Source organism: Sphingomonas sp. P3_C5 (assembly GCF_056402635.1).
The window spans coordinates 1183233-1285907 of sequence record NZ_JBFUHA010000001.1 but is presented as its reverse complement, the minus strand read 5'-3'; the positions used below and the strand labels follow the sequence as shown (position 1 = coordinate 1285907).

The following is a 102675-nucleotide window of genomic DNA, read 5'->3' as shown; positions in this document are numbered from 1 at the left end:
GCACCGGCCGCGCCGGCGGCGCCCGCTGCCGCCGCCCCAGCTGCGCCGGCGCCCGCCCCGGCGCCAGTGCCGCAGAATGTAGATGTCGGCGTGGTCCTGGCAGAGATGGCCTCGATGAAGGGTGGCGGCGGCAACTATCAGACGTCGATCGTCGATCTGCTGAAGCTGCTCGATCTCGATTCGAGCCTCACTGCGCGGAAGGGGCTCGCCGACGAGCTGAACGTGCATGTCGGTGCGGACGGCAGCGCTGAGGAGAATATCGCGCTGCACAAGGCAGTGATGGCGAAGCTCGCCGAGAATGGCGGTGTGGTGCCGGACAGCCTGAGGGGCTGAATCTCCCGGTGCGTGTTGGAAATGTCATGCCGGGCGCTGACATTTCCAGCATGTACAGAACATTGTACAGATAGCGGAGTGTCAGAACCGGGATGCCTGTGCTCGCGCCTGTTGCGCGACGAAATCAGCGACTGCGCGGATGCGCGGGACGCGGGCGAGATCGGTGTGGACGATCATCCAGTAGCTGCGCACCACTTCCACCACCTCGGGGAGCACACGCACGAGACGCATGCGCGGGTTGACCGCGAAGCAATGCAGCAGGCCGAAGCCGAGCCCCGATATCACGGCTTCCATCTGGGCGGTGACTGAGCTCGAACGGAAAACGCAGCGCCGCGACAGCGACTGATCGAGATTGCGCAGCTCAGGCAGGTCGATCATCTCCTCGATATAAGAGATGAAGGGCTGGCTGCGCAGCTCGGCGAGGGTCTCTATCGGGCCTGTCCGGGCGAGCAGATCCTCCGAGGCGAACAGCCCGATCCGGTAGTCGACCAGCCGGGCGGCCTGGAGCCGGCCATGATCCGGCCGGTGGAGGCTGATCGCGATATCAGCCTCACGCTTCGACAGGTTCACCGCACGCGATTCGGGGACAAGCTCGAGCTCGATCGCCGGATGCTGCGCATTGAGCAGATGCACGCGCGGGGCGATGAAGGAGGTGCCGAACGCCTCAGTGGTCGAGAGCCGCACAACACCCGAAACCTGTTCGTCCTGCCCCTCGACGCTGCGGCCGGCCGACAGCACCTCCTCCTCGACCCGTTCGGCGTGGTGGAGCAGTTCCATCCCGGCCTTGGTCGGCTGCACGCCGCGTGGCGAACGATCGAACAATCTGGTGCCGAGCGAATGTTCGAGCGCGGTCACGCGGCGTGCGAGTGTCGTGTGGTTGAGGCCGAGACGCTGGCCGCTCGCGACGAAGCTGCCGCTACGGGCGACTGACAGGAACAGCCGGAGGTCGTCCCAGTTCAGCATTCACATATTCGCACAGCTGTTTTGCATAATGCCCGTATATATGGACACCAATGCAAATGCTATCGGGGGCGCAACCAATGAGAGGATTCCCGAATGCGCGTGATTCAGCATTTCATCGACGGCGCTTCCACCACTGCGGCGCCTTCGCGGCTGGGCGATGTCTTCGATCCGTCGATCGGCACGGTCCAGGCGCAGGTTGCCCTGGGTGACTCGGCGTTGCTCGACGCAGCGGTGGCCAGCGCCAAGGCGGCGCAGCCGGCCTGGGCCGCGACCAACCCGCAGCGCCGCGCGCGCATCATGTTCCGCTTCAAGGAGCTGATCGAGCAGCATATGGACGAGCTCGCCGAGCTGCTGTCGCGCGAGCATGGCAAGGTGATCGCCGATTCGAAGGGCGACATCCAGCGCGGGCTCGAAGTGGTGGAGTTCGTCTGCGGCGTGCCGCATCTTCTGAAGGGCGAATATACCGAGGGCGCGGGCCCCGGCATCGATGTCTATTCGATGCGCCAGCCGATCGGCATCGCCGCCGGCATCACCCCGTTCAACTTCCCGGCGATGATCCCGTTGTGGATGTGCTCGCCGGCGATCGCATCGGGCAATGCCTTCATCATCAAGCCGAGCGAGCGCGATCCTTCAGTGCCGGTGCGGCTTGCCGAACTGGCGCTCGAAGCGGGGCTGCCCAAGGGCATCCTCAATGTCGTGCACGGCGACAAGGTCATGGTCGATGCGATCCTCGACCATCCCGACATCAAGGCGGTGAGCTTTGTCGGCTCGTCCGACATCGCCCAATATGTCTATGGCCGCGGCGCCTCGAACGGCAAGCGCATGCAGTGCATGGGCGGCGCGAAGAACCATGGCATCGTGATGCCCGATGCCGATCTCGACCAGGCGGTCGCTGATATCATCGGCTCTGCCTATGGCTCGGCGGGCGAGCGCTGCATGGCGCTGCCGGTGGTCGTGCCGGTCGGCGAAGCGACGGCCGAGCGACTGCGCGAGAGGCTCATCGCAGCGATCGCCGATCTGCGGGTCGGCGTACCGACTGATCCGGACGCGCATTACGGCCCGGTCGTGAGCGCGCAGCACAAGGCGCGGGTCGAGAATTATATCCAGATGGCAGTGGACGAGGGCGCCGAGCTGGTCGTCGACGGGCGCGGGCTTTCGCTCCAGGGCTATGAGAATGGCTATTATATGGGCCCGACGTTGCTCGACCGCGTCACGCCGGAGATGCAGAGCTATCAGGAGGAGATTTTCGGGCCGGTGCTGCAGATCCTGCGCGCAGCGACCTTCGAGGAGGCAGTCTCCTATCCGACCAACCACCAATATGGGAATGGCGTCGCCATCTTCACGCGGAATGGCGATTTCGCGCGGAAGTTCGCGAGCAGCGTCGAGGTCGGCATGGTCGGCATCAACGTGCCGATCCCGGTGCCGGTCGCCTATCACAGCTTTGGCGGCTGGAAGCGCTCCGGCTTTGGCGATCTCAACCAGTACGGGATGGACGGCATCCGCTTCTACACGCGGACCAAGACCATCACCCAGCGCTGGCCAAGCGGCGGCGCGGTGCTCGACCAGAGCTTTGTTATCCCGACGATGGGGTGAGCCGGCGCGTTGGCGGCGCGGTTAGCTCCGCTCCGCCAACGCCAGCAGCGCCTGGGCGCGCGCCAGATAGGGCCGGTCGAGCATGCCGCCCTTGTAGCCGATCGTGCCGACGCCGGGATTGGCAGCGAACAGATCTACGATCTCCTGCGCAGCGGCGATCTCGTCCGCGTTCGGGCTGAACGCCTGGTTGATCACATCGACCTGCGCCGGATGGATGGCGAGCATGCCGCGATAGCCATCGCGCCGGACCTGCTCGGCCCGTTTGCGCAGGGTCTCGAGGTCGCGGAAATCGCCCTGGATCGTCTCGATCGGGGCGACCCCGGCGGTCGCCGCGCCGAGCAGGCAGAGGCTTCGCGCGAGCTGATAGGTGAAGGCATAGCTGCCATCGGGGTTGCAGTTCTCGCTCGCCCCCAGCGCATCAGCGAGATCCTCCGCGCCCCAGGTCATCGCGACGAGCCGCGGCGCGCCGGCATAGTCGCCTGTCGTGAACATGCCCGCCGCAGTCTCCGTGACGAGGGCGATCACCCTGGTCGAGCCCTGTTCGATCCAGGCGGAGACCTCCAAAGCCGACAGATAATGGTCGAGTAGCTCGACGTCGGCGCGTCCGCGCGCCTTGGGCAGCATGATCCCGCCGGGACGGCCGGGGATGACCGCCGCCAGATCGGCCAGTGCATGCGGTCCGTCGAGCGGATTGATCCTGATCCACAGCCGCGAACGATCCTCGGGCTGGGCATCGAGGAATGCGCGCACCATCGTCCGCGCCTTTGGTTTTTCCTCGGGCGTGACCGCATCTTCGAGATCGAATATGGCGATATCCGCCGAACCGGCGGCCGCCTTCTCCATCTTCTTCTCGCTGTCTCCGGGTGCGAACAGCCAGGAGCGCATCTTCAGCGGTGTAGCGTCAGTCGTCATTGCGTCATCCGATCCAGGCAGCGCGTGCCGCCGATATGCTCAATAGGATTTGGGCAGTTCAAGCACCTTCTCGGCGAGATAGTTGAGGATCATGTGCGGGCTGACCGGTGCGATCCTGGGTATCAGGCTTTCGCGCAGATAGCGTTCGACATGATATTCCTGCGCATAGCCCATGCCGCCAAGCGTCAACATCGCTGTGTGGCACGCCTCGAACCCGAATTCACCGGCGAGATATTTGGCGGCATTGGCCTCGACGCCGCACTCCTCGCCCTTGTCGAACAAAGTGGCTGCCTTCATCACCATCAGATTGGCGGCTTCGAGCTGCGCCCAGCATTTGGCGAGCGGATGCTGGATGCCCTGGTTCTGGCCGATCGGCCGATCGAACACGATCCGCTCGCGGGCATAGCGGGCTGCCCGCCGGATCGCCACGCGCCCCAGGCCCACCGCTTCAGCCGCCAGCAGCACCCGCTCCGGATTAAGGCCGTGCAGGATGATCCTGAAACCCTCGCCCTCGGTGCCGACCAGATCCGCCTCGGGGATCCACAGATCCTCGAAGAACAGCATATTCGAATCGACTGCGTGGCGGCCCATCTTGTGGATCAGCCGGGTTTCGATCTTCGCCTTGTCGAAATCGGTGTAGAAGAGCGACAGCCCGTCGGTCTTGCGCTTGCACTGGTCGAGCGGCGTGGTGCGCGCCAGCAGCAGCATCTTGTTGGCGACCTGGGCTGTCGAGATCCAGATCTTCTCGCCGTTGACGCGATAGCCGCCCTCTTTCCGCTCGGCCCGCGTTTTGAGCTGGGTGGTGTTCAAGCCGACATTGGGCTCAGTCACGGCGAAACACGCCTTGTCCTCGCCGCTGATGATGCCCGGGATCGAGCGCTGCTTCTGTGCCTCGGTGCCGAACAGGATGATCGGCTGGAGCCCGAAGATGTTGATATGGACGGCAGAGGCGCCGCTCATTCCGGCGCCGGATTCAGCGATCGCCTGCATCAGGATCGCGGCTTCGGTGATGCCCAGTCCCGATCCGCCATAGGCCTCCGGCATGGCGATACCGAGCCAGCCTGCGTCCGCCACCGAGCGGTAGAAATCCTCGGGGAAAACGCCGTCGCGATCGCGTTCGAGCCAATATTCGTCGGGGAATTTGGTGCAATGCTTGAGGATCACGTCGCGGATATTCTGCTGGTCCTGAGTGAACGAGAAATCCACGATCTTGCGGCCTTGCTAGCGTGACGCGCGCGACGCCCAGCGGGTCGCAGTCGGGGCATAGTGCCACAACGGGGCCAAAAGGACATATCGCGCCCGCGAAGGGACGCGAGGGCGGAATCAGGCCGCCCTGGAGTCCCTCTCCGCTTCTTCGACCGGCGCCTCAGGCGTGGGTCCGCCGGGAATCCCGACAAGCGGCCAGTGCCGGGTTTTCACATCGATGGCGCTCAGCAGGCGCAGAAACTCGACCTCGTTGGGATCATGGGCAACGCCGCCGATCTCGAAGATATCGTGGAACCACTTCTCTTCGAAGCCGGCGAGGTTCGGGTTTTCCCAGGACCCCCATGGCAGATGAGTCTGGGTCTTGCCGCGGACCAGGCCCCAGCAGAAGGCGCCGACATGGTTTTCCTTCGCGATCGGCAGGATCGCCTCGAAGGTGCTCCCAGCCGGGCGCGCCATGAACTCAGTGCAGAGAAGCGGCCGGCCGAATACGCTCAGCCATTCGATGCGCTGGAGGAAGTCCTCGGCGACACCGTAATTGTGGAAGGAGATGACGTCCGAAAGGCTGGTCTGGGCCTGTTGGAGCGGGGTCAGCCGATCGGGGGAAGACCAGTCGCCAAGCCAGATGGCGCTGGTCAGCGGCTGGATCGGGTCCATCGCGCGGGCCCAGCCAAAGGCCTCGCGCAGCAGCGGCAGGACCAGATCGGCCTTGGCGGCAAGCTCGGTCGCGTCGCAGGCGGACACATCGGGGCCGTTGTCTGGCTCGTTCCAGATATCCCAGGCGAAGACCCGCTGATCCTTGCCGAAGCGGCCGACGACGCCCTTCACATAGGCTTCGAGCCTGGCGTGCTGCGACGGGTCCCGCAGCGCGGCGATGCCGGGCGCCTGCACCCAGCCGGAATTATGGACGCCGGGGGTCGGGCGCGGCTGGACACCGAGCGCTGGCTCAGGATCCCAGCAGGAATCGAACAGCACGAGCATCGTCCGGATGCCGTGGCGGTCGGCCACGGCAAGGAAATCGTCGATGCGGCGCAGCAGGCCTGCGGAATCGTCGATCCACAGCAGATCGTGGAGATACACGCGCACTGCGTTCATGCCGATCGACGCGGCGAGAGCGAGCTCGGCCTCGATCATTGGCAGGTTGAACGTCTCCGCCTGCCACATTTCGAGCTGATTGATCGCATCCGAAGGGGTGAAGTTGCACCCCATCGGCCATGGCTGGGCCGCCCACCAGTCCCTGGCGACTTCCACCCCCCAACGCTTACGCATAACTCGCCTCACATCAACGCCGCGATGCGCAACGCCCTGGTTTCGCATCACAAACCGAGAATAGAATGTAAACCTGAATTAAGGCTTTACCCGCGAAAACGCGACGGGCCGAATGGCAGTGTCCAGAGCAAGCCATTGCAGGCGACCGGTACGTCAGCTCAAGCAATATCCGGCACCGATTTTTCCCAAATTCGGGGCGCCCCGAGACGGGACGGTTGATTCAGGCTTAGGCCTGCCAAGAATGGATTGTTTGCCGCCGCTCCCCGATTCCGGGCAGGGCGCCCGCGGAGATTGAACGATGGCAAAGACACTGACTCATCTGGAGCGACTCGAAGCAGAGGCGATCCACATCATGCGCGAGGTCGTCGCTGAGACCGAGCGGCCGGTGATGATGTATTCAGTCGGCAAGGATTCAGCCGTGATGCTGCACCTTGCGCGCAAGGCCTTCTATCCCTCGCCGCCGCCCTTCCCGCTGCTCCACGTCGATACGACGTGGAAGTTCCGGGACATGTACCGCTTGCGCGATCGCATGGCGAAAGAGAGCGGCATGGAGCTGATCGTCTATCACAACCAGGAAGCGATGGACCGCGGCATCAATCCGTTCGATCACGGCGCGCTCCACACCGACATGTGGAAGACCGAGGGGCTGAAACAGGCGCTCGACAAATATGGCTTCGACGCAGCATTCGGCGGCGCGCGGCGCGACGAGGAGAAGAGCCGCGCCAAGGAGCGCATCTTCTCGTTCCGCACCGCGACCCATGGCTGGGACCCGAAGAAGCAGCGGCCGGAGCTCTGGAACCTCTATAATGCCCGCAAGAACAAGGGCGAGAGCATCCGGGTCTTCCCGATCTCGAACTGGACCGAGCTCGACGTCTGGCAATATATCCAGCTCAACGACATACCGATCGTGCCGCTCTATTTCGCCGGCAAGCGCCCGACTGTCGAGCGTGACGGCATGCTGCTGATGGTCGATGACGACCGCTTCCGCTTGAACCCGGGCGAAGTGCCGGTGGAGCGCTCGATCCGCTTCCGCACGCTTGGTTGTTATCCGCTGACGGGAGCGGTCGAGAGCACTGCCTCGACGCTCTCGGAGATCATTCAGGAGACGCTGCTGACCACGACGTCGGAGCGTCAGGGCCGGGCGATCGACAAGGATGCCGGCGGCGCGGGCATGGAAAAGAAGAAGCAGGAAGGCTATTTCTGATGACCGAGCAAACCAAGGACTCGGTGTACCAGACAGAAGCGCTGATCGCCGAGGATATCGACGCGTATCTCGACCAGCATCAGCACAAGACTATGCTGCGCTTCATCACCTGCGGCTCGGTCGATGACGGCAAGTCGACGCTGATCGGGCGGCTGCTCTACGACAGCAAGATGATCTTCGAGGATCAGCTCGCCGCGCTTGAGGCGGACAGCAAGCGGGTGGGCACCCAGGGCCAGGAAATCGACTTCGCGCTCCTCGTCGACGGCCTCGCCGCCGAGCGCGAGCAGGGCATCACCATCGATGTCGCCTACCGCTTCTTCTCGACCGAGAAGCGCAAGTTCATCGTCGCCGATACGCCCGGGCATGAGCAATATACGCGCAACATGGTGACCGGCGCCTCGACCGCCGACCTCGCCGTGATCCTGATCGATGCGCGCAAGGGCGTGCTCACCCAGACCCGCCGCCATTCCTATCTTGCCCACCTGATCGGCATCCGGAATCTGGTGCTCGCGGTGAACAAGATGGACCTGATCGGCTATGATCAGGCGAAATATGACGAGATCGTCGCCGACTATACCGCGTTCGCGGAGAGCATCGGCATCACCGCCTTCACGCCGATGCCGATCTCCGGCTTCAAGGGCGACAACATCACCGAGCGCAGCGAGAACACGCCCTGGTACACCGGGCCGACGCTGATGGAGCATCTCGAGACGGTCGAGGTGAACCTGGAAACCGACCAGGCCCGGCCGTTCCGCATGGCGGTGCAATGGGTCAACCGCCCCAATCTCGACTTCCGGGGCTTTTCCGGACAGATCGCGAGCGGATCGATCAACACCGGCGATGCGATCCGCGTGCTGCCCGGCGGCAAGACCTCGACCATCAGCCGCATCTCGACCATGTCGGGCGACCTCGACGAAGCCGTCGCGGGCCAGTCGGTCACGCTCTGCTTTGCCGACGAGATCGATTGCTCGCGCGGCAATGTCATCGCGGCGGCCGATAACCCACCCGAGGCAGCCGATCAGTTCGAGGCGACGATCGTCTGGATGGACGACGCGGCGCTGCATGTCGGCAGGTCCTATTGGCTGAAGCTCGGCACTCAGATGGTCTCGGCGACCGTCCACGAGCCGAAATATCAGGTCAACGTCAACACGATGGAACATCTCGCGGCGAAGACGCTCGAGCTGAACGCGATCGGCGTGGCGGAGCTGACGACTGACCGTCCGATCGTGTTCGAGCCCTATGCCGAAAACCGGACGCTGGGCGGCTTCATCCTGATCGACAAGATCACCAATGCGACGGTTGCGGCGGGCATGCTGCACTTCTCGCTGCGGCGCGCGCAGAATGTGCACTGGCAGGCAGTCGACATCACCCGCGACATGCATGCCAGGCTCAAGAACCAGAAGCCGGCGGTGCTGTGGTTCACGGGGCTTTCGGGTTCGGGCAAATCGACCATCGCCAATCTGGTGGAGAAGAAGCTCCACCGGATGAACCGCCACACCTTCCTGCTCGATGGCGACAATGTGCGCCACGGGCTGAACAAGGACCTTGGCTTTACCGAGGCCGACCGGATCGAGAATATCCGGCGCGTCGGCGAGGTGGCGAAGCTGATGGCGGATAGCGGGCTGATCGTGATCACTGCCTTCATCTCGCCGTTCCGGGCCGAGCGCGACATGGTGCGTTCGATGCTGCCCGAGGGCGAATTCGTCGAGATCTTCATCGACACCGCGCTGGCTGAGGCCGAACGGCGCGACGTGAAGGGCCTGTACAAAAAGGCGCGGGCGGGCGAACTCAAGAACTTCACCGGGATCGACAGCCCCTATGAACGGCCGGACAGCCCCGAAATCCGCATCGACACGGCCGCGATGACACCTGAACAGGCGGCTGACCTGATCGTCGATCGGATCATCCCATGAACGGCGTGGAAGAGAGCGACGTCCGCCTCGCCGAGCGGCTGGCAACCGAAGCGGGCGAGATCCTGCTTGGCCTGCAGCGCTCGAGCGGGCTGGCCGGCAAGGAACTCGGCAAGGCGGGCGATGAGGGCGCCAACAACTATCTGATGCGGGCGTTGCGCGCCGCCCGGCCCGAGGACGGCCTGCTTTCCGAAGAGACTGAGTGCGACGGCGTGCGCCTGACCAAGGCACGCGTGTGGATCATCGATCCGCTCGATGGCACCMGCGAATATGGCGAGGCCAGGACCGATTGGGCAGTGCATGTCGCCCTCGCAATCAACGGCGTGGCAACGGTCGGGGCGGTTGCCCTGCCCGCGCTCGACACCACGCTGACCTCCGGTGCGCCGAAGCCGCTGGCGCCCGCCAACACGCCACCCCGCATGCTGGTCAGCCGCACGCGGCCTGCCGCCGAAGCGGTGGCAGTGGCTGAAGCGATCGGCGCCGAGCTGGTGCCGATGGGCTCAGCGGGCGCGAAAGCGATGGCGGTCGTGCGCGGCGAAGCGGAAATCTATCTCCACACCGGCGGCCAATATGAATGGGACAATTGCGCGCCGGCGGCGGTGGCGCAGGCGGCGGGCCTGCATGTCAGCCGCGCGGACGGTTCCCCGCTCGTTTATAATTGCGAGAACACGTATCTGCCCGACCTGCTGATCTGCAGGCCTGAATGGGCCGAGCAAGTGCTGGCGCTCTATCGGTCGTTGCCCGCCCCGGCCGCTTGAGGCGGGGCGGGCGTTCAAAATCGATTCGTTCATTCTCGATTGCCGTTGAGCAACGCGGATCGCCCGGCCGCCCGGCGCCGCGCCTCCGTTACGCGCCGATTCCCTGTTAATCCGCACGGAACAGGGAATTTTATTTTTTTCTCGCCATCGCATCGAAGCGATTTTCAAAGATTCTCCTTACAATACAAAATACTTGATAGAATTTCACCTCCCTCACGCCGCCCCGGAACAGGGAATAACAGGGAATTATCAGGGAAATTCCGGTGCCGCCCGCTACCGTACCGGAGCGGAAAACATCCATCAGACCAACGATGAGAAGGAGCAGCCGGGCTTCTGAACACGTCCCGTGCGCGATCCTATCTCCGATCCCGCGCTGGAGTTGAATCGCGTCCATCGATTTTCGGATCCAAGCGGACCCGGTTCTCGCCCCCAAAGCCAGCCCACCGGCTGGGTCAACCTCCGGAGGATCGGCCGAATATCGCAATACCGCCCGACGGCCGCGCAAAGTTCCGCAGTCGATACTGAACGCGATACCGTAATTAGACGTAAGTTAACATTAGATGGCCGTTAACCCTAAAGCAATAATGGATGGGGGCGGCTTTTGTGGTCTACTGCGTCACGTCTCAAGCCAAATGTGAGTAAGATAAGCCACCAGATTCCAGTACCCGGGACTCTGCCCTCTTTCGCGCGTGGAAATACGCTATGAAAACTTTGAGCGTTCGCAATAGAATATTGGGAAGCTTCGGTTTGATCCTGCTGATCATGCTTGGGATCGGCGGATTCGTCTATTCCTATCTTGGCGCGATCGATCAACATACCGGGGTTATCGAGACCGATGCGGTACCCGGCCTGTATCAGAGCGGCCTGATCAAGGATGCGCTTGCCGCCGATTATCAGATCGTCACCCATCAGGTTATTGAGCGCGACGCGGAGGCGAGGGTACGGAACGAGTCGCTCCTTGCGAGCGATCAGGCCAAGCTCGACCATCTCTTTGCGGATTATCAGCGCACCATCACCACGGATACCGACCGCACCGCATTTGCGAAATTCCAGATTGCCTATGCCAGCTATCGCGACGCCGGCACTGCAATGCTCGGGCGATCCGCCGGGCAGGACGACGTCCAGGCCGTGAAAGACAGGTATTTTCCGGATCTCGAGCGAAAGTTCAACGCCGCGTTCCAGGCGATGTCCGACGTCTCGCAGCTCAACCAGAAGGAGGCTGCCGCCGAGCTGGACGGGATCGACGGCCAGATGCGCTCTCTTCTCACTGCCGTGGTGATCAGCATCGCGGTGGCGGTGGTGATCGCGGCAATCGCCGGCTTTTTCCTGTTGCGCGCGATCATGCCGCCACTCGCGCGCCTGACGGTGCTGATGGATGCGATGCGCCAGGGCGATTTCACCCAGCGCATGACGATCGAACGACAGGACGAGCTTGGCGATGTCGGCGACGGTTTCAATCGCATGGCGGACGAAGTCATGGAGTTGGTCGGGCACGTCCAGCGATCGGGCATCCGGGTCAACACATCGATGACCGAGATCGCCGCCACCTCGAAGCAGCAACAGGCGACCGCAACCGAAGTCGCCGCCACAACAACCGAGATCGGCGCGACCTCCCGCGAGATCGCGGCGACATCGAAGGAGCTGGTCCGCACGATCAACGATGTCGCGACGGTTGCGGAACATGCCGCCGAGCTGGCGACTAGCGGCCAGTCCGGCCTGACCCAGATGGAAGAAACGATGGGCCAGGTTATGGAAGCGGCGAGCTCGATCAACGCCAAGCTGGCGGTGCTGAACGAGAAGGCGAGCGACATCAACCAGGTCGTGACCACGATCACCAAGGTGGCTGACCAGACCAACCTCCTGTCGCTGAACGCAGCGATCGAAGCCGAGAAGGCAGGCGAATATGGCCGCGGCTTCGCAGTCGTCTCGTCGGAGATCCGCCGGCTCGCCGACCAGACCGCGGTTGCGACCTATGACATCGAGCAGATGGTGAAGGACATCCAGTCGGCGGTTTCCGCCGGCGTGATGGGGATGGACAAGTTTTCCGAGGAAGTGCGGCGCGGCCTGCATGATGTGCACGACATTGGCGGCAAGCTCTCCGAGATCATTGCGCAGGTGCTGACGCTGGTGCCGCGGTTCGAAACCGTGAGCGAGGGCATGGAAGCGCAGGCGACGGGTGCCGAGCAGATCAGCGAGGCGCTGGTCCAGCTCACCGAGGCGACTCAGCAGACGGTGGAATCGCTCCGCCTGTCGAGCGGGGCGATCGAGGAGCTCAGCCAGGTCTCGGGCAATCTCCATGGCAGCATCGCCCGCTTCAAGCTCGTCGCCGCGGCCTGAACGGGGGAACCCGATCAGACGCGTTGCGGTACTCAGGCCCGGGAACACGACATGCTGTTTCTTCATTTCCAGATTGGTGACGGCGCCTTCGCCCTGGCCGCCGATCGCATCGTGGAGATCCTGCCGCTGGTCGAGCTCAAGCAGGAGCGCCACGCGCCCGAAGAGATTGCCGGGTCGTTCGATTATCGCGGCCGCTTCATCCCCGTGATCGACCTGTGTGCGCTCGAACTGGGGCGGCCGTCGCGGCGGCGGCTGAGCACGCGGATCATCATGGTCCGGCTGCCCGAGGACGAGACCATGATCGGGCTGATCGCCGAGAACGCGACCGAGACGTTGCGCCTCGACCCAGCCGATTTCGCGCCCTTCGCCCCCGGGCCGCGCGGCCTCGTCCAGCGCGTCGACCTGGAAAGCCTGCTGCCGGCGCGGCTGCGCAGCTTCGCGCGCGGCCTGTTGGTGGACAGCCAATGAGCTTTGTCCGCTTCGAACATCTCCTCGAGCGGACCATGGGGTTGAGCGCCGCCTCGATCGGTACATCAGCGGTAGAGCGGGCGGTGCGGGCGCGGCTCCGCGCCTGCGAGCTCGACGACGCCGATCATTATTGGGAGCGGATCCTGCAATCGCCCGACGAGGTCCAGCATCTTGTCGAAGCGGTGGTCGTGCCGGAGACCTGGTTCTTCCGCGACCCGGCTGCCTTTGCGGCGATGGTGCGTATGGTCATGGAGGAGTGGCTGCCTGCCCATCCCACGGGGACGCTGCGGCTGCTGAGCCTGCCCTGCTCGACCGGCGAAGAAGCCTATACCATGGCAATGGCACTGATAGACGCCGGGCTGCCGACCGATCGCTTCCGGATCGACGCGATCGACATCAGCGGACTATCGCTCGCGATCGCCCGGCGCGGCATTTATGGCGGCAACTCCTTCCGGGGCCAGCACCTTGCCTTTCGCGAGCGTCATTTCGAGCCCGCCGAGCGCGGCTGCCGGATCGGCGACACGGTGCGTGGACCGGTGCGCTTCCTTCAGGGAAATCTGCTCGGCGCGGATGTCCCGGGCGGCGGCGAGACCTATGACGTGGTGTTCTGCCGCAACCTGCTGATCTATTTCGATATCGCAACCCAGAACCGGGCGGTGGGGGTGCTGAAACGCCTGCTCGCGCCGCATGGGATGCTGTTCGTCGGCCATTCCGAAGCGAGCCTGATGCTCGACCAGGGTCTTGTCTCGGCGAGGATGCCGATGGCCTTCGCGTTCCGGAAAGGTGCGATTTCGAGCCAGCCGAAAGCGAAACCGGCACCGGAGCGCATTGCTTTCCAGCCAAAGGCCGCTCCGGCGAAAAAGGCGCCCGCTTCGCTGCGCCCCTCCCCTTCGCCCGCGCCTGCGTTCAAGCGCGCGGCTCCGCCGAAACCGGCGCGGGACCTTGGCGAGTTGCGCCGGATCGCCGACCTTGGCCAGCTGGACGAGGCAGCGCGCGGTTGCCAGGAGCTCATGCGAGAACAAGGGGCGACGCTTGAGGCTTTTCTCCTGCTTGGCTTGATCAGCGATGCCGGCGGCAATCTGGTCGCGGCCACCGGCTATTACCGCAAGGCGCTTTATCTCGAACCGGATCACGCGGAGACGCTCGGCCATCTCGCGCTGCTGCTGAAGAAGCAGGGCGATGTTGCCGGCGCGAAAGTGCTGAACGATCGCATGCGTCGCCTGGCTGCAAAGGGAACCGGGTAAATGCGCCCAATACCCTCAGCCAGCCTGCTCGATGCAGATACCGAGATCTTCGATTGCTGGAATCGGATCGGCGTTCGGGGGGACAAATCCTGCCCCGAGCTCGCGCGCCATTCGCATTGCCGCAACTGCCCGACCTATTCGGCGGCGGCGGCGACGCTGCTCGATCGCGACCTGGTGGGTCCGTCGGCTACGGTCGCAACCGACCAGTTCGCCGCGGCAACGCCCGGCGAGGAGGGCGGCACTGAATCCGCGGTCATCTTCCGCGTCGGCGCTGAATGGTTCGCGCTTCCAACGCTGTTGCTCGATGAAATCGTGGGCTTGCGGCCGATCCATTCGGTACCGCATCGGCGCAATCCGGCGCTGCTGGGGCTCGCCAATGTCCGGGGTGAGCTGGTGGCCTGTCTCTCGATCGCCCGGCTGCTGATCGGCGAGGCGGCGCCGTCGCCGCAGGGCCGGTTGATCGTGGTGCGCCACGCCAGCGGGCGGCTCGCCTTCCCCGTGGACGAAGTGCAGCACACCCATCGCTACCGACTGGATGAGATGAAGCCGGCGCCAGCCACCGTCGCGAAATCGGCGTCCGCCTTTACCAAGGGGCTGCTCTGGTGGCGCGACAGGAGCGTCGGCTGCCTTGACGAACGCCTCCTCCTCGATGCGCTCAATCGGAGCCTCACATGAGCGACGATCTCAGCCAGTTCTCGATGCGCGACCTGTTCCGCATCGATGCCGAAAGCCAGACCGAGGCGCTGACCACGGGCCTGCTGGTGCTCGAGAAGGAACCGCGGCGGGCGGACCAGCTCGAAGCGTGCATGCGCGCAGCCCATTCGCTGAAAGGCGCGGCGTCGATCGTCGGGATCCAGCCGGGCGTGACCGCCGCCCATGCGATGGAGGATCTTTTCGTCGCGGCGCAGGCGGGCCAAGTCATGCTCGGGCAGCCGCAGATCGACCTGCTCCTGCAAGGCGTCGATCTGCTCAAGGCGATTGCGAGTTCACCGGAGCTTGAAAGCGGCAGCCAGGACTCGGTGTGGCAGGCGGATGCGGATCGCCTCGCGGCGGCGCTGGGGCAATCGAGCGCGGGGGGTGACGCGCCACAGCCGATCGCGCCCGTGCCGGCAGTCGTCGAGGAGGCGCCCGCCAAGCCGGAGGCTGATGCGACTGACCGTGCGCTCCGGGTCAGCGCTGAAAATCTCAATCGCCTGCTCGATCTGGCGGGCGAATCCCTGGTCGAATCGCGCCGGCTGCGCCCCTTTGGGCAGGCACTGGTGCGGCTGAAGCGGCTGCAGCGCGAAGCCTCCGCCGCAATCGACGCGCTGCACGCTGCTCTGCCGGCGCAGCTGCTGGACGAGCGGGCGCGGGCCGCACTGGCGGAAGCGCAGCAGCGCATGCTCGAGTGCCGCACGCATCTTGCGGAGCAGATCGGCGAGCTGGAGGCGTCGGACCATCAGGCGACCACGGTCGCGCACCGGCTTTACGACCAGGCGCTGATGGTGCGGATGCGGCCCTTTGCCGATGGTGTCACGGCCTTTCCGCGCATGGTGCGCGATGTCGCCCGCTCGCTCGGCAAGCAGGCGCGGCTCGAGATCGTCGGCGACCGGACTCAGGTCGACCGCGACATATTGGAGAAACTCGACGCGCCGCTCGGCCATCTGCTTCGCAACGCGCTCGACCACGGCGTCGAGCTGCCCGATGACCGGGTCGCGGCGGGCAAGCCTGTGGAAAGCACGATAAGGCTGGAGGCGTTCCACAATGCGGGCTCGCTGCAGATCATCGTCTCGGACGACGGGCGCGGCATCGACCCAGAGGCCATTCGCCAGGCGGTGATCCGGCGAGGCCTCGCGAACAGCGATGTCGCGGCCAAGCTGAGCGACACCGAACTGCTCGAATTCCTGTTCCTGCCCGGCTTCTCGATGAAGGAAGGCGTCACCGAAATCTCCGGCCGCGGCGTCGGGCTCGATGTCGTGCAGGACATGATCCGGCAGGTTCGCGGTCTCGTCCGCATCACGTCACAGCCCGGCGAGGGCACCCGGTTCAAGCTTGAATTGCCGCTGACCCTGTCAGTGGTTCGCGCGCTGCTCGTCGAGATCGGCGGCGAGCCCTATGCCTTCCCCTTCGCTCATATCGTCCGCGCGCTGAAGCTCCCGAGGGATCAGGTGCGGATGCTCGAGGGCCGGCAGCATTTCGACTTTGACGGGCAGCAGGTCGGCCTGGTGACGGCGCACCAGATCCTTGGGTGCGGCGAGCCCGATCAGGATGGGGAGGAGCTGGCCCTGATCCTGCTCGGCAACGCGAACGCCATGCATGCGCTGGTGGTCGATCGTTTCCTGGGCGGGCGCGAGCTGGTCGTCCAGCCGCTCGATCCGCGGCTCGGCAAGATCAAGGACATCAGCGCAGCGGCCCTGATGGAGGACGGCACGCCGCTGCTGATCGCCGACGTGGAGGACATGATCCGATCGATGGACAAGCTGTCCTCGGCGGATCAGCTCGCCAGGGTGCGGCGCGAGGCCGGCAGCGAGGCGGTAAGCCGGCGCAAGCGCATCCTGGTGGTCGACGACAGCTTCACGGTGCGCGAGCTGCAGCGCAAGCTGCTCGATCATCACGGCTATGAGGTCGAGGTCGCCGTCGACGGCATGGACGGCTGGAACGCGCTCCGGAATGGCCATTTCGACCTTGTCCTGAGCGATATCGACATGCCGCGCATGGACGGGATCGAACTGGTCACGCGGATCCGGCACGACATCCGCCTGAAAGCGCTGCCCGTGATGGTGCTCTCCTACAAGGACCGGGAGGAGGATCGCCAGCGCGGGCTCGAGGCCGGCGCCGATTATTACCTGACCAAAGGCAGTTTCCAGAGCGACGCGTTGCTGGACGCGGTGGTCGATCTGATCGGGGACGCGGCTGCATGAGGATCGGAATCGTCAATGATTTGCCGATCGCGGCGGAAGCGCTGCGCCGCGTGCTGACGCTGGCACCGGAGCACTCGCTCGTCTGGATAGCGCGGGACGGCGTGGAGGCGGTGGAGCAGTGTCGGCAGGACCGGCCCGACCTGGTGCTGATGGACCTGATCATGCCGCGCATGGACGGCGTGGAAGCGACCCGGCTGATCATGGCGCATACGCCCTGCGCCATCCTTGTCGTCACGGCCGATATCCACACCAACGCAGCGCGCGTGTTCGCGGCAATGGGGCACGGTGCGCTCGATGCGGTGGATTCGCCGCTGCTCGGCTCGGGCGATCTGCTGGCGGGCGCCATGCCGCTGCTGGCGAAGATCGCCGCGATCGGCCGGCTGATCGCCGACGGCGTTCCCCGGCGCGGCGCCAAATCGGCCGGGGCGTCGACCCAACTCGTCGCAATCGGCGCATCCGCCGGTGGCCCAGCGGCGCTTTGCACGTTGCTGAAGGGCCTGCCGCGGCATTTCCCGGCCGCGATCATCATCATCCAGCATGTCGATGTCCGCTTCGCGCCCGGCCTGGTGGAGTGGCTGGGCCAGCATTCAGCCCTGCCCGTCAGGATGGCGGCTGAAGGCGATCATGCCGCGTCGGGCCAGGTCCTGGTGGCTGGCACTGACGATCACCTGGTGTTCAAGGCGAAGGACCAGCTTGGCTATACGGCCCAGCCTGCCGACCATGTCTATCGCCCATCGGTCGACGTGTTTTTCCGCAGTGCCGCGCGCTACTGGGGCGGCCCGATGGTCGGCGTGCTGCTGACCGGCATGGGATCGGACGGCGCGACCGGCCTGAAAGCCCTGAAGGCGCTCGGCCACCACACGATCGCCCAGGATCAGGCGACAAGCGCCGTTTACGGAATGCCAAAGGCAGCCGCGGCGATTGCCGCCGCGGTGGAGATATTGCCGCTCGATCGGATCGCGCCCAGACTTGTCGAGCTGGCCGCCTCCGCCTCTTCGAGAAAAGGATGTGCGAAGTGAACGCCCAGACCAAAGCCCCCGCCGACCTATCCGCCCAACAGTCTCGACAGTCGATCATGGTCCTGCTGGTCGATGATCAGGTCGTGGTGGGAGAAGCCATCCGACGCTCGCTGGTCGACGAGGCGGATGCTGAATTCCATTTTTGCTCGAACCCGCTCGAAGCGCTTGCGGTCGCGAAGAAGGTGCAGCCAACCGTTATCCTGCAGGATCTCGTCATGCCGGCGGTGAGCGGGCTGGATCTGGTGCGCCAGTATCGCGCCGATCCCGTTACGAAGAACATCCCCGTCATCGTGCTTTCCACCAAGGAGGAAGCAACGGTGAAGAGCGACGCCTTTCGGGCGGGCGCCAATGATTATCTGGTCAAGCTTCCCGACCGGATCGAGCTGATCGCGCGCATCCGCTATCATTCAGCCGCCTATCTCTCGCAGATCCAGCGCGACGAAGCTTATCGCGCGCTTCGGAAAAGCCAGCAGGATCTGATGGAGACGAACCTCGAGCTGCAGCGCCTGACCAATGTGGACGGACTGACGGGGCTGAGCAACCGGCGCTTTTTCAACGAGTTCATCGAGACCGAATGGCGCCAGGCGATCCGCTCCAAACACCCGCTCTCGTTGCTGATGCTCGATATCGACCATTTCAAGCACTATAACGATACCTATGGCCACCTCGCCGGCGACGAGACCCTGAAAGCCGTCGCGCGCACGGTCATGAATTGCTTCCGTCGCCCTAAGGATCTTGCCGCGCGCTTCGGGGGTGAGGAGTTTGTCGTCATCCTGCCGCAGACCCCGGCCTGCGATCTCCAGATGCTTGCGGAAAAGGTGGTGCACGCGGTCGAGGCGATGGACCTTCCCAATGGCGGCATGGCTGCCGGCGAGAAGGTCACGATCAGCGCAGGCGGCGCGACCGGTACGCCGCGGCACGGCGACGCCTATTCCGAGCTGATCGATGCCGCCGACAAGGCTTTGTACGAGGCAAAACGCTCGGGCAGGAATCGCGCCGTCATCACTGCCTGCTGAATTGCGCGGTAGAGCGGGGCAGCGGCGACGCGCGGATTCGCTCCGTTCAGGTCTGGCCGGCGCCGATGCCGTCCCATTCGAACCGAAGCCGCGCAATATCGCCCAGCTCCTTCGCCGAGGTAGCAGGCAGGAACAGAAAGCCCTGGCCATATTGGCAACCGAGATCAACGAGGCGCTTCGCCTGGGTTGGGGTTTCGATGCCTTCGGCCACCACTTCCATGCCGAGCTTGCGGCCAAGCGTGATCACCGCTTCGGCGATCGCGGCATGCTCCTGGTCGAGGCCGATGTCGGAGACGAAGCTCCGGTCGATCTTGATCACGTCGACCGGAAACTGGTTCAAATGGCTGAGCGAGGCATAGCCGGTCCCGAAATCATCAAGCGCGATCTTGACGCCTTCGCTGCTGAGGAGCCGCAAGGTGCGCTCGACGAGATCGGCACCTCGCCGGAGGAACACGGTCTCGGTGACTTCGAGCTGGAAGCATTTGGTCGGGATGCCGGCGGCCGACAGCTGCGTGAGCAGGAACTCGGCAAAGTCCGATCGCTGGAAATCCGCCGCTGAGGCATTGAGCGCGACATGCCCGAAATCCATGCCGCGTTCAGTCCAGTCGCGCATCTGGCCGATGACCTCGGCGAGCATCCGGTCCGTGATCGCAGTCGATACGTCCCAATCGTCAAAGGCGGCGGATATCGTCGCGGGATGATGGATCCGGCCGTGATAATCCGTCCAGCGCGCCAGGGCCTCGAAGCCCGCGACCCGGCCGGTGAGGAGATCGACCTTGGGCTGATAGAATGCACGGATCCGGTCGTCACGGAGCGCGCTGCGCGCCAGATTGGTCATCGACACGCGCTGCTGGAGCTCGACGCGCATATGCGGATCGAAGATCAGCAGCTGGCCGGGGCGTCGTGCCTTGGACGAGTAAAGCGCGATATCGGCATGTTTGAGGAGATCGCCGGCATTGGTGCCGTGGCGGGGATAGAGGCTCGCGCCGAGGCTCGCCCGGCAGTCCAGCGTGGCGCCCTCATAGGGGACCGGCTCGCGCAGGGACTCGAGAATCCGATCCGCCATGGCGCTTACCTCAGCCTCGGTGGCGATGCCGGGAAGGATCATGGCGAACTCATCGCCTCCCAGCCGGGCCACGGTATCGACCGGACGCAGCACAGCGCACAATCGCTCGCCGAGCGTGCGTAAAACGACGTCCCCGGCGCCGTGGCCCTGAGTGTCGTTGATCTGCTTGAACTGGTCGACATCGAGCACCAGCAAGGCGAGGCCCTGCCCCCCCGCCTCCGCCTCGATGATCGCCTCGGCGAGACGGGCATCGAACAGACGCCGGTTTGGCAGCTGTGTCAGGGGATCATGGCTCGCGCTCCAGTTGATCCGATCCTGCGCCGTCTTCTGATCAGTGATGTCGCGCGCGATGCTCACCATGCAGCGCGGCGCCCCATCTTCGTCCTGAACCGGCGAAACAGCGACGTCCCACCATTTGGGCCGCCCGAGAGCGGTCGGGCGCGATGATGTGAAGCGGCCGGTGCCACCCGCCAGCGCAACCGCTATGGCATCGCTTGCATAGGATCGGTTGGCGGCCGGCCAGAGCGTGAGCCAGTTGCGCCCGACCAGCTTGGCATCCTGTTCAAGCTCCATGGCGGCACGGCTCGCCTGGTTTGCAAAGAGTATCTCGCCCGAGGGGGAGAGGAGTTTGATATTGTCCGGGCTCGCATTCACGATGCTGCGGTTCAGGGCCTCGCTTTCCTGGAGCGCAGCTTCGGCTTCGCGCCGGGCGCTCACATCGAAATTGACCCCGATCAGCCGGCGTGGCCGGCCATTCGTGTCATATTCGATTCGGCCCATTCCATTGACCCAGCGGATGGCTCCATCGCCAAGCGGCACCCGAAAGGTGAAATCAAAGGCCTCGTTGGTATCGGCGGCGCGCCTGATCGCAGCCTGTATCTGCGGGGCGTCGTCAGAATGAACCCGCTCAGTCCAGCTTTCTCCGGGAAAGATCGGATCCGCATTCGCGGCAAGCCCGAGAAGTACGAGGCTTTGCGATGAAAGCCGGGTGACATTCTCCGCGAAGTCCACCTCGAACAGGCCAATACCAGCTGCCTCATGCGCTTCGCGGATCCAGGCTTCGCTGGCACGCAGTGCGTGCTCGATATTCACCTGATCGTCGATATCCTCGGCAACGCCGTACCAGCGGATGATGTCTCCATCCTCGGATGGCCGCGCGCCGGCGCGCACCCGGTACCACCGGTAACAGCCGTCGGTCTTCTTGAGCCGATAGCGAACGTCCAGGCGTTCACCTGTCCACAGCGAACGCGACCATTGCTCCATTGTCGATGTCACATCGTCTGGATGGACGGCCGTGATCCAGTCCGCCGCGTCGGTTCCGAACTGCTCGCGCAACAGCGGCCCCGCTTCCAGGACCCTGCCACTCGCATCGGCCGTCCAGGGGATGTGCGGATTCAGCGCGACCGCATAGCGATAATGCGCCTCGCTCTCCCGGAGGGATTCGAGCGCCTCTTCCTGCCGGTGGACATCTTCCGCAAGGCCGTACCAGCGCAGGACCTTGCCGTCCTGTCCCAGCTTGGGGAAGGCGCGGATCCGCATCCAGCGCAGCCCACCGTCAGCACATATCAGGCGCGCCTTCACGTCGATCGGCTGGCCGTTGCCCAGCGACACGGCGGCGCTGCTTGTGACTTTCTTGCGATCCTCGGGATAAAATTGCTGCAACCAGCCAGTGCCGAGCGCCGCACTCTCCGGCACGCCGGTCAGGGTGCTCCAGCGGCCGCTGACCGTCAGGACATAGCCGTCGGGGTCGGCAGTCCAGGGCATCTGCGGCGAAAGCTCGACTGTGTTGCGATATTGATCTTCGCTCGCCAGCAGCGCCAGTTCGGCCTGGCGGCGATCGGTCAGGTCGATCAGCACGCCGCGAATGGCGACGACGCGATCGTCCAGCCGGACCGGACTGATCCTCGCCCAGCAATATCGCTCGGTCCCATCGGGGCGGAGAACGCGAAATTCGCGACCCGACGGATCATAGCCATCGCTCGCCTCGCGCAATCGCCGCTGGATCAGGTCGCGGTCATCCGGATGGATACAGGCGAGCGTGGTCTCGAGCGTCGGCTTGAAGGTCTGCGGGTCCCTGCCGGCTATTCGAAAGACTTCGGCGGACCAGAGAAAGGCGTTGCCGCCGACCTCCCAGCGCCAGACGCCTGTCTGCGCAATGGCAAAGGCTTCGTCGAGATCCTCGGCGGTGAGGCCCAATTCGCATGGCGACGCGCTACTCTTCCGCCCCTCCGCGACACCTGCGGAGGGTTCGCGCGACTCTTCTCCCTCAAACCGCTCGGGAATCCAGTCCTGCCTATCCACTACCAGCCGTTGCCCCGTCTCACCAATTCTCACTTTGTCAGGAATTTGTTAAGAGAATCGCAATGGATACAACGAGATGGGCCTATTACATTCGGCAGTGTCGGGGCCATCCGTATATCGTGCACCCTCAACTCAGAAGTGCCTGATCAGTCCATTGGCGAGATTTCTATCGCTACCGACAGGATATCCGCCTCATCGATGCGCCGCTTCCCCAAATGCTGCTCGTCCTCGACACGGATCGCCATCACAACATCCTTGGTTATCTTCAAGGCTTCGGTAGCCCCTCCGCTTGCGACCCACAGCTCGTCTTGACGCACAAACGACTTTTCCTTTCGCAATTCCGATTTCATTTCCGTCTGATAGAGATCCTGGAGCGACAGGGCGCGAAGGACCTTCAGGGGATCACAAACCCTCCCCTCCGGGCTCGTTGGACCGATGATACAGGAAACCTTGAAGCGAAATTTCCCCGCCTTTGCTTGCTTGAGGAGAGCGTCCATCACAAACACGCCCCGCTCGGCGGACGAGACGCTTCCCTCGCTGATCAGATGCTCGAAATCGCGAAAGGCTGCGCAGGCTTTGTCCCTGTCTCCGCCAATCGCTGATGGCCGCTTCCATAACCCGTATTTCGTCTCGATCTTCAGATCGTCGGCCCAGCGCTCCCTTTCCGATACCGCGCCGCGAATGATCTTGGGCGCCACGCTATAGACGTCGATCCTGCAAAGCGCTTCGCCATAAGGTTTCGGCACCGCATATAGCAGCATGGGTTCGTCTTCGCTTCGCGTCGCACGATTATCGGCGATCAAGTCCCGGCCGACACGTTGTAACAGCCTTGCTCCGAGTTCAGCACTGCTCCCCTTGGCAACGGCTGAGACCCGATCAGGCGCCGATGGCCATTTTGATTCAGTCCGATGCGTGGCGAACACCGTTGCCGCCCCGATCGCAATGCCGAGGGTCAGGACCGCGATTTTTGAGGCGTAGGGAGCGATGCGCATCCTGCGGGTGTGGTCTGCTTGTTCAAGATCCGCAACTTGATGCTTCCGGTTCAACCAAGGTGCAGCGTGCCCTTGCGGCGGCTGCCGGCGGCGCGCAGCGATAGGACGATATAGCTCAACGTCCCTTGGTGAAATCCGGCGTGCGCTTTTCGAGAAAAGCGGCGATGCCCTCCTTGCCTTCGGTGGTGCCGCCCATCGCGGCGATCCCCTGGCCCTCGGCCTGAAGCTGGGTTTCAAGCGGAGTCGTAGCGCTGTCGAGCAGCAGGCGGCGCATGACACCGAAGGCCGGCGTCGGCCCGCGCGCAAGCTCCTGGGCGAGGGCAGTGGCTTCCTCGAACAAGCTGTCTTCGGCAGCCCTGCGCGTGATCATGCCGATCGCCTGAGCTTCCTCGGCGCCGACCCGGCGGTTGCGCAGGCACAATTCCTGGGTGCGGCGCAGCCCGATCAGGCGCGGCAACAACCAGGTCGTGCCGCCATCCGGCGAGAGTCCGATGCCGGTATAGGCAAGCGTGAAATGAGCACGCGGATCGGCCAGCGCGATATCGCCGATCAGCGCGAGCCCGATGCCGGCGCCCGCCGCGGCGCCGTTGATCGCGGTGACCAACGGCTTTTCCATCCGTGCCAGCCGCGCAATCGCTGCGTGAACATAGCCGGTGATTTCCTCGAGCATCAGCGTCAGCTGTTCTCCGGCCGCGGCGAAGCTCGCGACATCGCCGCCGGCACAGAACATCCGCCCGGCGCCGGTCAGCACCACGCAGCGCACCGACGGGTCCTCGTCACAGGCGATCACGGTTTGCAGCAGCGCCTGCGCCATCGACATATCGATCGCGTTGCCCATGTCAGGCCGGTTCAGGATGATCCGCGCGACGGCGCCGTCGCGCTCGAGAAGGATGCTGTCAACCATGGCTCAGCGCGGCGCCATGCGGATGGCGCCGTCGAGCCGGATGGTCTCGCCGTTGAGCATCGGATTGGCGATGATCGATTCGACCATCAGCGCATATTCGGCGGGCTTGCCGAGCCGGCTCGGATGCGGAACCTGGGTGCCGAGCGAATCCTGCGCTGCCTGGGGCAGGCCCATCAGCATCGGCGTCAGGAAGATGCCGGGCGCGATCGTCACTACCCGAATGCGGTGCTGCGCGAGGTCGCGCGCCGCCGGCAGGGTCAGCCCGACCACGCCGCCCTTTGACGAGGCATAGGCCGCCTGGCCGATCTGCCCGTCATAAGCGGCGACCGAGGCGGTATTGACGATCACGCCCGCCTCTTCGCCCTCGATCCCGGCGGCGATCAGCCGGGCTGCGAATTTCGAGATCATGTTGAAGGTGCCGATCAGATTCACTTCGATCGTCTTGCGATAGACGTCGAGCGAATGGGCAATGCCCTCCTTGTTGACGATCCGCACCGCCGGCGCGACGCCGGCGCAATTCACCAGCACCCGCGCCGGGCCGTGGAGCGCTTCCGCAGCTTCGAGCGCCTCGACGACGCTTGCATCATCAGCGACGTTGACCTTGAAAAAGGCGCCGCCGAGTTCGGCGGCGGCCGCCGTGCCGACCTCCTCGTTCAGATCGAAAATCGAAACCTTCGCGCCACGTGCTGCCAGCATCGTCGCTGTCGCGTTGCCGAGTCCCGATGCGCCTCCGGTAACGATTGCCGCTACACCCTTCAAATCCATCGAAATTGCCTCATGATGCCGGCCGGGCCGTACCTATTGGAATAAAATCTACTCACCGGTAGGTTTTATCGACACTTCTGTCAAGCGAAGGCCGTGAACCTGCGGTCGCGGCCCGCACTTGCGCGTGCATTGATATAGGTTAGCCTGTGGCAGCTGGCTTCGGGGGAACAGGCATGCTGATCGCGCTACTCGTGCCTTTGCTTCTCGCGTCGCTGCTGTGCGTGGCTGTGCTGGTCAGGGCGATAGTCGTGCAAAGGGCAGTGCCGAAGCCGGAAGCGATCCTGCTCGGCGCACTGACGAACTTTTTCGACACGCTCGGCATCGGCTCCTTCGCCCCGACAATGGCGTGGTTCAAGTTCCGGCGGCTGATCTCTGATCGACTGATGCCGGCAACCATGCTGGTCGGCCACACGCCGCCATCGATGGTCCAGGCGATCATCTTCATCATCCTGCTCGGCGTGTTCGTCGATCCGGTGCTGCTGGTCGGCTGTATCCTCGCGCTGGTCATGGGCGCGCTGATGGGTGCGCCGCTGGCGGCCCGGGCACGCGCCTGGGTGGTACAGTCGATCGTCGCGCTGGCGCTGATCATCGCCGCGACGCTCTATGCCATGACCAACCTACATTGGATGCCCGGCGGCGGCACCGCCGGATCATTGCCCCTGCCGCTGATGATACTGGCGATCGTCGCCAATTTCGGGTTCGGAATCCTGTTGAACTTCGGCGTCGGCAATTACGCACCCACGCTGGTGATGCTGAGCCTGATGGGGATGGATCCGCATCTCAGCTTTCCGATCATGGCCGGCGGTGCGGCGATCGCCGGCGGGGTCGCGAGCGTTCGGCACATCACGATCGGCAAGATCGACCTGCGCCTCGCCGGAGGTCTCGCGATCGGCGGCATCCCCGCCGTGCTGGTCGCGGCGTTTATCGTGAAGAGCATGCCCGTCGATACGCTGCGTTGGCTGGTGATTGTCGTGGTACTCTACGCCGCGGCCGTCATGCTGCGCGCGGCGGCGCTGGGGCGGCGCGAGCCGGAAGTGCCGGTCGCAGCCGTTGCGCTGGAGGTCTGAACGGCGACGTCAACGACGGGCTTTTCCGCCACTCGACAAGAGCCAATTGGTCGGCAAGCCGATACGGGCTATTCCGAACGAGAATGACTGAGCCGCTGCCCCCACCCCTGGACACGCCCGATATGCGCCGGCAGCTGGAGCTGATCGCTACGAGCTATCAGCGATTGACCGGCCGCCAGCTCGCGCCGCCCGCCCAGGATATAGCACACGCGCTCTGGACGGCGCGCCGCGCGATTGTCGCGCATGGCACGGAGGCCGATCCGATCTTCTTCTTCGGCAACCGCGCCGCGCTCGACCAGTTCGAAATGTCGTTGAAACGATTTGCCGCCATGCCGTCACGGCTGTCGGCGGAGCCGATGCTGCGCGAGGAGCGCAAGGCCCTGCTCGACCGTGTCGCCCGCGATGGCTTCATCGACGATGTCGCCGGCATCCGCATCTCCGCCACCGGCCGCAGATTCCATATCGAGCGGGCGACGGTCTGGAACCTGATCGACGAGCATGGCAACCTGCACGGCCAGGCGGCGACCTTCGATTGCCGAGCCGAAATGCCCGCAAAGCCCGCCTCTTTGCCTGGGAATAGCCTGGAGAAACGCCGCTGATTTCGCCCCGGTCGCTGGATAATGTCTGGAGGAACCCATGTTCGCGCGCGCCCTAATCGCCCTGCTCCTGCTGGTCGCCCCTTTCCTGCTGGTCGGCACGCCGGCCATGGCCGCCGATCCATCCGGACGATGGGCGTTCCGGGCCGGGGACAAGACTCTGTTCCAGTTCGATCTTCGTCGCACCGCGAAAGGTTGGACCGGCATCTGGGTTCGCCCCGAGCATTTCGCCACCGATGGTGACAGCTTCAGCAACGTGACAGGGCCGGCCATTCAGCGCAGCACGACCAGCGCGCGCGAACTGGATGATGCGGTCGAACTCAGCTTCGACGATCCCCGCCCCGGCGCGACGCCAGACATCTTCCGGATCCACGCGATCGATGCCGGTCATGCCGAGGCGCTTTATGTCGGCACGCGCATGGAGCCCTTTGCGCTCGTGCGCGAAGCCGAAGGTGCGCGCATTGGCCCCTGGGATTCGCAGCGCACTTATGTGCGCCAGATCGATCGGCCGACCAATGCCGAGATGACCGCGATTTACGATGCCGACCAGAAGGCACGCCAGGGCCCGAAGATCGACTGGACCGTCGTCGGACCAGCCGACGAGCAACGGCGGGTGCGAACTCAGGCGCTGCTCGATAACGGGGCGCTCCTGAGCGGAGACGATTTCCTCCATGCGGCTTTCGTCTTCCAGCATGGCGGGAAGCCTGACGACTATTTGAAGGCCCATCTGCTCGCCATGGTCGCCGTAGCGCGGGGCCAGCCCGCGGCCTTATGGATCGGCTCGGCAACGCTCGACCGCTATCTACAGAGCATCGGCCAGCCCCAGATACTCGGGACCCAGTTCAAGGTCAGTCAGGATGGCAAGGCGAGTCAGGATCCCTATGCCCGGGAGTTGCTGCCGGACTCGCTCCGCCAGGCATTGCGTGTGCCGACATTGGCGGAACAGGAGGAACAGCGACGCAAATATGAGGGAGGGGCAACGACCGCGACGCCCTGAAGGTCCATCGCGTTTTTGGCCGCTCAAACTCTCTGGTCTAGAGTTTACCAGTCGGTATAATGGGTGGGAAATCGCGAGACGAAAATCCGGGGCGGAAACATGGGCGAAATCGAACCGTCGCCATTTCGGACAGCGAAGGAGCGCAAGGACGAGCGCGAGCAAAAGCGCGAGGCTGTGCTGCGCGCCGCGGTGCGGATGTTCAACGCGCAAGGCTTTCATGCGACGTCGCTTGACGATGTCGCGGCGAGCCTCGGGGTCAGCAAGCCGACCATCTATCATTATCTCGGCAACAAGGATCAGGTCCTGTTCGAGTGCGTGACGCGCGGCATCGAACAGCTGAACGAAGCTGCCGCTGCCGCGCGGGCGGCGCCGGGGACGGGACTCGACCGGCTGCGCGGCTTCCTGCGCCTCTATGCCGAAATCATCATGGACGATTTCGGGCGTTGCGTGATCCGCACCGCGGACGAAGCGCTGTCGCCCGATAGCGCGACACGGTTTCGCGCGCTCAAAAGCGAGATCGACGATAACCTACGCGCGATGATCAGCGCCGGTGTGGCGGACGGCTCGATCGAGGCGCCCGACATTCGCCTGACCGCCTTCACGCTCGCGGGTGCGTTGAACTGGCCTGCGCGCTGGTACCGCGCCGACGGTGACGGCATGAGCCCTGAAGCAGTCGCATCAAAGATGGTCGACATCCTCACCAACGGCCTTGCACCCCGCTGAAGCCCCGAACCGATCATCAGCAAGATTGTGTTGGACATCGACGTGAATCTCGGCAGGCTGCCGTGAACAAGCAGTCGCGTGCACGCGGTCGAGGGGGACGGGGATGGCTATTTTCGCTCAGTTGAGCATCGCGCGAGCCTTGGCGGCGACGGCGGGGGCAATCCTGGTCGCGGGCTTCGCGACGTCGGCCAGTGCGGCGCGGCCGATCGATTGCCCGCCCCGCAACCAGGCCTATTCGCTGGACTCCCCGGTCATCGATATCCTGCTCAAGCCCGAAGCCAAGGCACTTGTCGAACGCGATGCGCCGACTGCGCTGACGCGTTTCCCGGCTTCGTTCCTGGGCACCACGCCGCCGACCTACGCCGCCATCCTGTCGCTGCGCGCGCTGATCGGCAAACGGATGACCGACGCAGCGCTCGGAACGCTCGATCGCGACCTGCACGCGATCCCGCTCACGCTTGCGGACAAGGAGCGGCGTTGCGCCCGGTATGATGTCGATCAGCCAAAGCTCGTCACGCCGCGCGGAAAGCCGCGCTTCCTTTTGTTCGAGAAGATCACCGGCTTCCGCGACGGGCCGTCAGTCGATGCAGCCCATGCCGCGATGTTGGCAATAGCGGCGCGCAATGGCTGGGCGATCGTCACGACCGACAAAGGCGGCGCGATCACGCCGGCGATCCTGCGCAAGTTCGACGCGGTCATCTGGAACAATGTCAGCGGCGATGTGCTGACGCTGGTGCAACGCAAGGCATTCAAGCGCTATATCGAAGGAGGCGGCGGCTTTGTCGGCGTCCATGGTTCGGGCGGCGACCCGACCTATTTCTGGGACTGGTATGCCGACACGCTGATCGGAGCGCGTTTCATCGGGCATCCCATGGGCCCGCAATTCCAGGACGCGCGCGTCCGCGTCGATGATGGCGCAAACCCGATCACGCACGGGCTGCCGCGCGAATGGACGATGAACGACGAATGGTATTCGTTCAAAACCAATCCGCGCTCCAACGGTGCGCATGTCCTCGCGACGCTGGATGAGTCCACCTATTCACCGGGCGAGGGGACGGTGAATCTGCGCATGGGCGCCGACCACCCCATCGCCTGGACCCGCTGCATTGCCAATGGCCGATCCTTCTATTCGGCGATCGGGCATCGCCCCGAGACCTATAGCGAACCCCGTAATGTGATGCTGCTGGAACAGGGCCTGCGCTGGGCAGCCGGCGCCGGGACAAGCCGCTGCCGTGGGGGCAAGGAAGTCAAGGCGCCCTAGCCCACTTATCCCTCGCGAAAGGCGTGGCGAAGCTGATCGAACAACGGCTTCATCAGGAAGGACAGGATCGAACGGTCGCCGGTCTGCACGAACACCTCGGCCGGCATTCCGGCCTTCAGCGCGATCTGCGGCGCATCGGCCATGCCCTTGGCATCGAGCTGCACCCTGATGCGATAATAGGTCTGGCCGGTGCGCGAATCCTGGATCTGGTCGGGCGAAAGGAAAATCACCTTTGCGGGGATATCGGGCGTGGTTTGCCGTTCGAGCCCGGAGAACACGACGCGCGCCGACTGGCCGATGCGGAGCTGATCGATATCCTGCGGCTTCACCTTCGCCTCAACCACAAGCCGGTCACGATCGGGGACGAGCTGGAGGATCGGTTGCGCCGCGGGCACCGCACTGCCGATGGTGGTGAAGGCAATCCGATCGACCACACCCGATTGCGGCGCACGGATGACGCTGCGCGCGAAAGTATCCCCCGCCGATGCCGATCGAAGCTGTTGTTCGTTGATCTGGGTCGAGACCTCGGCGAGCGCGTTGCCGGCATCGCTTCGCGCTGACTTGTCGACATTGAGCATCTGCTCGCGCGTCTCCGAGATATGTGCGCGCGCTTCGGCGATATTGGATTCAAGCGCCGCCTTTGAGCCTTCGAGTTCGACCGCGGTCCGCTCCATCTGATTGATGCGATTGATCGGTACCAGCTGCCGCGCATAGAGCTTGCGCAGCCCTGCCAGCTCGGGCTGGATCAGAACGATCTGCTTCTCGGTCGCTTCGATCTGAACCTCGAAGCTGCGGATCTGGCTTTCATATTGGCGGATGCGGTCGCCAAGCAACGAAAGCGTCCCTCTGCGTTCCTCACGCCTTAGATTGAACAGGCGGCGCTCCGACGCCATCGTATCGCCGCCGCTCACGCCACGAACAAGCTCCGGCGGGAACTGGATCGTCGAGGCCTGGTCGCGCTCGGCCTGCAGTCGGGCGCGACGTGCCAGCAGCTGATCGAGACCTGTCGAGGCGGATTGCGAACCGACCTTCGAGACGCTGGTATCCAGACGCATCAAGATCTGGTCCTTCGCGACGTGATCACCATCGCGCACGAGCAGGGCGGTGAGCACGCCGCCAGTTGCATGGCTGATCGTCCTGACGCTGGAATCAACCGTGACCTCGCCCGACCCGACCACCGCGCCGCCGATTTTCAGGATCGCGCCCAGACCGAAAAAGCCGAAGATCAGCACGGCCATGAGCATGAACGCCCGGCGTGTACGTGTGCGCAGCCGAGCAGAACCGAAATCTTCGTCTTCAGGTACAGTGAAGGCGTCTATGGGAGGCGAAATCGTCATGGAGAATCAAACCCGTTGCGGCACGACAGCCAGCCCGCCCGGCCCAGACTCCCGGGCGGGCTGGCTGGCACGGTTGAGTTGGGCGAGGATCTCGTCGCGCGGCCCGAAAGCCTGCGCTGTCCCCGCGCGCATGAGCAACACCAGCTCGACCGTGCTAAGCACCGCTGGACGGTGCGCGACAAGCAGCACGACGCCGCCGCGCGCCTTGACGCCGGTAATCGCGCGCGCGAGTGCCGCCTCGCCTTCCGGATCGAGGTTCGAGTTGGGCTCGTCCAGCACGAGCAGGAACGGGTCGCGGTAGAGCGCGCGGGCAAGCGCGATCCGCTGGCGCTGACCGGCGGACAGGTTGGTGCCATCCTCGCCGACCTGGGTTTCATAGCCTTCGGGAAGCTGAAGGATCATCTGATGCACGCCGGCCGCGACCGCCGCCGCCATCACCGCTTCAGCCGGCGCCTCGGGCTCGAAGCGGGCGATATTCTCGGCGATGCTGCCCGTGAACAGCTCGACCGATTGCGGCAGATAGCCCAGATAGCGGCCGAGCACCTCACTATCCCATTGATCGATCGTGGCGCCGTCGAGCCGCACCGTGCCGCGCACCGGCTTCCACACGCCGATAATGCCCCGCACCAGCGAGGACTTGCCCGACGCGCTCGGACCGATGATGCCGATCGCCTGACCAGCCTCGGCCCGGAAGCTGACATCCGTGACGGTCTGGCGGTTGCTGCCGGGAGGCGAGAGCGACAGCTTGTCGATCGCGACGGATTTGGCGGGCGGCGGCAGTTCAGTGCGCGCCGTGACATTGTCCGGCACTTGCTGGAAGAGATTGTTGAGCCGCGCCCAGCCTTGCCGCGCGGCGACGAAACCCCGCCAGTTGGCGATTGCCTGATCGACCGGCGCCAGGGCGCGCCCGGAAAGAATCGAGCTGGCGAAGATGATGCCGGCGGTCGCCTTGCCATCGATCACCAGCATCGCCCCGACCGTCAGAACTGACGACTGGAGGAACATCCGAAGCACCTTGCTGAGGCCGCTCAGAGTCGAAGTGGTGTCAGTGAGCCGGGACTGTTCGTGCAGGAATTGCAGGTGAACGCGTTCCCATTGCGCCATGATGCGGCGGCGCATGCCGAGGCTGTGGATCACCTCGGCGTGCCGCCATTGGCGATCGCTGACATTGCGGCGCCGGGCCGAGGCATCGGTGACGGCCGCGACATGCTTCTTGCTGACCCGCTCGGCGACCATGGTCAGGATGGCGAGGACGATAGCGCCCACCAGAGTCACCAGCCCGAGCCAGTAATGGACGAGCGTGAGGATCAGCAGGAAGAAAAAAATCCATGGCAGATCGATCAGGGCCGGGGGACCCGAGCTCGCGATGAAGCTGCGCAGCTGATCGAGATCGCGGGTCGGGCTAACCCGGTCCTTGGTATCGGGGCGCTCCATGGCGATGCGCATCTCGATCGCCTGGACGCGCGATGCCAGGCGGCGATCGAGGGCGGCGGCCACGTCGGCCAGCATCTGCGCGCGCATCACGTCGAACGCGCCGTAAAAGGCGTACGCCACGCCGATCATCAGGAAGAGGGCGAACAGGGTTGGCAGGCTCTGCGCCGGCAACACCCGATCATAGACCATCATGAGATAGACCGAACCGGCGAGCGTCAAAATGTTGAGGCAGGCGCTGAGCAGGACGATGCCGAGCAGCCCGCTCCGCAGCTTCATCAGCGCGGATCCCAGCTCCGATTTGTTCCTGGGTCCCGCGAGACTCGCCATATGCTTTATCCTGTAAAAGGGGGACGAATAGTCGCGATTGCCTCAAACACCAATAACACAGTGAGATAGCATTTCAGGCCGTGTCGCGAAGCGCGCGTTCCACCCATTTTGCGTATCCTCGGGATCGTTCATTTTCCAGAACACGCCCGGAAGATCGGGGATTTCGACGGCCTGCCCGCGCCATCTCTCGTCCGGCGTGCCGAATGTGCATGAACGGGGTCAATCAGTACATCTGAAAAAAAGTCCTAAACAATTTCGCCGTTCTCCCGATTGCAGATCGAGGTGCCGCGCGATGTGATCGCTTCGGGGGGCCTCCTGGCTGAATTGGGGGATCCCATGGTTGCGATTTTCACAGGTCTCGGTGCTGGTTTCGAGCGCGGCTCAGGTTCGGTCCTGGGGGGCGCTGGGCTGCTCGGTTCGGGGTCGCTCGGCCGAAATGGCGAACAACTGGCGGTCAATGCTGCGACCGGCAATATGCTGGTCACGCAGCGGGACGAATTCCTGGTCGGCCGCGGGCCGGATTCGGCGATCGGGCGGACCTACAACAGCATCGAAGACGTCTCCGACGGGGACAATAGCGACCATTGGCGGCAGAGCACGACCCGCACCATCCACGGGTTGACCGGCACGCTCAACACGGCCGGCAGCACGATCAAGCGGACCTCGGGTGACGGGTCGGACATCACCTATACCTGGAACGGAACCGCCTATGTCGCCACCGACGGGAACGGCGCCTACGACACGCTGACCAACACGGCCGGCGTTTGGACGTGGACCGATGGCGACACCCAGTTCACCGAGAAATACTCGGCTTACGGCACGGGCTGGCGGATCACCGAGCTCGCCGACACGAACGGCAACAAGATCAGCTTCACTTATAGTGGCGCCAATCTTGACCGGGCGACCACCCAGAACGGCGAGTATGAGCAATATAGCTGGGATGCGAACGGCAACATTACCGACGTCGTCACGCATTTTGGGGCGAGCAACGCGTCCACGATCACGCGGACTCACTATGCCTACACCGCCAACAAACTGACCTCGGTGGTGGTCGACCTGACTCCGGAGAACACCGGCGACAACGTCACATACACGACCAGCTACAGCTATGACACCAATGGCCGCATCTGGGTCATCAGCGAGACTGACGGCTCTTCGGTGACGGTGCTCTACGACGGATCAGGCCGTGTTTCGACGCTGACCCAGGCGGTGGCGAGCGGCGCGACGCGCGTGACGACCTTCACCTACGACACCACTAATCGCAAAACGACGATCACGGACGCGCTCAGTCAGCAGACCGTGCTGTTCTATGACGTGAACGGAAACCTGACCAAGATCGTCTCGCCGGCGGGTCAAACGCAGCAATTTGCCTATAACGCCAATGGCGATTTGACGTCGGTGGACAAGGGGAACGGCGAGATCGTCTCCTATGGCTACGACACCTCCGGCAATCGCACCAGCCAGCAGGATGCGCTCGGCAACAGGGTCGAGCGAACCTATCTGAAAGGGCAGGTCCTCACCGAGACGCGCTATGTCGTTCCAGATCCGGACGGCCCCGGCGCCGGAACGGCGACTGTGCCGCAGACCGTCCGGTACGTGTACGACGCGACCACGCTCAATCTTCTCTATTCAGTTTCAGCCGAAGGCACTGTCACTGCCTATGGCTATGATGCGAACGGCAATCAGACGAGCGCGATCGAATATGAAGGCGCCAAATACGACACCTCTTCCCTGTCGACGAGCCAGGTGCCGACGGCCTCGGCCTTGTCGACCTGGATCGGCACCATCGATCAGAGCAACGCGCGGCGGACCGAGACGGCCTACGACCCACGCGGAAACCTGCAGGTGACGCGAGGTTATTCGAAGCTGTTGTCGACGGGCCAGTTCGATCTGACGTCGACCAAGAGCGAAGCGACCTATACCTACAGCCAGCACGGGGACCTGCTCACGCGGCTGGTTTCCACAGGCGGTCAAACCAGGATCGAGTCCTACACCTATGACGGACTGAGCCGTCTCAAGACCACGAGCGACAATGACGGTATCGAGACGTCGGTCGTCTTCGCCGACGGGAGCCAGACGACAACCGTCACGACAATCGGTGGCGCAACGCAAGTCTCGGTCTATGATCTGGCAGGCGAGCTCATCAGCTACACGGAATCCGGCGCCGGCGCGGCGACGGCCACATCGACCTTCAAATATGATGCTTTGGGGCAGCTGAAGCTCAAGAAGGACGCGCTTGGGCAATATACCTACTTCTTCTACGACGGTGCCGGGCGCAAGACGGCGGAAGTCGATGCTTTGGGTGAGGTCACTGAGTATCGCTACGATCCCCAGAACGACGTCACCAGCACGACCCGCTACGCGACGAGGCTGAATGCGACCCAGCTCGCCTCGCTGGTGGATGGCAGCGGCAATCCCACCGCCGTCACGCTGGATTCGCTGAGGCCGGCCGCGAGTGTCGATGACCAGTGGACCTTCAACATCTATGATCTCGCCCAGCGCCTGGTCCAGACGATCGACGGCACCGGATCGACCACGGTCTATGCCTATGACGGCCTGTCGCAGCTGGTCTCGACGAAGCAATATGCGGGCAAGGTCTCTGCGGCCGACATCGCTACGCTGAAGGCTTCGCAAAGCGGGCCGCCCAATCTGATCAGCAGCTGGTCGGCCAATGCTGGGACGCTCAACACGACAACCGGCGTGTTCACCCAGACCGCAACCGGCACTTCGGCCTATGTCTACCAATATGTGCCCGTGACCGCGGGGCAGACAGCCACCTTTACGGTCACGCTCCAGGGCACGAGCACCGCGACCAGCGCGGTTATCGATCTATGGGGGGTGAACACCGGCTGGGGCAATGCCGGCGACGCAACCATCTCGCTCTCGGGTCCCGGGACGGCCACGGCCTATCTCGGCGCCAGCTTCCAGATCTCCGGCCTCAGCACCACCACCGCGACGACCATCACGATCTCACGCACCTTCAACGCTCCCGACACGCAGACGGTGCCGGAAATCTGGATCGGGACCGCGCTTTCGGCAGCCGCTGGAGCCGCGATCATCATATCCTCGTCGACCCTCACCACGCAGGGCGCGGGGGCAATTCTGCACGTCCCAAGCTACCTTCCAGCTGTCGATGCGCTCAACGATCGCGTCAGCCGGATGTTCTATGACAAGGACGGCAACCTCACCGGCACCCTCGATGCCGATGGGTACCTCACCAAGATCATCTATGATGCTGGCGGCCTCAAGACCCAGACGATCGCCTATGCGACCGCGACCACGCCGAGCCTGCGTGCCGCCGGAACCTTTGCGCAATTGCTCACCAGCGTCGGCACCAGCACGAGTGCCACCTCGACCAACAAATATGATGCTTTGGGGCAGCTGAAGCTCAGGATGGACGCGCTCGGGCAATACACCTACTTCTTCTACGACGGTGCCGGGCGCAAGACGGCCGAAGTCGATGCGCTGGGTGCGGTCACTGAATATCGCTACGATCCTCAGAACGACGTCACCAGCACGACCCGCTATGTGACGCGGCTGAATGCGACCCAGCTCGCGTCGCTCGTGGATGGCAGCGGCAATCCCACGGCCGTCACGCTGGATTCGCTGAGGCCGGCTGCGAATGCGGGCGACCAGTGGACCTTCAACATCTACGATCTCGCCCAGCGCCTGGTCCAGACGATCGGTAGCGGCGGGACGATCGGTGGCGGCGGGGATGCCGGTACCACCGGGGTGACCACGGTCTACGCCTATAATGGTCTGTCGCAGCTGGTCTCGACGACCCAATATGCTGGCGAGGTCTCTGCGGCCAACATGGCGGCGCTGAAGGCCGCGGCGAGCGGGCCCACCAATCTGATCAGCAGCTGGTCGGCCAATGCTGGGACGCTCAACACGACAACCGGCGTGTTCACCCAGACCGCAACCGGCACTTCGGCCTATGTCTACCAATATGTGCCCGTGACCGCGGGGCAGACAGCCACCTTCACGGTCACGCTCCAGGGCACGAGCACCGCGACCAGCGCGGTTATCGATCTTTGGGGGCTGAATACAGGCTGGGGCAATGCCGGCGACGCAACCATCTCTATCTCGGGCCCTGGGACGGCCACGGCCTATCTCGGCGCCAGCTTCCAGATCTCCGGCCTCAGCACCACCACCGCGACGACCATCACGATCTCGCGCACCTTCAACGCTCCCGACACGCAGACGGTGCCGGAAATCTGGATCGGGACCGCGCTTTCGGCAGCCGCTGGAGCCGCGATCATCATATCCTCGTCGACCCTCACCACGCAGGGCGCGGGGGCAATTCTGCACGTCCCAAGCTACCTTCCAGCTGTCGACGCGGCCAACGACCGCGTCAGCCGGATGTTCTATGACAAGGACGGCAACCTCATCGGCACCCTCGATGCCGAGGGCTATCTGACCCAGTCCATCTACGACGCCGCCGGATACAAGATCCACACGATCGCCTATGCCACCCCTACGACAGCCGGCCTCCGCGCGAGCGGAATCTATACCGATCTTCTGGCCAGCGTGACGAGCGGCAGCCTCAGCGCGAACGATATCCACCATTGGATGCTCTACGATGCGCGCGGGCTGCTTGCGGCGGCGATTGACGGTGAGGGCAATCTCACGCGCTACAGCTACACCAGCCAGGGCTATCTGGCGCAGCAGATCAGCGGACAGCAGCTCACTCCCGCGACGCTGATCGCGACGCCGCCCACTCTGGCGACCTTGCCCGCCGCGGCCGGGACCACGGTCCTCGATACCACCACCTACGTCTACAATGCCTATGGCCAGGTCCAGAGCCAGACGAGGGTCCTGTCGACAACTCCCCCCGTCTCGACGACGACCAGCTACACCTATGACCAGATGGGCAATCTGCTCTCGACCACGACCCAGTCGGGCACCAGCGATGCGCATGTCTTCAGCCAACGCTATGATGCGCTTGGCCGGGTGACCAGCGCGCTCAATGCCGAGGGGAATGCACAGCTCGTCGCACTGGGCGCCAACCCGACCCAGGCACAGATCGACACGATCTATGCGACCTGGGGCATCACCTACACCTATGATGCGGACAGCCGCGTAATCGTGACGACCGAGGCGCTGGGCACCGGTTCAACGGCCGCCCGGACGCTGAATTACTACAACGCCGACGGCACGCTCGCCTATGTGATCTCTCCGCTCGGAGAGGTGACCGAATATCGCTACAATGCGCTCGGCCAGCGCACCGACACCATCCGCTACGCCAAGCGGATTGCGGCAACCACGCTCGCCGGCATGACCGGCGGCGCGGCGAGCACCATCTCGGGCACGACCACGATCACCACCCTCCCGACCGCCGGGGCCGATTCCACGGTCCATGTCGACTATCGGGTCGATGGCAGAGTCAGGCATGTCCTCGACGCGTTTTCGAACATCACCTATTATGGTTATGACGCATTCGGCGACAGCACCTCTCAAGCCGATCCGCTCGACGCCAGTGTTTCATCGGCTATCTTGACGCTTCGGACTTTCGACCGCCGCGGCTTGCTCATGACCCAGGTGGTAGACGCCCCCAGCGTCAGCGGTGGTGGCCTCGGCAAGGCGATCACCACGAGCTATGGCTATGATGCGTTCGGGCGGGTCCTGACGCTCACTGATCCTGCCTCGCAGGTTACGACCAAAACCTATGATCGCGCCGGGCGGCTCGCAACCAGCAAGGACGCGCTCAACAACGTAACCACGTACAGTTATGATGGCCGCGGCAACCTGGCGGCGGTCAAGGATGCGCTCAACAATGTAACGCGCTACGTCTATGACAATGCCGAGCGCCTGATCTACACTGTCGATGCGCTGGGCGGCGTCACCCAGAACACCTATGACAATGAAGGCCGGGTAATCCTGACCCAAGCCTTTGCGACACCGATCGCGCTCGGCAGCCTTGCGACAATTGCCAGTATTGCCGACATAGCCGCGCTCGTCGTGGCGGCGTCCGGCAAGGACGAGATCACCCACTCGGTCTATGATCGCGACGGCCAGCTCCGTTACAGCGTCGATGCGGCCAACTACCTGACCGAGTTCGATTATGACGCGACCGGCAACGCGATCCGCAGCATCGCTTATTCGACCGCGATTTCTTCGGGTTCGACCTATACGGTTACAGGAATCCAGGCGCAGATCACTGCGATGTCCTCGGCTGCAATCGCGGCATCGCCGATTACCCGCAACGTCTATAACGCGGACGGCCAGCGCAGCTACACCATCGACGCGCTCGGCTATGTCACCGCTTACACCTATGACGCGCTTGGCAATGTCATCAAGCAGCAGCGCGTCGCCGCGCCCTATACCCCCACCGGCGATCCCACCGACGCCGCCATGGCCACATGGCTCGCGACCAATGGCAGCGCCACCAACGATCGCATCACGCGCGCGATCTACGATCAGAAGGGTCAGCTGCGCTTCTCGGTCGACGCCGAGAGTTATGTTACCCAATATACCTATAACGCCAACCGCAACGTGCTGACCTCGATCCGCTACGCCGATCGCTTCAATGGGACTGGCGGATTCACCGCCTTTGCTGACAGCACGACGCTCGCACAGGCGATCAGCTACGTCGCCGCGACGCCAACCAAGCCCGCGGCCACAACCCAGTTCATCTATGACAGCGCCGGGCGCCTCACCGAGACGGTGGACCCGATGAATGTCCGCACGGTGATGGTCCTCAACCAGCTCGGCCAGGCAACGCGCACGACGGTCGCCTACGGAACGGCCGATGCGAGCGTCACTGACCAGAGCTATGACGAGCTCGGCCGTGTGCATACAGTCACCCGCGCCTTTGGCCAGAGTGAGGTGACCATCACCACCTACGGCTATGACGCGCTCGACAATCTGCTGACAGTGCAGGATGGCCGGGGCAACACGACCACACGAACCTATGACGCGCTCGGCAATGTCCTGAGCGTCACCGTGCCGCTGGACGCAAGCACCAACGCGGTTACGACCAACACATATGATGCGTTCGGCAACCTGGTGAAGGTGGTCGATCCGCGGAACAATGTCGGATATTTCTATTATAACGTGCTCAACCAGCTGGTTCTGCAGGTCGATCCCGAGGGTTATGCGACCGCGACCAGCTATACCTTCACCGGCAAGACCGCGTCAGTCACACGCTATAGCGCCAGGGCCACCGGCACCCCGACCATCGCCACACGCCCGACGATCGTCACCACGGCCGGGCAGGATGCGGTGTCGAGCTTCGGCTATGACCTGCTCGATCGCGTCGTCTCGACCGCGCAGATCACTGACAGCAACACCGCACACAATATTACCGAGAGCTATGGCTATAACGCCTTTAGCGACCGGAACTCGGTTACCAACAAGGTCGGCGGCACCACTACCAACACCTTCGACAAGCGCGGCCTGCTGCTGAGCGAGACGCTGCCGGTCTATGCAACCGGCACGACCTATATCGCCAATGTCTACACCTATGATGCGCGCGGCAACCGCCTGACCATGGTCGAGGCGAGCGGTGTCTCCGGGCAGCAGCGCACCACGACCTACACCTATGATCTGGCGGATCGGCTCACGAAGACGGCGCACGATGCCGTCACCGTCACTGCCGCCGATCTGTCGTCGACATCGAGCGTCACCCCGACTGACATATTGAGCTATGATCTTCGCGGTAATGTCATCAAGTCGGTCACGGCTGCCGACGCGAATGGTGCCGGCGGCACCGCCACCTGGTATTATTATGACCATCTGGACCGCAAGATCGCAGAGGTCAGCGCGCTCGGCATGCTCAGCGGCTGGACCTATGACGCCAATGGCAATGTGCTCACCGCGACGGTCTATGGCGATCTGCTGACGACGCTTCCCACCACTGGCGGCGGCACCCCGCCGTCCCCCATCAGCAGCACCAATTGCCGCACCACGACCTACGCCTATGACAAGAACAACCGCCTGATCTCGACCACTGGCGCTGCGATCAAGATGGGGTCGTTCGACGGCACCAACTTTGTCATCACCGCCGACGCGGCCGTCTCGCAAATCACCTATGATGCCGCCGGCAACGTCATCAAAACAATCGATGCAAATGGCGGCGTGGTCTACAGCTACTATGACAAGCTGGGTCGCAAGTTCGCGCAAGTCGATGCCGAGCTTTATCAGACCGCCTGGCTGCTCGACAGTGCAGGCAATGTAACGACGGAGCTCCGCGGCGCCAACAAGGTCTCGAGCGTATCAATCAGCGGCTACCCTGCTCCGGCGCCTAGTGCCGACGACCGATTCACCAACTTCACCTATGATGCGGCGGGGCGCCGCCTGACCGAGACGCGGACGGGGCTCTACGCCTCGACCGTCTCATCCTCGGGCGTTCTGTCGACCGCAACCACCGCGGGCGGCTCCACGGTCACCTACACCTATAACGGCCTGGGGGAGGTGCTGAGCAAGCAGGAAGCCAATGGCGACACCATAACCTATACCTATGACGGCATCGGTCGCATGCAGACCGAGGTCGATCCGCAGCATACCGACCAGGCTGCCGCCACGGTCAGCACGCGCACGACCTATGTCTATGACGGGCTGAACAACGTCCTGTCGGTCACCGTGGACGACGCGCTCGGCCATTCGGGCGGCGCAAGCGAAGTGACGACGAACACCTATGGCGCCGGCGGCCGGCTCGCGACAAGCACCAACGCCAATAATTACGTCCACACCTATGGCTATGATGCCGCGGGCAACCAGGTGAGCGACAGCTACACCCGCACCTCGGCGGGAGGCACCGCGTTCAACGAAGCAATCAACTATCGCTACGACGCGGCCGGACGGGTGATCTTTCAGACCGTCGCGCACAAGGCGATCGGCGCGTCGACCTGGATCTTCGACGGCGACAACAGCCAGATCCGCTATAACGCTTATGGCGATATCACCGGCCGCGGCGTCAACGGCCTGTGGCAGCAGACCTATGACTATGATGCGAGCGGACATGTCTGGCGCTCGATCGCTGATGACGGCACCACCCGCATCAATCTCCACGACAAGAACGGCAATGCCACGCTGACGATCGCCTCGTCGGGCAGCGTCGATCTTTCCACCTACACGCTCGACGCCGCGCTGAACCTGGTCACCAACACCAATGCCTGGGCCGCCGGCAGCCACGCCGTGGTCGGCGCGGTCGTCACCATCGATGTGTTCGACAAGCACAATCAGGACACGGCAACGCGGGAGCCGTTCCGCGAGACCAATCCCAACGCCTCAAACCCGGCAATCTATGACACCGTAACGATCTCTCATCAGCGCAGCTACAACGCGTTCGGCGAAGTCACGAGCGAGACTGATCCGCGGGGCAACGTCACCAATTACACCTATGACACTATGGGCCGGGTGACCAAGACCGAGCACCCCGCCGTCAGCTATACCGACGAAACCGGGCTGGTTCACACCCTGGTGAAGCCGACCGACAATAATTATTACGATGTGTCGGGCCGCCTCGTCGCGACCACGGATGCGAACAACCACACCCTAACCCGGCTGTTGCTCGCCGGTACAGGCCATGGCGGCGACGCCCTGACGACCAAGGAATTTCACCCGGACACAGGCGTCGTGGAAACCCGCTACGACGTGTTCAACAATGCCCGCATCCTGGTCGACGCGGTCGGCGATGTGGACACACGCACCTATGACGGGATGAACCAGCTGACCGTCGATGCGCATCCGGTGAGGCCGGCCGGCACCTATGGTAACGGCTCCGGCGCCAATCTCCAGCTCATCGATTATTACGGCTATGATGTGCTCGGCCAGCGCACGCAGCACTGGAACTCGCAGCTCGGGGCCGGCGTCAAGGAACTGACCGACTATGACAGCCAGGGTCGCGTCACCTCGACCGTGGATTTTGGCGGCACGGCAACAACCGTCAGCTACACCTGGAGCGCGGCGATCGCCACGGCTGGGCTGGGCACTTTCGGCGGCTGGACCAAGGTAACCACCAACGTCGCCGGCAAGCAGATGACTGAGGTCATGGATCTGTTCGGCCGCACCGTCGACAAGGTCGATTACGGCAATCACGATTTCAACTATACCTTCGACAAGGCCGGCCAGCTGGTCGCCCAGACCAACAATGCCGGGCAGAACCTGACCTTCAGCTATTACAATACCGGGCGAAACGCGCTGGTGATCGACGGCAGCGCGACGGGATCGAACCAGCGGACCTATTACAGCTTCGACGCGGCCGGCAATCTGCTGTCGGAGAAGTATGGCGCCTATTCGGGCACCACGCTCGTGACCTCGTACAAGAATGCGACCGGCACCTGGGATGCGATGGGCCGGATGCTGCATTACGCAGATACAGGTCCCGGCGCCGTCGCTCCGGTGTCGGTGGACTATGAATATGATCTGGCCGGCAATGTTCGCCACGTCGCGGCCACCTATCGCGCACTTCTTTACAACGGCGCTTATGCCACCACCGACTCCACGCAATCCTTCTGGTACAAATATGATGCGATGAACCGGTTCACCGTGTCGAAAGGCACGCTCTCGGGAACGGCCGGAGTGGCCGGAACGACGATCGTGCGTGGAAATTACGGCGTGGACGTCGGGTGGAATGCCGCCGGCCAGCGGATGACCGAAACCCAGACGGTCCAGGTCCCGAACATCATCGGCGGCAACCAGAGCGGCCCGATCTACGGCAACCCACCATACTTCTATGTCGATATCCGCTGGTATTTCGGGTACACCGCCGATGGCTATCTGGCGACCGTCTCGACCAACAGTCCGTCGGCGACCAATCAAACGGCGCCAGCGACAGCGCCGAATGCTCCCAACTCGATCTACGTGCGCGATGCGATGGGTCGCGAGATCGGCGGAGCCGCCGCTTATGGGTGGGATGCGCGATCGAATATCCTCAGCGATGGCGTCTCGACCTACGACTATAAGCTTGAAAGCTCGCCCGGCTCAGGCGTGTACACCGGCGCCTATCAGGGCGTCGTCACCCATACGAGCGCGACCCAGAACGGGGTCACGACGAACCGCAAGACCAGCTATGTCTGGTGGGACAGCGCGCAGCAGGACGTGGTGACCGTCAGCAACGGCTCGACCAACTATAGCTCGACCTATCATTATGACAGCGCGGGCCGGATCACCACCGTCAATATTGCCGATGGCCAGCCGCGCAACGTCACCTTCGTCACGGATATGAGTGGCCATGTGCTCCAGCGCAGCGAGGTCAATACCGGCTCCGGCGTCAACCAATATGACATGAGCTACACCTTCGGCGGCAAGACGATCGGCGCGGTGAGCAGCGCGGCGCTTATCAAGACGCCGATGGGTCAGCTTTTCGCCGATTTCGACCAGAGCTTCGTATCGGAAAACAAGGCGCCGCTACCGTCGGGCGCGGCCTACACTGTCCGCAGCGGCGACACGCTGCGCACCATTGCGGACGAATTGTGGGGCGACGCGAATCTCTGGTATAAACTGGCCGAGGCCAACGGCCTGACCGCCAGCTCGGCGCTGACCCAAGGCCAGACCCTGGTCGTACCACAGGGCGTCCTTGCCCTGCACAAGACCTCAAGCACCTTCACGCCTTATGATCCCAACAAGGCACTGGGCGATCTGGATCCGTCCAGGCAGGAGCTGGTGACCTTCTCGCCACCGCCGCCGGCGAAGAAGGGTGGTTGCGGCGTCTTCGGCCAGATTCTTTCAATCATCGTGTCCGTTGCCGCGACCTATTTCCTGGGCCCGCTGGTCGGCAATCTCGTCAGCCAGGGATTCAACAATCTCATTGGCACGCAGCACGGGTTCAGCTTCAAGTCGCTCGCAATTTCGGTCATCTCGGCGGGCGTGGCCAAAGGGCTTAGCGGCGTCAATGTTTTCGGCGGCAGCGCGACGTCATTCCTCAACGGTTTCGCGCGGGGCGCGCTTAGCAGCGGCATCACCCAGGGCATCGCAGTCGCGACGCACCTGCAGGATCATTTCGACTGGGTCGGGGTGGCCGCGGCAGGCGTATCGAGCGGCGTTGGTGGCCTTGTCAGCGCCAAGCTCGATAGCAAGAACGGCTTCCTGGGCATTCACGCACAGATGGGCGACGGCATGACCGCCGGCCTGGGCTCGGGCACCGGGCGTCTCGTCAATGATCTTATAACCAATACGGTAAGCGGCGTCGCAAGTGCCGCCACGGTCAGCTTGCTCAGTGGGACGGACTTTGGCGATAATCTGCTGATGGTTCTGCCCCAGGTGGTGGGCAGCGCCTTGGGCGGCGCGCTACAGGGGCGCTATGGGCAGCAGTTCCCTACCGACAAGGATTATAACCCAAACAAAGCGCCGTCCGCTCTGGCCGGCATCAGGGATGCCGTCAAAGATATCCGACGCGTGACGGATTGGCCCGTTGGTGCCGTCGGGGATGCTACCAAGGAGATCATAACAGAACCGCTCCAGGACATTCAACGGAGCATTAGTAATGCGCTGCATCCAATTGGAAAGCCGTTCGATCTTCTCAGCTTGCTACCCAACGGGATCGGTGGTGGAAGTGGCAACCTCTCCTCCGATTCGTTTGCATATGCCCCACGCGGTCCGAGTGGACCGTCACGGGAACATTACGATGACGGTAGCGACAGCCCCAAATTCGTTTATGGCGATGGGCCTGATGGTGTGGGTGCTCGCCCCCAATTGTTGGATGCCTCGTTGCGTTCGCCGAGGCAGGTTACCACGAATACGCTTGAAGAGATCAGAGCCGCTCGCCAGGAGTTCGAGGACAGCTACCGCCGTTTGCCAGCCGTGGGCGCCGATGGCCGGGCGCAAGAAGCGGAAGTTCGCGCTCAATGGGAGCGGGCCGAACGATCGGCTTTGTGGAATGAAGCGCTAAAAAACTACCCGCTTCCCGCGCCGCCTTTGCCTGCCGCACCGGCTGCCAGCGCTCCGCAGGCCGCATCAGAAGCTGAAAGCGGAGGTTTATTCGGCTGGGTGTCGTCTCTTTTCAGCGGTTGGGAATGGTCATCCGTGACCATGAATCAGGGCTTCGCCAATCTGCCAAGCTGGGACGCCGGTATTCGTGTCAGGATGGCGGGCGGCGACTCTGAAGAGCAGAGCGCAGCCCAGCGGCAGGGGATGAGCAATTTCAGTACCCAGTTAGTCAGCAATATGGCCCTTGGGAATTGGGAAGCCAACGTCGGTTTCACATCCACCGCAATTGCCCCGCTCGCAATCCTGATGACCGAACGATCCTCGTCTCCATATGTTGTGGGCGGCGGTCGAAGCGGATTCGTGTCCTCCCCATTGTGGCCCATGGTTGCAGAAGGCGCCATCGCAAGGTTCGGGGCACCATTAGCCGCAAAGGCGGCACCTTTCACGATATCGGGGACGGGGCGCGCAACGCTCGATATGCGAGCGCCGTTGGCACCCAGCAGCGTCAAGGTAACTTTCGGAAATGCCGCAGAGGATGTAGCGGTTTGGGATCGCCTTAGCACTGTCGGAAGGACTCCCGGCAAATCATCAGCAACTGGCCGGGCGGTTATCGAGCGTATGGGAACCGAAGGGAAGATCATGGATGATCCGGTTCTCGGAAAAATGTTCCAGGCTAGCGATGGGGAGTGGTATCCGTTCAAGCTCGGAGATATGGCACACAACACAGATGCCGTTTCTTGGTGGAACTCGACTGGCCGAAGCTTTGGCGCGAAGGCGCCGGAGGTTCGCCAATGGATGTTAAAGCCAGACAACTATACAATTGATCTATTCAGTATCAATCGATCCGCTGGAGCGAAATTGGGAAATTCAGGCGTGCGTTACCTGCCGCCAACAAAGTAGAAGGCCTGCGATATGGAAGTCATGTCTGAATTGAAGGAAATTGGCGCCTTATTCAAGGCGGGCGATTATAACGCGGCACTCGAAAAACTTCATGAGCTTTGGACAAGCATTCCAGAACCGAAAGTCGATACGCCAAACGCCTACTTGGTACTCGAATACGGTGTGGCATGCTCTATGAAAGCAGGAGATCTCGACCAAGCTCAGAAGTGGGCTGTGCTGGCGCCGGATTTTGCGCAAAAGCGTCAAGATCGAGGAGAGGTGGAATTTCTGATCGGGAAGGTAGCTTTCGAGCGTGGAGAGCTGGAAACCGCTAGAGAAAATTTTCTTATTTCGAGTCTCAAGTCTAAAGGCAGAATATTCGAAGGTGAAAACTTGAAGTATAAGCAATTGATCAAGTAGGTTTTGCCGCAGAGGGTATTACCAGAAGGAAGGCGCGTTCCAAAACCAAGCGCAACAGGCGAAGTTTGCCTGCGGTCTTGGTGAGGAGGAGCGGCTGTGGGGGAGCGTTACGAGGGAATTACGGTGACACGTGCAATAACCCCTTTTCCCATGTCCTGAAGCGCTAGCCTCTCGCCATCTGTGAAATGTTCTGTACAACTCCCCTCAATACCCCCGACAGGCATGACAAAATTCTCCAACACGCCAGGCGCTATTTCGCGCATTCCCCCTCGTGAAACTCCAACGCTGCCGACCAAATCCGCTCTGAATTATGTCACACATCCAACATCGGTCTCGCCACCCCGAGGCCAAGCGGCGACCTGATTCAACTGCGGCGGCGAACGCCGTAGAGATCCTTTCAGCGCGATTGACGTGAAGACCCGGAGGCTCCCCGGGCGACGGAAAGCCAAAGCCGGCCAAAACGGATCGGTTCGCCCGATTCGAATCCGAACGCTCCCGGAACGACCGCACGTCAGCCGATACAACCAGATCGGATGTAAATATATTCCGAGATCACAGCGCCTTGATTTCCGCGAGTTGCCGCTGAAATTCAGCTTTTACGGAGCGGTGCCCCCCTTGACGGACCCAGGTGACTATGTCCCATAATGATAACTATCAATGGGGGGCATATGTCGGGACTCGTCGAATCGGCGGTTGCGATCCTGAGCGCATCTGAAAAGCGTCTCGAGGTCGTTTCATCCAATATATCAAATGTTTCTACCGCCGGGTATAAGCGGCGAATCAGCTTTGCCGACCTCGTCGCCAATGCTGGAACCGGCACGGACGCCGTCGGCGCATTGCTGACCCGCACCCGCGCCGACCTCGCCCAGGGTAAGCTGAACGCGACCGGCAACCCGCTTGATCTCGCGATCAGCGGCGACGGCTTTTTCCAGCTGCGCGACGGCACCGAAACCATTTATTCGCGCCAGGGCCAGTTCAAGCTGGCTGCCGACGGCACGGTCGTCACCCCGCAAGGCTTCGTCCTGCAACAGGCTGGCGGCGGCGATCTCGTGCTTGACCGGGCCAATGTGAAGATCCTCGCTGACGGCACGATCCTCGATGGAACGCGGCCGGTCGGCCGCATCGGGCTGTTTGCGCCCTCCAGTGCGGCAGCGGTGCAGCCGCTCGACGGATCGATGTTCCACTTCGCCGATGGTACCGCGAACGAAGTCACCGATCCGCAGCTTCGCCAGGGTATGACGGAGACATCGAACGTCTCGGTCGGCGACGAGATGGTGACGATGATGGCCTCGCTTCGCCAGGCGGAGAGCGGCTCGCGGCTGATGCAGACCTATGACGATCTGCTTGGCCGCGCGATCACCGCATTCGGGCAGGCCGGGCAATGAACGGCGCCTTTTATGTCGGGTCGATCGGCCTCGAGGCGCAGCAGCGCGCGCTCGATATCATCGCGAACAACATCGCCAACATCAACACGGCCGGGTTCAAGCGCGCCGATATCCGCTTCTCCGAAGTGATGGCCACCCGCGCCGCCGCGGATGCACACAATGTCGATCCACTCGATGCCTCACTGTCGAGCGCCGGGGTGACGGTCGATTCGACCGCTATGGTCAATGAGACCGGCGCGATCGATACGACCGGCCGTCCGATGGACCTGGCGATCGACGGACAGGGCTTTGTCGAGCTGATGGGTCCCTCGGGCCAGACACTGCTGTGGCGTGGCGGCACCATGAAAGTCGGCGAAGACGGCCTGCTCTCGGCGTCGAACGGCATGGCGCTGAAGGCGGCGATCAGCATCCCGGCGGATGCCTCGACGATCACGATCGGTTCGGACGGCATGGTCCGCGCGCAGACTGCGGATTCGACCGGGCCCGTCGAACTCGGCCAGATCGGGCTGGTCAGGGCAGACGATCCTTCGATGCTGACCAGGCTCGACGGCGGGCTCTATCGCGCTGACCATGACACCAAGCTGCTCGATGCCCAGGCGGGTGAGGATGGCACCGGCATGATTGTCCAGGGCGGTATCGAGCGCTCCAATGTCGAGATGACGAGCGAGATGGTCCAGCTGATGCTGGTCCAGCGCGCTTATGGTGCCAACGCCCAGATCGTCCAGGCGGCCGATCAGATGATGGCAATCGCCAACGGTCTGCGTCGATAACCGAATATGGTGGGGAGTATCGTTGTGTTGGCGTTGTTGTTTGGCGTACCAGAGGCACAGACAGTGCCGTTGCCGGCCCGTGAGGAAGCCTCTGGCTGCCTCGCGCTGACCCGGCCCGCGGCACGCGGCGCGACCATCACGCGGGATATGGTCGAGCCGGTCGCGTGCAAGGATCAGGCGCCGGCACCCCTGGCATTCGATCGCGCATCGGGCACCGTCCTGGCCGCGCGTGATCTCGATGGCGGCGCCTATCTCGGCCGCACGGTCATCAGTGATCTGCCGGGCGTCGACAAGGGCGCGACGCTCATGCTCGTCTCGACACAGGGTGCGGTCCGCATCGAGCGGCCGGTAACCGCGCTCCAGCCCAGCCGCGGCGGCCGGGTCTTCGTCCGCGACGGGGACGGGCAGGTCTATGCCGCATCCGTCGCCGGGAAGAGGGCATCGCGATGATCGTCGCACGGGGGATTTGGATCACGGGCTGCGCCATCGCGGTCTCGTCAATGCTCGCAGCGGCGGCCTATGCCGACGATCTCTACAAGCCCGGCGGCTGGTCGGCGATGAGCACGGATCGCAAGGCAATGCAGGTCGGCGATGCGTTGACCGTCGTCGTGTACCAGTCGGCCGAATCGACCAACACCGCCAAGAGCGATTCGACCAAGAACACCAATCTGAGCGGCGGCCTCTCCGCGGGCTCGATCAATGAATCCGGCAGCCTTCATGTCGGCGGCGGCTATAGCGGCGGCGGGCAGGTCCAGCGCAGCGAGCGTTTCGTGACTCAGATCACCGTCGTGGTCGACGAGATCCTGCCTAATGGCGATCTCCACGTGTCCGGCCGCCAGCAGATGCATGTCAACGGAGAGAACAGCAATATCGGGGTGCGCGGACGGGTGCGCCCGGCCGATATCACCAGCGACAATCAGATACTCTCGAGCCGCGTGGCCGATGCCCAGATCGACTATGACGGGCGTGGCTTCGTCTCGCGCAGTGCGAAGCCCGGCGTGATCAACCGCGTCTTCCGTTTCCTCGGGCTCGGATGATGCGCATTTCTGTGGCCGGAGCGTTGGCCATGCTGCTCCTTTTCTCGACTCTGCAGCCTGCGCCCGCAGCCGCGCAGGATGTGCCGCTCCGCGGGCTCGGCCGGTTCGAAGGCTGGCGCGAGAACGCCCTGATTGGTTATGGCCTGGTCACCGGCCTGGCCGGATCGGGCGATACGCGCCGGAGCGGGGTTACGCGTCAGGCGCTGCGCAACGTGCTGAACCGACTCGGCACGACCGTCACGGATGACCAGATCAGCAGCCGCAACGTCGCGGTCGTGATGGTCATCGCCACGCTCCCGGCCTCAGCCAATGTCGGCGACCGGATCGACGCGACCGTCTCCTCGATCGGCGATGCGCGCAGCCTCGCCGGCGGGACGCTGCTGATGACGCCGATGCTCGGGCCGGATCAGCATCCCTATGCGCTGGCGCAGGGCGCACTGGTCGCGGGCGGCTACAGCTTCGAAAGCGACCTGAACCAGCAGCAGCGCAACTATCCCACGACCGCCCTTTTGCAGGGTGGCGCGACGGTAGAGACAGCGGTCGATGCCCATATCCTGAAGGCTGACGGGGAAATCTCCTTCCTGCTCAGCGATCCAAGCTTCGGCACGGCGCAGCATATCGCCGACGCCATCAACGGCCGGATCGGCTTTGGCTCGGCAGTCGCGAAGAGCGCGGATGAAGTGAAGGTCCATTACAGCGGAGATCCCAGCCAGCTGACCGCCTTCCTCGCGCGGATCGAGGCAATTCCGGTCAGGCCGGACAGCACGCCGCGCGTCGTCGTCAACGAGCGCACCGGCACGATCGTCGCCGGCGGCGAGGTCCAGATCTCCAGCGTCGTGATCTCGCAGGGCGATATCAAGATCACGATCAAGGCCGAGAATGTCGCATCACAGCCTGGCTTCGTGTCGGGTTTCGCAAGCGATGTGCGCAGCCTCGTGGTCACCAACACCAAGCTCGATGTCGATGATTCAGTCGGCGATACGGTGGTCAGGTTTCCGAACACGACCGTCGCCGATCTCGTCCAGGGCCTCTCGCGCGCGCACGTCAATACCAGGCGGACCATCAGCATCCTGCAGGCCGTGAAGGCCGCCGGTGCGCTGCACGCCGACATCATCGTTCAGTAGGAGTAGGGTAATTGGACGCAATATCCTCGATCATCATCAACAAGGCGCTCGACGGCCTGTCGATGCGGGCGCTCGCCACCGCGCAGAATATCGCGGGTGCAAGCTCGCCGCGCTACAAGCCGCTCCAGGTCAAGTTCGAGGAGAGCCTGAAGGCGGCCGCCGCCAAAGGGCCCGAGGCCGTGCGCGACCTGCCGCTCGCGATCACCCGCGCGACACAGTCCGGGTTCGGTGACGAGCCGCGGCTCGATCTCGAGCTGTCGACGGCGGCAAGCACCGCCTCGCGATATGGCGCGCTGCTCAATCTTCTCGGGCGCGAGATGCAGATCGAGCGCATCGCAGTCCAGGGCGGCCAGTCATGAACCCGATGCAGATCAGCCGGACCGGCCTTGATGTCGAATGGCAGCGGCTTCAGGTCATCGCCCAGAATCTCGCAAATCTGAATACGAGCCAGACCCAGTCCGGCCAGCCGGTCCGTGCGATGCGCCTCGTCTCCGCGGCAAAGACCGGCTTTGCCGATCTGGTCGCGAAGAAGGGCACTCAGGCGCCGTCCGGAGTGGAGGTCGTCGGCGTGGAGCCCATCGGAGGCGGCATCAGGCGGGTCTATGAGCCCGAAAACCCCCAGGCGGACAAGGCCGGCTTCGTCAGTTACCCGGCAATCGATCATGCCGGCGAGATGACGCTGCTGATCAAGACGTCCCGCGCTTACGAAGCCAATCTGACAGCACTCAACATCGCCGGTCAGATGTTCGCCCAGGCACTCCAGCTGGGCCGCCAGTCATGAGCGCGGTCCCACCCATCACGGCGGTCGGCGGCGATCCGCTCATCATGCGGCTCGGCATGCCTCAGCCGGTTCAGCAGAGCCAGGGTGCCGGCTTTGGCGACATCCTGACGGCGGGCATGAAACAGGTCGAATCGAAACTGGCGACCGCGGACAATCTCGTCCAGCGGTTCGCGCTCGATGATTCAGTGCCAATCCATCAGGTCACCTATGCGCTCGAGCAGGCGCGCATGTCGGTCGAGCTGGCGATGCAGGTCCGGACCCGACTGGTCGAGGGCTATCGCGAACTCATGAACATGCAGCTCTGACGCATCATGGCTGCCGATACCGCTACCGACTCCCCGATGTTCACGAGGCAGCGCCAGCTGTTTCTCGGCATATTCGTCGTGCTCTGCTTGATCCTGGCGGCCGGCTATTATCTGTTCCTGCGGACTGATTATGTCGTTCTCTACACCGATCTGAAGCCGGCGGACGCGTCAGCGATCGTTACCCAGCTCGACGCGAAGGGCGTGTCGCACCGGCTGCGCGACAATGGCACCACGATCCTCGTGCCAACCGATCAGGCCGACACTGTCAGGCTTGCCGTTGCCGGGTCGGACATTCCCATGAAGGGGGCGGTCGGGTTCGAGCTCTTCAACAAGTCCGACATGGGGCTCACCGATTTCGCGCAGAAGATCAATTATCAGCGCGCGCTGCAGGGAGAGCTCGCCCGCACGATCATGATGATGGACGGAGTCGAGAGCGCGCGGATCCATCTGGCGCTTCCCGAGCGCTCCCTGTTTCGCGGCAACCGCGCCGTGCCGAAAGCCGCCGTCGAAGTGATCGCCAAGCTCGGCCGGACGCTGACGCCGGACCGCATCGCCGGAATCCAGCAACTGGTCGCGTCCGCGGTTCCCGACCTCGCCCTTGGCGACGTCGCGATTCTTGACGGTGATGGCCGGGTCGTCAGCCAGGCGCCGCCAAGCCAGGCGCTCCAGACGCCCGAGATCGACGAGCAGACGGCTGCCCGCAATTACTACAGCGCACGGGCGAAAGCTGCCATCGCGGCCTTGATGCCCGGCCTGCAAGTCGGTGTGCAAACGCTGATCATGCCAAAGGCCGGAGCCGAACCGGCCGCGTCCGGCGGCACCACCGCCCCAGCCCGGCCGGTCAATACGCCGGTCGCCGGCGGCCGGGATTTCCAGCTTCGTGTCACGATTTTGACTGAAGCGGCGCTCAACGCGGAGGATCAGGGCGTCGCCCGAAACGCAGTTGCCGCGGCGGTCGGCCTTGACGAGCAGCATGGCGACTCCCTGTCGTTCGAGGTGGGGCCCACCACAATCCCCTCCCCGGCACCAGCACTGTCACTCGCCGCAAAGCCGGCGGCTGGCACTGTCGAGCCGGCCGGCGTGCCGGCCCTGGACAGCTTCGATACGGGCGTGAGCTGGTGGATCTGGGCGATAGCCGGATTTGTCGCGATTCTTGCGATCGTCGTCGTCGTTCGCAGGCGCCAGGGCGATCTGGCCCCGCTGGATCGCGAGGCCTTTGTCACCCGGTTGCGGCAGCAAATCCGCGCTGAAGGGAATGGCGATGTCCGCGTCTGACAGCCTTGAAAGCCTGATCAACGACTTGCAGGCAATGCCGCCCCGCGCGCGCCGGGCGATCCTTCGCTCGCTCACCACCGCGGAGCGGGAGGCTCTCGCTGACTATGCTGGGTCGGGACTCACCGAGCGCGTTGAGGCCGATGGAACAGGTCGCTTTTCGCCCTGGCTTGCGTCCCGCATTCGCCAGGCGCGGAAAGGTGACGCGCTGGATCCGCTCGATCGCATGACGACCGCCACGCGCGAGACGCTGCTGCGCGGCGTCGACGAGATGATCGGGCGGGAGCGGCCCCGCGAACCGAGACCGGCGCCAGGCTCAGGTCGCTCCCTGTTTGACGCTTTTGGCGGTTTCCTCTCGCCCCGCGGAGCGCCACGTTGAGCGGCGTGATCAAGGCCCGTTCCGCAGCGACCATGGTTCGCGCGCTCGGTCCGGATCCGCAGACGGCCCGTCAGGATGCGCGCGCGCCGGAGCCATCTGAAGCGGAGCTGGCTCTTGCTGCTGCGACCCGCGAAATAGAGCGGTTGCAGGCAGCACTTGCGGAAATGCGTAAGCGGGCGCCTGAAGCGGAAGCGCTCGCGCACGAGGCCGGCCGCCAACAGGGTCTTGAAGAGGCTGCAGATGAGACCGACCGGCTGATTACGGCTGTATGCGCTGGTGTCGATCACGCCAGCGCCGCCTGGAATGACCGCCTGGCTGAGCTTGATGCGCTGGCAGCGATGCTTGCCCAGGCTTCATTGAGCAAACTCTTCGGCGACGCGCCCGACCTCACTGAACTGGTGACCCGCTCGATCCGCCATCGCACCCAGACGCTGGGCCGTGAAAGCGTGGTTTCCATCCGGGTCAGTGGAGCGGATTTCCCTGACGAGGCCGCCCGCGACGCACTTCGGTCCGCCGTCGCTACGGGCTCGTCCGAACTCATCATCGATCCATCGCTCACCACCGGCGAATGCCGGCTCGATCTCAAGCTTGGATCGATCGATATCGGTGTCGCCTCGCAGTGGCGCGCGATCGATCGCTTCTTCGATGTGCTGATTGCCGGCGAGGTCGCCGCATGAAGCTTCACGCGTTCCTTCGGCGGATCGAAGATGAGGATTTCGCGCCGGCCTATGGCTATGTCCGGAAGGTCGCGACCGGCATTGTCGAGGCGACGGGCCCCTCTGCCGCGCCAGGCGATCTCTGCGATATCGAAAGCGAGTCTGGCGGCTGGGTCCCGGCTGAGATCGTGGCGATCGATGAGCGCCGGGTTGTGCTGGTTCCGCTCGAGCAGAGCGGGACGATCAGGCCGGATGCGCGCGTCGTTGCTCGCTCGAGCCACCGCCAGGTATCCGTCGGAGATGGATTTGGCGGCCGTGCGGTCAACGCTCTGGGCCAGCCCATCGACGGTGGCCCCGCGATCGTCGCCGACAGGAGCGTGGCTCTGGGTGGTACGGTGCCGAGGCCGATGGAGCGGGTTGATCCCTCCACCATATTGCAGACCGGCCTCCGCGCGATCGATGGTCTGTTGACACTTGGGGTCGGTCAACGCGTGGGCGTGTTCGCGGCAAGCGGGGTCGGCAAGACCAGCTTGATGGAGCAACTGGCGACCCAGACCAGAAGCGACCGGTGCGTCATCTGCCTCGTTGGCGAACGCGGTCGCGAGGTCGAGGCCATGTGGCGCCTGTTGTCCCGGCGGAACGATGCCGCGCGCTTCACGCTCGTCGCTGCGACCTCTGACGAGAGCGCGGCGCTCCGGGTACGATCCGTTCACTATGCGCTATGCCTCGCAGACTATTGGCGTGCGCGGGGCGAGCATGTGGTGCTGATGGTCGATTCAGTCACCCGTATGGCGATGGCTCTGCGCGAGATCGGCCTCGCCGCCGGCGCGCCGCCGACCGTTCGCGCCTACACGCCCAACGTCTTTGCCGTGCTCCCGCGGATCGTCGAGCGGTGCGGCGCGATCCGGGGAGGCGGTGCGACCACTGCGATCATGACCGTGCTCAGCGAAACCGATGATGTCGACGACCCGATCGTCGAACTGATGAAATCGCTCCTCGATGGCCATATCATCCTCTCGCGGAGCCTGGCGGAACAGGGCCATTTCCCCGCAATCGACATTCCCCGCAGCGTCAGCCGGGAGTCCGAACGACTGGTTTCGCCCGAACAGGCAAAGGCGATGCGCGAGGCGACTGCCATGCTCTCCGCTTATGAAGAAGCGCGCGTGATGATCGAAAGCGGCGTGTACAAGAGCGGCACCAATGCCTCGGTCGATCGCGCGATCGCCGCGCGGGCCGAGCTTGGTGCTTTCCTGCGTCAGCCGCGCCGCGAACATACTGGCATTGATGACACGATCAGCCGGCTGCGGCTTCTCGCTCCGGGTGCGGCCTGATGCCGAAGCGGGCCGACCCTAGGCAAATCGCCAAGCTGGTCCAGGTGCAGCATGCGCGTCGCGCAGCCGCGGAGGCTGCCCTCGTGGATGCGCGGGACGCGGAGTCGTCAGCTCGGGGAGCTCGTGATGAGGCGCAGACCGCGGCGACGGCTGCTGCCGGTGACTGGTCGGATTTTCTTTCAAAGCCAGGGTTCGCACCGGAATATGCACGCGGCCTCGCCGCGCGCCTCATCGCACGCGAAGCCACGGCCGGCGAAGCAGGCGCACGCCTCACGCTCGCAGAGGGCGCGCACGTGGAGCGCCAGGATGGTTGGCGACTCTCCGAGGCGCTGGTGAAACTTGCCGATGCAAGCCTCACCCGGGCCAGACGCACGACAGCCCGGGCACGCGAAGAAAAGCGGCTGGGCGCGCTGTCCGACCGGATCACCTTTGGCTGGATGCGATCATGACCATTGTCCTTAATCCTTATCCAGGTCTGCCCATACGCACCCCCGCCCCGACGCCGGCGGCGCCGCCGCCCGGGAAAGAGGAACCCGCCATGGACTCGGGCTTTGGGAATCTCGTGCGAGGCCTCATCTATCCGTGCGCTGGAGCGCCCGGGTTTCTCGAGAGCGTTGCGCCCGATGAGAAGCCGGGTGCGTCCTCGCCGGCCCTCGCTGCGGACGTCTTCAATCAGAACGGGTTTTTCGGGCACGCTGTTGCGGCCGACGAGCAGATGCAACCCGATCGAGAGCTTGCCTCCGAGAAACCAATTTCGGCCGGGCAGACGCCGTCCGACGATAATGGCTCGCCGGCGGAATCCGAGACTCCGGACTACCGGCTTCAGTCAGTTGTCAGGCCTGGCGCGCCAACGCCCAGCCCACCGGCGGATGCTCCGACCATTTCCCCGGAGATTGTGGCGAGCGCCTGGACCAGGGTCTCCACCGCGCCTGGAAATGTGCAAAGCCCGCTGCCCGATGCGCCAGGCTCGAACGATGGATTGCCGGGTGAGATTGTTCCGATCCGCCTCGCGTCCGACATGACTTTTGCTCCTGCCGTGATCAGGGTCGCAGCGGGAAGCGAGGCGGAGCGTGGCAGCGCCGCGCCTTCCGCAATCCGGACCGTCTCTTTCCGCGCGAGTCTTGAAGCGTTGCTGCCGCGACTGTTCGCCCAGGACGGCGCGGCGCTGAACACACGGGTGTCAGTCCAGGCTGTGGAGCACGGCCTTCAGGTCGTCGCGAAGCTCGACGATCTTCGGCCGGAGGAGCGCATTCGCCTGCGGGACCGCATTGCCGCGACGCTTGCCCGGCACGGGCTGGTCGGTCGCGAGATCAGGTTGAACGGAGATAAAAACATGGCTTCGGTCGAGGGAAATCACTGAAATGCAGGTAAACCCAGTTTCCGCGACCGACTCCAGCGCCGCGGCATCAAACGCGTCCACGAGTAGCGCCGCGACCTCCGCCTTCGGGCTGAGTTTCGACTCCTTGCTCAAGATCATTCTGACCCAGCTGACCTATCAGGATCCGCTGAAGCCGATGGACAATTTTCAGTTCGTCTCGCAGCTCGCGCAATTCTCGCAAATCCAGATCGGCCAGACGACAAACGACAAGCTCACCACTCTGGTCACCGCACAGGGTAACATTCAGGCGACAAGCCTGCTCGGACGCACGGTCGATATCGGCACCGGCACATCGTTGATCAGCGGGAAGGTCACCTCACTCGCTTTCGACAACGGCAATTCGAGCATCACGATCAAGACCGCGAACGGGAGCACCATCAGCGGCATCTCCATATCCGGCATCACTCAGATACGCGAAGGGAACTAGACCATGTTCGGGTCGATCTATATCGGGCTCAGCGGCCTTAACGCCTATTCGCGCGGCCTTCAGATGGTCAGCAACAACGTGACGAATCTGAACAGCCAGGGCTTCAAATCATCGACTGTCAATTTCAGCGACCTGTTCGGGAATCAGGGCAGTGGCGGCCTTTCCTTCTCATCGGGGGAGGGCTCGGCCGGGCACGGCGTCGAAGTGGGCGGTTCGCACTATGACATGGGCCAGGGCGAGCTCCGCCAGACCGATCGCGATCTCGATCTCGCCGTGGACGGCAGCGGCTTCATGATGCTGATGCGCGGCGACGAGGTGGCTTATACCCGCACCGGCAGCTTCGAGGTCGATAAAGACGGCTATATCGTACTGTCCGGCACCGAATATCGCCTGGCGACGCTTGATCCGTCGGGACATCCGGTCAACGTGTCGATCAATGCTTCCCGCAGCAGCGAGCCCAAAGCAACAACCACGGTGAAGTTTGCCAACAATTTGTCCGCGGACGCGAACACCGCAGGCACTGCGGGCGGGCCTGAGACTCCGGTTACCGTCCCCGATATCAAGGTCTATGACAAGAATGGCGGCGCTCACATATGGAAGGTGAGCTTCACAAAGGACACCAGCGTCCCCGGTCAGTGGTCGGTGAAAGTCACCGATGACAAAGGCGCGTCGATCGGGGGGCCGCAGTCGCTGAGGTTCATCGCAGGAAAGCCCGACCCGACCACGACCGCGCTCACCTTCACGGACACTCTGAACGACACGGACGCGACGAACGATCTGTCGGTCAGCCTCGATTTCTCCGTTATCACATCCTACACAGCTGGCAGCACAGAGACCCTCAGCGCCAGCTCAACCGACGGTTATGCCCTCGGATCGCTTGTCTCCGTGAAGGTCAACAACAAGGGCGAACTCGAGCTCGGTTACTCGAACGACCAGAAGCAGCAACTGGGCGCCGTCGCGGTCGCCGATTTCCAGGATCCGTCGGCGCTGAAGCAGCGTAGCGGTGGGTTATTCACGGATTCGGGGAGCGCAGGGCGTCAGCTCATGACAACCGAGGATCCGCGTGGTGGCAACATCGTCTCGCGTCGCATCGAGGCGTCGAATGTCGATCTGTCAGCCGAGTTCGGGGATCTGATCCTGATCCAGCGCGGCTTCCAGGCCTCATCGCAGATCATCAGCGTGAGCAACGACATGATCCAGCAGCTCTTTGGCATCCGCGGCCAGGGCTGATCCAGATCATCGGAGGCAAGGCCGTGCAGAAGAAACATCGATCGTGGCTGCCCGAGGCAGCTCTGCAAACGGGTCGGGTCGACAGCCTGTTAGCGGAGGTTGCGCGGACATGGTCCGCTACCTGGTTCGCGCGCGCCAATGCGCGCGCACTGGCAGCCGTCACGCCGCTACCGACCCATGTGGACCTCGGCGGAGGGGGGACATGGCTCACGCTTGATCGGCATCTCGCGCTCGGCATATCCGCGGGCKGGCGCCTTGCGCTTGCCAGCATGATGCTGGACGCATCAAATCCGCCGGATGGTCTCACAGAGGCCGATCAGCAGCTGATCGATACTCTCTCTACCGCCTGTCTCGATGATCTTGGCCGCCGCATCGCGGAGATGTTCGTTCTTCCTGCAGCCTCACGTTGGTCAATATGCGCAACTAGCATCATGCCGACCATTGAAGAGCCGCGCGGCTGCAGCCTGGGCGTCGAGACGCGGGCGCCCTTGATCAGGATCGTGTCGAGCACTGAGCAGATTGTGGCGCTGACCCGGGCCGGACTTCCCGCTCCTGCGGCACGGAGCGCCTTGCGGCCTTTTTCCGCAGGGCTTTCGAGCCAGAATGTGACTGTCTCAGCCTCGCTTGGCCGCGCCGTGATCACCGTCGCTGACATGGCGGGCCTGAGCAAAGGCGACGTCCTGGTCTTCGATTCACAAGCTGACTCGCCGCTCGCCATCGCGGTCAACGGAAAGCCCGCGTCTCGCGGCCGCTGTACGGTCGTCGAGACAAATGGCGACCTCCATCTCAAACTTCTCGAACCCGTCAGGTAATATTTGTGACCGAACAGAAAATCAGGACCGGCGTCGCATCGGCCCGACCCGAGACGCCCGTCGTGCAACCCTCCCCCGCTCAATCGCCATCGCCGGACAGGATTAACAGCAAGCTCATCGACTCCGTCGAGGTGGTGCTCGAAGCCTTTCTGGGCAGCGCGCATATGACGATCGGCCAGCTCACTGCGATGAAACAGGGCGCGGTGGTCGAGCTTGACGCGGCGCTCAATGCGCCGGTGGAACTGAGGCTCAACGGCGTTGCGGTCGCACGTGGTGAACTGGTCGCGGTTGGAGAGAATTTCGCAGTCAGGCTGACAGAAATCTCATCGTGACACGTTGCCGATCTCTTATCCAGGCAATGACAGCGCTGGGCTTGTCGGTCTTGCCGACAGTAGCCGCCGCGCAGTCGCACCCTGGGCATTTGGGCGGCGGCGGCGAAGTCGATGTTTCGCTGGGGCGGGTCATCATCTCGTTCGTGATCTGCATCATCATTGCAGGCTTGGCGATTCTGCTGATCCGCCAGCGCACCGGCAAGATAGACCTCGCCTCATTCTTTGCCAGGATCGAGCCGCGCGCTCGGGAGATCAAGGTGGTCGAGACGCGGCGCCTCAGCCCGCATGCCGATATAAGCCTCGTCCGTCAGGGTGGGCGCGAATATCTGCTGGTCCTGCAACAGGGTAGTACACAGGTCTTACGCGATGAGGCCGTAGCGGCCGGCGTTGCGCAGGAACCGCCATGCGTCTGAGGCACCGGCTTTTAGCCACGGCGTTCGCGGCATCGGGCCTGCTGGGTGCTGTGCCCGCTCACGCCTCCCCGCACGGCCTGGGCATGTCATCCGATGTGGTGCGGACCGCCCTGATCCTGACCCTGCTCGCGGTTATTCCGTCGATCCTCATCTGCATGACGAGCTTTGTGCGCATCATCGTCGTGCTCTCGATGGTGCGGCACGCTTTCGGCATGCCTGAGACGCCGCCTAATCCGGTGCTGGTCAGCCTCGCCCTTTTCATGACCGCCTTCATCATGTCTCCGACGCTCACCGCGCTGAACGCCAACGCGATCCAGCCACTGCTCGCTAACCGAATCAGCGTCGAGGACGCGATGGCGAAAGGGACAATACCCTTGCGCGATTTCATGCTCGCCCAGACGCGCGATGCCGATATCGAGGCGATCTATTCGATCGCGCATGCGACACCGCCCGATCGCCCGGATCAGGTCGACATCTTGAAGCTTGCGCCAGCCTTCATGCTCAACGAGCTGCGCGTTTCATTCACGATCGGGTTCGTGATTCTGCTCCCCTTTCTGTTGATCGATCTGGTCGTCTCGGCGATCCTCCTGTCCCTGGGCATGATGATGGTGCCGCCCGCGACAATCTCGCTGCCGATCAAGCTTTTGATGTTCGTATTGATCGATGGCTGGAGCCTTATTCTGCAAGGGGTGCTCGGAAGCTTCAAATGATGGCCGCCCGTGACCCTTCCGGACTGGAGCTGGTGGTGGATCCGGTGCGCGCCGAAGCATCGCTCTGGCGACGCTTCCGGTTCGAGGACGACCTGCGTTGTCGGGAAACCCTGTTCAATCGCTATTTCAAGCTCGCACGCTCGGTTGCTGGCCGCTTGTTTCGCGCTCGCCCGGGGCAGCGCCTCGAACGCGCCGATTTCGACCAGTTCGCCTGTGAAGGCTTGCTGCAGGCGCTCGATCGCTATGATCCTCTGCGCGGTGTGCCGTTCAGCGCCTATGCGCGACGACGGATCACCGGCAATATCGCGGACGGCATATCGACGCTCAGCGAAATCGATGCCCAGCTCAGCCATCGCCACCGCGTCGAGCAGGAACGGCTCCGATCACTCGCGAAGGCAGGCGGCGACCCGCTGGCGGCTTTATCGGAACTCGCCGTCGGCCTGGCGCTCGGGCTGATGCTCGAAGGCACCGGGCTCATCGAGCCCGAGGATGCGCCGGACAGGCGGCCAAGTGCCTATGACAGCCTTGTCTGGCGCGAGACTCAGGCACTGCTGGTTGCCGAGATCGGCAAACTGCCCGAGAATGAAGCTATTGTCGTGCGGCAGCATTATGATCACGGCCTGTCCTTCGCGAGCGTGGCGCAGCTCATGAATCTTAGCGGAGGGCGAGTCTCGCAATTGCACCGCGCAGCACTTGAGCGCTTGCGCAAAAGACTCCGGACGAAAGGGGAATGACGATGACGATCTTGTGCGGTGATGCCGACCTGCAGGAACTGATGGAGGCGATGCAGTCCGACGAGCATGATGAAATTGCCCGTGCCGACCGGCTGATCAGCGCTTTTCCCGAGGATCCGCGGCTGCACTTTCTGCGTGGTTCGATCCTCGCGTCGATCGGTCGCCCGATCGAGGCGCTATCGTCGCTCAAGAAGGCGGTTGCGCTCGCGCCGGATTTTGCGATCGCCCGTTTCCAGCTCGGCTTCTTTCAGCTGACATCGGGCGAGGCTGCCGACGCGCTCTCGACCTGGGGACCGATCGCGCTCCTTCCGGACGGTCATTATCTGCGCTTCTTCGTGGGTGGCCTGACCCACCTCATTCGCGACGAGTTCGACGACTGCGTGACGCGGCTTAACGAAGGTATTGCCGTCAATGACGAGAATCCGGCCCTCAACCGCGACATGCAACTGATCATCGATCAGGTGGGTGAGATCAAACGCGCCAACGCCCGGGACGACGCAGGGGAGGAAGCTGGCACCACCTCTGCGACGAGCTTCCTGCTCGACCAGCTTTCCGGCCGCCGGCCAAGCTGAGCGCAATGACGCGCGTCAGCAACGCCGATCATGTCCTTCTGCTCCTGCAGGAGCAGCTGGGCCGACTTGGCAAGGAAAGGTCAGGCCGGCGCGCGCCGACCCCGGCGGCGCGCAAGGGTACGCCCGAACCGGTCACCCGATTGCGGGCGTTGGCGGCGCGGGAGGGGATATCCGAGGACGATATGAAGCGCGCCCTGGTGCGCAGCGTGCTTGTCCAGCAATTGGGGGAGGCGATCGGGACCGACCCCGCATTCGAGGCGATTGCGAGCGATGTCATGCGGATCATCGGCGAGTCCGACGCAGGCCGCGACCTGCTCGACAAGGCGATGTTGCAGCTTGGGCGCCAGCCCTGAGCGATACCCTGAGCGCAGCGATACCCTGAGCGCAGCGAACCGGGGTCAGTTCAGCCCCATCCCCATTTTCGCAAGCGCTTGCCCGATCGTGCGATTGCTGCCTGCGATCGGCGTGTTCGCGGCAAGCTCGAAGATGCGCCGTGCGGTCTGCTGGTCGCCGCCACTTGCGGCCAGCAGGGATTTCGCAAGCGCCGCCGAATAGCATTGCCGGTCGAGCCGAAGCGCGACGTCGCTTTTCCTGCGCGCCTCGTCGAGATTGCCGGCGAGGATGTCGAGTACCGCGAGCGATCCGTGCGTTTCCGCAAACGTATCGTCGATCGCAAGCGCCGTCTCAAAGCGCGCGCGCGCACTCGCTATGTCGTTGTTCACGAAATAGGCCCAGCCAGCCGCGATCCAGCTCCCGAGATGATCGCCGAACATTTCGGCGCCCTTGTCGAGATCTGCCGGCGCGCTGTCGGCCTGGCCGGTCATCATCTTGGCGAGCCCCAACCCGATCCAGGCCCTGGGAGCGTTCCGGTTGGCGGAAAGTGCCCGCTCGAACAGATCGAGCGCATCAGTGGCATGGTCATCTCCGAGCGCGAGCGTGCCGAGCGTCGTGAGGGCATCGGGGTGATCGCCGGCGACGGCCGCGCTCTTTGCGGCGAGAGCCTCGTCATTAATGTCGAGCGCCAGCACGGAAACGGCTGCCATCAGGCCGCGGTGATCGGGATAAAGCTCGATATAGGCACGTGCAGCGTCGCCGGCGCCGTCGAAGTCACCGAGCTGGTGCATCAACTGCACTCTCAGTTCGGCGGCTTGCGGCAAATGCCTGGCCGTCTCATCATCAAGGACCTCGAGAGCGTCCGCAAAATCCTTCAGATTGGCGCGCGCCCAGGCGAGGTTGAACCGGACGGCGCTGTCGTCGACACCTGCCTCGAACAGCGCGCCGAACGCCTCGGCCGCCTTGTCGAACTCCCGCACCTGGAGCGCGGCGATCCCCGCAAAATTTGTCTCACGGGGTGGCAGCGGTGCGATCGCAGCATAGCGGGTGAGCAGATCGCTGGCGATATCGGCTTTGCGCTCGTCGACCGCCGCTTCCGCCGCATCCGAGAGGAGCGCCAGGTTGTCCGGGTCACTCTCGAGGAATGAGAGGAGCCGCGTGAGGCGGCCTGACGGTGCCGCACCGGCACTCGCGATTTCGTTCATCATGGTCCTTTCGCGACCCGGAGAATGCTGGCGATGTCAGGCCTCAACGCGGACGACATCGAATGATCTGAGGTTAATCCGCATCGGTATCTCGTTGACCGACAATACCGACAATTTCGGGATGCTGCGCCTGGTAAAGGCCTTAAGATGACGGCGCAATTCCGGACCGCACAGCAGCACGGGCGCGCGGCCGTCCCGATGCATGGCCTCGACCAGCGATGAAAGCTTGCGGATCAGCTGCTCGGCAAGTCGGGGTTCAACCAGCATGGCGCCAGACGCACTTCCCTGGGCCATGGCCGCCGAGATCTGATTTTCGATCCTCGGATCAAGGCTCAGGACGGCAAGATCGTTGTGCTTGCCGCGCAGCTGATGGCAGATCGCATAGCTCAGCCGCTGGCGTATCAGCTCGGTCAGTTCGGCCGGATCCTTCTGGGTGCGGGCAAGATCGAGCAGATGCTCCAGGATGAGGTCGAAATTGGCGACCGACACCCCTTCCGCGAGAAGATTCTGCACCACGCGTTGTATGTCCGAGACTGCAAGGCCGTTCGGGATCAGCTCTTCGACGAGCCCCGGTTGCCGTTCGCGCACTTCCTCGAGCATTTTCATGACCACTGGACGCGTCACCAGCGTCGGTATCTCGCCCCGCACGACTTCCGCGAAATGGGTCATCAGCGCCGTCACTGGATCGATGATGCGCAGGCCGAGCGCGCGCGCTTCGCCAACCAGCGACGGGTCGATCCATGACGCGGGCAGCCCAAAGGCTGGATCACGAGTCTCGATCCCGGCGATAGCGGGGCGCTTCTCGTCTTCGCTGATGGCAAGCATGAGGCCCGGTTGAACCTCAGCGAGCGCGAAGCGCGATCCAAACAACCGGATTTCATATTCCAGCGCGGCCAGGCCGGGACCGTCGGCCACCCGAACCGCCGGAAATCCGATTCCATAGTCCTGTTCATGCAGGCGGCGCAGACTCGCAACCCTGTCCATGATGAGCGGCTCTTCGCTCTTCCATGCCTCGCCAAGATCACTGCCAAGAAAAATCTCGAGCGGCGGCGCAGAGCCGGTCGAGACCATTTCGCCAGCATCTTCGGTCAGCGCAAGCTCGGTCGCCGCTTCCGCCGAGGCGCGCCTTGCCCGGTACCAGCCGAACAGCGACAAGGCGATGATCACGACGATCGGCCATTTCGGCATGCCGGGCAGGAGCAGCAGCACAAGGAGAACACCCGCGACGATCAGCGGAATCCTCGGCACCGACGCGAGTTGCCGGAAGACCTCCGTGCTGAGCTGCTTGTCTGCCGACGAGCGGGTGACGATGATGCCTGTCGCGATCGAGATGATGAGCGCGGGGAGCTGCGTCGCGATGCCGTCGCCGATCGTCAGCAACGAGAAATGCTGGAGCGCTTCGCCCCAGTCCATCCCCATCTGCACGACGCCAACGATCCAGCCGGCGATGATGTTGATGAGCAGGATGATGATGCCAGCGACCGCATCGCCCTTCACGAACTTGCTGGCGCCGTCCATCGCCCCGTAGAAGCTGGCTTCCTTCTCGAGCTCCTCGCGCCTGCGGATCGCCTCCTTCTGGTCGATCAGGCCCATGTTGAGATCGGCGTCGATGCTCATCTGCGCGCCTGGCATCGAATCCAGCGTAAAGCGGGCGGCGACTTCAGAAACGCGCTGAGCGCCCGAGGTCACCACGACATATTGGACGACGACCAGGATCAGGAAGACGACCAGTCCGATCACGAAATTGCCCTGCACCGCAAAGGTGCCGATCGACGCGATCACGTCGCCGGCGCTGCCGCCGGTCAGGATCAGTCGGGTCGCCGCGACGTTGAGGGAGAGCCGGTAGAGCGTTGCGACGAGAAGCAGTGACGGGAAGGTCGAGAACTCGACTGGCTTGCCGACGTAAAAGGTGAGCAGCAGGATCGTCAGGCCGAGCCCGAAATTGCTGATGATCGCCAGATCGAGCATGGCTGGCGGGATCGGCGAAAACAGGATGACGAGGATCAGGATCATCGCTGTCACCAGCGCGAGATCCTTGTTGTTGCGAAGTATCCGGTTGATCATTTCTCGTCCTTGGGGGCGTCAGTCGGCACGACGCCGAGCTTCAAATAAAGCTCGGCCACCGCGTGATAATGGTTCTCGCCGATTTCGTGGCCAGTCTCGCAATCGGCATAGAGTGCGCGCGCGAGTACGGGACTTTCGACAACAGGAATGTGCAGCCGCGCCGCCAGGCGTTTCATCATCTGGGCGTGAAGGTCGCGCGCCTTTGCCCTCACCACGGGGGCGCCCGGTCTGGTACGGTCATAGGCGAGCGCGACCGCGACATGCTCGGGATTGACGATTACCATGTCGGAGCCGGGCAGGGCCCCGAGACCCTTGGAGCGCTTCACGAATTCGGCGTGGAGCTGCTTGCGCTTGCGTTTGATCCGGGGATCGCCCTCGCGTTCCTTGCTCTCGCGCGTCACCTCCCGCCGGCTCATCCGCATCTGCTTGCGGAATTCGCCGCGGGTGAGGACCTGATCGAGAATCGCGAACATGAATGCGAGCACGACGAACGTCCACAGCATCCGCATGCCCGTCGAGCGCATCGTTTCCGCCAGGCGCCCGGCATCGGTCACCGCCATGCCCGCGCCCGAGACTGCCCAGCGGATCAGCAAATAACTGACAGTCGTATAGATTGACATCTTCAGGACGCTCTTCAGCGCTTCCTTGAGGATGCGCATCGAAAACAGGCGCTTGATGCCCTTGGCCGGATTGATGCGGCTGAAATCGGGCTTGAGCGGCTGCGCGCTGAAGACGAGGCCGCGCAGCTGAATGATCTCGAGCAGGATCACGATTGCCGCGATCGTGCCTCCGAACAGGATGACCGGCTGGAGCGCCGGCCAATAAGCGGCGGCGACGGTGCTGATCGCCTGGTGGGGATCATTTGCGTTGGAAATGCCGGCAGCGAGCGCGCGGCGCATCATCTGGGCAAGGTGGCCGATCGTCGCCGAGCCGGCGATGCTGATAAATCCGGCCAGTGCAAGCAGCCCGGCGAAGAAGCTCAGATCGATGCCGCGCGCGACCGATCCCTTTTCGCGAGCGCGGCTGAGCTTGAAGGGAGTCGCCTCCTCGCTTTTGTTCTGTTCCTGGCTTGCCTCGGCCATGTCAGATCAGCCGGGGCGCGGTTTCAAGCGCGTAGCGGAGCATCCGCAGGAACAATGCGCCCGAAAGCGATATCGCGACCGGCAGCACCGCGAGGGTAGTCATCGCCTTCACCTGGAAGCCGAGCAGCATCACGTTCATCTGCGGCAATGTGCGTGACATGAAGGAGATGGCCAGGTCTGCGAGAAACAGCGCGAGAATGATCAGTCCGCCAAGCCCGAACGCCATCACGAAGACGGCCGAGATATAGCCGCTCAGAATCGTGATATCGCTGCCGATCGCCGCGCTGCCGAGCGGCACGCGCTCAAGCGATTCCGACCAGATGGCCAGAAGATCGGCAGGACCGTTCGTCGCGAAGAATACAGCGCCGGCGCCATAGGCGAACAGGGTGCCAACGAGCGGCAGCTGGGTGCGCGTTGCCGGATCGATCAGCATCGCCATGCCGAATCCCGCCTGCACGTCGATCGTGCGCCCGGCCGTCAAAAGAGCGGCAAAAGCGAGCTGGAGCGAAAGCGACAGGGCTATGCCCAGGAACAATTCCCCGATTGCGGTGAGGAAGAGCCCCTTCGACTGGAAATCCCCCTGCCAGCTCTGCAACGGGTGACTGGAGACCAGCCACGCGGCGAGCGCAATCGCGAGCGTGACACGCACGGTGGTTGGAACCCGCATCAGCGTGAACGGCGAAGCGAAGGCAAGCGTCGGCGCGATCCGCAGGCTCACCAGCAGGATAGCGATCGCCTTCTGCGTCAATTCGTCCATCAGCTGGGGATCAGCTGGCGAGCGTGGGAATCAGGAGATAGAGCGAGCTCGCGAACTGCGTGACCCGGCCCATCATCCAGGGGCCGATGGCAATCAGTAGAAAGGCAGCGACAAGGATTTTGGGTACGTAGCTTAAAGTGATTTCCTGCAGCTGCGTCGTCACCTGAAACACGCTGATCAGGATGCCGACCAGCAATGTTGCGATGAGGACAGGACCAGCCACGAGCAGGCTCGTCCAGAGCATGCCGTTCAGAAAACCCAGTGCGCGATCGGCGCCCATTCCGTACCCCCGAGGGCGATATCAGTGCTGCCGCGCAGCATCGACTCGCCGATGTTATTGCCCCAGTCTCAAATCTAGACACATCGCGCTGAGAGGCAACGTTAATTACTCGCTCGCCAACCATCGAATCAGCCGAAATGACTGTTCTGTATCCGCCGCACGACAAATGCCGGCATCCCGGTGAGCAAAGCTGAGGCGGGCCGGTCCGCAATCACCGTGCTGTAATATGGCGGGGCCGATTTCGGACGGGGAAGAATGGTGCCGCTTACAGGACTCGAACCTGTGACCCCCGCATTACGAATGCGATGCTCTACCAACTGAGCTAAAGCGGCGTTTCCCCGCTTCGCCCGTGGATGGGCGAACGCGAAGGCGCGGCGCTTATCAGCTAGGTCGGCGGCTGACAAGCGCGCACAATCCCCAGTCGCCAGGCGCCCCGCCTTTACGCATCGTTTACCACGCACGGTGCAGAACGCTTAGGTAACGGGCGTCGACGCCCAAACAGGGTAGCTTTGCATGGATCACGCGCGCGCTTTCGGGGACGATCGGACCGGCGATGATCTCGATACGGCAGAGACCGGCGTCGAGGACGCCCGCCTCGATATCACCACCGACGAGCGGCGCATGCATGTGCAGGCCTATAACCACTGGGTGTCGCTGCTGCATGAGCGGCCCTACCCTTCGCTGGCCGATCTCGACCCGGCGAATATCACCGATTTCGGCCCGTACAGCGTGCTGCTCGATTTCTCGAAGGGGATCGAGAACCCGGCGATCGCCTATCTCGGCCGCGCCTTGCGTGAGGAGTGCCAGCACGACTTCTCGGTAACGCATATCGCGCAGGTGCCGAGTCGCTCGCTGCTGTCGCGGCTGACCGACCATTATCTGCAAATCATCGCGAACCGCGCGCCGATCGGCTTCGAGGCCGAGTTCCTGAGCACGCGCGGGCACAATACCCTGTACCGCGGCATCCTGATGCCCTTCTCGTCCGACGAGGACAAGATCGACTTCATCTACGGCGTGATCAACTGGAAGGAGCTGGTCGACGCAGCGACTCAGGCGAAGCTTGACGGCGAGGTCGACGCAGCCGTGCGCACCACGCCCAAGCTCGTCGTGGCGGCGCCCGCCTGGGCCGACGGCCCGCACGCAGCGCTCGAGATCGACCATGAGGACGAGCTGCCCGAGGACGAGGCCGGCGACGAGAGGGTCTTTGCCCAGGTAGACGAGGCCGACACCTATGTGCTGAGCGAAGTGCACGGCGACGTGGACGATGCCGACGGGCCGCACGAGGAGATCGTCGCGGCGGTGTCGCGGCCGGCGGGGAGCCTGACCGACCAGCTGATGCTCGCGCAGCAGACCGCGGCCGCGGTGCGCGCGGCGGACAGCCGCACCCGCACGACTCTGTACCGCGCGCTTGCCCGCGCGCACGACTTCGCCGCGGCAGCCGATGCCGACCCGGCCGCCTATGAGGCGCTGCTCGACCATGCCGGCATCACGCTGCAGCTGCGCGCGCCGATGACGCCGATCGTGAAGCTCGTGTTCGGCGCCGATTACGACAAGACCCGGCTGACCGAATATGCCGCGGTGCTCTCCCATGCGCGGCGCATCGGCGTCGGCCGGGGGCAGCTGAACGACTTTCTCGAGGGCTATGAGGGCGGCATCAAGGGTGTCGTGAAGGCCGAGCGCGCCGCGAAGCTCACCAATGCGGCGCATGCCCACCGCCCCGAGAACCTGGCGGCGGCGATGGACGAGATGCCGGTGCTGGCCGAGGTGCAGATCGACACCGGGCTCGACACCGGAGACTATGTGGTGCTGCTCGCCCGTGTAGTGGACGGCGGCACGCTCGACGTGGTCGTGGCGATCGGCGACGATGCGGCGCTAACCCAGCGCGTGATGCGCCAGGCGGTCGCCCCCTAAGCCATAACGCTCGCCGCACTTCACGCGCGCGGCCCCTCCCCCGATGCACCGGCGCCGACCGGATTGACGATGTCGGCGGGATAGGTGCCGTGGCCTTCGATGACGCGGTCGCCTTCGAACTTCAGTACCTCGCTCACCCGGACCTGCTTCTGGTTCACATAGCCGATGACCAGGCAATCGACGCCGACGAACACTGCCTCCAGCGTGAAGTGAAGATCGGGCACGCGGGCGAGGCCGGCTTGCCAATAGTTGCGGATCGCCTGCTTGCCCGCGACCCGGCCGCCGCTTTCGGGAAGGAGGAGCGCGGCGAAGGGTGAGGTGAAGGTGGCGTTATCGTGGAAATGGCTGAGCACCGCCTCGACATCATGGGCGTTCCAGGCGGCGAGCCAGGCGGCGACGAAGCGTTCCGGATCGATGTTCATGGCGATCTCCAGTGAAGGGGAAGTCATGGTGTGTGGCGCGTGCGGCGGGGCGCGGGACAGCATAGTGTATCCGGCGGCGGGTTGAATCACCCCCCGCCCCCCCATCACTCCCGATGCGGCAGCCAGGCTTCGGCGCCGCGGGCGAGGGCGTCGACTTCTTCGGGGGTCAGCACATATTCCGGGTGATAGTCCAGGCCGAGGCTCTGGATATCGGCGGTCTTTGCGATCATCAGGCGGCTGTCCAGGGCGAACTCGCGCGCCACCAGGGCCTCGAGCTCATAAGCCGCGCCGGGCGAGCGGGCGGTGACGATGAGGGTTATGTCGGCCAGATAATCCCCGATGGCGACCCACATATGGCCATCCCAATCGAGATCGTCACGCAGGAACGGCATGACCTCGTCGCCGCACGACCCGGCCTCCCCGAAGACCCGGGCACCGTCCGCATAGAGCTTTCCGGCGACCAGATAGGCCGGCTCAGCCACCGCCGAGCGGAGCGCGACCGCATAAAGGGCGCTCATGGCGCAGCAGGCGCGCGGGACCGGGGGGAAGCCGAGCATCAGATCCAGCCCGACCTTCGCCAGCACCGCGCGGTTGGCGCGCGTCAGGGTGCTGGAGGCGAAAGCGGTCGCGGCTTCGGGGGAGTGGGTTGCGGCGATCAGCTCGGGAAGGGTGGGCAGCTCAGCAAGATTGGGCAGCTCGGGAAGGGCTGGCAGCTCAGGACGAGCGGGAAGGACTCGGAGGTTTGGCATCGGATGCCGTAGGGGTAACCGATCACGCGGCGGGGTCAAGATTTGCCCATGCCGGCGGCTTCGGCATGGCGTATTTGATCCGGCCACCCTCACGCGAAAGGACGAGCTGGCGGCGTGATCGGCTATTGTCGATCAGCACCACCCGGTCAGCGATTTCCATCGCCTCGCCGAGATGACCCAGACTGCGATCGAAGCGCCTGATCAGATCAGCGAAGGGCACATCATGGCCGCCCCGGCTGACCCGCTCGCGAACCCGCGCGATCGAGTTCTGGACGTCTCGCAAGCCGATATAGACAAGACTCACCTTGAATCCGCCGCTCCGCGCCGCGCGCATCAGATCGAGTTCACTGCGCCCGGTCAGCGTCGTTTCGATCGCGAAGCTTTTTCCCGCAGCGAGCAATTCTTGTCGCCGGTGCAGGGCAATTCGCCCGGCTTGCAGGATTTTCGCGCCCCCACTCAGATGCGGCGGCAGCGTCTGCGCGATAACATCTGGATTGACGACGGGAATCCGCCCCGCCACATGACGATCAACGATGGTGGTCTTTCCGGCCCCGTTCGGGCCAGCGAACACCCAAAGCTGCCGGGTCACGCAGCGGCTTGGAAGCGATGCTCGCCTTCGCGATCAAAACGAACCAGCTCACGGCGGCCGTCAGGATATTCCTTGATCACGGCGCCGGCAGGCGTGTCGTCTTCGCTGTAATAGATCGGGAAACCCGCTGCGAGATGCTCGCGCGCGGCGGCGCCATCATCGTTACGCGAAGCTGCCTCGATCGCTGGCAGCAGATCGGCGTCGGCATCGATCGGGTGTTTCAAACGGGTTGCCATGACCAGAACTATAGCGTGAATTGGGCGCGACGTCATCCTGGAAGGGATAATCCTTTCGAATCCGAAGCGCGTGATCAGGTGCGCCGGCACTAGGCCGATCCCGGCAAGTTCGACGGCTACGCCAGACGTACCGAAGCCCCTACCCTTCAACGATCTCGCTGATCTGCACGATGGGCGTGATGTCCGTATAGTTGGCAACGTCCGCGGCGATCTCAGCGCGGTGGGCACCGAACGCAGCCTGGAATGCCTCCAGCGTCGGCGCGTAGATGTGGCACGCAGCGACGAACGCCGGCGCGCTCCCAGGTTCGCGACCGCCGAGACCCTTGTCGATCTCGTAGCGCAGGCAGGCATCGCCGAGCCGTTCCTGGATCAGCGGCATATGGCTGGTGCGGTAATAGTCGTGATCGAACCGCGAGCCGCCATCGGCCGGATAATAGACGCTCATCTTGATCATGCTCGAGCTCCTGCCTGAACCGCTCAAGGGTTCAACCTGAAGGAGAGTGATGGAGGACGCAAGCTTGCGGACCACAATGGCGGCCGGACTGGGCAGGGGCGCTGCGCACGGGTAGCATGGCGCGTGTCCAACGATCGCGCGAGAGGGGTTTCATGAAGGGCATCGCAGAGAGGATTGCCGGCGTGGCGATGGGAGCAGCCCTGCTCGCTTCGTGCGCCACCCCCACCTCCAACCACGCGCCAGGCAACAGCGCGGCGCCTGCTGCAAGCCTCGCGGGGCTGCGCCTGGAAGTGCCCTGTGCGAATCCGAAGTTCAACCAGGACACTGAATGCCACTGGGACCAGAGCCTGCTGCAGACCGCCGATCCTCAATGGAAACTCAAGCGCGAGATCGTGCGGACTTTTGGCGGCAAGCCCGGGACGACCTACCAGGTAACCCTGCATGTGCGCGGCGTGGTCGAGCCCAAGAACTTCACGGGGGGCATTGTTCAGTTCGAGCACTTCCAGACAGGTGGCACGCCGGTCAAGAACGACTATAATTTCTACAGCCTGCACGTCTCGGACCCCGAAGCGACGTACACCTTCAATCGCAACGAGGAGAAGGTGGGTCACTACATTTTTCCCATCGACTATCGCGTGACGATTCCGATTCGCGGCGGCGCGACGGTGACGATGGGCGCGTACGACTCCAATGACGTGGCGATCGCCAACCACAAACATTTCGTGGTGCCCGGCGTGCCGCCGGCACCTGCGCCTTTCGACGGGCAGTTCTTCCAGCTCGATGTGGAGTCGGTGAAGGCCGCCCGCTAGGGCGGAGCAGGTTAACAGTGCAGAGGCACTCGCACCCGCCAGGCGAGCAAGTGCTTTAGGGACACTTGGTGAACTGCCCTTTCTTCGGCCCAGACGCGAAATGGCACTTGCCATTCTTATCTTTGGTAACGCCGCCGGAAGCGGCCGCAGCTGGTGGGCATTTTATGAACCGCTTTGTCTTCGGGTCTTTGCATTGCGTGGCGGCGGTCACCGGGGCGGCGACGAGCGAAGCGGCTGCGAGGGCGAGCGACAAGCGAAGCATGGCAGTTCCTCTCTGTTACGAAGGTCCACAATGACCTGACCGACACTTAATTCAAGCAGGATTTGGGGTGTGTCGGCCTTGCGCGCTTCTTCGTGTGACGGCACATTCCTGGCATGTGCAACCTCTACAACCTCAAGGTCTCGCGTGCCGAATATCTGGACTATTTCAAAGCCAGTGACGATTTCCGCAACGAGCTGACCGTCGAGAAGGACTACGCCGCGCCCGGTAAGCCTGGCTATGTCATCCGCGAGCAGGATGGCATCCGCGTGTTGAGCACGATGAAATGGGGCTTCCCCACGCGCAAGGAGCGCAAGCGCCCCGCGCGCGAGGGCGAGATGCCTTATCTATATGACTGGTGGACCAACTGCCGGAACCTCGGCAACAATATGTGGAAGCCTTGGCTACTGAAGCCGGAGCATCGCTGCCTCGTCCCCTTCTCCCGCTTCGCCGAGCCCAAGGCGGCGGCTGACCGGAGCGGCCAGGGTGATCTCAACTGGTGGTTCACGGTCGGGGACCAGCCGGAGCCATGCTTTGCCGGCGTGTGGAAGGTCGATCAGGATCATGACCGGGTTTATGCCTTCTGCACCACCGAGCCGAACCCGCTCGTCGCGCCGAAGCATCCCAAGGCAATGCCGGTGATCCTGTTGAGGGAGGACCATGATCGCTGGCTTAACGGCTCCATGGCGGACGTGCTGGAATTACAGGCCGGGTATCCGTCTCAGTTGATGACAGTTGTCTGAGGCTGGCCAACACGAGAACCAAGCGCAGTCCTGAGCCAACTGACGCCGGCTTTCTCCTGCACGACGCGAAACTCCCTCGCCCAGGTCTCGGTTCTTTTTGCAATGCGCTCCGACCAGATGCGGAAATCGCGCGGTGTCTTGAGATGCGAGTCATTGTCCAGAATCGCGGCGAGGCCCATCGTGAACAGATCGACGACGTCGTCAGCGGTCGCCTCGCCTCCCGGCGCACCGTCCGCCAGCGAATCGAACAGCGCCGGCAACAGCGCATCGAGGATTTCCATCTTGTATTCGCTCGATACTTTCATCTCGTCACTCCTCGTCATGACCGAAAGCGATTGACCGCCCGCTTCCATTCCCCCTCGTTCGGGAAGGGCAGCCCATGATCGTCGGCCTTGTCCTCGACCAGCTCGATCCTTGCCCGCTTGATCCGCTTGCCCACCCGTGCCCCGCATTGGCGGCACCAGAAACGCTGCGGCGCGCTGCGCAAATCGTCGTCCCAATGTCTCTTCCGAAACAGCTCCCAGAGCTGGTGCGGATCGAACACCGAACTGTGACCGCACGCGCCGCACGTTACCTTCAGCTGATAATGCCAGGCGGCCGCTTCGAAGATATGCGTCGCGACCTTGAGGCCATTTTTGTAGCGCACCACGCCGCTTCATCCCGGCAAAATGATCGTCACTTCAGTGCCCCGCTTTTTTCGTCAGGCCTCCGTTACCGCCGAATCGGTTGAATGGAACAATACAAGAACATAGATAGCCTGTCCAATCCCCTATGGCATTGCGATGTTGGAATTTTATCGCTTCCCTAAGCCGAACCCCGATTCGGAGAAGCGATGTGCGGCAAGTCAACGAAGCTGAGCTGGTCTGGAACGTGAAGTTCGCCCTGCGAGCCGTGTCGGCAGGGTATCGCAATGATTTCAAGTCAGCGGAGCAGGCGGTGCGGGACCGCGCGGAGCATGGCATCGCGGCGCGGATCGTAGCGCAGCTTCGCCGCTATGAAATCCTGAGCGATACCGAAGTGCCCGAAGGCTCCGACCTGTTTTCGCGGGCGGCGTTCGGGCGTTCAGATCAGACGATGCTTGGGAATGGGGAGTGAGGGTGGCAGTGACCGTGCGGCTAGGGCGGTTTAAAATTTAGGGGTAATCGCACCCGTCACCGTTATCCCGTTATCCTTGCCTTGCGTTATCCCTTGTTTCGCGGTCCTTTGTTCAAGCCTTAGAACAGTCGTCGAGTATAATTCTCTTGGTTTCACCGGTTGCCGATTCAATCCTTCTGCCCGAAAATATAAGCTCCTTATCCGATGCTACGTTAGCTCCGTGAAGGGACCAAGTGAGCCACCCCTTATTTTTTTCGTCGAACCCGTCGGCTTTCCGAACAGGAATGATCTTCTTTAGAGATTTTATATATGCTCGTCCGTTGCCTGTCTGCGTATTGAAGCGGGTCATATTTCCTCTAAACTCCTGAGAGTTCGGATTTTCTTCACGCGTGTGGACCCAAGCACTAGTCTCCTTATCAAACAGGAGCAATGTTGAACGCGGGCGCTCTAGTGAAACGACAACCTCTTGATTGTCGATAGAGCGATGCGCCTGTTGTAAGCTTCCCTCGAGCTTCTCGCCTAGCTCGTCGAAGAAAGGTTCGTCATCGATCAACCTTTGCTGGACGTATGACGTCTGAGCCGCGGCGTCCAAGTCCCCCGTTGCCCTAGCAAGCGCAACTCTCGTGAAGTCATAGAACGCTTCGGCATTGAGCGGACCAGTTTTTGGTTTTCGGTGCAGCTTTGCAACTATATCGAATAGTATACTTCCTCGACGAGGCGATCCGAAGGAAAGGGTCCCACCTTTGAGGGCGGTCGCCCTCATCACAGTTTCGTCATTGAGGTAAGCGTGCGTTACCAGTTGCAGCGCTCGCGCAAACCCATGGAAGGACGCAGACCCGTCATAGAGATCTAGGCCATCCTTATCGACCTCTTCCCCTTTGAACCTCAGTTTGAACGCGAATTGCTGCTCCAAGATGGCCCCCGATCCTTTGAATTTGAAATGCTCTCTCGAATATCGATAAAGGTCAATCACAGATGCATTCAGTACGGGTGATTCCTAATTCCCTCCTTTGAGCGAGAACTTACCATGATACTGGCGTCCAGTTCCCATCTATTTACGTGCTTTTGCATAAAATCTGAAGGCGGTATCGGCACCGCGTTTGCATACAAGTCTGGGGATAGAACGCATTTCCTCACAGCCCAGCACGTGCTCGGAGGCTCAGTTGCTGGCGGTTATGTCTTTTTCAAAACTCCCAGGGATTGGGAACGATTTGAGCTTACTGGCACCACCTCTCACCCGGACGGTTACGATGCGGCGACATTTGGCGTCGCCGGAATCCAAGTTGCCGTTGACCACCAATTTTCCCATCCTGACGATCCGAAATTGGCGCTCGGACAGGAGGTGAAGTTCACCGGTTTCCCGCATGGCCTCGAGAACACGGCAGCTAGCCCCACAGGTTACAGCACACCTCTCGTAAGGACCGCATTTTTCAGCGGCGTAATTACGGAACCTGCGAACGGGCGTTCTATGTTGATATTGGATGGCCTAAATAATCCCGGATATTCAGGGGGACCCATTTGGGCGCCCGGCACCGACAGCGCTAACCCTTCATTGCTAGGACTCATCTCCGGCTACAGGATAGAAGAGCGAGGTAAGAGCTTGGTTTACGAGCAGGTGCCCGGTGACATAGAACGTCCTATCAATGGAATGTTCGTAAAGCCGAACAGCGGGATGATCCACGCCATTGCCTACGCTGATCTCAAAGAATTAATAGCCACATCAAACGATGCGAACTACCCCAAATGACATTTGAATATGAACTAAGGGGCCATCACAGAAACAAGCTAGCAGGAACTCTCAGCTAGTCCTGCCCTTCTGCCGCTTGCACCTCGTGCAACGCCGCTTTTCCTTCATCAAAGGTGACTATTGAGTCAGGCAACCCAATGAGGAGTAAAGGACACGGGTTTCCGACACCGCGATGAATTCGGTCCTCGAGCTTTCGCCAGTGGGTAGTTGCTTCACCAAATTTGTCAGAAACAAACTTGTCGATAAACGCGTCGTGAAAGCCAACAGGGTTCTTCGCGCGATTCATCCGCATCGCGATCGCAGCTCGCTGTCGGGAGGTCGGTTCGTAGCCCCACTCCCTTAGCCCGTCGAGATTTTCGATTTTGCGTTCTTCGAGGAAGCGTCGCACCATCGAACGCATATTTTCGTGGAGCGAGCGGCCCCTGGTCACAATCACTCCGACAGAAATTGCCCCATCGGCATGAAGCCGTTTGTAATTCTCTAAGTCCCGATCGTAGAAGGGATCTTTGTTATTCCACTCTATCTCAAGCGCGACCCGTTCTCCGCTGGGGAATTCACGGACGTGGTCGACTTCATGTGACTGGCTTTCTCGCGGCACACCATTGATGCGCTTCTCAACCACGAAGGTAGTTTTGAGCCATTTCAAATCCGCCAACGCCCTCCGTAGCCGCTGAGTGCCCTTCGCCTCTCCGCCTCCGCCAGCAATGATCTCCTCGATAGGGATTGTTGTGGCCGCGAGGGCCATTTCCAGCTCTCCGATGGCCTCGGGGAAATCCACGCTCAAGATCGCTTGTGCGTGCGACTGAAATTCAACCTGGAAATCGCGCTTTAGAAGTTCTTCGAACATCTCACCCCTATCTGAGCTCGACCTATCGTCAGTGGCAATGTCCGTCAAATCCGATACCTAGGGGAACGACGCTGCAGACGGGGGCTTGTTTGAAGATCGCGCAAATCTATTCACACCTCAATGGTTTGGAATTTCTGGAGGCACGCCGGCCCGTCCTTTGGACGGAGATAAAGGACGTGATCGCCGGGGTTGATGCTGCAAAATGCCGTACAAAGATATCGAAGGAGGCGCGCACGCGAGACAAAGTCCTCTATGCGCCCAAATTGCTCAACAAGGCCTTTGAGGCTGGCTTCCACCCGCGCGGCTGGACAGCTGTCACGACCCCCTACTGGGTGTGTTCAAGCGCCGCAGTGAATCGGCGGATTGTTGAAATGGCGCCAACAGATCAGAAAGCTGAGATCGAGGCTGCTGGGCTTAAAGCTATACCCTCCAAGAACCAGACCGACTTCGTAAAGGACCGGGTCGCTGTTGAGGTCCAGTTCGGTAAATACGCCTTTATCGCTTACGATCTCTTCGTGAAGCATATGGCGTTCTATATCGCAGGCCGCATAGACGTTGGCATCGAAGTTATACCAATGAAGAACCTCCAGAATGACATGTCATCCGGTCCAGGATATTACGAAGGTGAGCTCTTCAATCTCGTCCGGGAGGGCCGCGGCGTGCCACCCGTCCCGCTTGTTCTGATCGGCGTGGAGCCGTGAGGTCAGGCGGCCGCTTTCCGCTCACTATGCCAATCCAAGGTATTGAACCATTCCGACACGACAAGGCCGCCTAAGATTGGCAACGCATATTTCTCCAGCTTGCTGCGGCCAATCAGCCTGCGTTCGCCGCTTGATCCGCTCGCGACAGCCAGCACATAGGCTTTGACCCTCGGCACGTCATCTTCATCCAAGCTATCGGACAAGCGGGTTTGGAATTCCTCTGCCAGCGAACCAAGACAGTCGACTACTTCATAAGGGCCCGTGCCCTCCTGCTTATGAGACCAAGCTTGTTGCAAGGAAGAGGGATTTGTCCTGCCCAGCAGTGCTGAGGCTTTAGCGAGTTCCCCTCTCATAGAGTCTATAGCGGTCGCTAAGACCGGATTGCGCTTCAAGTCGCGGATGATATCGCCTTCGAGTTCGACCTCACGCACGTCTTGGGACGAACCAAAAAAGAAGCGGACCCGCCATTCCTGATCAAGAGAGCCCGTGCTGTTGGTCAGCTCGAATCGCATGCCGCTCTTGAATCGTAGACCAGGCAGCGCCGCCCGGAAGCTCCTCGTCGCAGGATAGGTCCTGCCTTCGCGGTCAGGTAACGTGACCGGGGCTGTTGCCTCTGGCAAGGAAAGGCGTGCCCCTGCACCCGCGAACCCTTTGAAATCTTCGGCTGAGTGCCCTTGAGCCGCCATTGCGAGCAGATAAGGGAAAGTTGGCGGGATGGCGTTACCGATCATCTTTGCCTTTTCAGCAAAAGACCGCGCATAGAACTGATAGGTTATCGGAAAGCCTTGGATACAGGCCCGCTCACGGATTGTAAGCCGCCGAAAAGACTCGGGGGCGTTTGGATCGGCAATGACGATGCTTTCGCGTGAAACCCGGGTACAAGTGGCGGTAACTGTTCGAGAGGGCTGAATCAGAGAATCTGGGAACGCCATATTGTTATAGACCGGATGAAATTCCTTCGCCTCACGGTTCATCCTGAGTTCTTCAGGGTTGAGTGCCGGCTCAACCTCCATCTCGGTGAGTTTGGCGGCATCTAGCTCAACGCCCCAAACTGGATCTTTCACTGTACCGGCCTTCGACAACGCCGTGAGGACATCGCCCAACGTTCGCTTGGGAAGGTGGGGCTGATAAGCGCGGACAAGCTCAAGCGAAATGTTGGTCGCAATGCAGCGGCGGCGCGCCTGTGGCGTTCCATAATCCGAAAAATCAATGACTTCGATTGTGGGCATGAGCCGACGGAAGCGATAGAGAACATGATTGGGATCAGCAAACCCAGCCCGGAGAACCTCGGCCACCCGGGGGACATTTTCCATCGCCCAGAATCGCGGTTTGACCCGCTCAACAACCTCGAAGAAGCGGACGAGATCTTTCAATCCTTCGACGATATCACCACTTCCGCCGCGGTTTGCGTAAGAGAATTCGGTGCAAGGCGGACTCCCAACGACGATATCAATTTTGTCTGGAAGCTTATTTAGGTCGAGCTCGCGAATGTTAGTGGGCTCGAACACGCTACCGTGATTACCTGCGTGGGTCGCTATTGCTGGCTTCCACCACTCATAGGACGCCACAACCTCGACACCAGCGAGACGCAGTCCCAGGCTCCATCCACCAATTCCGGCGTAGAGGTCGATAGCCCGCATATAATCCCATCCCTTGCCTGAGCGCGAGAACATTCCGAGATCAAAGCATACCGATTATCGTCGGTAAGACAAGATCCAAGATTGCCATCTGAGATTTTTTTTACGCTGGCCTTTGGCCCTGCCTGGAATGCCGCGGCCTCGCGGTGAGCCCGCCTGAAGGCCAACAACACATGGGTATCGAGAAGATATATTAATCGAGATCAAAGTCGAAGGGGCGCGCCAGTTCACGCGATCGGGCGAATTCGACATCGAAATCATATTCGGAGCCGCCGGATTGGGCGAGCGCTGCAGCGACGCTTTTTCCCATGCCTGCGAGACGATTATATTCAGCCATCGTCAGCAGCACATAGGCGGGTTGGCCATGATCGGTGATGAACACCGGTCCACGGTCAGCCCGCCGCTTGGCGCCGGGTGTATCCTGGTCGAACTCGCGACTTGTGATGGTCGTTATTCCCATTGTTCGCTCCCTTCGCAGATGTTTATCTACTTAGGTCGGGGAGGACGATCGCTAAATCTGGCAGCCCTGCCCGGCCTGGCCTCGAAATCCCGAATTGCGCCGTCGCTGGCCATGAGCGGCCTGTCGCTTTTGCGTTGATCCAAACCTGGTCCGGATCAGACGGAATTCCGGTGACAGTCCACGTACATTACAGTTAAAGTACTGAGTTATAACAATAATATGCCACATCCTCATCGCCAAAACTGCCAGCACCCCCCTGACATTCCCAACATCGCACCTTGATTCAACCCTAAGCCCACCGCCGCTATTCCGGCGCCATGATTTACGAACCCGAATATGCCGAACAGGCCAGCCGCCTCTGCCAGCTTGGCGCCACCGACGAAGAGCTCGCCGAGCATTTCAAGGTGTGCGTCCGCACCATATATCGCTGGCGCAACACCCATGAGGAGTTCGCCCTCGCCGTCGTCGCCGGCAAGGAGCACGCAGACGCCCGCGTCGAACGCGCGCTCTATTCCCGCGCCGTCGGCTGCAGCGTCGAGCGCGTGAAGATCTTCAAGCACGCCGCAGATCCCGATCCCGTCTACGCGCCCTATCGGCTCCATCTCCCGCCCGATGCCAACGCCGCCCTGCAATGGCTCCGCGCCCGCCATCCCAGGAAATGGCGGAATACCGAGGAGGAGAAGGAAGATACGGGCCTCGTCGCGATGATCGAGCGGGCGCTCGCGCGCGCCGATGATGGTCCGCCCCATTTGTCCGTTCTGCGTGGCGGCAAGCCTCCGGGCGGCACCCCCCGGCCCGTCGCCGCGCCGGTCCCCGCCCCGGTTTACGTCAAGGCGCATCTGCGATCGTCGCGCCATGGGTGAGGCCACCGCCCACCAGCGCCTGGTCGATCGCATCATGAAACACCAGCACGATCCCCTTGGCTATGCCCGGCTCGCCTTCCCCTGGGGCGAAGGCGTGCTGCGCCACGTCTCCGGCCCGCGCGCCTGGCAACAGGAGGTGATGGCGGCGATCGGCACGCATCTCGGCAATCCCGAAACGCGCTTCACGCCGTGCCGGATCGCGCGCGCATCCGGCCACGGGATCGGGAAATCGGCGCTGATCGCGATGCTGGTCAAATGGGGGCTCGATACGGAGATGGACACCCGCATCGTGATCACCGCCAATACCGAGAGCCAGTTGCTGACCAAGACGGCGCCCGAGATCGCGAAATGGCATGGGATGTCGGCGACGAAGCAGTGGTTTCGCGCGACGGCGACTGCGCTCGTCTCCACCGCGGCGGGGCATGAGCGGGGGTGGCGGGCGGATCTCGTCACCTGGGGCATTTCCAATACCGAGGCTTTTGCCGGGCTGCATAATCAGGGGAAGCGGATCATCCTGGTGTTCGACGAGGCATCGGGGATCGCGGACAAGGTCTGGGAGGTGGCGCTGGGGGCGCTGACCGATGAGGAGACCGAGATCATCTTCCTCGCCTTCGGCAATCCGACGCTCAATACGGGCGCGTTTCGGGAGTGTTTCGGGAAGCACCGCGCTCTGTGGAATGCGGCGCAGATCGACAGCCGGACGGTGGAGGGGACCAACAAGGCGTATCTGGACGAGCTGGTCGCGACGTACGGCGAGGACAGCGATGTGGTGCGGGTGCGGGTGCGGGGGCAGTTCCCCTCGAGCAGCTCGCGCCAGTTCATTGGCTCTGCCGAGATCGATGCGGCGCGGGTGCGGGAGGCCTGGCCGCTGATCAGCGACCCGATCATCTTCGGGCTGGATTGCGCACGGTTCGGCAATGACCATTCGACGCTGGCGATCCGCCATGGGCGCGATGCGCGGTCCCGGCCGTGGAAACGGTGGCACAAGATGGATGCGATGACTTTGGCGGGCGATGTGGCGTTGCAGGCGCAGCTGCACTGCCCCGATGCGATCTTCGTCGATGCGGGGAATATCGGGGCGGCGGTGATCGACCGGCTGCGGCAGCTGGGCGTGCCGAACGTGCATGAAGTGTGGTTCGGCGGGGCCGGGCGCGAGGCGATCTGGGCGGGCGAGATGCGGGTGAAGACCGCCAACAAAAGGTCCGAGATGTGGACGAATATGCGGGGGTGGCTTGGGGGCGGGGCCATTCCCGACGACGAGGCGCTGGCGGCCGATCTGGCGGGGGTGGAATATGGCTATGCGGCGGACCAGGTTTCGATATTGCTGGAGAAGAAGGAGCATATGAAGGCGCGCGGACTCGCCTCGCCGGATGATGCGGATGCGCTGGCTTTGACCTTTGCCGAGGCGGTGATGCCGCGGGCGGTGGAGGCTTATGTGCATCCCTCACGGGTGGAGCCGGTGCGGCGGCCGGTCGAGGAGAGTGATGATGACTGGTACCGGCAGATATTGGAGGAGCATCGTCGGGGGGATTGAGGGGGCGCTTTTCCCTCTCCCCTTGTGGGAGAGGGAGGGAGGAGCGCAGCGACGGAAGGGTGAGGGGGAGTGAGGTTCGGCAGCACTAATCCAATAAGAGTCCCCCTCACCCTTCCCAAGCTTCGCTTGGGCCCCTTCCCTCTCCCACAAGGGGAGAGGGAGAAAGAAGGCCTCGCCCCTTCCCGCTCTCCCTCTTCTCGCGTATCGGGGGAATAACTCAGAGTTAAAAAGGGACGGACATGGCGGGAGCGGGGACAAGTCGGCGGGGCGTGTTGGTAGGCGCGGGGCTGATCGGGCTTGCGGCCGGGGCGCCTGCGCTCGGCAAGCGCAAGGCCGCGCCGTTGCTGGCGCCGCGGCCGCCGATGGGGTGGAACAGCTGGAATTCCTTCGCGACCACCATCAACGAGGCTCAGGCTCTGGAGGTCGCCAGCATTCAGGCCGCGAAGCTGCTGCCGGCGGGCTATGATGTCTTCACGATCGACATCCAATGGTATGAGGACAAGGCGACGGGCTATGCCTATAGCGAGGCGCCCGAGCCGAGCATGGATGGTTTCGGGCGGCTGATCCCCGGGCCGAACCGCTTTCCGTCGAGTGCCGGGGGCAAGGGGTTTCGGCCGATCGCAGACAAGGTCCATGCGATGGGGCTGAAGTTCGGCGTGCATCTGATGCGCGGCATCCCGCGCGCGGCGGTGGCGCGGAATTTGCCGATTCTGGGCACGTCGCTGCACGCGAAGGATATCGCGAACACAGCGAGCACCTGCCCGTGGAACCCGGATATGTACGGCGTCGACATGACGAAGCCGGGGGCGCAGGCCTATTTCGACAGCGTGTTCGCGCTGTTCGCGAGCTGGGGCGTCGATTTCGTCAAGATGGACGATATGAGCCGGCCTTATGACGCGCATCTGCCCGAGATCGAGGCGGCGCACCATGCCATCCAGCATAGCGGGCGGCCGATGATCCTGAGCCTGTCGCCGGGCGAGACGCCGGTCGCGCGGGGGCCGCATGTGCGCGAGTTTGCGCAGATGTGGCGGATCAGCGACGATTTCTGGGACGAGTGGCGATTGCTCAAGGAGCAGTTCGTGCGGCTGGAGAACTGGAACCAGTATCGCCGGCCGGGCGCCTGGCCTGATGCGGACATGCTGCCGCTCGGCCGCCTGGCGCTCGACAGCCGTGACACGAAGTTCACGGCGGACGAGCAGCGGACGTTGATGACCTTGTGGAGCATCGCGCGGGCGCCGCTGATCATGGGGGGCGATCTGCGCAAACTCGATGCGGCGACGCTGGCGCTGCTGACCAACCGCGAGGTGATCGCGGTGGACCAGCACAGCCGCGACAACCAGCCGCATTTCCTGCAGGACGACACGCCGGTGTGGACCGCGCGGGCGGAAAGCGGCGGCGGGTGTTATCTTGCGGTGTTCAATACCGCGGACAAGGGCTCGCGGACCTTGCGCTTCCCGCTGGCGCGGCTTGGGTTGCGGTCGGCCGGGGTGCGGGACCTTTGGGAAGGGCGTGACCTGGGGCGCGTCACGGGCGAGGTGGTGGCGACTGTGCCGCCGCACGGGGCTGTGCTGTACGGGTTGAGCGCTTAAGTTAAGTTTCCCCGGCGCGACTGGGAATTACCGTAGCGCGTAATTTTCTGTCGCAACGCGTGCCACAAGGCTTGAGGTCGCCCATCGGCGGGCGCATAGGGCTGGCATGGCTAAAACGACGTTGAAATCGCTGTCGGACGCGCTTGCCGGCCGGCTCACCAAGGGCGCTCTTCCAGGGGAATTGCAGGGCTTCGGCAAGAAGGAGCGGCAGGAAGCCGCCACTTTCGTCGCCGCCACCGCCGAGACGCGGCCGCCCGGCACCGCGGTGCTTTCGCTCGAGCCGGTCTCGGGGACTGAGCCCCGCCGGCTGATGCGGCTGGCGATCGTCAATGACGATATGCCCTTCCTGGTTGATTCAATCGCAGCGACAATTGGTGCACAAGGCGTGGTGATCGATCGGATCATCCACCCGGTCGTTTGCGTCACCCGCGATTCGAACGGCGCGCTGACCGCGGTGGCCGATCAGGGCGTGCCCGAATCGATGATCTATATCGAGATGGAACGCGCCGATGCCCGCGAGCGCAAGGAGCTGGTCGCGGCGCTCGAGCGCAACCTGACGGATGTACGATCGGCGGTTGGAGACTGGCAGGCGCTGCAGGATGTGATGGCCGCCGATGCCGCGTCGCTTGGGGACAGCGAAGGCGCGGCGTTGCTGCGCTGGTTCCTCGATCGCAACTTCACCCTGCTCGGCCATGAGACGTGGCGCGGCGGGAAGAGCGAGGCGCCGCTTGGCATTGCGCGGCATCATCATGCCGTGCCGATCCTCGCCGAGGCGTCGCGTTCGCTTGCGGTGCAGTGGTTCGAGAAGGGCGGCGAGGCCCCTCTCCTGCTCAAGTCGAACCAGATTTCGGGCGTTCACCGGCATGTGCCGCTCGATCTTGCCCTGGTGCCGGTGCGCGAGGGGAAGAAGATCGTCGGGCTGTCGATCCATGCCGGGCTGTGGACAAGCGCCGCGCTCAGCACGCCGCCCGAGGATGTGCCGGTGCTGCGCGCGCGGCTGGCGGCGCTCGAGGCGAAGTTCGGGTTCAACCCGTCGAGCCATGCCGGCAAGGCGCTGACCCATGCGCTGACGGCACTGCCGCACGACCTCGTCACTGCGTTCGCGTCCGAAGCGCTCGAAGAGGTCGCGCTGACCGCGATGTCGCTGGCTGACCGGCCGCGGCCCAAGCTGGTGCTGGTGCGCTCGATCCTGGGGCGGCATCTGTTCGCGTTCGTGTGGCTGCCGCGCGACGATCTGTCGACCGCGCGGCGGATCGCGATCGGCGACATGCTCGCCGAGGCGGCGAATGGCAGCCTGCTCAACTGGTCGATCGCGATGGAGGACGGGATAGTCGCCCAGATCCGCTACACGATCGATGTGCGGGGCGAGGGTGTGGTGCCCGATACTGCTGCGCTCGATGCGCGGATCGCGCGGATGGTGCGCGGCTGGGTGCCGGCTGTGGAAGCGGCGCTGGCCGAGGCGGTCGAGCCGGCGCGGGCGACACGGCTTGCGCTGCGCCATGCGGCGACGTTCCCGCAAGGGTATCGCACCGGCAACACCGCCGAAGAGGCGGCGCGCGACATCCTCAGGCTGAGCCGGCTGGAGACGCCGGCGGATCGATCGGTGCGGCTGTACCGCGACGCGAGCGGGGCGGCTCGGCTGAAGATCTACCGGCTGGGCGGCGCGCTGGCGCTCTCCGATGCGGTGCCGGTGCTGGAGAATTTCGGCTTCCGCGTGATTGAGGAAGTGCCGACCGCGCTTGCCGCTGAGGACAAGGGCTTTGTCCACGAGTTCCTGGTCGAGAGCAGCGTGTCTGTGGCGGGCGATACGGTCGTGCTCGAGGACGCGATCGCGGCGGTGCTCGAGGGCCATGCCGAGAATGACGCGTTCAACCGGCTGATCGTCGATGCGGGCATGGCGCCAGCCTCAGTGGTGCTGTTCCGCGCCTGGTTCCGCTATCTGCGCCAGGCCGGGCTGCCCTATTCGCTGGTCACCGTGGTCGATGCGCTGCGCCGTGCGCCGAAAGTTGCGGCGGCGCTGATCGGGCGGTTTGCGATTGCGCATGATCCGGCGCGGAAAGCCAAGCCGGGCGCGGTCGAGGCAGCGGATGCGGCGATCGATGCCGGGCTCGATGCGGTCGAGGCCATCGATGACGATCGTATCCTGCGCGCGCTGCGCAATGTGATTGCGGCGACGCTCAGGACGAATGCCTTTGCGCCTGCTGGCGCGGCGGCGCTGGCGTTCAAGCTCGACAGCCATATGATCCCGGGGCTGCCGGCGCCGGTGCCATGGCGCGAGATCTGGGTGTATTCGCCGCGGATCGAGGGCATCCATCTGCGCGCGGGTCCGGTCGCACGCGGCGGCCTGCGCTGGTCCGACCGCCGCGACGATTTCCGCACCGAGATCCTCGGGCTGATGAAGGCGCAGCGCGTCAAGAACGCGGTGATCGTGCCGACCGGCGCCAAGGGCGGATTCTACCCCAAGCAGCTGCCGCCGGTCTCGAACCGCGATGCGTGGCTGGCGGAAGGCACCGAGAGCTACCGGGTCTTCATCCGCGCTTTGCTGTCGATCACCGACAATATCGTCGAGGGTGCGGTGGTGCATCCGGCCGGCGTCGTCGTGCATGACGGCGACGATCCCTATTTCGTCGTCGCCGCCGACAAGGGCACCGCGACCTTCTCCGACGTCGCCAATGCGATTGCGCTCGAGAACCGTTTCTGGCTCGGCGACGCCTTCGCCAGCGGCGGGTCGGTCGGGTACGACCACAAGGCGATGGCGATCACCGCGCGCGGCGCCTGGGTTTCGGTCCAGCGCCATTTCGCCGAGCGCGGGATTGATGTGCAGAGCCAGCCGATCCGCGTGGTCGGCTGCGGCGACATGTCGGGCGATGTGTTCGGCAACGGCATGCTCTTGTCGAAGACGCTGAAGATCGTGGCGGCGTTCGACCATCGCCACATCTTCCTCGATCCCGATCCCGATCCGGCGAAGAGCTGGGAGGAGCGCGCCCGCATGTTCGCGCTGCCGCGGTCGAGCTGGGCGGATTACAACCCGTCGCTGATCTCGAAGGGCGGCGGCGTCTATCCGCGCACCGACAAGACGATCAAGCTTTCGAAGCAGATCCGCGCAGCGCTCGGCATCGAGGCGGATGCACTCGACCCCGGCGCGCTGATCTCGGCGATCCTCAAGGCGCCGGTCGATCTCGTCTGGTTCGGCGGCATCGGCACTTATGTGAAGGCTGCGGCCGAGAATAATATCCAGGTCGGCGATCCGGCCAATGACCGGTTGCGCGTCAATGCCGAGGATATCCGCGCCACCGCGATCGGCGAAGGCGCCAATCTTGGCGTGACTCAGGCGGGGCGCATCGCTTTCTCGATGCGCGGCGGGCGGATCAACACTGACTTCATCGACAATTCGGCCGGGGTCGATTGCTCGGATAACGAGGTCAACATCAAGATCGCGCTCAACCGCGAGATGATCGAGGGCCGGCTGGCCTATGAGAAGCGCAACGCCTTCCTTGCGAGCATGACGGACGATGTCGCGCATCTCGTGCTCGAGGATAACCGGCTCCAGACGCTCGGCCTGTCGATCATGGAGAAGGACGGTGCCGATGCGGTGCCGAGCTATGTCCGGCTGATCGAGATATTCGAGGCAGCGGGCAATCTCGATCGTGCCGTCGAGGGCCTCGCCTCGAACGACGATCTGCTGCGACGGGCGCAGGAGGGGAGTGGCCTTACCCGTCCCGAGCTCGCGGTGCTGCTGGCAACAGCCAAGCTCGCGCTGCAGGCGGCGATCGAACAGGCCGGGCTCGGGCTCGATCCGGATCTGGCGCCGGATCTGCGGGCCGCCTTCCCGCCGGCGATGCGCAAGAAATTCGCCGCGGCGATCGACCAGCATCGGCTGCGCGGCGAGATCGTCGCGACCAAGCTCGCCAACCGGATCATCAACCGGATGGGCGTGCTTCACCCGTTCGAGCTCGCCGAGGAGGAAGGCGCTGCGATGACCGACATCGCGGCGATGTTCGTCGTGGTCGAGCGGCTGTTCGACCTGCCTGCGCTCTGGGCCGAGATCGAGACGGCGCCGATGCCGGAGGCGGCGCGGATCGCGCTGTTCGATGAGGTGGCGGTTGCCGCGCGGTCGCAGATCGCTGATCTGTTGCGTGTCACCCGGTCCGGTTCCGGACCCGGTGCCGCGCTCGGTCGGCTGGCGCGGGGAGTCACCCAGCTCGACAAGCAGACCAAGGCGCTGCTGCTCGACGAAGCGAGCGCGCAGAGTGCGCGGATCGCCGCGTCGCTGGAGATGGCTGGCGCGCCGAAGAAGCTGGTGCAGAAGGTGGTGCGGCTGTTCGAGCTGGATGGTGCGATCGGCTTGGCCGATCTTGGTGCGCGGCTGGGGCTGGACGAGACGGTGCTGACGCGGGCGTTCACGCATCTCGGCCAGGCGCTCGGGCTCGACTGGGCTCAGGCGAACGCAGCGCGGATCGTGTCGAGCGATCCGTGGGAGCGGTTGCTGATCGCCGGCCTTGCGCGTGATTTCCAGCAGCTTCGGCTTGAGTTTCTCGGCCGGGGCGGTGGCGATCCGCAGCGGCAGGTCGAGGAGTGGCTTGCGGCCAATGCGAGTCGGGTGGCGCAGTTCAAGGCTGTGGTGGACCGGGCGCGGTTGGCTCCGGCGCCGAATGCCGCGATGCTGGCGCAGATTGCCGGGCAGGCGCGGGTGTTGTTGGGGCGGTGACCCTTTAAATCCTCCCCCGCGCAGCGGGGGAGGGGGACCGCCCGCCTTCTTCAGGCGGGTGGTGGAGGGGCTTGGAGCGCGGTGACGTGGCCTCGCTCCAAGCCCCTCCACCATTCGCTGAAGAAGCGCATGGTCCCCCTCCCCGTTCCGGGGAGGATCTAAGTGCGGCGCACCTTCAGCTCTTTCTTCCAGCGCCGGGCGCGCCACCACATTATGATGCCAGTTATAGCCAGAATCGCGGGCAATATCCCGGCCAGGACGAGGATAGTCTGCCACAGCAGGCCCATCCGCGTGCCGTCATGGATGCGGCGCATCAGCCGGGCGGTGTCCTCGGGCATGATCCGCCCGGCCTTTGCCTTGCCGGTCATGTCGTCGACCGTGACGGAGGGCTGGGGATTGCCGGCGAGGGCGATCTTCCATTCGGGCTTGAGGTCGGTGGGGAAAGTGATCTGGCGCACATCACCCGGGACCGTCGCCTGAGCGCTGGCGATCGCCGTATCGAGCGATAGCCGGGTCACGGCGAGTGGCTTGGCGCGGGCCATTGCCGCCCGGTCCATCCCCATGCCACGTTGCGGTGCCGCGCCGGTGAGGCTTCCGAAGAATTGCGGGAAGGAAATCCAGGCGCCGGACAGCGACAGGACGAACAGCGGCAGGGCGACCCAGAAGCCCATCAGGTGATGGAGGTTGGTGTCGAGATTCCTGTGCCGCCGCCAGCGTAAGCCCCGCACCCATTTGCCGACCGTCGGCCACCACAACCACAGCCCGGTGAAGCAGGAGACCATCATCGCGACGCCGATCCAGCCGACGATCGCCCTGCCCACCCCCGGCAGCATCAGGCTGCCATGAATCATGTGGAAGACGCGCAGTACGCCCGTGCGATTATTGGCGACATCGAGCACCCGCGCAGTCGGCGGATCGAGATAGACCATCGTGCGGGGCGGTCCGCTGATCGACTTGCCGGGGCTGCTTGCGGTGACGACCACCGGGCCGGTGCCGTCAGGCAGCGCCATGGAGACTATCGAGTCCGTCGGCTTCAGCGACCCGCGCGCTGCCGCGAGATAAAGATCGGGATCGATCAGCGTGCCGCCGCTCACCGCATAACGCTGCGGGTTGAGGCTGTGGTCGAGCGCTTCGTCCCAGACCAGGGCCGCACCAGTCAGCGAGATCGGGATGATCAGGATCGCGAGGATCAGGCCGATCCATTTGTGCACCTGGAACCACGCGCGCCGCAGCGCCAGCTTGCTCATAGTCTTCCTCGGTTACGCATCAGGTCAGGCATCCGCCCAGCGGCGGAGCAGATTGTGATAGACACCCGTCAGTTGCACGACCGCTGCATCGCCCTGCCCCCGATCACCCGCGACCGACTGCACCGCGGAATCGAGATCGAACAATATGCGCCGCGCGCCATCGTCGCGGACCATCGACTGGATCCAGAAGAAGGAGGCAATACGTATTCCGCGCGTGACTTGGCTTACGCGGTGGAGGCTCGAGGCGGGATACAGGATCATGTGCCCGGCCGGCAGCTTCACTGCCTGCTCGCCGAACTGACCCTCGATGATGAGCTCGCCACCGTCATAGCTTTCGGGATCGGCGAGGAAGAGCGTGGCCGACAGGTCGCTCCGGATCCGGAAATCGCTGCCACGCCGGATGCGGATCGCATTGTCGACATGGGTATCGAACCCCTGCCCCTCGCCATAGCGGTTGAACAGAGGCGGGAAGACCTTGAGCGGCAGCGCGGCAGCGACGAACAGAGGCGAGGCGGCGAGCGCATCGAGGATGATACTTCCCGCGCGCTGCGCCGCGTCCGACCCTTCGGGCAATTGCTCGTTGCGCTTGGCGAGTGCCGATTGCGAGCCCGAGGTGGCGTTGCCGTCGATCCAGTCCGCCGCGTCGATGAGCTTGCGTATTTCGGCAAGCTGATCGGGCGAGAGGAGATCGGGGATCGCGATCAGCATTGCCCTGCTCCGATCCTCAATGCCTGCACGCCGCGCTTGCGGAAGGCGGGGATGTCAGCCGCTTCGAGCCAGGCGCTGGCCTTTTCGAGGAACGCCGGGGTCGCGGTGGCACCGGCGCGTTTCAGCCAGCCGATTGCCTCCTCGATCTTGCCGGCCGCGCCGAGCATCCGGGCGTGATTGAACGCGCCGCGGAAATCGCCGCCTTCGGCCGCGCGGGCATAGAGGCGGGCGGCCTTCGCCATATCGCGCGGTACGACCCAGCCATCCTCATGGAAGCTGCCGACAAAGTTGATCGCCTTGGCATTGCCGAGTTCTGCCGCCTTGCCGAGCCAGTCGAGCGCGGCCGGCTTGTCCTCAGCGACACCGTCGCCGAGCGCAAGCAGGGTTGCGTAATTATACATGCCCCAATCGAGCCCGCGCTCGGCGGCGATCCGGTAGCATTCAGCCGCTCGGCGCTTGTCCGGCGCTGTGCCCCAGCCGAGATCATAGCAGCGGCCGACCATGTTGATCGCCATCAGATGATGCTGCGCCGCCGCCCGGACGAACCAGCCGAGCGCTGCCGCCTCATCCTTGGCCACGCCGGTGCCGTCGAGCAGCATCTGGCCGAACACCGCCTGTGCCTCGGCGAGGCCGGCCTCGGCGCCGGCACGCACGAACGCAGCGCGCTCCTCCGGGGGGCCGGAGAGGCGCGCGGCGATCTCTGCCGGGGAAAGCGCGTTGAGCTCGTCGAGCCCCGGGGCCAGCATAAAGTTCAGAACTTCACCCCGAGCGTGCCGAACACCGTCCGGCCCGGTGCGATCGTTGCGTAATGCGAGGCATAGGCCTGGCTGTAGTAAACCTTGTTGGTCAGGTTCTGCGCGTTGACGCTGATCGAGATGTTGCTGGTCAGATCGTACCGCGCCTGCGCGTCGAAGCGCCAATAGCTGGGCACGCCGCGGGTCAGCACCGACGTGGCGGGGGTGACAGTGACGACGCCGGCGGTTGTCTGCACTGCCTGGCGATTGTCGCCATAGCCGCCGATCTGCCGATCCATATAATAAGCGCCGCCGCCGAACGAGAAGCGCTTGGTCACCTGATAGTTGGTCGAGAGGGTGAAGCTGTGCTTCGCTGTCTGTGGCACCTGCTTGCCGGTATTGACCGACGGCACGTAAACCACTTGCGCTGCCTGGCCGGCCACGGCGGGCGCCGTCAGTGCGGTGAAGCCGGCTTCGATGATCTTCGGATCGAGATAGGTATATCCGCCGAACACCATCCAGCCGGGCAGGATCGTGCCGTTCGCGGTAAGCTCGATACCACGGATGCGCGTCTTGCCGAAGAAGCCGACGGTATTGGCATCGACCTGGACACGGGCATTGGTGATATCCGTCTGGAACAGCGCCAGGCCGAGTGCGAGCTTCTTGTGGAAGAGATCGCCCTTGGCGCCGACTTCCCAGGACCTGGTCTTCTGCACCTTCAGCTGATCGAGGATCGCGAGGTTCACCGCCGTGTTGGTGGTCGGCAGGGCATTGTCCTCACGGCCCTCGCCGAGCAGGCTGTTGGGCGGCGTGGCTGCTGTCGCATAGCTGGCGTAGAGGCTGGTGTCCTTGGTGGGCTTGAAGACCAGGCCTGCCTGCCAGTTGAACAAACTATCGGTGCGCGAAAGCTGCGCTGCGGTGGAACCTGCCGCGAAGGGCAAGGTCACCGTCGATTTGAAGCGATCGTAGCGCGCGCCGAGATTGAGGATCAGCGATGGGAGGAGCGTGATCGAGTCGAAGCCGTAAAGGGCGATCGTGCTTGCATCGTTCTGCGTCTCGGTATTCGGCGCGCCCTTCATGATCGGCGTCTGAACCGTGGATGTGTCGCTGGCGTAATTGACCCAGGGATCGTTCGGGTTCGGGTTGAACAGGCTGGTGCAATAATAGCGCGCGATCGTTGCGGTATTGCAGCGCGGGCTGATGGTCGATCCGGTGGCGAGGACGAACGCGCCGCGGCGGGTCTTCTCCCAGGAGAACTCAGTGCCGACGGCGAAGCTGTGCTCGACCGAGCCGGTGTGGAAGATGCCGCTGAGATCGGTCTGGTCGATGATGCTTTCGGTATAGCCGTAGCGCGTATTGGCGCGCCGCCAGACCTGGCCGCCTGTCGTGACATTGGTGCCGGTGTTGACCGTGGTGGTGCCGAAGACACTGCCCGTGCTGTCGTCGGGCAACAGGAAGCTGTAAGCCTGATCGTCATGGCTGAAGCGCGCGGTGTTGCGCAGAGTCACTTTGCCGAAATCGTGCTCGACGCGGACGGTCGCCTGCTGGCTTTTGGTATCGCGGAAGTCGCGATCGACCAGGCCGTAAAAGGTCGAGCGCGCGACATAGCCCGTCTGCCCGCCCCTGGTGGTGATGTTGCCCTGCGCCGGGGTGGTGAAGACATTGCCGGCGGGCGCGTTGCAGACCGTCGCCGAGCAGACATAGAGATAGGGAATGCCGCTGTCCGGCAGCTCGTGACCCTCGAGATAATAATAGCTAGCGGTCAGCCGGGTCGAGGTGCCGAGCCCGATCGTCACGCTCGGTGCGAAGCCCCAGCGCTTCGCCCAGATCGCGTCGCGATCGACCACGTCCTGATCGTGCCACAGCCCCTCCAGGCGGAAGGCGACGGTGTCGCTGACCTTCAGATTGAGATCGCCGGTGATGCGCTTGTAATCGCCATTGCCATAGCTTGCGCTGGCCGAGCCGAACGTATCGAGCACCGGCGCTTTGGAGAGGATGTTGATCGTGCCGCCGGCGCTGCCGCGCCCGCCAAGGGTGGAATCCGAGCCGCGGACGATCTGCACCGAGTCGATCGCGAAGACCTCGCGGCTCTGCGAGCCGAGATCGCGCACGCCATCGACATAGATGCTGCCCTGGCTGTCGAAGCCGCGGATAAAGGGGCGGTCGCCGATCGGATTGCCGCCCTCGGCGGCACCGAAGGTGATGCCGGGGACGGTGCGCAGCGCATCCTGCAGGCTCGCCGAACCGGTCTGCTCGATGACGCTCTTGTCGAGGACGACGATGGATTTCGGTGTGTTGACGAGGGGCGCGACGTCCTTTGGGCCAGTGCGCTGCGCGTCCTTGATGCCGGTGACGATGATGTCGTTGCGGCTCTCGTCCAGATCGTTCGCGGGCGCTGGATCGGGACCGTCCTTGGCGAACGCCGGTGCCGTGGTGAACGCGCCGACACAGGACAGCGCCAGGAAGGCGGGTGTGACGGCGGCGCGACGGGCGGCATAGGCGGTACGCAAAACGGGTCCCCTTGTTCGATGGGAGCCGGCTATTGCGAGTCACTCGCATTGTCAACGTTATTGAGAGTGGTTCGCACTTTCAATTTGCAAATCGCGGTTTTGATGGCGTTGGTACGGTTCGGCGGGAGGCTATTTCCCTCTCGTCGCGAGGCGCGCGTATCTCATCCACGCAGCTCCAATCCTTCTCCCCTTGTGGGAGAAGGAGAGAGGAGGGAAGCGACGGAAGGATGAGGGGGAGTGAGGCTCGGGAGGGCGCAACCAGTGAGAGTCCCCCTCACCTTCCCTCCCCACAGAGGCCTACGTCCATGCTTGAGCCAGGAGCCGAATGACCGCTAGCGATCCGGTATCGCGGCATCGATATTCGTGTCATTGTCCCGGCTTAAGCAGCAGTCGGATTTTTATGACAACCGAACCTGAGCAGCAGCATAGTAAATCGACCGAATCTTTTGCTCCTGGTGATCTATACGAGGATTGCGCCTACCATCCCTGCCTCTGCGTGGGGGTAGTCGATAATGACGACGAGGAAGGCATCTGGGGAATATCTTTGATAGACGGCTCCTATCCTCGCAAGTGTAGCCTGTATCATTGTGGAGTGCGGAAACTCACCATTGATGAGGCGTGGGAAATCAAGCGCGCAACGCAAAAGATAACCCGTGAAGGGTTTTAAGTAGCGGGTCGGTTGCGCCTAAGAAGGGTGATCTCCACCCTTCGGAACATCGCTCAGCAGCCATGTCCGCAGCGCACTTGCCAGATTGGGCGGATCTTCGACTGTGATGCGCAGCGCGTCGATCTCCGCGATCAGCGCATTGAGCGGCAGTGCGCGCTCAGCAGCAGCAGCCTCGAGCACCTGCCAGAACAGCGGCTCGAGGCTGATCGAGGTCTGGTGCCCGGCGATCGTCACCGAGCGCTTCACCGGCCCCATGAACCCGCCCGGCGGCGGGGCGATCATTCCGTATCGAACAGCGCGGCGAGCTGTTCGATGATCGTGCCGCCGAGCTGATCGGCATCCATGATCGTCACCGCGCGACTGTAATAGCGGGTCACGTCATGGCCGATGCCGATCGCCGCCAGCTCGACCGGCGACTTGGTCTCGATCCAGCCGATCACCTGGCGGAGATGGCGTTCGAGATAGCTCCCGGAATTCACGCTGAGAGTCGAATCGTCGACCGGGGCGCCGTCCGAGATGACCATCAGGATCTTGCGTTCCTCGGGCCGGGCGATCAGCCGGGCATGGGCCCAGAGCAAAGCCTCGCCGTCGATATTCTCCTTGAGCAGCCCCTCGCGCATCATCAGGCCGAGCGAGGTGCGCGCGCGGCGCCATGGCTCGTCGGCCTTTTTATAGACGATGTGGCGGATGTCGTTGAGGCGCCCGGGCTGCGGCGGGCGGCCGGCGGCGAGCCAGGTCTCGCGGGCTTGGCCGCCCTTCCAGGCGCGGGTGGTGAAGCCGAGGATCTCGGTCTTCACACCGCAGCGTTCGAGCGTGCGGGCGAGGATGTCGGCACTGATCGCCGCGATCGAGATCGGGCGACCGCGCATCGAGCCGCTATTGTCGATCAGCAACGTGACGACGGTGTCGCGGAAATCGGTCTCGCGCTCGATCTTGTAGCTGAGCGACTGAGTCGGGTTGACGACGACGCGCGCCAGCCGCGCCGCATCGAGCAGCCCTTCTTCCTGGTCGAAATCCCAGCTGCGGTTCTGCTGCGCCATCAGGCGGCGCTGCAGCCGGTTGGCGAGCTTGGTCACCGCGCCCTGGAGATGGACGAGCTGCTGATCGAGATAGGAGCGCAGCCGGGCGAGCTCGTCGGCGTCGCACAGATCGGTCGCTGCGATCACCTCATCGAAGCGCGTGGTCCAGGCCTTGTATTCGAATTGCGGCGCGAAATCGGAGAAAGGACGGTTGGGGCGCACCGGGAGCATGCCCTCGTCGCCATCGTCGCCGGGCTCGCCGTCCATGTCCTCGAAATCGCCGTCGCTCTGCTCGGCGCCTTCGCCGTCCTGCGATTCGGCGTCGCGCTCGGAGCCGCGGGCTTCGATCTCGCCCTGGCCCTGCTCGCCGTCGCGCTCCCCTTCCTCGCCTTCCTCGGACTGTTGCTCGTCAGTGCCCTCGTCCTCAGAGCCGCCCTCATCGGCTTCGTCGGGGATCATGTCGCCCTCGATCAGTTCGAGGTCCTCGAGCAATTTGGTGGCGAGGCTGGCGAAAGCGCGCTGATCGTCGATCGCGAGGCCAAGCGCGTCGAGATCGCCGCCGGCTTTCTCCTCGATCCAGTCGCGGACCAGCGCGAGGCCCGGCGCTGCGAGCGCCGGCGCTTCGGCACCGGTCAGCCGCTCGCGAACCATCAGCGAGAGCGCGGTCGACAACGGCACCTCGTCGCGGTTGCGGGCGCGGGTGATCGGATCGGCACGCAGCTTGAGATCGAGCGCGGTGGCGAGATTGGAGGCGATCCCGGCATAGCCGCGCGCGCCCAGCGCCTCGACGCGCGCGCCCTCGACCGCGTCGAACACCGAGCGCGCCACTGCCTCGACCGGCGCGGTGCGGGCGTGCAATTTGCTGTCATGGTGGCGCAGGCGGAGGGCAAAGCCGTCAGCGAAACCGCGCGCTTCGGCGACCTGTTCGGCCGGAAGGGTCCGCGCCGGCATCGGCACCTTGATATGCTTGCCGCTCTGGGTCGGCGCGTCGGCGGTGAAGGCGAGCTCGATCTCGGGCTCGCGCGCGATTGCCCGCGCCGCGCCGCCGAGCACGGCCTTGAAGCGATCGAGGGGCGTTTCAGCGGTCATTGCCTAATATCCGGCAGTACGAAATATCCGGGGGCGAGGTCATGATCTATCCTGATCTTCGCGAAACGCGTCACCGGATCGAAGGACAGCACGGTCACGACCGCGCCCTCGATCACCGCATAAGCGGGGAGCTTGTTGATCGGGATGGTGTGCCGTGCGCCGGGCAGGACGCGCTGCATGCCGAACACATTGACCTCGACATCGAAGGAGATGCTGTCGGTTTCGCCCGCCGGCCCGGCGAAGCGCAGTTTGAGCTCGCTGCCGCCGCCGAGCATCATGCCGGTGATCAGGCCATATTTCGCGGGCGGGATTTCGAAGGGCGCGCGGTCCGCACCCTTGGCGCCGATCAGGATTGCGTGGTCGAACTTCTCGTCATGGTCGCTGTCATAGAGGCAATAGCGCGTAGCGGGCTGGGCCGGGCGCAGCGCGGCGATGACGCCCGAGGCGAGCGGGTTGGCCGGCGCCTTGCTGACGGGCGGCCCGGCCTCGCAAAACAGGACTGGGGGATTGCCGAGGACGCCCGGAACGCTCGCTGACTGGAGCGATGTTTCGCGGGTGAAAGTGCGCTTCTGGCCGGGGCGGTCGAACGCGATCGGCTCGATCAGCAAGGCAGTCTCGGGCCGGCCGAGAACGCTCTGTGCGACCACGTCGCCGGGCCGGACGAGCTGCTCGCCCTTGAGCGTCCTGCCCGGGAGCAATGTGTACGGTGCCGGGCCGATCTTGTAATCGGGCACCGGCGCAGCCTTGGGAGTCGGGCCGGCGGCGGTGAGCAGCGTAACCAGGACAAGCGCCACCCCGCGCCGCGCCGCGTCGCCCATGCGGCCGTCCGGGATCGCCGCCGGCGATGCCCGCATGGTGATCACGCTTTCCCGACCACGCTCTCCGGCAGGTCCTTGCCGAACACGCGCTGATAATATTCAGCTACCAGCGCGCGCTCCGCCTCATCGCATTTGTTGAGGAAGGAGAGGCGGAAGGCGAAGCCGACATCGCCGAAGATCAGCGCGTTCTGTGCCCAGGTGATCACGGTTCGCGGGCTCATCACGGTCGAGATATCGCCATTCATGAAGCCGCGCCGGGTCAGGTCGGCGACGCGGACCATGTCGTCCACGGTCTTCTTGCCCTCTGGCTTGTCATATTCACCCGACTTGGCGAGCACGATCTGCGCCTCGACCGCAGCGGGCAGATAGTTGAGCGTGACGACGATATTCCAGCGGTCCATCTGGCCCTGGTTGATCTGCTGCGTGCCGTGATAGAGCCCGCTGGTATCGCCGAGGCCGACCGTGTTGGCGGTCGAGAACAGGCGGAACCAGGGGTTGGGGCGGATCACGCGGTTCTGGTCGAGCAGGGTCAGCTTGCCCTCGGTCTCGAGCACGCGCTGGATGACGAACATCACGTCCGGGCGGCCGGCATCATATTCGTCGAACACGAGCGCGGTAGGGGTCTGCAGCGCCCAGGGCAGCAGGCCTTCGCGGAACTCGGTGACTTGCTGGCCGTCCTTCAGCACGATCGCGTCGCGGCCGACGAGATCGATTCGGCTGATATGCGCATCGAGGTTGATCCGGATGCACGGCCATTTCAGGCGGGCCGCGACCTGCTCGATATGAGTCGATTTGCCGGTGCCGTGATAGCCCTGGACCATCACGCGGCGATTATAGGCAAAGCCGGCGCAGATCGCGAGGGTGGTGTCGGCATCGAACACATAGGCCGGATCGAGATCCGGCACGCGCTCGTCGGCTTCGCTGAAGGCGGGGACTTCCATATCCGAATCAATGCCGAAAGCCTCGCGGACCTTCAGCATCTTGTCGGGGGCTTCCATGATCGTCGTTTCGCGACTGTCGGGCTGCGTATTGGGTATATCGGTCATGAGCGGTTCCAAATTCCGTCCGGCCCCGGATGCGATCCGGGGTGCCGAAGCCCTGCCCTTCTTCAACGGTCGAGAAGGAAGAACGGTGCTTCGATAGGTTGGCTTGTTTCACTGCGAACGGAATTCGGTCGCGTCAAGCCGAACCGATCTTTGGCGGCAAAGGAAATAGCGTCACGAAGCGTTTCGCGAGCTCCGTGTCCCCCTTCAGGGCCAGCGTTCCGGCGGTTTGCGCATCCTCGATCGGGCGGCCGCCATAGATGATCGACGCCATCGTCACCGGATCGCTGATGAAGAGGGAATCGGCCTCGGTGGGATCGCCGCGCCGGATGACGATGCCCTCGGCATCGACCCGGGCGACGAAGCCTTCGTCGCCGAGCTGGAAACCGATCGTGCGATCGACCGCGCCCGACCGCGAGCGATCGATCATCGTGCGGAACGACAGCATCAGCGAGGCGGCGCTGAGCGGCAGGGTCGTGTCGTGGCGTGGCGACTGGACGGCCCAGCGGCCAAGCTCCTGGATCGCGGCTTCGCTTCTATAGCCCCATGGGGTGAGCGCATAGACCTGTACCGAGGCGGGAGGCGGCAGCTTCTCGCGGGTGAGGATGCCGACGTCCTCCAGGCCTTCCAGCCGCTGGGTGAGCACGTTCGCGCTGATGCCGGTGAGCGCCTTGCGCAGCTCGCCGAAGCGGCGCGGGCCGAACATGAGCTCGCGCACGATCAGCAGCGACCAGCGCTCGCCGACCAGTTCCATCGCCAGCGCTGTGCCGCAGGCGTCGTCATACCAGCGCTTTTCCGCCTTTTTTGCCGAGTTGGTTATTTTTTGTAACTCCATGGTTGCTTTTAATAACTGAAACGGGCATCAGGGTCAAACAGCGATTCGCGGAAAGCGGAATGGAAAGGATTTGCGATGCCCAAGATGATCTTCGTCAATTTGCCCGTGGCTGATGTGGAGCGGTCAGTCGCCTTTTACGAAGCCGTCGGCGCCACGAAGGACGAGCGCTTCTGCCAGGCCGGCAGTGCGGCGATGCTGACATTCTCCGACACGATCAGCCTGATGGTCCTGAGCCATGCCCGGTTCGCCGATTTCACCTCCAAGACGATCGCCGATTCCCGTACCACCTGCGAGGTGCTGGTCTGCCTGTCGGAGGATAGTCGTGAGGCTGTGGATGCGACTCTGGCCCGGGCGGTAGCCGCCGGCGGATCCGCGGACCCGACCCCGCTTCAGGACCATGGCTTCATGTATGGCCGCAGCTTCGAGGACCCTGATGGCCATATCATCGAACTGGCCTGGATGGACGTCGATGCAGCGATGGCCGCGATGAGCGGCGGCGGAGAAACCGTCGACGCCTGAGGACTCATAATGCTCCCGACACATCGGGGCGCGAAAAAACGGAACAATAACCGAGGAGAGCGACGATGAGCTATATCCAGGGTTTCGTGCTGGCGGTGCCGGCGGCGAACAAGCAGGCCTTTATCGAGCACGCGACCAAGTCGATGCCGTTCTTTCGCGAATTCGGGGCGACCCGGATGGTGGAGAATTGGGGTGACGAGGTGCCGGACGGCAAGGTCACCGATTTCAAGCGCGCGGTGAAGGCCGAGGGCGACGAGGTCGTGCTGTTCAGCTGGGTCGAATGGCCATCCCGGGAGGTGCTCGAGGCCGGCACGGAAAAAATGATGGAGGATCCGCGCATGGCCGCGATGGGCGAGATGCCCTTTGACGGCAAGCGCATGATCTATGGCGGCTTCGCGCCGTTGCTCGATGATGGGCCGGGCGGCGCGCCGGGCTATGTCGACGGCTATCTCGTGCCGGTAAAGGACGAGAATAAGGAGGCCTATCGCGACTTGGCGACCAGGGCCTCCACGGTGTTCCGCGACCATGGCGCGACCCGCGTGGTCGAAGCATGGGGCGACTATCTGCCGGATGGGAAAGTCACCGACTTCAAGGGCGCGGTGAAGGCGGAGGCGGACGAGAAGACCGTCTTCTCCTGGGTCGAATGGCCCGACAAAGCGACCCGCGACGCCGGCATGGCCAAGGTGATGGCGGACGAGCGGATGAAGCCGGGCGACGGCATGCCCTTCGACGGCCAGCGCATGATCTATGGCGGCTTCGCACCGGTCGTCGACCAATAAAGCAACGATCAGAGGAGAAAGACCATGGTAAATCCCGAAGGCACGCCGATCTGGTACGAACTGATGACCGCCGATCCAGAGGCGTCCAAGGCTTTCTATGACGATGTGATCGGCTGGACGGTCGGGGCACAGCCACCCGGCGAAAAAGATTACCGCATGATCGAGAGCGGCGGCGGCATGGTCGGCGGCGTGCTGCGGCTGACCGAGGAGATGCAGAGCCATGGCGCGAAGCCGACCTGGCTTTTCTATATCGGCGTGAACGACGTCGATGCCTCGGTCGAGAAGATCAAGGCGGAGGGCGGCAGCGTGCTGATGCCGGCCTGGGATATCCCGGGCATCGGCCGGATGGCGATGGCCGCCGATCCGCAGGGCATCCCCTTCTATGTCATGCGCGGCGCCTCCGAGGAGAGCAGCACTGCCTTCGACCGGATGGGCATGGGCAAGTGCAACTGGAACGAGCTCGCCACGACTGATCAGACCGCCGGCAATGCGTTTTACGCGACGGTGTTCGGCTGGACCTATCCGGACAAGATGTCGATGGGCGACATGGGCGATTATGTCTTCGTGCAGGCCGGCGACCAGACGATCGGCGCGACGATGAACGCCGGTGCCGGCGGCGCACCGGTGGGATGGCGCTTCTATTTCCGCGCGCCGGATATCGAAGAGGCCGCGGCCAAGGTGACGAAGAACGGCGGAACGGTCCATGCCGGGCCGATGGAAGTGCCGGGCGGCGACCGCATCATCGTCGCCAGCGATCCGCACAATGTGATGTTCGGGGTGGTTGGCCCCGGCAGCCAAGGAGCATGACCATGACAAAGATTGCACCCTGTCTCTGGTATGACGGCACCGCTGAGGAAGCCGCGACCTTTTATGCCGCCACCTTCCCGGATTCGCGGGTCGAGGCGGTCCACCGCGCG

At 63.3% G+C, this 102675-nt stretch carries 91 protein-coding genes, 1 tRNA gene and 1 pseudogene (1 of these 93 cut by a window edge); 57 read left to right on the top strand and 36 right to left on the bottom strand.

The window, feature by feature from the left end; all coding sequences use genetic code 11:
• A partial coding sequence (locus AC1DVS_RS06120; protein WP_478021169.1) for a DUF3597 family protein occupies positions 1-333 on the top strand: 333 nt, incomplete at its 5' end.
• A gap of 81 nt (positions 334-414) precedes the next feature.
• Here the strand turns inward: AC1DVS_RS06120 and AC1DVS_RS06115 are convergent.
• Positions 415-1296: a LysR family transcriptional regulator gene (locus AC1DVS_RS06115; protein ID WP_478021167.1), complete on the bottom strand. Its 882-nt coding sequence runs from the start codon at positions 1294-1296 to the stop codon at positions 415-417.
• 93 nt (positions 1297-1389) lie between these two features.
• Between AC1DVS_RS06115 and AC1DVS_RS06110 the strand changes: the two genes are divergently transcribed.
• Positions 1390-2889 (top strand): CoA-acylating methylmalonate-semialdehyde dehydrogenase, encoded by a 1500-nt coding sequence (locus tag AC1DVS_RS06110; RefSeq protein WP_478021166.1) that lies wholly within the window; start codon positions 1390-1392, stop codon positions 2887-2889.
• Between the two features lie 21 nt (positions 2890-2910).
• Here AC1DVS_RS06110 and AC1DVS_RS06105 read toward each other — a convergent pair whose 3' ends face one another.
• The 3 genes from AC1DVS_RS06105 to AC1DVS_RS06095 form a co-directional block, all read right to left on the bottom strand.
• The gene (locus AC1DVS_RS06105) at positions 2911-3801 is read right to left on the bottom strand and encodes an HpcH/HpaI aldolase/citrate lyase family protein (RefSeq protein ID WP_478021164.1); all 891 of its coding nucleotides are present in this window, start codon (positions 3799-3801) and stop codon (positions 2911-2913) included.
• 39 nt (positions 3802-3840) lie between these two features.
• A complete protein-coding gene (locus AC1DVS_RS06100; RefSeq protein ID WP_478021162.1) occupies positions 3841-5007 on the bottom strand; it encodes an acyl-CoA dehydrogenase family protein in 1167 nt (388 codons plus the stop codon).
• A gap of 117 nt (positions 5008-5124) precedes the next feature.
• The gene (locus tag AC1DVS_RS06095) at positions 5125-6273 is read right to left on the bottom strand and encodes a cellulase family glycosylhydrolase (RefSeq protein ID WP_478021160.1); all 1149 of its coding nucleotides are present in this window, start codon (positions 6271-6273) and stop codon (positions 5125-5127) included.
• Between the two features lie 298 nt (positions 6274-6571).
• On the opposite strand from AC1DVS_RS06095, the gene cysD reads away from it, so the two are divergent.
• From cysD to AC1DVS_RS06045, 10 genes are all read left to right on the top strand, one after another.
• The gene (gene cysD, locus AC1DVS_RS06090; RefSeq protein WP_478021158.1) at positions 6572-7477 is read left to right on the top strand and encodes a sulfate adenylyltransferase subunit CysD; all 906 of its coding nucleotides are present in this window, start codon (positions 6572-6574) and stop codon (positions 7475-7477) included.
• Positions 7477-9390, top strand: a complete 1914-nt coding sequence (gene cysN / locus AC1DVS_RS06085) for a sulfate adenylyltransferase subunit CysN (RefSeq protein WP_478021156.1) — start codon at positions 7477-7479, stop codon at positions 9388-9390. Before cysD ends, cysN begins: the two co-directional genes overlap by 1 nt.
• Positions 9387-10145: a 3'(2'),5'-bisphosphate nucleotidase CysQ gene (locus AC1DVS_RS06080; RefSeq protein ID WP_478021154.1), complete on the top strand. Its 759-nt coding sequence runs from the start codon at positions 9387-9389 to the stop codon at positions 10143-10145. Before cysN ends, AC1DVS_RS06080 begins: the two co-directional genes overlap by 4 nt.
• Positions 10146-10847: 702 nt before the next feature.
• Positions 10848-12482 carry a methyl-accepting chemotaxis protein gene (locus tag AC1DVS_RS06075; RefSeq protein WP_478021152.1) on the top strand — a complete coding sequence of 545 codons (1635 nt, stop codon included), beginning with the start codon at positions 10848-10850 and terminating at the stop codon, positions 12480-12482.
• 51 nt (positions 12483-12533) lie between these two features.
• Positions 12534-12950, top strand: coding sequence for a chemotaxis protein CheW (locus tag AC1DVS_RS06070; protein ID WP_478021150.1), 417 nt, complete (start codon positions 12534-12536; stop codon positions 12948-12950).
• Positions 12947-14194 (top strand): CheR family methyltransferase, encoded by a 1248-nt coding sequence (locus AC1DVS_RS06065; protein ID WP_478021148.1) that lies wholly within the window; start codon positions 12947-12949, stop codon positions 14192-14194. The genes AC1DVS_RS06070 and AC1DVS_RS06065 overlap by 4 nt, the downstream gene beginning before the upstream one ends.
• The gene (locus AC1DVS_RS06060; protein ID WP_478021146.1) at positions 14195-14869 is read left to right on the top strand and encodes a chemotaxis protein CheW; all 675 of its coding nucleotides are present in this window, start codon (positions 14195-14197) and stop codon (positions 14867-14869) included. It abuts the gene before it with no gap.
• Positions 14866-17094 (top strand): hybrid sensor histidine kinase/response regulator, encoded by a 2229-nt coding sequence (locus tag AC1DVS_RS06055; protein ID WP_478021144.1) that lies wholly within the window; start codon positions 14866-14868, stop codon positions 17092-17094. The genes AC1DVS_RS06060 and AC1DVS_RS06055 overlap by 4 nt, the downstream gene beginning before the upstream one ends.
• The gene (cheB, locus tag AC1DVS_RS06050) at positions 17091-18113 is read left to right on the top strand and encodes a chemotaxis-specific protein-glutamate methyltransferase CheB (RefSeq protein WP_478021142.1); all 1023 of its coding nucleotides are present in this window, start codon (positions 17091-17093) and stop codon (positions 18111-18113) included. The genes AC1DVS_RS06055 and cheB overlap by 4 nt, the downstream gene beginning before the upstream one ends.
• Positions 18110-19129, top strand: coding sequence for a diguanylate cyclase domain-containing protein (locus AC1DVS_RS06045; RefSeq protein ID WP_478021140.1), 1020 nt, complete (start codon positions 18110-18112; stop codon positions 19127-19129). The genes cheB and AC1DVS_RS06045 overlap by 4 nt, the downstream gene beginning before the upstream one ends.
• Positions 19130-19175: 46 nt before the next feature.
• On the opposite strand, the gene AC1DVS_RS06040 is transcribed toward AC1DVS_RS06045, so the two are convergent.
• The 4 genes from AC1DVS_RS06040 to AC1DVS_RS06025 all read right to left on the bottom strand — a co-directional run bounded on the left by AC1DVS_RS06040 (position 19176) and on the right by AC1DVS_RS06025 (position 25157).
• Positions 19176-22391, bottom strand: a complete 3216-nt coding sequence (locus tag AC1DVS_RS06040) for an EAL domain-containing protein (RefSeq protein WP_478021138.1) — start codon at positions 22389-22391, stop codon at positions 19176-19178.
• A gap of 251 nt (positions 22392-22642) precedes the next feature.
• Positions 22643-23488 (bottom strand): hypothetical protein, encoded by an 846-nt coding sequence (locus AC1DVS_RS06035; RefSeq protein WP_478021136.1) that lies wholly within the window; start codon positions 23486-23488, stop codon positions 22643-22645.
• Between the two features lie 115 nt (positions 23489-23603).
• Positions 23604-24392: an enoyl-CoA hydratase-related protein gene (locus AC1DVS_RS06030; RefSeq protein WP_478021135.1), complete on the bottom strand. Its 789-nt coding sequence runs from the start codon at positions 24390-24392 to the stop codon at positions 23604-23606.
• A gap of 3 nt (positions 24393-24395) precedes the next feature.
• Complete coding sequence (locus AC1DVS_RS06025; RefSeq protein ID WP_478021133.1) at positions 24396-25157, bottom strand: SDR family NAD(P)-dependent oxidoreductase; 762 nt, start codon at positions 25155-25157, stop codon at positions 24396-24398.
• Positions 25158-25330: 173 nt separating this feature from the next.
• On the opposite strand from AC1DVS_RS06025, the gene AC1DVS_RS06020 reads away from it, so the two are divergent.
• The 5 genes from AC1DVS_RS06020 (at position 25331) to AC1DVS_RS06000 (ending at position 29801) form a co-directional block, all read left to right on the top strand.
• Positions 25331-26224, top strand: a complete 894-nt coding sequence (locus AC1DVS_RS06020) for a TSUP family transporter (protein WP_478021132.1) — start codon at positions 25331-25333, stop codon at positions 26222-26224.
• A gap of 83 nt (positions 26225-26307) precedes the next feature.
• Positions 26308-26823 (top strand): MEKHLA domain-containing protein, encoded by a 516-nt coding sequence (locus AC1DVS_RS06015; protein WP_478021130.1) that lies wholly within the window; start codon positions 26308-26310, stop codon positions 26821-26823.
• A 37-nt stretch (positions 26824-26860) separates the two neighbouring features.
• Positions 26861-27817, top strand: a complete 957-nt coding sequence (locus AC1DVS_RS06010; RefSeq protein ID WP_478021128.1) for a hypothetical protein — start codon at positions 26861-26863, stop codon at positions 27815-27817.
• Positions 27818-27916: 99 nt separating this feature from the next.
• On the top strand, positions 27917-28540 hold the full coding sequence (locus AC1DVS_RS06005; protein ID WP_478021126.1) for a TetR/AcrR family transcriptional regulator: 624 nt from the start codon (positions 27917-27919) through the stop codon (positions 28538-28540).
• A 103-nt stretch (positions 28541-28643) separates the two neighbouring features.
• Positions 28644-29801 carry a ThuA domain-containing protein gene (locus tag AC1DVS_RS06000; protein WP_478021124.1) on the top strand — a complete coding sequence of 386 codons (1158 nt, stop codon included), beginning with the start codon at positions 28644-28646 and terminating at the stop codon, positions 29799-29801.
• A 5-nt stretch (positions 29802-29806) separates the two neighbouring features.
• Here AC1DVS_RS06000 and AC1DVS_RS05995 read toward each other — a convergent pair whose 3' ends face one another.
• Entirely contained in the window at positions 29807-31138 is a 1332-nt protein-coding gene (locus AC1DVS_RS05995) for an HlyD family type I secretion periplasmic adaptor subunit (protein WP_478021122.1), read from the bottom strand.
• Positions 31139-31144: 6 nt separating this feature from the next.
• Positions 31145-32848 carry a type I secretion system permease/ATPase gene (locus tag AC1DVS_RS05990; RefSeq protein WP_478021120.1) on the bottom strand — a complete coding sequence of 568 codons (1704 nt, stop codon included), beginning with the start codon at positions 32846-32848 and terminating at the stop codon, positions 31145-31147.
• 387 nt (positions 32849-33235) lie between these two features.
• Between AC1DVS_RS05990 and AC1DVS_RS05985 the strand changes: the two genes are divergently transcribed.
• The 25 genes from AC1DVS_RS05985 to AC1DVS_RS05865 all read left to right on the top strand — a co-directional run bounded on the left by AC1DVS_RS05985 (position 33236) and on the right by AC1DVS_RS05865 (position 63069).
• The gene (locus tag AC1DVS_RS05985; RefSeq protein WP_478021118.1) at positions 33236-46669 is read left to right on the top strand and encodes a LysM peptidoglycan-binding domain-containing protein; all 13434 of its coding nucleotides are present in this window, start codon (positions 33236-33238) and stop codon (positions 46667-46669) included.
• 21 nt (positions 46670-46690) lie between these two features.
• A complete protein-coding gene (locus tag AC1DVS_RS05980; RefSeq protein WP_478021116.1) occupies positions 46691-47068 on the top strand; it encodes a hypothetical protein in 378 nt (125 codons plus the stop codon).
• 668 nt (positions 47069-47736) lie between these two features.
• Positions 47737-48453 carry a flagellar hook-basal body protein gene (locus tag AC1DVS_RS05975; RefSeq protein ID WP_478021114.1) on the top strand — a complete coding sequence of 239 codons (717 nt, stop codon included), beginning with the start codon at positions 47737-47739 and terminating at the stop codon, positions 48451-48453.
• Positions 48450-49223 (top strand): flagellar hook-basal body protein, encoded by a 774-nt coding sequence (locus tag AC1DVS_RS05970; protein ID WP_478021112.1) that lies wholly within the window; start codon positions 48450-48452, stop codon positions 49221-49223. The genes AC1DVS_RS05975 and AC1DVS_RS05970 overlap by 4 nt, the downstream gene beginning before the upstream one ends.
• Before the next feature lie 27 nt (positions 49224-49250).
• On the top strand, positions 49251-49673 hold the full coding sequence (locus tag AC1DVS_RS05965) for a hypothetical protein (protein WP_478021110.1): 423 nt from the start codon (positions 49251-49253) through the stop codon (positions 49671-49673).
• A 50-nt stretch (positions 49674-49723) separates the two neighbouring features.
• Positions 49724-50260 carry a flagellar basal body L-ring protein FlgH gene (locus AC1DVS_RS05960; protein ID WP_478021108.1) on the top strand — a complete coding sequence of 179 codons (537 nt, stop codon included), beginning with the start codon at positions 49724-49726 and terminating at the stop codon, positions 50258-50260.
• 29 nt (positions 50261-50289) lie between these two features.
• Positions 50290-51384: a flagellar basal body P-ring protein FlgI gene (gene flgI / locus AC1DVS_RS05955; RefSeq protein WP_478021106.1), complete on the top strand. Its 1095-nt coding sequence runs from the start codon at positions 50290-50292 to the stop codon at positions 51382-51384.
• 11 nt (positions 51385-51395) lie between these two features.
• Complete coding sequence (locus AC1DVS_RS05950) at positions 51396-51743, top strand: flagellar basal body rod protein FlgB (RefSeq protein ID WP_478021104.1); 348 nt, start codon at positions 51396-51398, stop codon at positions 51741-51743.
• Entirely contained in the window at positions 51740-52165 is a 426-nt protein-coding gene (gene flgC, locus AC1DVS_RS05945; RefSeq protein WP_478021102.1) for a flagellar basal body rod protein FlgC, read from the top strand. Before AC1DVS_RS05950 ends, flgC begins: the two co-directional genes overlap by 4 nt.
• On the top strand, positions 52162-52470 hold the full coding sequence (gene fliE / locus AC1DVS_RS05940) for a flagellar hook-basal body complex protein FliE (protein ID WP_478021100.1): 309 nt from the start codon (positions 52162-52164) through the stop codon (positions 52468-52470). Before flgC ends, fliE begins: the two co-directional genes overlap by 4 nt.
• A 6-nt stretch (positions 52471-52476) precedes the next feature.
• On the top strand, positions 52477-53745 hold the full coding sequence (gene fliF, locus AC1DVS_RS05935) for a flagellar basal-body MS-ring/collar protein FliF (RefSeq protein WP_478021098.1): 1269 nt from the start codon (positions 52477-52479) through the stop codon (positions 53743-53745).
• Entirely contained in the window at positions 53732-54121 is a 390-nt protein-coding gene (locus AC1DVS_RS05930) for a hypothetical protein (RefSeq protein WP_478021097.1), read from the top strand. Before fliF ends, AC1DVS_RS05930 begins: the two co-directional genes overlap by 14 nt.
• Positions 54122-54126: 5 nt before the next feature.
• Positions 54127-54798 (top strand): FliH/SctL family protein, encoded by a 672-nt coding sequence (locus tag AC1DVS_RS05925; RefSeq protein ID WP_478021277.1) that lies wholly within the window; start codon positions 54127-54129, stop codon positions 54796-54798.
• A complete protein-coding gene (locus AC1DVS_RS05920; protein ID WP_478021095.1) occupies positions 54795-56108 on the top strand; it encodes a FliI/YscN family ATPase in 1314 nt (437 codons plus the stop codon). Before AC1DVS_RS05925 ends, AC1DVS_RS05920 begins: the two co-directional genes overlap by 4 nt.
• On the top strand, positions 56108-56557 hold the full coding sequence (locus AC1DVS_RS05915) for a hypothetical protein (RefSeq protein ID WP_478021093.1): 450 nt from the start codon (positions 56108-56110) through the stop codon (positions 56555-56557). The genes AC1DVS_RS05920 and AC1DVS_RS05915 overlap by 1 nt, the downstream gene beginning before the upstream one ends.
• Positions 56558-56646: 89 nt before the next feature.
• The gene (locus AC1DVS_RS05910) at positions 56647-57468 is read left to right on the top strand and encodes a hypothetical protein (RefSeq protein WP_478021091.1); all 822 of its coding nucleotides are present in this window, start codon (positions 56647-56649) and stop codon (positions 57466-57468) included.
• A 1-nt stretch (position 57469) separates the two neighbouring features.
• Positions 57470-57913 carry a flagellar hook assembly protein FlgD gene (locus AC1DVS_RS05905; RefSeq protein WP_478021089.1) on the top strand — a complete coding sequence of 148 codons (444 nt, stop codon included), beginning with the start codon at positions 57470-57472 and terminating at the stop codon, positions 57911-57913.
• A gap of 3 nt (positions 57914-57916) precedes the next feature.
• Entirely contained in the window at positions 57917-59143 is a 1227-nt protein-coding gene (locus AC1DVS_RS05900; protein ID WP_478021087.1) for a flagellar hook protein FlgE, read from the top strand.
• 23 nt (positions 59144-59166) lie between these two features.
• The gene (locus AC1DVS_RS05895; protein WP_478021085.1) at positions 59167-59955 is read left to right on the top strand and encodes a FliM/FliN family flagellar motor C-terminal domain-containing protein; all 789 of its coding nucleotides are present in this window, start codon (positions 59167-59169) and stop codon (positions 59953-59955) included.
• 5 nt (positions 59956-59960) lie between these two features.
• The gene (locus AC1DVS_RS05890; RefSeq protein WP_478021083.1) at positions 59961-60287 is read left to right on the top strand and encodes a FliM/FliN family flagellar motor switch protein; all 327 of its coding nucleotides are present in this window, start codon (positions 59961-59963) and stop codon (positions 60285-60287) included.
• 26 nt (positions 60288-60313) lie between these two features.
• Positions 60314-60700: a hypothetical protein gene (locus tag AC1DVS_RS05885; RefSeq protein WP_478021081.1), complete on the top strand. Its 387-nt coding sequence runs from the start codon at positions 60314-60316 to the stop codon at positions 60698-60700.
• On the top strand, positions 60691-61410 hold the full coding sequence (fliP, locus tag AC1DVS_RS05880) for a flagellar type III secretion system pore protein FliP (RefSeq protein WP_478021079.1): 720 nt from the start codon (positions 60691-60693) through the stop codon (positions 61408-61410). Before AC1DVS_RS05885 ends, fliP begins: the two co-directional genes overlap by 10 nt.
• Positions 61407-62144 (top strand): sigma-70 family RNA polymerase sigma factor, encoded by a 738-nt coding sequence (locus AC1DVS_RS05875; RefSeq protein WP_478021077.1) that lies wholly within the window; start codon positions 61407-61409, stop codon positions 62142-62144. Before fliP ends, AC1DVS_RS05875 begins: the two co-directional genes overlap by 4 nt.
• 2 nt (positions 62145-62146) lie before the next feature.
• A complete protein-coding gene (locus AC1DVS_RS05870; protein ID WP_478021076.1) occupies positions 62147-62716 on the top strand; it encodes a hypothetical protein in 570 nt (189 codons plus the stop codon).
• 5 nt (positions 62717-62721) lie between these two features.
• Positions 62722-63069 (top strand): hypothetical protein, encoded by a 348-nt coding sequence (locus AC1DVS_RS05865; protein ID WP_478021074.1) that lies wholly within the window; start codon positions 62722-62724, stop codon positions 63067-63069.
• Between the two features lie 45 nt (positions 63070-63114).
• On the opposite strand, the gene AC1DVS_RS05860 is transcribed toward AC1DVS_RS05865, so the two are convergent.
• From AC1DVS_RS05860 to AC1DVS_RS05835, 6 genes are all read right to left on the bottom strand, one after another.
• Positions 63115-64254, bottom strand: coding sequence for a tetratricopeptide repeat protein (locus AC1DVS_RS05860; protein ID WP_478021072.1), 1140 nt, complete (start codon positions 64252-64254; stop codon positions 63115-63117).
• Between the two features lie 36 nt (positions 64255-64290).
• A complete protein-coding gene (locus AC1DVS_RS05855) occupies positions 64291-66318 on the bottom strand; it encodes an FHIPEP family type III secretion protein (RefSeq protein WP_478021070.1) in 2028 nt (675 codons plus the stop codon).
• Positions 66315-67400 carry an EscU/YscU/HrcU family type III secretion system export apparatus switch protein gene (locus AC1DVS_RS05850; RefSeq protein ID WP_478021068.1) on the bottom strand — a complete coding sequence of 362 codons (1086 nt, stop codon included), beginning with the start codon at positions 67398-67400 and terminating at the stop codon, positions 66315-66317. The genes AC1DVS_RS05855 and AC1DVS_RS05850 overlap by 4 nt, the downstream gene beginning before the upstream one ends.
• Position 67401: 1 nt before the next feature.
• Positions 67402-68157 carry a flagellar biosynthetic protein FliR gene (locus AC1DVS_RS05845; RefSeq protein ID WP_478021066.1) on the bottom strand — a complete coding sequence of 252 codons (756 nt, stop codon included), beginning with the start codon at positions 68155-68157 and terminating at the stop codon, positions 67402-67404.
• A gap of 10 nt (positions 68158-68167) precedes the next feature.
• On the bottom strand, positions 68168-68437 hold the full coding sequence (locus AC1DVS_RS05840) for a flagellar biosynthetic protein FliQ (RefSeq protein WP_478021064.1): 270 nt from the start codon (positions 68435-68437) through the stop codon (positions 68168-68170).
• A 256-nt stretch (positions 68438-68693) separates the two neighbouring features.
• Positions 68694-68769, bottom strand: a tRNA-Thr gene (locus tag AC1DVS_RS05835).
• A gap of 181 nt (positions 68770-68950) precedes the next feature.
• Between AC1DVS_RS05835 and AC1DVS_RS05830 the strand changes: the two genes are divergently transcribed.
• Positions 68951-70348: a PAS domain-containing protein gene (locus tag AC1DVS_RS05830; protein WP_478021062.1), complete on the top strand. Its 1398-nt coding sequence runs from the start codon at positions 68951-68953 to the stop codon at positions 70346-70348.
• A gap of 20 nt (positions 70349-70368) precedes the next feature.
• Here AC1DVS_RS05830 and AC1DVS_RS05825 read toward each other — a convergent pair whose 3' ends face one another.
• The 5 genes from AC1DVS_RS05825 to AC1DVS_RS05805 form a co-directional block, all read right to left on the bottom strand.
• Positions 70369-70770 (bottom strand): nuclear transport factor 2 family protein, encoded by a 402-nt coding sequence (locus AC1DVS_RS05825; RefSeq protein WP_478021061.1) that lies wholly within the window; start codon positions 70768-70770, stop codon positions 70369-70371.
• A gap of 104 nt (positions 70771-70874) precedes the next feature.
• Entirely contained in the window at positions 70875-71519 is a 645-nt protein-coding gene (locus tag AC1DVS_RS05820) for a hypothetical protein (RefSeq protein WP_478021059.1), read from the bottom strand.
• Between the two features lie 22 nt (positions 71520-71541).
• Entirely contained in the window at positions 71542-72108 is a 567-nt protein-coding gene (locus AC1DVS_RS05815) for an ATPase (protein WP_478021057.1), read from the bottom strand.
• A complete protein-coding gene (locus AC1DVS_RS05810; RefSeq protein WP_478021055.1) occupies positions 72105-72344 on the bottom strand; it encodes a hypothetical protein in 240 nt (79 codons plus the stop codon). The genes AC1DVS_RS05815 and AC1DVS_RS05810 overlap by 4 nt, the downstream gene beginning before the upstream one ends.
• A gap of 139 nt (positions 72345-72483) precedes the next feature.
• Complete coding sequence (locus tag AC1DVS_RS05805; protein ID WP_478021053.1) at positions 72484-72798, bottom strand: EthD family reductase; 315 nt, start codon at positions 72796-72798, stop codon at positions 72484-72486.
• A gap of 152 nt (positions 72799-72950) precedes the next feature.
• On the opposite strand from AC1DVS_RS05805, the gene AC1DVS_RS05800 reads away from it, so the two are divergent.
• Together AC1DVS_RS05800 and AC1DVS_RS05795 are read left to right on the top strand one after the other, a co-directional pair.
• Positions 72951-73607, top strand: coding sequence for a hypothetical protein (locus AC1DVS_RS05800; protein ID WP_478021051.1), 657 nt, complete (start codon positions 72951-72953; stop codon positions 73605-73607).
• Between the two features lie 375 nt (positions 73608-73982).
• Positions 73983-74609 carry an SOS response-associated peptidase family protein gene (locus AC1DVS_RS05795; protein ID WP_478021049.1) on the top strand — a complete coding sequence of 209 codons (627 nt, stop codon included), beginning with the start codon at positions 73983-73985 and terminating at the stop codon, positions 74607-74609.
• Here the strand turns inward: AC1DVS_RS05795 and AC1DVS_RS05790 are convergent.
• Both AC1DVS_RS05790 and AC1DVS_RS05785 read right to left on the bottom strand, forming a co-directional pair.
• On the bottom strand, positions 74588-74962 hold the full coding sequence (locus AC1DVS_RS05790; RefSeq protein ID WP_478021047.1) for a hypothetical protein: 375 nt from the start codon (positions 74960-74962) through the stop codon (positions 74588-74590). The genes AC1DVS_RS05795 and AC1DVS_RS05790 overlap by 22 nt on opposite strands.
• Complete coding sequence (locus AC1DVS_RS05785) at positions 74929-75258, bottom strand: hypothetical protein (protein ID WP_478021045.1); 330 nt, start codon at positions 75256-75258, stop codon at positions 74929-74931. Before AC1DVS_RS05785 ends, AC1DVS_RS05790 begins: the two co-directional genes overlap by 34 nt.
• A 185-nt stretch (positions 75259-75443) precedes the next feature.
• On the opposite strand from AC1DVS_RS05785, the gene AC1DVS_RS05780 reads away from it, so the two are divergent.
• Positions 75444-75704: a hypothetical protein gene (locus AC1DVS_RS05780; RefSeq protein ID WP_478021043.1), complete on the top strand. Its 261-nt coding sequence runs from the start codon at positions 75444-75446 to the stop codon at positions 75702-75704.
• A gap of 112 nt (positions 75705-75816) precedes the next feature.
• Here the strand turns inward: AC1DVS_RS05780 and AC1DVS_RS05775 are convergent, their stop codons facing one another.
• The gene (locus AC1DVS_RS05775) at positions 75817-76617 is read right to left on the bottom strand and encodes a DUF7946 domain-containing protein (RefSeq protein WP_478021041.1); all 801 of its coding nucleotides are present in this window, start codon (positions 76615-76617) and stop codon (positions 75817-75819) included.
• A 114-nt stretch (positions 76618-76731) separates the two neighbouring features.
• Between AC1DVS_RS05775 and AC1DVS_RS05770 the strand changes: the two genes are divergently transcribed.
• The gene (locus AC1DVS_RS05770; protein ID WP_478021039.1) at positions 76732-77451 is read left to right on the top strand and encodes a trypsin-like peptidase domain-containing protein; all 720 of its coding nucleotides are present in this window, start codon (positions 76732-76734) and stop codon (positions 77449-77451) included.
• Positions 77452-77506: 55 nt separating this feature from the next.
• On the opposite strand, the gene AC1DVS_RS05765 is transcribed toward AC1DVS_RS05770, so the two are convergent.
• A complete protein-coding gene (locus tag AC1DVS_RS05765) occupies positions 77507-78298 on the bottom strand; it encodes a BglII/BstYI family type II restriction endonuclease (RefSeq protein ID WP_478021037.1) in 792 nt (263 codons plus the stop codon).
• An 89-nt stretch (positions 78299-78387) separates the two neighbouring features.
• On the opposite strand from AC1DVS_RS05765, the gene AC1DVS_RS05760 reads away from it, so the two are divergent.
• Positions 78388-78999, top strand: a complete 612-nt coding sequence (locus AC1DVS_RS05760) for a BglII/BstYI family type II restriction endonuclease (protein ID WP_478021035.1) — start codon at positions 78388-78390, stop codon at positions 78997-78999.
• Positions 79000-79001: 2 nt separating this feature from the next.
• Here AC1DVS_RS05760 and AC1DVS_RS05755 read toward each other — a convergent pair whose 3' ends face one another.
• Together AC1DVS_RS05755 and AC1DVS_RS05750 are read right to left on the bottom strand one after the other, a co-directional pair.
• Positions 79002-80639, bottom strand: coding sequence for a DNA cytosine methyltransferase (locus AC1DVS_RS05755; RefSeq protein WP_478021033.1), 1638 nt, complete (start codon positions 80637-80639; stop codon positions 79002-79004).
• Between the two features lie 190 nt (positions 80640-80829).
• A complete protein-coding gene (locus tag AC1DVS_RS05750) occupies positions 80830-81096 on the bottom strand; it encodes a type II toxin-antitoxin system prevent-host-death family antitoxin (protein WP_478021031.1) in 267 nt (88 codons plus the stop codon).
• A 317-nt stretch (positions 81097-81413) separates the two neighbouring features.
• On the opposite strand from AC1DVS_RS05750, the gene AC1DVS_RS05745 reads away from it, so the two are divergent.
• From AC1DVS_RS05745 to AC1DVS_RS05730, 4 genes are all read left to right on the top strand, one after another.
• The gene (locus tag AC1DVS_RS05745; RefSeq protein WP_478021029.1) at positions 81414-81959 is read left to right on the top strand and encodes a helix-turn-helix domain-containing protein; all 546 of its coding nucleotides are present in this window, start codon (positions 81414-81416) and stop codon (positions 81957-81959) included.
• Positions 81952-83493 (top strand): terminase, encoded by a 1542-nt coding sequence (locus AC1DVS_RS05740; RefSeq protein ID WP_478021027.1) that lies wholly within the window; start codon positions 81952-81954, stop codon positions 83491-83493. The genes AC1DVS_RS05745 and AC1DVS_RS05740 overlap by 8 nt, the downstream gene beginning before the upstream one ends.
• 239 nt (positions 83494-83732) lie before the next feature.
• Positions 83733-85082, top strand: a complete 1350-nt coding sequence (locus AC1DVS_RS05735) for a glycoside hydrolase family 27 protein (protein WP_478021025.1) — start codon at positions 83733-83735, stop codon at positions 85080-85082.
• A gap of 106 nt (positions 85083-85188) precedes the next feature.
• Entirely contained in the window at positions 85189-89790 is a 4602-nt protein-coding gene (locus AC1DVS_RS05730; RefSeq protein WP_478021023.1) for an NAD-glutamate dehydrogenase, read from the top strand.
• A 158-nt stretch (positions 89791-89948) separates the two neighbouring features.
• Here AC1DVS_RS05730 and AC1DVS_RS05725 read toward each other — a convergent pair whose 3' ends face one another.
• From AC1DVS_RS05725 to AC1DVS_RS05685, 9 genes are all read right to left on the bottom strand, one after another.
• Positions 89949-91037, bottom strand: a complete 1089-nt coding sequence (locus tag AC1DVS_RS05725; protein ID WP_478021021.1) for a PepSY-associated TM helix domain-containing protein — start codon at positions 91035-91037, stop codon at positions 89949-89951.
• A gap of 24 nt (positions 91038-91061) precedes the next feature.
• Positions 91062-91745: a Fe2+-dependent dioxygenase gene (locus AC1DVS_RS05720; RefSeq protein ID WP_478021019.1), complete on the bottom strand. Its 684-nt coding sequence runs from the start codon at positions 91743-91745 to the stop codon at positions 91062-91064.
• A complete protein-coding gene (locus AC1DVS_RS05715; RefSeq protein WP_478021017.1) occupies positions 91739-92491 on the bottom strand; it encodes a tetratricopeptide repeat protein in 753 nt (250 codons plus the stop codon). The genes AC1DVS_RS05720 and AC1DVS_RS05715 overlap by 7 nt, the downstream gene beginning before the upstream one ends.
• 5 nt (positions 92492-92496) lie before the next feature.
• Positions 92497-94989 carry a TonB-dependent receptor gene (locus tag AC1DVS_RS05710; RefSeq protein WP_478021015.1) on the bottom strand — a complete coding sequence of 831 codons (2493 nt, stop codon included), beginning with the start codon at positions 94987-94989 and terminating at the stop codon, positions 92497-92499.
• A gap of 685 nt (positions 94990-95674) precedes the next feature.
• Complete coding sequence (locus AC1DVS_RS05705) at positions 95675-95938, bottom strand: ribbon-helix-helix domain-containing protein (protein ID WP_478021013.1); 264 nt, start codon at positions 95936-95938, stop codon at positions 95675-95677.
• Positions 95935-97764 (bottom strand): cobaltochelatase subunit CobT, encoded by a 1830-nt coding sequence (gene cobT / locus AC1DVS_RS05700; protein ID WP_478021011.1) that lies wholly within the window; start codon positions 97762-97764, stop codon positions 95935-95937. Before cobT ends, AC1DVS_RS05705 begins: the two co-directional genes overlap by 4 nt.
• The gene (locus tag AC1DVS_RS05695) at positions 97761-98618 is read right to left on the bottom strand and encodes a hypothetical protein (protein WP_478021009.1); all 858 of its coding nucleotides are present in this window, start codon (positions 98616-98618) and stop codon (positions 97761-97763) included. Before AC1DVS_RS05695 ends, cobT begins: the two co-directional genes overlap by 4 nt.
• A gap of 5 nt (positions 98619-98623) precedes the next feature.
• Positions 98624-99628, bottom strand: a complete 1005-nt coding sequence (gene cobS / locus AC1DVS_RS05690; RefSeq protein ID WP_478021007.1) for a cobaltochelatase subunit CobS — start codon at positions 99626-99628, stop codon at positions 98624-98626.
• 133 nt (positions 99629-99761) lie between these two features.
• On the bottom strand, positions 99762-100460 hold the full coding sequence (locus AC1DVS_RS05685) for a winged helix-turn-helix transcriptional regulator (RefSeq protein ID WP_478021005.1): 699 nt from the start codon (positions 100458-100460) through the stop codon (positions 99762-99764).
• A 75-nt stretch (positions 100461-100535) separates the two neighbouring features.
• On the opposite strand from AC1DVS_RS05685, the gene AC1DVS_RS05680 reads away from it, so the two are divergent.
• The 5 genes and pseudogenes from AC1DVS_RS05680 to AC1DVS_RS05660 all read left to right on the top strand — a co-directional run.
• Positions 100536-100979, top strand: coding sequence for a VOC family protein (locus tag AC1DVS_RS05680; protein ID WP_478021003.1), 444 nt, complete (start codon positions 100536-100538; stop codon positions 100977-100979).
• Between the two features lie 65 nt (positions 100980-101044).
• Positions 101045-101338, top strand: a pseudogene (locus AC1DVS_RS05675) (DUF1428 domain-containing protein); the annotation flags it as partial.
• An 18-nt stretch (positions 101339-101356) separates the two neighbouring features.
• Positions 101357-101758 carry a DUF1428 domain-containing protein gene (locus AC1DVS_RS05670; RefSeq protein WP_478021275.1) on the top strand — a complete coding sequence of 134 codons (402 nt, stop codon included), beginning with the start codon at positions 101357-101359 and terminating at the stop codon, positions 101756-101758.
• Between the two features lie 24 nt (positions 101759-101782).
• On the top strand, positions 101783-102565 hold the full coding sequence (locus tag AC1DVS_RS05665; RefSeq protein WP_478021001.1) for a VOC family protein: 783 nt from the start codon (positions 101783-101785) through the stop codon (positions 102563-102565).
• A 2-nt stretch (positions 102566-102567) separates the two neighbouring features.
• Positions 102568-102675: the 5' portion of a VOC family protein gene (locus tag AC1DVS_RS05660; RefSeq protein WP_478020999.1), read on the top strand. It continues 381 nt past the right edge of the window; 108 of the gene's 489 nt are visible here — the first part of the coding sequence; its start codon is at positions 102568-102570; its stop codon lies off the right edge, out of view.

Excerpts from the sequence above, each read along its gene's own strand:
- AC1DVS_RS06115 (WP_478021167.1), bottom strand. The coding sequence starts at position 1,296 with ATGCTGAACTGGGACGACCTCCGGCTGTTCCTGTCAGTCGCCCGTAGC.
- AC1DVS_RS06110 (WP_478021166.1), top strand. The coding sequence starts at position 1,390 with ATGCGCGTGATTCAGCATTTCATCGACGGCGCTTCCACCACTGCGGCG.
- AC1DVS_RS06105 (WP_478021164.1), bottom strand. The coding sequence starts at position 3,801 with ATGACGACTGACGCTACACCGCTGAAGATGCGCTCCTGGCTGTTCGCA.
- AC1DVS_RS06095 (WP_478021160.1), bottom strand. The coding sequence starts at position 6,273 with ATGCGTAAGCGTTGGGGGGTGGAAGTCGCCAGGGACTGGTGGGCGGCC.
- cysD (WP_478021158.1), top strand. The coding sequence starts at position 6,572 with ATGGCAAAGACACTGACTCATCTGGAGCGACTCGAAGCAGAGGCGATC.
- cysN (WP_478021156.1), top strand. The coding sequence starts at position 7,477 with ATGACCGAGCAAACCAAGGACTCGGTGTACCAGACAGAAGCGCTGATC.
- AC1DVS_RS06075 (WP_478021152.1), top strand. The coding sequence starts at position 10,848 with ATGAAAACTTTGAGCGTTCGCAATAGAATATTGGGAAGCTTCGGTTTG.
- AC1DVS_RS06070 (WP_478021150.1), top strand. The coding sequence starts at position 12,534 with ATGCTGTTTCTTCATTTCCAGATTGGTGACGGCGCCTTCGCCCTGGCC.
- AC1DVS_RS06065 (WP_478021148.1), top strand. The coding sequence starts at position 12,947 with ATGAGCTTTGTCCGCTTCGAACATCTCCTCGAGCGGACCATGGGGTTG.
- AC1DVS_RS06060 (WP_478021146.1), top strand. The coding sequence starts at position 14,195 with ATGCGCCCAATACCCTCAGCCAGCCTGCTCGATGCAGATACCGAGATC.
- AC1DVS_RS06055 (WP_478021144.1), top strand. The coding sequence starts at position 14,866 with ATGAGCGACGATCTCAGCCAGTTCTCGATGCGCGACCTGTTCCGCATC.
- cheB (WP_478021142.1), top strand. The coding sequence starts at position 17,091 with ATGAGGATCGGAATCGTCAATGATTTGCCGATCGCGGCGGAAGCGCTG.
- AC1DVS_RS06035 (WP_478021136.1), bottom strand. The coding sequence starts at position 23,488 with ATGCGCATCGCTCCCTACGCCTCAAAAATCGCGGTCCTGACCCTCGGC.
- AC1DVS_RS06030 (WP_478021135.1), bottom strand. The coding sequence starts at position 24,392 with ATGGTTGACAGCATCCTTCTCGAGCGCGACGGCGCCGTCGCGCGGATC.
- AC1DVS_RS06025 (WP_478021133.1), bottom strand. The coding sequence starts at position 25,157 with ATGGATTTGAAGGGTGTAGCGGCAATCGTTACCGGAGGCGCATCGGGA.
- AC1DVS_RS06020 (WP_478021132.1), top strand. The coding sequence starts at position 25,331 with ATGCTGATCGCGCTACTCGTGCCTTTGCTTCTCGCGTCGCTGCTGTGC.
- AC1DVS_RS06015 (WP_478021130.1), top strand. The coding sequence starts at position 26,308 with ATGACTGAGCCGCTGCCCCCACCCCTGGACACGCCCGATATGCGCCGG.
- AC1DVS_RS06010 (WP_478021128.1), top strand. The coding sequence starts at position 26,861 with ATGTTCGCGCGCGCCCTAATCGCCCTGCTCCTGCTGGTCGCCCCTTTC.
- AC1DVS_RS06005 (WP_478021126.1), top strand. The coding sequence starts at position 27,917 with ATGGGCGAAATCGAACCGTCGCCATTTCGGACAGCGAAGGAGCGCAAG.
- AC1DVS_RS06000 (WP_478021124.1), top strand. The coding sequence starts at position 28,644 with ATGGCTATTTTCGCTCAGTTGAGCATCGCGCGAGCCTTGGCGGCGACG.
- AC1DVS_RS05995 (WP_478021122.1), bottom strand. The coding sequence starts at position 31,138 with ATGACGATTTCGCCTCCCATAGACGCCTTCACTGTACCTGAAGACGAA.
- AC1DVS_RS05990 (WP_478021120.1), bottom strand. The coding sequence starts at position 32,848 with ATGAAGCTGCGGAGCGGGCTGCTCGGCATCGTCCTGCTCAGCGCCTGC.
- AC1DVS_RS05985 (WP_478021118.1), top strand. The coding sequence starts at position 33,236 with ATGGTTGCGATTTTCACAGGTCTCGGTGCTGGTTTCGAGCGCGGCTCA.
- AC1DVS_RS05980 (WP_478021116.1), top strand. The coding sequence starts at position 46,691 with ATGTCTGAATTGAAGGAAATTGGCGCCTTATTCAAGGCGGGCGATTAT.
- AC1DVS_RS05975 (WP_478021114.1), top strand. The coding sequence starts at position 47,737 with ATGTCGGGACTCGTCGAATCGGCGGTTGCGATCCTGAGCGCATCTGAA.
- AC1DVS_RS05970 (WP_478021112.1), top strand. The coding sequence starts at position 48,450 with ATGAACGGCGCCTTTTATGTCGGGTCGATCGGCCTCGAGGCGCAGCAG.
- AC1DVS_RS05960 (WP_478021108.1), top strand. The coding sequence starts at position 49,724 with ATGCTCGCAGCGGCGGCCTATGCCGACGATCTCTACAAGCCCGGCGGC.
- flgI (WP_478021106.1), top strand. The coding sequence starts at position 50,290 with ATGCTGCTCCTTTTCTCGACTCTGCAGCCTGCGCCCGCAGCCGCGCAG.
- flgC (WP_478021102.1), top strand. The coding sequence starts at position 51,740 with ATGAACCCGATGCAGATCAGCCGGACCGGCCTTGATGTCGAATGGCAG.
- fliE (WP_478021100.1), top strand. The coding sequence starts at position 52,162 with ATGAGCGCGGTCCCACCCATCACGGCGGTCGGCGGCGATCCGCTCATC.
- fliF (WP_478021098.1), top strand. The coding sequence starts at position 52,477 with ATGGCTGCCGATACCGCTACCGACTCCCCGATGTTCACGAGGCAGCGC.
- AC1DVS_RS05930 (WP_478021097.1), top strand. The coding sequence starts at position 53,732 with ATGTCCGCGTCTGACAGCCTTGAAAGCCTGATCAACGACTTGCAGGCA.
- AC1DVS_RS05920 (WP_478021095.1), top strand. The coding sequence starts at position 54,795 with ATGAAGCTTCACGCGTTCCTTCGGCGGATCGAAGATGAGGATTTCGCG.
- AC1DVS_RS05915 (WP_478021093.1), top strand. The coding sequence starts at position 56,108 with ATGCCGAAGCGGGCCGACCCTAGGCAAATCGCCAAGCTGGTCCAGGTG.
- AC1DVS_RS05910 (WP_478021091.1), top strand. The coding sequence starts at position 56,647 with ATGGACTCGGGCTTTGGGAATCTCGTGCGAGGCCTCATCTATCCGTGC.
- AC1DVS_RS05905 (WP_478021089.1), top strand. The coding sequence starts at position 57,470 with ATGCAGGTAAACCCAGTTTCCGCGACCGACTCCAGCGCCGCGGCATCA.
- AC1DVS_RS05900 (WP_478021087.1), top strand. The coding sequence starts at position 57,917 with ATGTTCGGGTCGATCTATATCGGGCTCAGCGGCCTTAACGCCTATTCG.
- AC1DVS_RS05885 (WP_478021081.1), top strand. The coding sequence starts at position 60,314 with ATGACAGCGCTGGGCTTGTCGGTCTTGCCGACAGTAGCCGCCGCGCAG.
- fliP (WP_478021079.1), top strand. The coding sequence starts at position 60,691 with ATGCGTCTGAGGCACCGGCTTTTAGCCACGGCGTTCGCGGCATCGGGC.
- AC1DVS_RS05875 (WP_478021077.1), top strand. The coding sequence starts at position 61,407 with ATGATGGCCGCCCGTGACCCTTCCGGACTGGAGCTGGTGGTGGATCCG.
- AC1DVS_RS05870 (WP_478021076.1), top strand. The coding sequence starts at position 62,147 with ATGACGATCTTGTGCGGTGATGCCGACCTGCAGGAACTGATGGAGGCG.
- AC1DVS_RS05865 (WP_478021074.1), top strand. The coding sequence starts at position 62,722 with ATGACGCGCGTCAGCAACGCCGATCATGTCCTTCTGCTCCTGCAGGAG.
- AC1DVS_RS05860 (WP_478021072.1), bottom strand. The coding sequence starts at position 64,254 with ATGAACGAAATCGCGAGTGCCGGTGCGGCACCGTCAGGCCGCCTCACG.
- AC1DVS_RS05855 (WP_478021070.1), bottom strand. The coding sequence starts at position 66,318 with ATGATCAACCGGATACTTCGCAACAACAAGGATCTCGCGCTGGTGACA.
- AC1DVS_RS05850 (WP_478021068.1), bottom strand. The coding sequence starts at position 67,400 with ATGGCCGAGGCAAGCCAGGAACAGAACAAAAGCGAGGAGGCGACTCCC.
- AC1DVS_RS05845 (WP_478021066.1), bottom strand. The coding sequence starts at position 68,157 with ATGGACGAATTGACGCAGAAGGCGATCGCTATCCTGCTGGTGAGCCTG.
- AC1DVS_RS05840 (WP_478021064.1), bottom strand. The coding sequence starts at position 68,437 with ATGGGCGCCGATCGCGCACTGGGTTTTCTGAACGGCATGCTCTGGACG.
- AC1DVS_RS05830 (WP_478021062.1), top strand. The coding sequence starts at position 68,951 with ATGGATCACGCGCGCGCTTTCGGGGACGATCGGACCGGCGATGATCTC.
- AC1DVS_RS05825 (WP_478021061.1), bottom strand. The coding sequence starts at position 70,770 with ATGAACATCGATCCGGAACGCTTCGTCGCCGCCTGGCTCGCCGCCTGG.
- AC1DVS_RS05820 (WP_478021059.1), bottom strand. The coding sequence starts at position 71,519 with ATGCCAAACCTCCGAGTCCTTCCCGCTCGTCCTGAGCTGCCAGCCCTT.
- AC1DVS_RS05810 (WP_478021055.1), bottom strand. The coding sequence starts at position 72,344 with ATGGCAACCCGTTTGAAACACCCGATCGATGCCGACGCCGATCTGCTG.
- AC1DVS_RS05805 (WP_478021053.1), bottom strand. The coding sequence starts at position 72,798 with ATGATCAAGATGAGCGTCTATTATCCGGCCGATGGCGGCTCGCGGTTC.
- AC1DVS_RS05800 (WP_478021051.1), top strand. The coding sequence starts at position 72,951 with ATGAAGGGCATCGCAGAGAGGATTGCCGGCGTGGCGATGGGAGCAGCC.
- AC1DVS_RS05795 (WP_478021049.1), top strand. The coding sequence starts at position 73,983 with ATGTGCAACCTCTACAACCTCAAGGTCTCGCGTGCCGAATATCTGGAC.
- AC1DVS_RS05790 (WP_478021047.1), bottom strand. The coding sequence starts at position 74,962 with ATGGAAGCGGGCGGTCAATCGCTTTCGGTCATGACGAGGAGTGACGAG.
- AC1DVS_RS05770 (WP_478021039.1), top strand. The coding sequence starts at position 76,732 with ATGATACTGGCGTCCAGTTCCCATCTATTTACGTGCTTTTGCATAAAA.
- AC1DVS_RS05765 (WP_478021037.1), bottom strand. The coding sequence starts at position 78,298 with ATGTTCGAAGAACTTCTAAAGCGCGATTTCCAGGTTGAATTTCAGTCG.
- AC1DVS_RS05755 (WP_478021033.1), bottom strand. The coding sequence starts at position 80,639 with ATGCGGGCTATCGACCTCTACGCCGGAATTGGTGGATGGAGCCTGGGA.
- AC1DVS_RS05750 (WP_478021031.1), bottom strand. The coding sequence starts at position 81,096 with ATGGGAATAACGACCATCACAAGTCGCGAGTTCGACCAGGATACACCC.
- AC1DVS_RS05745 (WP_478021029.1), top strand. The coding sequence starts at position 81,414 with ATGATTTACGAACCCGAATATGCCGAACAGGCCAGCCGCCTCTGCCAG.
- AC1DVS_RS05740 (WP_478021027.1), top strand. The coding sequence starts at position 81,952 with ATGGGTGAGGCCACCGCCCACCAGCGCCTGGTCGATCGCATCATGAAA.
- AC1DVS_RS05735 (WP_478021025.1), top strand. The coding sequence starts at position 83,733 with ATGGCGGGAGCGGGGACAAGTCGGCGGGGCGTGTTGGTAGGCGCGGGG.
- AC1DVS_RS05730 (WP_478021023.1), top strand. The coding sequence starts at position 85,189 with ATGGCTAAAACGACGTTGAAATCGCTGTCGGACGCGCTTGCCGGCCGG.
- AC1DVS_RS05725 (WP_478021021.1), bottom strand. The coding sequence starts at position 91,037 with ATGAGCAAGCTGGCGCTGCGGCGCGCGTGGTTCCAGGTGCACAAATGG.
- AC1DVS_RS05720 (WP_478021019.1), bottom strand. The coding sequence starts at position 91,745 with ATGCTGATCGCGATCCCCGATCTCCTCTCGCCCGATCAGCTTGCCGAA.
- AC1DVS_RS05715 (WP_478021017.1), bottom strand. The coding sequence starts at position 92,491 with ATGCTGGCCCCGGGGCTCGACGAGCTCAACGCGCTTTCCCCGGCAGAG.
- AC1DVS_RS05705 (WP_478021013.1), bottom strand. The coding sequence starts at position 95,938 with ATGATCGCCCCGCCGCCGGGCGGGTTCATGGGGCCGGTGAAGCGCTCG.
- cobT (WP_478021011.1), bottom strand. The coding sequence starts at position 97,764 with ATGACCGCTGAAACGCCCCTCGATCGCTTCAAGGCCGTGCTCGGCGGC.
- AC1DVS_RS05695 (WP_478021009.1), bottom strand. The coding sequence starts at position 98,618 with ATGCGGGCATCGCCGGCGGCGATCCCGGACGGCCGCATGGGCGACGCG.
- cobS (WP_478021007.1), bottom strand. The coding sequence starts at position 99,628 with ATGACCGATATACCCAATACGCAGCCCGACAGTCGCGAAACGACGATC.
- AC1DVS_RS05685 (WP_478021005.1), bottom strand. The coding sequence starts at position 100,460 with ATGGAGTTACAAAAAATAACCAACTCGGCAAAAAAGGCGGAAAAGCGC.
- AC1DVS_RS05680 (WP_478021003.1), top strand. The coding sequence starts at position 100,536 with ATGCCCAAGATGATCTTCGTCAATTTGCCCGTGGCTGATGTGGAGCGG.
- AC1DVS_RS05670 (WP_478021275.1), top strand. The coding sequence starts at position 101,357 with ATGATCTATGGCGGCTTCGCGCCGTTGCTCGATGATGGGCCGGGCGGC.
- AC1DVS_RS05665 (WP_478021001.1), top strand. The coding sequence starts at position 101,783 with ATGGTAAATCCCGAAGGCACGCCGATCTGGTACGAACTGATGACCGCC.